The organism is Paraburkholderia caffeinitolerans, assembly GCF_902859945.1.
GTDB classification, from domain to species: domain Bacteria; phylum Pseudomonadota; class Gammaproteobacteria; order Burkholderiales; family Burkholderiaceae; genus Paraburkholderia; species Paraburkholderia caffeinitolerans.
On the sequence record NZ_CADIKL010000033.1, the window covers coordinates 1 to 93,656 of the forward strand.

81 protein-coding genes and 2 pseudogenes are annotated in these 93,656 nt (G+C 62.7%); 39 read left to right on the top strand and 44 right to left on the bottom strand.

Annotated features, from left to right (window positions below; all coding sequences use genetic code 11):
- Positions 1-777: 777 nt before the first annotated feature.
- The 3 genes from HV773_RS37425 to HV773_RS26080 all read right to left on the bottom strand — a co-directional run bounded on the left by HV773_RS37425 (position 778) and on the right by HV773_RS26080 (position 2,500).
- The gene (locus tag HV773_RS37425) at positions 778-1,326 is read right to left on the bottom strand and encodes a nucleotidyl transferase AbiEii/AbiGii toxin family protein (protein ID WP_343052380.1); all 549 of its coding nucleotides are present in this window, start codon (positions 1,324-1,326) and stop codon (positions 778-780) included.
- A 109-nt stretch (positions 1,327-1,435) separates the two neighbouring features.
- Positions 1,436-1,726: a nucleotidyl transferase AbiEii/AbiGii toxin family protein gene (locus tag HV773_RS37430; RefSeq protein WP_343052381.1), complete on the bottom strand. Its 291-nt coding sequence runs from the start codon at positions 1,724-1,726 to the stop codon at positions 1,436-1,438.
- 30 nt (positions 1,727-1,756) lie between these two features.
- Positions 1,757-2,500: a type IV toxin-antitoxin system AbiEi family antitoxin domain-containing protein gene (locus HV773_RS26080; protein WP_175197184.1), complete on the bottom strand. Its 744-nt coding sequence runs from the start codon at positions 2,498-2,500 to the stop codon at positions 1,757-1,759.
- Between the two features lie 354 nt (positions 2,501-2,854).
- Between HV773_RS26080 and argG the strand changes: the two genes are divergently transcribed.
- A complete protein-coding gene (gene argG / locus HV773_RS26085) occupies positions 2,855-4,189 on the top strand; it encodes an argininosuccinate synthase (RefSeq protein WP_175197115.1) in 1,335 nt (444 codons plus the stop codon).
- A gap of 168 nt (positions 4,190-4,357) precedes the next feature.
- Here argG and HV773_RS26090 read toward each other — a convergent pair whose 3' ends face one another.
- The 12 genes from HV773_RS26090 to HV773_RS26145 all read right to left on the bottom strand — a co-directional run bounded on the left by HV773_RS26090 (position 4,358) and on the right by HV773_RS26145 (position 18,456).
- On the bottom strand, positions 4,358-5,254 hold the full coding sequence (locus tag HV773_RS26090; protein WP_175197116.1) for a hypothetical protein: 897 nt from the start codon (positions 5,252-5,254) through the stop codon (positions 4,358-4,360).
- 57 nt (positions 5,255-5,311) lie between these two features.
- The gene (locus HV773_RS26095) at positions 5,312-5,533 is read right to left on the bottom strand and encodes a hypothetical protein (RefSeq protein WP_175197117.1); all 222 of its coding nucleotides are present in this window, start codon (positions 5,531-5,533) and stop codon (positions 5,312-5,314) included.
- A gap of 72 nt (positions 5,534-5,605) precedes the next feature.
- Complete coding sequence (locus HV773_RS26100) at positions 5,606-6,103, bottom strand: hypothetical protein (protein WP_175197118.1); 498 nt, start codon at positions 6,101-6,103, stop codon at positions 5,606-5,608.
- Positions 6,104-6,212: 109 nt separating this feature from the next.
- A complete protein-coding gene (locus tag HV773_RS26105; protein WP_175197119.1) occupies positions 6,213-8,903 on the bottom strand; it encodes an AAA family ATPase in 2,691 nt (896 codons plus the stop codon).
- A 437-nt stretch (positions 8,904-9,340) separates the two neighbouring features.
- Positions 9,341-9,724 carry a CBU_0592 family membrane protein gene (locus tag HV773_RS26110; protein WP_175197120.1) on the bottom strand — a complete coding sequence of 128 codons (384 nt, stop codon included), beginning with the start codon at positions 9,722-9,724 and terminating at the stop codon, positions 9,341-9,343.
- 201 nt (positions 9,725-9,925) lie between these two features.
- Complete coding sequence (locus HV773_RS26115) at positions 9,926-11,320, bottom strand: MFS transporter (protein ID WP_246282396.1); 1,395 nt, start codon at positions 11,318-11,320, stop codon at positions 9,926-9,928.
- 266 nt (positions 11,321-11,586) lie between these two features.
- Entirely contained in the window at positions 11,587-12,483 is an 897-nt protein-coding gene (locus tag HV773_RS26120) for a LysR substrate-binding domain-containing protein (protein ID WP_175197121.1), read from the bottom strand.
- A 162-nt stretch (positions 12,484-12,645) separates the two neighbouring features.
- Positions 12,646-13,041: an ethanolamine utilization protein EutQ gene (locus tag HV773_RS26125; protein ID WP_175197122.1), complete on the bottom strand. Its 396-nt coding sequence runs from the start codon at positions 13,039-13,041 to the stop codon at positions 12,646-12,648.
- Between the two features lie 11 nt (positions 13,042-13,052).
- A complete protein-coding gene (locus HV773_RS26130) occupies positions 13,053-14,369 on the bottom strand; it encodes an NAD(P)/FAD-dependent oxidoreductase (RefSeq protein ID WP_175197123.1) in 1,317 nt (438 codons plus the stop codon).
- Between the two features lie 20 nt (positions 14,370-14,389).
- Positions 14,390-15,772, bottom strand: a complete 1,383-nt coding sequence (locus HV773_RS26135) for an FAD-dependent oxidoreductase (protein WP_175197124.1) — start codon at positions 15,770-15,772, stop codon at positions 14,390-14,392.
- 11 nt (positions 15,773-15,783) lie between these two features.
- Complete coding sequence (locus HV773_RS26140) at positions 15,784-17,232, bottom strand: aldehyde dehydrogenase family protein (RefSeq protein ID WP_175197125.1); 1,449 nt, start codon at positions 17,230-17,232, stop codon at positions 15,784-15,786.
- Positions 17,233-17,235: 3 nt separating this feature from the next.
- A complete protein-coding gene (locus HV773_RS26145; RefSeq protein WP_175197126.1) occupies positions 17,236-18,456 on the bottom strand; it encodes an aromatic ring-hydroxylating oxygenase subunit alpha in 1,221 nt (406 codons plus the stop codon).
- Between the two features lie 65 nt (positions 18,457-18,521).
- Here HV773_RS26145 and HV773_RS26150 point away from each other — a divergent pair, with 65 nt between their 5' ends.
- Positions 18,522-18,698 carry a hypothetical protein gene (locus tag HV773_RS26150; RefSeq protein WP_175197127.1) on the top strand — a complete coding sequence of 59 codons (177 nt, stop codon included), beginning with the start codon at positions 18,522-18,524 and terminating at the stop codon, positions 18,696-18,698.
- A 34-nt stretch (positions 18,699-18,732) separates the two neighbouring features.
- On the top strand, positions 18,733-19,155 hold the full coding sequence (locus HV773_RS26155) for a hypothetical protein (protein WP_175197128.1): 423 nt from the start codon (positions 18,733-18,735) through the stop codon (positions 19,153-19,155).
- 37 nt (positions 19,156-19,192) lie between these two features.
- Here the strand turns inward: HV773_RS26155 and HV773_RS26160 are convergent, their stop codons facing one another.
- On the bottom strand, positions 19,193-19,921 hold the full coding sequence (locus HV773_RS26160; protein ID WP_175197186.1) for an oxygen-binding di-iron domain-containing protein: 729 nt from the start codon (positions 19,919-19,921) through the stop codon (positions 19,193-19,195).
- Between the two features lie 230 nt (positions 19,922-20,151).
- Here HV773_RS26160 and HV773_RS26165 point away from each other — a divergent pair, with 230 nt between their 5' ends.
- Positions 20,152-20,436, top strand: a complete 285-nt coding sequence (locus tag HV773_RS26165) for a cupin domain-containing protein (protein ID WP_175197129.1) — start codon at positions 20,152-20,154, stop codon at positions 20,434-20,436.
- Between the two features lie 66 nt (positions 20,437-20,502).
- Here the strand turns inward: HV773_RS26165 and HV773_RS26170 are convergent, their stop codons facing one another.
- Positions 20,503-22,110, bottom strand: a complete 1,608-nt coding sequence (locus HV773_RS26170; RefSeq protein ID WP_175197130.1) for an EAL domain-containing protein — start codon at positions 22,108-22,110, stop codon at positions 20,503-20,505.
- A gap of 701 nt (positions 22,111-22,811) precedes the next feature.
- Here HV773_RS26170 and HV773_RS26175 point away from each other — a divergent pair.
- Positions 22,812-24,536 carry an esterase/lipase family protein gene (locus HV773_RS26175; RefSeq protein ID WP_175197131.1) on the top strand — a complete coding sequence of 575 codons (1,725 nt, stop codon included), beginning with the start codon at positions 22,812-22,814 and terminating at the stop codon, positions 24,534-24,536.
- 36 nt (positions 24,537-24,572) lie between these two features.
- On the opposite strand, the gene HV773_RS26180 is transcribed toward HV773_RS26175, so the two are convergent.
- The 3 genes from HV773_RS26180 to HV773_RS26190 are packed head-to-tail and all read right to left on the bottom strand — an operon-like array spanning position 24,573 to position 29,877.
- Complete coding sequence (locus HV773_RS26180) at positions 24,573-27,407, bottom strand: Hsp70 family protein (RefSeq protein WP_175197132.1); 2,835 nt, start codon at positions 27,405-27,407, stop codon at positions 24,573-24,575.
- 26 nt (positions 27,408-27,433) lie between these two features.
- A complete protein-coding gene (locus tag HV773_RS26185; RefSeq protein WP_175197133.1) occupies positions 27,434-29,287 on the bottom strand; it encodes an Hsp70 family protein in 1,854 nt (617 codons plus the stop codon).
- Positions 29,284-29,877, bottom strand: coding sequence for a DUF2760 domain-containing protein (locus HV773_RS26190; RefSeq protein WP_175197134.1), 594 nt, complete (start codon positions 29,875-29,877; stop codon positions 29,284-29,286). The genes HV773_RS26185 and HV773_RS26190 overlap by 4 nt, the downstream gene beginning before the upstream one ends.
- Before the next feature lie 856 nt (positions 29,878-30,733).
- Here HV773_RS26190 and HV773_RS26195 point away from each other — a divergent pair.
- From HV773_RS26195 to HV773_RS26250, 12 genes are all read left to right on the top strand, one after another.
- Entirely contained in the window at positions 30,734-31,204 is a 471-nt protein-coding gene (locus HV773_RS26195; RefSeq protein ID WP_175197135.1) for a hypothetical protein, read from the top strand.
- 56 nt (positions 31,205-31,260) lie between these two features.
- Positions 31,261-32,187, top strand: coding sequence for an aromatase/cyclase (locus HV773_RS26200; protein WP_175197136.1), 927 nt, complete (start codon positions 31,261-31,263; stop codon positions 32,185-32,187).
- A complete protein-coding gene (locus HV773_RS26205) occupies positions 32,180-32,956 on the top strand; it encodes an SDR family NAD(P)-dependent oxidoreductase (protein ID WP_217481942.1) in 777 nt (258 codons plus the stop codon). Before HV773_RS26200 ends, HV773_RS26205 begins: the two co-directional genes overlap by 8 nt.
- A gap of 12 nt (positions 32,957-32,968) precedes the next feature.
- Positions 32,969-34,276, top strand: coding sequence for a beta-ketoacyl-[acyl-carrier-protein] synthase family protein (locus HV773_RS26210; protein ID WP_175197137.1), 1,308 nt, complete (start codon positions 32,969-32,971; stop codon positions 34,274-34,276).
- The gene (locus tag HV773_RS26215) at positions 34,273-35,418 is read left to right on the top strand and encodes a beta-ketoacyl synthase N-terminal-like domain-containing protein (RefSeq protein ID WP_175197138.1); all 1,146 of its coding nucleotides are present in this window, start codon (positions 34,273-34,275) and stop codon (positions 35,416-35,418) included. Before HV773_RS26210 ends, HV773_RS26215 begins: the two co-directional genes overlap by 4 nt.
- A 3-nt stretch (positions 35,419-35,421) precedes the next feature.
- A complete protein-coding gene (locus HV773_RS26220; RefSeq protein WP_175197139.1) occupies positions 35,422-35,682 on the top strand; it encodes an acyl carrier protein in 261 nt (86 codons plus the stop codon).
- A 190-nt stretch (positions 35,683-35,872) separates the two neighbouring features.
- The gene (locus HV773_RS26225; RefSeq protein ID WP_175197140.1) at positions 35,873-36,349 is read left to right on the top strand and encodes an antibiotic biosynthesis monooxygenase family protein; all 477 of its coding nucleotides are present in this window, start codon (positions 35,873-35,875) and stop codon (positions 36,347-36,349) included.
- A 9-nt stretch (positions 36,350-36,358) separates the two neighbouring features.
- Entirely contained in the window at positions 36,359-37,009 is a 651-nt protein-coding gene (locus HV773_RS26230) for an antibiotic biosynthesis monooxygenase family protein (protein ID WP_175197141.1), read from the top strand.
- The gene (locus tag HV773_RS26235; protein ID WP_175197142.1) at positions 37,010-37,672 is read left to right on the top strand and encodes an antibiotic biosynthesis monooxygenase family protein; all 663 of its coding nucleotides are present in this window, start codon (positions 37,010-37,012) and stop codon (positions 37,670-37,672) included. It begins immediately after the preceding gene.
- Positions 37,669-38,316, top strand: coding sequence for an antibiotic biosynthesis monooxygenase family protein (locus tag HV773_RS26240; protein ID WP_175197143.1), 648 nt, complete (start codon positions 37,669-37,671; stop codon positions 38,314-38,316). The genes HV773_RS26235 and HV773_RS26240 overlap by 4 nt, the downstream gene beginning before the upstream one ends.
- A complete protein-coding gene (locus HV773_RS26245; RefSeq protein WP_175197144.1) occupies positions 38,313-39,035 on the top strand; it encodes an SDR family oxidoreductase in 723 nt (240 codons plus the stop codon). Before HV773_RS26240 ends, HV773_RS26245 begins: the two co-directional genes overlap by 4 nt.
- A 49-nt stretch (positions 39,036-39,084) precedes the next feature.
- Entirely contained in the window at positions 39,085-39,711 is a 627-nt protein-coding gene (locus tag HV773_RS26250) for a 4'-phosphopantetheinyl transferase family protein (RefSeq protein WP_175197145.1), read from the top strand.
- Positions 39,712-39,732: 21 nt separating this feature from the next.
- On the opposite strand, the gene HV773_RS26255 is transcribed toward HV773_RS26250, so the two are convergent.
- The 10 genes and pseudogenes from HV773_RS26255 to HV773_RS26300 all read right to left on the bottom strand — a co-directional run bounded on the left by HV773_RS26255 (position 39,733) and on the right by HV773_RS26300 (position 50,762).
- Positions 39,733-40,059, bottom strand: coding sequence for a hypothetical protein (locus HV773_RS26255; protein ID WP_377730775.1), 327 nt, complete (start codon positions 40,057-40,059; stop codon positions 39,733-39,735).
- A complete protein-coding gene (locus tag HV773_RS26260) occupies positions 40,056-40,574 on the bottom strand; it encodes a hotdog family protein (RefSeq protein WP_175197146.1) in 519 nt (172 codons plus the stop codon). The genes HV773_RS26255 and HV773_RS26260 overlap by 4 nt, the downstream gene beginning before the upstream one ends.
- Positions 40,571-41,401 (bottom strand): beta-ketoacyl synthase chain length factor, encoded by an 831-nt coding sequence (locus HV773_RS26265; protein ID WP_175197147.1) that lies wholly within the window; start codon positions 41,399-41,401, stop codon positions 40,571-40,573. Before HV773_RS26265 ends, HV773_RS26260 begins: the two co-directional genes overlap by 4 nt.
- 7 nt (positions 41,402-41,408) lie before the next feature.
- Entirely contained in the window at positions 41,409-42,683 is a 1,275-nt protein-coding gene (locus HV773_RS26270; protein WP_175197148.1) for a beta-ketoacyl-[acyl-carrier-protein] synthase family protein, read from the bottom strand.
- A gap of 65 nt (positions 42,684-42,748) precedes the next feature.
- Complete coding sequence (locus tag HV773_RS26275; RefSeq protein ID WP_175197149.1) at positions 42,749-43,744, bottom strand: polysaccharide deacetylase family protein; 996 nt, start codon at positions 43,742-43,744, stop codon at positions 42,749-42,751.
- Entirely contained in the window at positions 43,741-46,299 is a 2,559-nt protein-coding gene (locus tag HV773_RS26280) for an MMPL family transporter (protein ID WP_175197150.1), read from the bottom strand. The genes HV773_RS26275 and HV773_RS26280 overlap by 4 nt, the downstream gene beginning before the upstream one ends.
- Positions 46,300-46,344: 45 nt before the next feature.
- A complete protein-coding gene (locus HV773_RS26285; RefSeq protein WP_175197151.1) occupies positions 46,345-47,031 on the bottom strand; it encodes a LolA-related protein in 687 nt (228 codons plus the stop codon).
- 173 nt (positions 47,032-47,204) lie between these two features.
- Positions 47,205-48,134, bottom strand: a pseudogene (locus HV773_RS26290) (lysophospholipid acyltransferase family protein); the annotation flags it as partial.
- 92 nt (positions 48,135-48,226) lie between these two features.
- A pseudogene (locus HV773_RS26295) lies at positions 48,227-50,008 on the bottom strand (AMP-binding protein); the annotation flags it as partial.
- A gap of 61 nt (positions 50,009-50,069) precedes the next feature.
- On the bottom strand, positions 50,070-50,762 hold the full coding sequence (locus tag HV773_RS26300; RefSeq protein WP_246282397.1) for a COG4648 family protein: 693 nt from the start codon (positions 50,760-50,762) through the stop codon (positions 50,070-50,072).
- Positions 50,763-51,419: 657 nt separating this feature from the next.
- On the opposite strand from HV773_RS26300, the gene HV773_RS26305 reads away from it, so the two are divergent.
- The 3 genes from HV773_RS26305 (at position 51,420) to HV773_RS26315 (ending at position 53,495) form a co-directional block, all read left to right on the top strand.
- A complete protein-coding gene (locus tag HV773_RS26305; protein WP_175197190.1) occupies positions 51,420-51,680 on the top strand; it encodes a phosphopantetheine-binding protein in 261 nt (86 codons plus the stop codon).
- 218 nt (positions 51,681-51,898) lie between these two features.
- Positions 51,899-52,678: a glycosyltransferase family 2 protein gene (locus tag HV773_RS26310; protein ID WP_175197191.1), complete on the top strand. Its 780-nt coding sequence runs from the start codon at positions 51,899-51,901 to the stop codon at positions 52,676-52,678.
- A gap of 34 nt (positions 52,679-52,712) precedes the next feature.
- The gene (locus HV773_RS26315; protein ID WP_175197153.1) at positions 52,713-53,495 is read left to right on the top strand and encodes an alpha/beta fold hydrolase; all 783 of its coding nucleotides are present in this window, start codon (positions 52,713-52,715) and stop codon (positions 53,493-53,495) included.
- Positions 53,496-53,511: 16 nt separating this feature from the next.
- Here the strand turns inward: HV773_RS26315 and cobA are convergent, their stop codons facing one another.
- Entirely contained in the window at positions 53,512-54,273 is a 762-nt protein-coding gene (gene cobA / locus HV773_RS26320) for a uroporphyrinogen-III C-methyltransferase (RefSeq protein WP_175197154.1), read from the bottom strand.
- A 509-nt stretch (positions 54,274-54,782) separates the two neighbouring features.
- Here cobA and nirB point away from each other — a divergent pair.
- The 3 genes from nirB to HV773_RS26335 are packed head-to-tail and all read left to right on the top strand — an operon-like array spanning position 54,783 to position 61,984.
- On the top strand, positions 54,783-57,374 hold the full coding sequence (gene nirB, locus HV773_RS26325) for a nitrite reductase large subunit NirB (RefSeq protein WP_175197192.1): 2,592 nt from the start codon (positions 54,783-54,785) through the stop codon (positions 57,372-57,374).
- 36 nt (positions 57,375-57,410) lie between these two features.
- Entirely contained in the window at positions 57,411-57,770 is a 360-nt protein-coding gene (gene nirD / locus HV773_RS26330; RefSeq protein ID WP_175197155.1) for a nitrite reductase small subunit NirD, read from the top strand.
- A gap of 29 nt (positions 57,771-57,799) precedes the next feature.
- Positions 57,800-61,984: a bifunctional nitrate reductase/sulfite reductase flavoprotein subunit alpha gene (locus HV773_RS26335; protein WP_175197156.1), complete on the top strand. Its 4,185-nt coding sequence runs from the start codon at positions 57,800-57,802 to the stop codon at positions 61,982-61,984.
- Positions 61,985-62,045: 61 nt separating this feature from the next.
- Here the strand turns inward: HV773_RS26335 and HV773_RS26340 are convergent, their stop codons facing one another.
- Entirely contained in the window at positions 62,046-62,306 is a 261-nt protein-coding gene (locus HV773_RS26340) for a hypothetical protein (RefSeq protein WP_175197157.1), read from the bottom strand.
- 111 nt (positions 62,307-62,417) lie between these two features.
- Between HV773_RS26340 and cynR the strand changes: the two genes are divergently transcribed.
- Complete coding sequence (gene cynR, locus HV773_RS26345; RefSeq protein ID WP_175197158.1) at positions 62,418-63,317, top strand: transcriptional regulator CynR; 900 nt, start codon at positions 62,418-62,420, stop codon at positions 63,315-63,317.
- A 31-nt stretch (positions 63,318-63,348) separates the two neighbouring features.
- Here cynR and HV773_RS26350 read toward each other — a convergent pair whose 3' ends face one another.
- Positions 63,349-63,594: a hypothetical protein gene (locus HV773_RS26350; protein ID WP_175197159.1), complete on the bottom strand. Its 246-nt coding sequence runs from the start codon at positions 63,592-63,594 to the stop codon at positions 63,349-63,351.
- A gap of 124 nt (positions 63,595-63,718) precedes the next feature.
- Positions 63,719-64,642 (bottom strand): bifunctional Delta(1)-pyrroline-2-carboxylate/Delta(1)-piperideine-2-carboxylate reductase, encoded by a 924-nt coding sequence (gene lhpI / locus HV773_RS26355; RefSeq protein ID WP_175197160.1) that lies wholly within the window; start codon positions 64,640-64,642, stop codon positions 63,719-63,721.
- A 122-nt stretch (positions 64,643-64,764) separates the two neighbouring features.
- On the opposite strand from lhpI, the gene HV773_RS26360 reads away from it, so the two are divergent.
- Complete coding sequence (locus tag HV773_RS26360; RefSeq protein WP_175197161.1) at positions 64,765-65,514, top strand: FadR/GntR family transcriptional regulator; 750 nt, start codon at positions 64,765-64,767, stop codon at positions 65,512-65,514.
- A 32-nt stretch (positions 65,515-65,546) separates the two neighbouring features.
- On the opposite strand, the gene lhpH is transcribed toward HV773_RS26360, so the two are convergent.
- The 3 genes from lhpH to HV773_RS26375 form a co-directional block, all read right to left on the bottom strand.
- Positions 65,547-66,554 (bottom strand): trans-3-hydroxy-L-proline dehydratase, encoded by a 1,008-nt coding sequence (gene lhpH / locus HV773_RS26365; RefSeq protein WP_175197162.1) that lies wholly within the window; start codon positions 66,552-66,554, stop codon positions 65,547-65,549.
- 39 nt (positions 66,555-66,593) lie between these two features.
- A complete protein-coding gene (locus HV773_RS26370; RefSeq protein WP_175197163.1) occupies positions 66,594-67,712 on the bottom strand; it encodes a branched-chain amino acid ABC transporter substrate-binding protein in 1,119 nt (372 codons plus the stop codon).
- A gap of 254 nt (positions 67,713-67,966) precedes the next feature.
- Positions 67,967-70,210, bottom strand: a complete 2,244-nt coding sequence (locus tag HV773_RS26375; protein ID WP_175197164.1) for an NADP-dependent isocitrate dehydrogenase — start codon at positions 70,208-70,210, stop codon at positions 67,967-67,969.
- A 549-nt stretch (positions 70,211-70,759) separates the two neighbouring features.
- On the opposite strand from HV773_RS26375, the gene HV773_RS26380 reads away from it, so the two are divergent.
- The 9 genes from HV773_RS26380 to HV773_RS26420 all read left to right on the top strand — a co-directional run bounded on the left by HV773_RS26380 (position 70,760) and on the right by HV773_RS26420 (position 79,873).
- Entirely contained in the window at positions 70,760-71,791 is a 1,032-nt protein-coding gene (locus HV773_RS26380) for a helix-turn-helix domain-containing protein (protein ID WP_175197165.1), read from the top strand.
- A 171-nt stretch (positions 71,792-71,962) separates the two neighbouring features.
- Positions 71,963-72,262: a hypothetical protein gene (locus tag HV773_RS26385; RefSeq protein WP_175197166.1), complete on the top strand. Its 300-nt coding sequence runs from the start codon at positions 71,963-71,965 to the stop codon at positions 72,260-72,262.
- Positions 72,263-72,466: 204 nt separating this feature from the next.
- Positions 72,467-73,864, top strand: a complete 1,398-nt coding sequence (locus HV773_RS26390) for an MFS transporter (protein ID WP_175197167.1) — start codon at positions 72,467-72,469, stop codon at positions 73,862-73,864.
- Positions 73,865-74,101: 237 nt separating this feature from the next.
- On the top strand, positions 74,102-74,851 hold the full coding sequence (locus HV773_RS26395) for an IclR family transcriptional regulator (protein ID WP_246282399.1): 750 nt from the start codon (positions 74,102-74,104) through the stop codon (positions 74,849-74,851).
- Between the two features lie 55 nt (positions 74,852-74,906).
- Complete coding sequence (locus HV773_RS26400; RefSeq protein WP_175197168.1) at positions 74,907-75,668, top strand: transporter substrate-binding domain-containing protein; 762 nt, start codon at positions 74,907-74,909, stop codon at positions 75,666-75,668.
- Between the two features lie 17 nt (positions 75,669-75,685).
- A complete protein-coding gene (locus tag HV773_RS26405; RefSeq protein ID WP_175197169.1) occupies positions 75,686-76,354 on the top strand; it encodes an amino acid ABC transporter permease in 669 nt (222 codons plus the stop codon).
- Positions 76,351-77,154 carry an amino acid ABC transporter ATP-binding protein gene (locus HV773_RS26410; protein WP_281365301.1) on the top strand — a complete coding sequence of 268 codons (804 nt, stop codon included), beginning with the start codon at positions 76,351-76,353 and terminating at the stop codon, positions 77,152-77,154. Before HV773_RS26405 ends, HV773_RS26410 begins: the two co-directional genes overlap by 4 nt.
- Positions 77,155-77,588: 434 nt before the next feature.
- On the top strand, positions 77,589-79,415 hold the full coding sequence (locus HV773_RS26415; RefSeq protein WP_175197170.1) for a S10 family serine carboxypeptidase-like protein: 1,827 nt from the start codon (positions 77,589-77,591) through the stop codon (positions 79,413-79,415).
- A gap of 41 nt (positions 79,416-79,456) precedes the next feature.
- A complete protein-coding gene (locus tag HV773_RS26420) occupies positions 79,457-79,873 on the top strand; it encodes a 2-oxoglutarate dehydrogenase (RefSeq protein ID WP_175197171.1) in 417 nt (138 codons plus the stop codon).
- A gap of 58 nt (positions 79,874-79,931) precedes the next feature.
- On the opposite strand, the gene gcvA is transcribed toward HV773_RS26420, so the two are convergent.
- Positions 79,932-80,819 carry a transcriptional regulator GcvA gene (gcvA, locus tag HV773_RS26425; RefSeq protein ID WP_175197172.1) on the bottom strand — a complete coding sequence of 296 codons (888 nt, stop codon included), beginning with the start codon at positions 80,817-80,819 and terminating at the stop codon, positions 79,932-79,934.
- A gap of 52 nt (positions 80,820-80,871) precedes the next feature.
- The gene (locus HV773_RS26430; RefSeq protein WP_175197173.1) at positions 80,872-81,810 is read right to left on the bottom strand and encodes a LysR family transcriptional regulator; all 939 of its coding nucleotides are present in this window, start codon (positions 81,808-81,810) and stop codon (positions 80,872-80,874) included.
- A gap of 164 nt (positions 81,811-81,974) precedes the next feature.
- Between HV773_RS26430 and HV773_RS26435 the strand changes: the two genes are divergently transcribed.
- The 4 genes from HV773_RS26435 to HV773_RS26450 all read left to right on the top strand — a co-directional run bounded on the left by HV773_RS26435 (position 81,975) and on the right by HV773_RS26450 (position 86,114).
- A complete protein-coding gene (locus tag HV773_RS26435; protein ID WP_175197174.1) occupies positions 81,975-82,910 on the top strand; it encodes a hydroxymethylglutaryl-CoA lyase in 936 nt (311 codons plus the stop codon).
- Between the two features lie 20 nt (positions 82,911-82,930).
- Entirely contained in the window at positions 82,931-84,085 is a 1,155-nt protein-coding gene (locus HV773_RS26440; RefSeq protein WP_175197175.1) for a CaiB/BaiF CoA transferase family protein, read from the top strand.
- A 121-nt stretch (positions 84,086-84,206) separates the two neighbouring features.
- Positions 84,207-85,661: an MFS transporter gene (locus HV773_RS26445; protein WP_175197176.1), complete on the top strand. Its 1,455-nt coding sequence runs from the start codon at positions 84,207-84,209 to the stop codon at positions 85,659-85,661.
- A 237-nt stretch (positions 85,662-85,898) separates the two neighbouring features.
- On the top strand, positions 85,899-86,114 hold the full coding sequence (locus HV773_RS26450) for a DUF3079 domain-containing protein (RefSeq protein ID WP_175197177.1): 216 nt from the start codon (positions 85,899-85,901) through the stop codon (positions 86,112-86,114).
- 60 nt (positions 86,115-86,174) lie between these two features.
- Here the strand turns inward: HV773_RS26450 and HV773_RS26455 are convergent, their stop codons facing one another.
- The 3 genes from HV773_RS26455 to HV773_RS26465 all read right to left on the bottom strand — a co-directional run bounded on the left by HV773_RS26455 (position 86,175) and on the right by HV773_RS26465 (position 88,036).
- Positions 86,175-86,564, bottom strand: a complete 390-nt coding sequence (locus tag HV773_RS26455; protein WP_175197178.1) for an SRPBCC family protein — start codon at positions 86,562-86,564, stop codon at positions 86,175-86,177.
- Between the two features lie 128 nt (positions 86,565-86,692).
- On the bottom strand, positions 86,693-87,754 hold the full coding sequence (locus HV773_RS26460; protein WP_175197179.1) for a DMT family transporter: 1,062 nt from the start codon (positions 87,752-87,754) through the stop codon (positions 86,693-86,695).
- 120 nt (positions 87,755-87,874) lie between these two features.
- Positions 87,875-88,036, bottom strand: coding sequence for a hypothetical protein (locus HV773_RS26465; protein ID WP_175197180.1), 162 nt, complete (start codon positions 88,034-88,036; stop codon positions 87,875-87,877).
- A gap of 173 nt (positions 88,037-88,209) precedes the next feature.
- On the opposite strand from HV773_RS26465, the gene HV773_RS26470 reads away from it, so the two are divergent.
- A complete protein-coding gene (locus tag HV773_RS26470) occupies positions 88,210-89,835 on the top strand; it encodes an ABC-F family ATP-binding cassette domain-containing protein (RefSeq protein ID WP_175197181.1) in 1,626 nt (541 codons plus the stop codon).
- A 107-nt stretch (positions 89,836-89,942) separates the two neighbouring features.
- Here the strand turns inward: HV773_RS26470 and modA are convergent, their stop codons facing one another.
- Together modA and HV773_RS26480 are read right to left on the bottom strand one after the other, a co-directional pair.
- Positions 89,943-90,785, bottom strand: coding sequence for a molybdate ABC transporter substrate-binding protein (gene modA / locus HV773_RS26475; RefSeq protein WP_175197182.1), 843 nt, complete (start codon positions 90,783-90,785; stop codon positions 89,943-89,945).
- Positions 90,786-90,787: 2 nt separating this feature from the next.
- Positions 90,788-92,917, bottom strand: coding sequence for a TonB-dependent receptor (locus HV773_RS26480; protein WP_175197183.1), 2,130 nt, complete (start codon positions 92,915-92,917; stop codon positions 90,788-90,790).
- Positions 92,918-93,656 lie beyond the last annotated feature (739 nt).

Consider the following 93,656-nt stretch of genomic DNA (forward strand, 5'->3'; position numbering starts at 1 on the left):
TGAGCGCCTCCATGATCTGGCTATCCGTGAACTTCGACTTCTTCATTGCGTAGAACTCCCTTTGCTGGAAATTCTACTTCTGATCCCGCTTACTGGACGGGGGTATTACCCGCTTACCGGTCGCTTCTGCGTCTACGGCCTTTTGCCCGGGTGCTTCGTTCTGACCCAGCCTAGCAGGAAGACGCCAGAAATTCCGCCCAGGCCGATAATGACTGGCCAAAACTTGGCAATGACGATTGAGCTCATGGTTGCCGCGCTCCTTGAAAGAAAGACGACCGCTCCTGCACCGAATTCGTCGAATTCGGTGCATCTTGTATAGCGCGCGTCCAGACAAGGATCATCGTTTTTCGGGTACCAGACAGTGCCTTGCCGCACATCCGCGGCGAGGCGACCGGCTACATGATCATCATCGCCAACCCGCCGACCTGCACGCTTTTCGTGCCTTCTAAATGGACTGTGACCGCTTGTGCGGGTGACTTGGACGTTCGTCTCCGATGATCGAGCGCGCGCTGGGGGTCGAAAGCACGCGTTCGCACGGGTGAAACCTGCCCCCGGGTCGCGGAGGCCCGGATGGCAGTAAAGCGCTCTGAAGCCGCCTCACGAACGGCGACACCTGATTGTCGGCAAATGGCCGATGACGCGACGCTGGCTCTCGGCATTCGAATGACCGCTTGCAAAGTGGAGCGGTCGCCAGAATGTCATGGCCACGCAGCGAACGAAGGTCGCCTCTTGGCCAGTTCGCGCTTTACTCGGCGGAACGAACGCGCACGCGATCTCCTATCCGCGGTTATTCCCGCGATCAAGTGCTGAAAACGATTCTCGCAACAGCGCTTCCTGATCGGCAAAGCGCTGCTTGTCGCGCGAGCGAAGTTTGCGCAGGTTTTCGATCTTCCAGCGTATCGCGGGCATGTCGCGCAGATGGTCGTAGGGCGTCAGTGCCCAGTCCGTGTCCAGTCTGACGAGGGATAAAAGAAATTCACGGTGATTCGGGGGCAGCGCGCGTGGCAGATCGTGATGAAGCTGCATCTGGACTTCCTCGAGCTGAGCAAGGCTGAGCGCGTCGACGGTCATCCCCACGAAACCCGCCTCGTATTCATGCGCAAGCGAATGTGGCTTTGCAAACAGAACTTCGTGCACCGGGCGGTTGTGGCCAGCGAGATAGCCGACGAACGCGGTAACGCAATCGTCGCGCAGGCCATACGTCTCGTACATGTGCCGCACATCGAAGATGTCGCGCGGGTGCTGGCGGTCCAACACCGCTACAAGCTTGCTACCGTGCAACTCAGCGTCGGCGAGCGTTGGCACCTCGAAGTCGACGCGGAACATATTCTGCGCACGCGGGACGACAGGGCGCACGACGGTTGGCACAGGGTGCCCCGGAAGACATAGTTCACTTCCACCTTGACCTGGGCATCGGCGGAAGCAACCGTCAGTTTCACGTCATCGCCCTGTTTCTGCCGCTCGCGCCAGCGATTGCCACGTGATAGCCCTGCTGCTCAAACGCCTGTTTTGCGCGTGCCAGCTCGGTGTTGATGATCTCCAGTGCTTCACTCCGGTCCGGCACATGTGAGCGCATGACGACGTCAATGTCGACAGACAGACGCGGCAGGTCTTGCACGAACATATTGATCGCTGTTCCGCCTTTCATGGCGAAATGCGGCGTGTCGAAAACATCTGGCGCGATTGCCAGCATAAGGCGCGCGGTGTTGAGGTACGGGTCGTTCATCGGGTTGCGGCTGCCTGGAAAATGGACGCGTTATGCCTTCAGGTTCAATGGAGGCGTGCCTTTGCGGCTGCTGGTCCAGCGCTTTCCGGGGCCGAGCCTATCGACATGGCGTTGCAGATCCTTGCCCCAGGCAAAGCCGCTGGACTCTCCAAGATCACGCACCAGCTTGACGACCTTCACCCGTGTGCAATGAGAGAGCAGCGTATCGAGTACCTTCGGACGCAGGTTGCGCAATGAGGACGCGATATTGATCGCCTCTTCGAGAGACTGTCCTTTCGCGAGGCGCTTGCCGACATCGCTTGCGAGCTCAAGCAGGGCGCGCTCGGGCTCGGCGACGAGGATTGAGGGGTCCCGGTTGGGGAGCGCGGAGATCGCAAAGCCTTCCGGCAGATTTTCATCGAACAGGCGGGTCGTCTGCAGCGTGTGGGGCAGATGTTCGTTGATCCAGTCCGGCATCACATAAGGACGCATGGCCCAGAGCACGACACGTTCGCGAAAGCTCACGTTGTGGCGCACGCCCTGCCAATCGAGTGCCGTTCTGCCGCCGACATGCATGCCCGTGACGTGCCGGCCGAGGTACGCGAGTACGCCGTCGTGCGTAGGCGTGTCGCCTGCGAGGAGGTATGCCCCTTTTGAAAGGCGTTGCAGCCAACCGGCGCTCACCAGGTAGGTGGTCTGCTGAGCACTTACGCCGCAGTCGCGGAGCATCTGGGGATCAAGCGGCTGTCCGCGGGGGACGCTTTCCATGAGCCGTTGGAGTGATTTGCTGGCCATGCTGTCGCGGGGCATGATTTTTTTGTGGCAACACAAAAAAATCAGTAGTTAATGTAAATAAATCATGAAAAATCCCGGCGTCGACCTCTGACGTTGGCGGCAGGAATGCATCATCAGTGTATTCGATCCAGGCGGCGAGTACATGATTTATTCTATTTTTCTCCGGAAAAATTTGTACTTTATGATAAAAATATATGCGGTAATGCGATGGGCTCGCCTCACCCCGTCACCCATGTTCTTGCTGTGTTTCAGAAGTCGCGGCCCGACACGATTTCTGCCGGAGCAAGGTCCAGCCCTCCCGCATCGGATAAACTATGCGCCTGGTCTATGTCCTTCATTCAACGGGTTTTGTCGATGAGTACGATTCTTGAAAATGTTCCGGTTGGTCAAAAAGTAGGTATTGCGTTCTCGGGTGGCCTCGACACCAGCGCCGCACTGCACTGGATGCGCAAGAAGGGCGCGGTGCCGTACGCCTATACCGCCAACCTCGGCCAGCCCGACGAAGACGACTACGACTCGATCCCGCGCCGCGCGACGGAGTACGGCGCCGAAGGCGCCCGCCTGATCGACTGCCGCGCGCAGCTCGTGGCCGAAGGCATCGCTGCGCTGCAAAGCAGCGCGTTCCACGTCTCGACGGGCGGCGTCACCTACTTCAATACCACGCCGCTCGGGCGCGCCGTGACGGGCACGATGCTCGTCTCCGCCATGAAGGAAGACGGCGTCAACATCTGGGGCGACGGCTCGACCTACAAGGGCAACGACATCGAGCGCTTCTACCGCTACGGCCTGCTCGTCAATCCGGATCTGAAGATCTACAAGCCGTGGCTCGACCAGCTGTTCATCGACGAACTCGGCGGCCGCGCGGAAATGTCGGAGTTCATGCAGCAGTCGGGTTTCGCGTACAAGATGTCGGCCGAAAAGGCCTACTCGACGGACTCGAACCTGCTGGGCGCAACGCACGAAGCCAAGGATCTGGAGAGCCTCGAGTCGGGCATCAAGATCGTGAACCCGATCATGGGCGTGGCGTTCTGGCGCGACGATGTCAAGGTCGACCGCGAGGAAGTCACGATTCGTTTCGAAGAAGGCCAGCCGGTTGCGCTGAACGGCAAGACCTTCCCGAACGCGGTCGAGCTGCTGCTCGAAGCGAACCGCATCGGCGGCCGTCACGGTCTGGGCATGAGCGACCAGATCGAGAACCGCATCATCGAGGCGAAGAGCCGTGGCATTTACGAGGCCCCGGGGATGGCGCTCTTGCACATCGCCTATGAGCGTCTCGTTACCGGCATCCACAACGAAGACACCATCGAGCAGTACCGCGAGAACGGCCGCCGTCTTGGCCGCCTGCTGTACCAGGGCCGCTGGTTCGATCCGCAGGCGATCATGCTGCGCGAAACCGCCCAGCGCTGGGTCGCGCGCGCGATCACGGGTGAAGTGACGCTCGAATTGCGCCGTGGCAACGACTACTCGATCCTGAGCACGAAGTCGCCGAACCTCACGTATCAGCCGGAACGTCTGTCGATGGAGAAGGTGGCTTCGACGTTCTCGCCGCGCGATCGTATCGGTCAGCTGACGATGCGCAATCTCGACATTACCGATACGCGCGACAAGCTGCGCGTCTACGCGCAAGTGGGTCTGCTCACGCCGGGTGAAGCTTCGGCGCTGCCGCAGATCAAGGACGAGAAGAAGTAAGGTGGTGGGGCGGCCTTTTGTTTGGGCCGCTGCTTCCACATGCTGTAAAACCCCGCGTTACCGGTCGTTCGATATGAATGGCTTGGGGCGCGGGGATTTTTTTGGGTGCTTGGCGGGATGTAGGGGAGCAGGGCAGCTTAGTAGTCTGCACGGCGGCCCGCTGCGCCTCTAATACACCAAATCATTCCCACAATCATAGATATCCTCGTCGTAGTCCACGAGATCGAGCGCGGCTCGGACAAGCTGCGTGCCTTCTGGCAAATCCTGGAGTTCAAGTAGCATTTCAGCGTCTTCGACATGTCCGCCAAAACTATCTCGGGCGCTCTTCAATTCCAGATAGTGAACGCTGCTAGTATTATTTTCTTTTTTCAAGCGAGCAATGTCGCCGGATACGGCATCCTCGGTAACCCCGCAATACTCTGTCCGATAAACATCGAATTTATATATATTGTCCTTCGGTCTGCGCATGGATATTTGGGGTATGACGGTAAACCCCGGATATTCCAGGTTGGATACGACTTCATAGTTGAAATTCTCAATAGCCTGACGCACGCTACCGTCAGCATCGTCGATCTCTTCTTGAGAAAAGATGCGCCTCAATTCGACGGTTCCGGCAATTTTGACTTCGTACACGAATATCCAGGAGGCGGCATAGTCGTAGGAGACGGTATGGACAATCCATTTCTCCTTGAGCGCGTTACGTATTTTTGCTTCCAGGGCTGCCTTGGCTTTCAGGAATTGCTTCGGCTTGATGCTGAACCCGACGTACCCTTCTCGCGGAATAAAGCACTCTGCGGCAGTGAATTTCTGTGTGACCGATACGGTGAAGTGAGCTGTGTGCAGCCGGTACGCAGCATCGACGACTTCGTGTTTTCGATGGGCGATCGAAAGCCCTTCCATATCAATCGCCGCGCTCACATCCTCTTGAACGCCTTCCATGTATCGCGCTTCCCAAGCCGCGTCGCTGGATTTGCCGCGTCGTCTGTGCGGATATTCCGGAATCAGACATGAGATCGCGACGTCGAAATAGAAACGTACCGTCTGATCGTGCGTGGTTGCGGGCAATGTGCTCTGTTCCGGTCGGCGCGCCATATACGGACCCTTCGATGTGGAGGCCAGCAATTATCGCTTTTCTACTTTATTCCCGTGGCCGAGAAAGAGCTCTTCAAGCTTGGACCAGCTCATTCGATATCCCTGCTTGCCATTCTTCGGGAACCAGACCGCGGATCCATTCGAAATTTTCAATTCGCCGAATTTATCGGAGTCTTTTCTCACCTGAAAAGTGATGTCGGCTTTGCCGAGTTCGCGTTCCGGGAGGTTGAATTTAACGGTATGCGTAGCCATTTTTTGGGGTAATTTTTTGAATGTCTTGATTATCAATATGCGCTGCACGGAAAGCAGTAATGTCTAGCTGCCTTAGCTGCCGAACGGCAGCGTCCTGATGAAAGTCGCGAGTCGCTCTGCCTCTTGCTGAGTCAGGTCGCTGGGCAATGAAAAATGGACAGGCGACAGGCCGGGACGTAAAACATAGAAGTGGGGGAGCATCTCGACTTCCGCCATATCCAGCTCGTCAGCGTCGGCGTCGTCCTCCAGCTCATCCGCCTCAACTAGCTCGACTTCGTCCGCTTCGCCGATTGCCGCCTGACCGACTTCAGTCAGGCGGGCCTGCCATTCGAAACGGGACGGCGCGCCCTTGCGGCCCAGCACGAATTCACCTAGTCCGAGCTCCGTCATCGCCCTGAAGAGATCAACCACTTCGCGGCGGCTTCCCCTCGTAAAACGCACGACATGATCTACCGTCGTCACGCGCGAGTTCTTGGACCGATTAGCAAGACGGTCGAAGAACTGCCGATTGATTTCGCTTTCGTCGGCAAGCGCACGGATTTCATCGACATTAAAACTCTTATGCATCATGCCCTCTTTTTTGATGCCTCGGATATCACCGGCGCATCATGTCATAAGAGTTTTATTTTGTAAATAAAAAGTTTATAGGGTGTGATCTCGCAACGGGGCTTTCCTTATGTCATTCAGGGTGCCTCGCGCACCGCCTCGCGCGCCGCTTCGCTCTCTCCCGTGCCTTTTCCATCTTGCGGTAAATCTTGTCGAGCGCGGCCTTTCCTTGTGTTTTGGCGGGCCATCGCAGCAATTCTTCCCACAATTCCTTGCGCGCTTTCTTGTTGCGCCACCCCTTGGATTTGAGAAGATTGGCGGCCTGTTTGTCCCACTCTGTCAACATGCCCCATTGCAGGCACTCGATTTCCGCAAAGCGGCCCACGCCCCGAATACCCTTGAATTCGTCTTCAGCCAGGAAGTCGGCTTTCCACTTTTTTTGCTTGGGATCGTAGATATAGCCAACGGCACCGTTCTTCATCCCGCCGGAAGCGTTCGCGCGAAACATATTTTCCGCATTGACTGCCGTCATGCCAATTGAGCCGGTCTTCGCAACAACGTCCATCAAGTGTTCGGGCGTGAAGCTCTTGTTGTCCCAATCGCGCGCATGGGCGAGTGCGCCGGCTACGCGCGCAAAGTGGCCCGCCCGTGAAAGCGGGTCGGGTGGAAACACCCCGATGACTTCATCGAATCGCCCTTTGCGGACAGCCGGCAAGTCGAGCGTGCCGACCAGATTGGTGATGAGCGCGTACGCGAAACTGCGCTCCTTCGCACTCTCCTGTAACGCCTTGAGCTTGGGAAGCATGCCTGGCGTCACGAACGTATAGAAGTTAGTTTCCTTTTCTCCCGATTCGTCGCGACGCTTGAGAATCGGATCGAACTCGTCAAACAGAATCACGACGCGCGAGAGCATCGCGAGGGCATCGAACACTGCACGCGCACGGCCTTCGACATTGGCTTCACCGCTCTTGGCCAAATCGCTCGGCGTCACTTCGACCAATGGCAAATCGCAGGTGTGCGCAAGCGCTTCGATCAGCATCGTTTTACCGGTGCCGCCGGGACCGTGCAGAACGAGCGACGTGCGCACGTCGCCGCCGACTCGCATCACGTGTGCGCGCATCTTCTGCATCGTCACGGCCAGCGACTCGCGGCCGATTTTACGATCGCCAAATTTGAGGTCACACCCCCCCTTCTGGGCGAATCCATAATCCGGGTAAAAGAGCTGTCCAAGTTTCAAGTCTTTCGCCGTCTGGGGGTGCACGGCGAAGTGGTCGAGGATCATCTCGTTCATGCCTTCATCGAGCATGCGATTGAACGAGGCGAGGCTCTCCACCGTATCGACACTGGTTTCGGCATCGGCTTTCGTGCGCCGGTGATCGAACTCCTTGTACCAGCCTTTGATGGAACCGTCTTCGCTCCGTGCGCACTGGCGCTTGAAGAAGTGGAAAATATGACTCGCGCGTTGCCGGTTAATGGGCCATTGGGCCACGCGAATGAGTTCCGCTACGGCGCCCAGCTGTTCCTCTGTATGCACGGTGTACATGCAATTGTCGTGCTCGTGGAAAGGAATGAGGCCGGTGAGCGTGCCGTCGGCGGACAGGTCGGTGCAGATCAGCTGGGCTGCCAGCTTCAGGCGTGCGAGCTCGCTCGACGCGGGTTTCTCGCCGAGTGTGAGCGCATACGCGGGCGCGGCGTAGGCGACCTCGCCGGGTTCCCACGTTCGTGTGTCGGTATGGTTGGCGGCAGCAAGTTGCGTATCGATCACGGAAGACAAATACCGCTTGCTCGCACCCATGCTGTGCCGCACGTTCCCCGCCGCCTCACGGAACAACTTCGCGATTTCCTTCATCCAGTCCGGGCCAGCGACATTTTCCTGCGCGCGTTGAGTCAATTCAAACCCGCGCGCGATCGCCGTCAGCGCATACGCATGGCCGGTCTTTGACGGCCAGTCACCCGGTGCGGGCTCATGGGTAGGGAGTTCCCTTGAGACAATGTCCAGATTATTGGCCAGCACCTGAAGGCCAGTCTTGGCGATGTCATGAAAGTCCTTGGTCAGCACGTCGAAACTCGAACTTTTGCCGATCAACGGGGTGATGTTGAATACGACCTTGTGCTCGGCCAGCGACAATTCCGTTTCGAGTTCCCGCCGCAGCCTGGTTTCGTCGACTTCCTTCCATGCCTCCGGGATGCCCGGATTGGCCAGCGTGACAAGATAGGCGTTGGTGCGGTCCAGATACTCAACGAGATTAGCCGTTTGCTCGAGCACCTTCGCGAGATCGCAGAGCGCACGCACGCATTGGCATGTGAGGTACGCGGTCACCCAGCCTCCCTCGCCGCCACGCGCTCCGCCGATGCACCAGTCCGGCTCCGCAGCCGTGAAAATTTCGCGTACTACCCAATACCACGCGGACATGGTCGCTTTGTGGGTCGCAAAATGGCCGGTCGCAATGCACATGCGCATGGCTTCCGAAGCAGCCAGCACGGGCGCGACCTGCTCCCTCAGTTCGTCGATCGACACTTTGTCGGCATACGATTCGATCTCGGCAACGCTACTCATCGCGTCATCGCGGTCCCGCGCATATTGCAAACGCACTCGCGCGTATTTCCAGAGTTCATAGCGCTGGTCGTCGGTCGGCTTCAGACCGGTCAGCGCCTTGTGCCCTTGGTTGCGCATGTCCGCGCTGTCTTTCCTGATCTTGTCGAGTTGCCGCAGATCATCCATATGGGCTTCGAGATCGTGTGGTGGTTCGACGCGCGGCTCGTGCCGCTGTGCGTCGTTCACCGCACCCGTGGCGCTTGGCCACGACACTGTCGGCTTGGGCATGACGCTCTCCTTCGGCGCGTGAAGCGCCTTCGTAATGCGCCTGCGTAGACCGAGCGAACGGGCCAGTTCAGCCCGTTGAAGGTGGTTGCTCTGCGATCGATCGTGGAGACCATTGCGCGTGGCGCCACGGGCAGTGCATGCGGGCAAACATGAATGTCGTCGGCCAGACGCGGTGGGTTCAACGTGAGATCAGTGGGGCAGGCGCCTTAAATCGGCGATGGAGTTCGATCCCGCGGAACGACTGGTAGGGCTTTATCGAAAAATATTATTTGTGGCAATGCATTTGACCAATGATCGTTTTCGCTATAGCTAACGAGCATAAAAAACAATTTTATGTGTAATACCGCACAGAACTTGTGCGCCATCGAGGAGCGAGCATAAAACGTATGATGTATTCGGCCAGATTCGGTGGATCTCTTCAAGCTATGGCAGGCTGGCTATTTGCGATCCTCGGCACTGCCAAACTCGCGTGTCTCCTGCGCGGGAACCGACACCTGCGTCATCGGCATGTCCACACGGGCAATGGGCGTAGCGATCCCCGTGGCGGCACAAGCATTGCCGATTGTTGCTACGGACGCGCCTCGCTGCGCCAGCATGATCTTCCTGATCCCGAGTCCGCTCCATACGAGCCAAAGCACCTGACTCACCGCAGCCGCCAGATTGAAGTGAAATAGCAGTGAATAAAGCAGACAACAAGGTCCGAACAAGTTGAGGACCAGGTAGCGGCGATCCTCGCGTTGCAGAAAACCGAGTTGCAAGCCTGCGTAGGCGATCTGATAACAGATGACGCCGAAAATGCCGATCAAGTCAGCGGTGTTCATTATCGTGTTGAATAGCGGTTGATCTTGGTATCCAAGCCGTTCATCAGCCCAGAAACGAGGCTTCGTCGTGCGCCAGGGCGGGGCCGATCTTGCGCTGGGCGGCTTGTTGCAGGGACGACAGACTCATCGATTCGTCATCCTTATAGATTGAAGGTTTAAAAATGGCGGCGATGCCGATGCCTCGCCGCCACGAATATGCGCTTATCGCGCCGATTTCAGATCGCCGGGCGTGGCGAGCGGAGCCGTTTTGCGAGCGGGTGCGGAGGCTTCGCTAAGCAGCTTGCCGCGCGTTTCCGGCGCCAGCGCATACGAAACGAGACCACCGAAGAGGCTGATGCCCGCGGCGATCAGCATCGCCGTGCCCACGCCGTACGAGCCGATGATGAGCGGCAGCAAGAAGGTGCCGGCCGCTGCGCCGATGCGCGAAAACGCCGTTGCGAAGCCCACGCCGATGCCGCGAATCTCCGTGGGAAACACTTCGCCCGGATACACGCCGCACAGCGTCGTCGAGATTGCATTGAATAGCGAGAACGTGAAGAAGCACACGAGGATTAGTGTCGACGAAGCATGCGCGAACAGGGCCACGCACATGAGCGCCACTGCGGAGATGAAGAACGGCGGCACGCCGAGCTTGCGACGCCCCACGCGCTCGATCAGCACGACCGCGATCAAGGTGCCGAGCACGGCCACGCTGTTGAGCACCAGACCGCCCGTGAGGCCTTCCTTGAGCCCGAGCTTTTGCAGCACGACCGGAGCGAATGCGCCGATGGCGAAATAGGGCGTCACGTTGCACACCCAGAAGATCGACACGAACATCGTTGTCTTGATGTAGTCGGCGGAAAACAGGCGTCCGAATCCTTGCGCCTTCACCGTGGCCTGCGCATGCAGATCGAGCTGTTCCTCGTGTCCCATGTGTTCGGCGGCGAGCGCTTTGGCTTCTTCGCGGCGGCCACGGCTCATGAGCCAGCGCGGCGATTCGGGCGTGCCCAGGCGCATCAGGAAGACAATGACGGTGGGAATCGTGCTCAGGCCCAGGATGACGTGCCATCCCGCTGCGTTCGATTCGGTCAACATCCAGCCGAGCGCATACGACACGAGATAGCCCACGTACCACGCGAGTTCGAGCAGGGCGAGCAGTTTGCCGCGCAGGCGCGCCGGTGCGAATTCCGCGAGCAGCGGCCAGCCGATCGAATAGTCGGCGCCGATCGCGATGCCCATCAGGATGCGCACGACGAAGAGTTGCCACGGCTCGTTGACGAAGAACTGCGCAACGGAGCCGACCAGGAAGATCGCGAGGTCGATCGTGAACATCGGCTTGCGGCCGACGCGGTCGGCGAGCCAGCCGCCCAGCGGTCCGCCGATAAAGATGCCGATCAACGCCGACGCGCCGATCAGCCCTTGCCACGCGAGCGAGAGATGCAGGTCGGCGGTAATCGCCGGCATGACGATGCCGATGCAGCCGAGGATGAAGCCGTCGATGAACATGCCGCCCCCGATCAGGGCGGTGAGCCGCGTGATGAACCGGCGATGCTTGCCGGAGAGCGCGGGTGGACTATTGCCTGAGAGGGTGGCGGTATGAGGAATGCTTTTCGGCACGATGCTGTCTCCTGATGTTTTGTGGGAAGTCAGGTGGGTCCGCGTTGGTTTTTGCTAACCGGCTTTGCTGGCCTTGTTCCGCGTGAACGCCATGAGCAGTGTGTTGAAGTCAGCGCGCCTGGACAAACGATATTTCGTGCGTGCATTCATCAATTTTTGTCATAGAAAGAGGCGTTGTCCAGACGTGACGAAGCACGCCCGTACAGCCGGCGTGCAGCGTAGACGCTCGATGAAAACCAGCCTGCGTTACGCGCTTTTGTAATCGTTTAGCGCAGCGAAAGCAGCCAGTCGCGGAAGCTCGCGACGCTCTTGCGACGTTCGTGCGGGCCGGTCGGTTCGAGCACGAGAAATTGCCCTTCGGTCTGCAGCGTTTCGGTAATAGGGCGCACGAGCGTGCCGTCTTTCAGATACGGATCGATGAGATTGCGCCAGCCCAGCGCCACGCCCTGGCCGCTCAGTGCGGCCTGGATGACCATCGAATAGTTATTGAGGTTGATCTTGTTGCGCGGCGTGACCGGCGTGAGGCCGCTGCGCCGGAACCACTCGCTCCATGTCACCCAGTCGCGTTCGGAATCGTCCAGCCATAGCCAGGTGCACGACGCGAGGTCCTCGGGCCGATGCAGGGCGCCGTGGCGTGCGAGGTAGGCTGGACTGCATACCGGGAAGATTTCTTCGTTGCAGATGGGCGTGTATTTGATGTGTTCGGGCGGGCTTTTGCAGTAGTACACCGCCAGATCGCATTCGAGTTTGCGGTAGTCCTTGACGTGATCGTAGGCGACGATGCGCAGGTCGATGCCTTCGTGGCTTTCGTTGAATTCGGGAATCCGCGGCAGCAGCCACAGCGACGCAAGCGCGGTGCTGGTCGCAACCGTCACCTGTTGATCGCCGTGCCAGCGTTTGATGAGTTGCGTGGCGTCCGCGAGCGAGAGCAGGGCTTCCCTGCACGACTGGAAATATTGTTCGCCGGTGGGCGTGAGGCGCACCGAACGCGTCGTACGATCGAGCAGATGAGCGCCAAGGAGATCTTCAAGCAGGCCAATCTGCCGGCTGATCGCGCCTTGCGTAACACTGAGCTCGTCGGCGGCGCGTGTGAAGCTGCCAAGGCGTGCAGTCGCTTCGAATGCGACCAGCGCCTTGAACGGTGGCAGTGGCTGGATCCTCATGGGAAGGCGTGTCTCCGGGGACTTCTTTATATATATGCGATCGAACGCGATTTCAGGTCTGGACGGCGCTGCGCGAGCGTGTCTTCAGACCTGAAATTGTGCCTTAACGCCATACAGCGTCAAGCCACGTCCGGGCGGCCAACGCCCGTGCTTTTACCGCGCCTAGCGGGGCTGGAGGCAGTCGGCGGGGTCGTCTGGGCATGCCTCGTCGCAGCGCTTTTTCCAGTCGCCGGGATAGACGACATAGCCGAATAGCGCGAATCCCGAATAGACCAGCGCCGTGCACTTCGGGATCCACAATACCTGTCCCGGTTTAATCTGGTGCGCCACGCCATTCGCCGTGACTTCCAGGCAGCCCTCGATCGTGAAGATCACCTCTTCGTAGAGCGTCGTCCAACTCACTTGCGCACCCTCCCAGCGCGCGAAGCCCACGCCCAGGTTCGGCGAAATCTCGTCGCTCAGCGCCCGCGCGACGTAGGCGGCGCCAGGCGGCCCGCCGCGCACGACAAAGCCCAGCTCCGCGTGATCGACGAGCTGCACGCCCGTGGCTGCTTTCATGCGTGTTTCGCTCATACTTCCGCCCGGCTGTTCCAGGCCGCGAGGCGAATTCGCGTGCGCACGCCAATGCCCAGGAATGGCTCGGGCGGATTGAGCGAGGGCATGCCCGTGACCGCATGAATATCGTCGAGCAGCGAGGACGTTGCGCCTACCGCCCGATCGGCAAGCAGCGTGCCGGAGATCGTTCCCCATGCCGCGCCAACGCCGTTGTCGCATGCAGAGGCGAATACGCCGTCTTCCAGTTGGCCGAAGAAGTTGGTGAAATTGCGCGAGATTGCGTAGACGCCGCCCCAGGTGTGCGTGAAGGGCACATCGGCGAGATCGGGGAAGCGCGCGAGGAACGCCTTGCGGTGTTCCGCACGGATGCTTTCGCGCGTGCTGTCGTCGACGCTGCGGCCGTACTTCGGCACATGCTTATAGGTGTTGCGGATGATGATGCGGCGATCCTGGGTCATGCGCACGGTGGTGCCCGCGTGGTCGGCGGGCGTCAAGCCCCAGTCGAACGTGCCGCTATAGCGCTTGCATTGCGCGGCATTCAGCGGCGCGGTCCAGCTTGCGAACGTCATCACTGGCAGCAGGCGATTGTGCAGATAGCCGAATTCGCGCGTGAAGATGCTTGTGCCCAGCAGCAGGCGCGGCGTGTGGATCTGGCCATCGGCGCCATGCAGCACGTAGCCGCCGAGGCCATCGCGCTCCACGCGCTGGATCGCGGAGTTTTCGAGCAGTTCGACGTTCTCGGGCAGCGAACGCGCGAGGCCGCGCACCAGTGCGGCGGGCTGCATCAGATAGCAGCCGGACGTGAACACCGCGCGGCTGTAGTGCGTGGTGCCGAGCACCTTCGCCAGTTCGCGGCCTTCGACTGCATGGAACGGTTCGCCGAGCGCGGCCATCAGCTTTTCGAAGTGCGCGAGATAGGCGAGACCGCGTTCGCCGACCGCGCCCTGGTACTTGCCGGCGTGCGACCACTGGCACGCGATGCCATGTTCGTCGACGAGCGATTGCAGTTGCGCGATGGCCGTGCGGTTCAGGCGCAGCAGGCGCTGCTTGAATTGTGCATCGGGATTTTCGAGCGCGAATTTGTGCGGCAGGTCGATCACGAAACCCGAGTTGCGGCCCGAGGCGCCTTCGCCGACGCGCTGGGCATCCACCAGCACGATGCGCGCGTCGGGTTCGTGTTCGGCCAGGCGTCGCGCGGCTGCGAGTCCGGCGAAGCCGGCGCCGATCACGGCGTAATCGGCGCGCTGGCTACCGCTCAGGCGTCGCGCGGGTTGTGGCGGCGGCAAGGCGGCGTACCAGCCACAGGTTTTGTCGTCATGGGGCAGATTCATGGTGTGCGTTCTGTAGTCAGTCAGTTAGCCTGCTGGCACTGTTCCACCCAGCGGCCGCGCAAAGCTTGCGCGCGCTGGCCGATCAGCGCGAAGCCGCGCATCTTGCCGTGGCTGTCGAAGTGGCCGCAGCTGAAGCCGTCCTCGGTGGCGTCGATGCGCCATTCGCCTTCCGGCGCGGCAGGCGGCAACAGCATCAACGGCGCCGCGGGCGTCTTCACTTGCACGGGCATCGGCGGATAAAGCACGTCCGTCGGCTGGCCGGTCAGGGTGTGCGCGAGCGCATCGACGCCGTGATTGATCGGCGCGAGATAGGGCGCGGGCCGGCCATCGATTTCGACGCAATCGCCCAGCGCGTAAATGTCGGGCAAGCTGGTGCGCAGTTGCGCGTCGGTGCGGATGCCGCGTCCGACCTCCACGCCGCATGCCGCTGCCAGCGCGACGTTCGGTGCGAGGCCCACGGCCGAGATCACCACTTCGGCTTCGATGCGCGCGCCGTCGGCGAGCGCGAGCGTCCAGTTGCCGGGCGCGCCCGTGATTTCCCGCACCGAGTTTTGCAGATGCCACTGCACGCCGAGCGCGGCGAGGGCGTCTTGCAGATGGTTGCCCGCTTCCTGTGGCATGAGCCGTTCGAGCGGCCATTTGCCGATGCCGATCACGCTCACGTGCAGACCACGCTTGGCGAGATCGTTGGCAAACTCGCAACCGATCAAGCCGTCACCGACGATGGCGACACGCGAGACGCCATCGAGACGGCTGCGCAGGAGGCGGTAATCGTCGAGGTTATTGACGCTCAGCAGCGCGTCGGCGCGGCCCGCGACATCGAGCCGGATCGGGCTTGCACCCAGCGCGAGCACGAGCTTCGAATAGGGCATCGCGCCGTAGCGGGTGTGCAGGGCGCGCGCCTCGGCGTCGATCGATTCGACTTCGCAGCGTGGATAGACGCGGATCTTCAAGCGCCGCTCGATATCGAATGGGGTTTCGCTGATGAGCGCCTCGGCGCTGCGGTCTTGCGAGGTGGCGATCGACAGCGCGGGCTTGGAATACAGATCGCCCGATTCGCGGGTGAGCACCACGATTTCCGCGTTCGCGTCGTGTTTCCGGATGGCTTGCGCGAGGCTATAACCCGCATGCCCCGAGCCGACGATGACGATCGGGCCCTCTCGGCGCGGCGCGGCCGGTGCGGGCACAGGTTTAGCCGCCGGCGTGGGCGCGGCGGGCGCGGCAGCGACCGCTTCTTCGCGGATCTCGATCATCTCGAAGTCCGCTTTGCCTACGCCGCAATCGGGGCATTTCCAGTCGTCGGGGACGTCTTCCCAGCGCGTGCCGGCGGCGATCCCGTCCTTGGGCCAGCCCTCGGCCTCATCGTAAATGAGGCCGCAAATGATACAGAGCCACTTTTTCATCGTCGTACCTCTTAACCTTCGGCAACCCGGATCGCGACGTTTTTCGTCTGCACATAGCTGTAGATTGCTTCCTGACCCTTCTCGCGGCCGAAGCCGGAGAGCCCCACGCCGCCGAACGGCGTTTCGATCCCGCCCGCGTACCACTCGTTGACGAACACCTGACCCGCTCGCAGGCGTCGCGCGAAGCGCAGCGCGCGATTGACGTCGCGCGTGAACACGCCGGCAACGAGGCCATACGGCGTGCCGTTGGCGATGGCGACGGCTTGCTCTTCGGTGTCGAAGGGAATCACGCTGAGTACCGGGCCGAATACCTCTTCGCAGGCAATGGCCATCTCGGGATTCACGCCCGCGAACACGGTCGGCTGCATATAGAAGCCCGTGCGGTTGGCGACGCGTGCGCCGCCTGCGACCGGCTGCGCGCCCTCGGCGATTGCCGCTTCGCACAGGGCGACCACGCGTTCGAGCTGTTGCCCGCTGATCAGGGGCGTGTGATCGGGGTCCTGCTCGCCCGGGCCGATGGTGAGGCCGCGTGCGAGTTGCGCGACATCGGCGACGACTTCGTCATAGATGTCGCGGTGCACGACAAGGCGCGACATCGCTGAGCACACCTGGCCGGAATTGAAGAAGATGCCGCTTTTCACGCTGGCGAGCAGTTGCGCGCGGTCCGAGTCGGCAAAGACGATGGCCGCCGATTTGCCGCCGAGTTCCATCACGCTGGGCGTGGCCCATTGCGCGGCGGCGGCGAGGATCGAGCGGCCGGTCGCGACCGACCCCGTGAAGACGATTTGCCTCGTCTGCGGGCTGGCGGCGAGATGCGCGCCGACATCGCGACCCAGGCCGCACAACAATTGCACCGCGCCGCGCGGCAGACCGGCCCGTGCGATGGCTTCGAACAGTACGCACATGCCGAGCGGCGAAAGCTCGGGCGACTTCACGACGACGGCGTTGCCCGCCGCAAGCGCCGGGGCGAGCGAGCGCGCGCAAATCGAAACCGGGAAATTCCACGGCACGATCTGCACCGACACGCCCATCGGCTCGTAGCGCGTGAAGTCGACGTAGTCGTCGCCGAGCGGCACCGAGATGCCTTCGAGCTTGTCGGCGAGACCCGCGTAGTACTCGAAGTAGCGCGCGGCTTCGGCAAATTCGTCGCGGGCGTCGCTAAGGCGCTTGCCGTTTTCGAGGCAAAGCATGCGCGCGCCTTCTTCCGTCACCGCGCGGATTTCGTCGGCAATGCGCAGCAGCCAGCGTACGCGTTCGGCGGGCCGTTGCCGCGTGAGCTCGCCGCTGGCGGCGCAGCGCGTGGCGGCGTCGAGCGCGCGCTGGGCGTCTTCGACGCTGGCGAGCGCGATGCTGGCGAACGGCTCGCCGTTCGCCGGGTTGGTCACGTCCAGACGGTTCGGGCAGTCCACCCATTCGCCGTCGATGTAGTTGAGCCAGTGATGACCGATCGAGCGTTCCATGGCTTACTCCGCGCGTTGCTGGTCCGGGTTTTGAGCTTGCCCATGTGCAAGTACGCGGCGCGCCATCCACTGATGAAAGTAGTGCGTCGGCTGGTCCATCTCCGGAGAGAACACGCCTCCCTTGAAACCCGGCGACTGGCGGCCCGCCTGCATGCCTTGCACCGCGCCGATGTCTTCCGAAAACACCACGCGCCACGCATTCAGCACGGCCTGGCGGCTGGCCTCGTATTGCGGCGCGTCGGCGGCGTCCTTGCCGACGAACAGCAGGCGAAGGTGCTCGACCGTGCGGTTCGCGGCCAGCGGTTGCAGCATCATCGCGAACGCGTGGTCGGCCTGGATGCCGAGCAGCACGTTCGGGAACAGCGCGACGTATTCGGCCGTGCGCATGCGGTCGGCGGGCCAGGACGGGAAGGTCGGCAGGGACGTGCCTTCGACGTCGGCGAGGTTATACGCGTAGCTGCCCTGACCGGCGAATTGATCGGCGAATGCGATGTTGTAGTGATCTTCGAGGCGCGAATACGAGTTCAGTGACGGATGGACCCAGGGCAGGTGATAGGCCTCGCAGTAGTTCTCGACTGCGAGCTTCCAGTTGCACTTGACCTCGACCGACCAGGCGCCGCCTTCGTTCGGCACGGTCATGAGCGCATTGCCGTCGTCGCCGAGGAATTTGGACCAGCGTTCGGTCAGCGGACGCACGACCTCCGCGAAATCGGGCGCGGTTCCCGAGAGATTCACGAACACCATGCCCATCCAGACATGGCTGCGCAGCGCCTTCAGACCGTGTTTTTCGCACGGCACGCGCGCGTCCTTGTGCTGATTGATGCCGCCCACGTGCGGCGTGCCCTTGAGCGTGCCGTTCAGGTCGTAAGTCCACGAATGGTACGGGCAGCGGATGACGCCCTGAATTTCCCCGGCTTCCTGCACCAGCTTCATGCCGCGATGGCTGCAGACGTTATGGAACACCTGCAAGACGCCTTCGCGATTGCGCGTGATGAGCAGCGGCAGCCCCATGAAGTCGACGGGCTTCACGGAGGACGGCTGCTTGAGATCGTCCGCGAAACCGACGCACACCCACTCCTGGCTCAGCACGGTGTCGCGCTCGACCTCGAAGTATTGCTCGCTCGTGTAGAACGCATTACCGAGGCCGGCGGCCTGCTCGATGGGGTTGAGCACCGTTTGCAACTGGCTGAGGGGGAAGTACTTGATTTCAGTGGGGGCGTTCATCGTGTTTGTCTCCATGGCACGTTCGCGTAACTTGTTTCACCGGAGCCTTCGGAAGGCCGGGATTGGTGAAAATTATCGAAGTGCTCAACGGCGACAACAAACGATTCTTTGGCGGTGAATTAATTAGAAAAACTCATGGACGCGCCCGGCGGGGCGGGTTGCACCGAACGGGCGGATCGGTCTGGCTGGTCCGCTGGTATGACTTTCATGGCGGGCATCCGACTATTACGTTTCCGACCTGAGAAGCTATGCTGCTCGTTACCACAGGAGGCGTACATGGCAGAGACATGGCAATTCCAGATCCGGATTACCGTTACGCCCGAACTGGCCGAGGCGTTGCGCGCGCGTACCCAACATGAAGGGCGCGATTTACTCGAAGCGGTCTTGCGTGAGCGCAGCGCCTCGTTGAAGTGTCAGTACGATGCGTTCGCCGAGTACGTCGAGGAGGCGGAGCGGGAGGGGCAGGAGCGCTATCCCTTGTACCAATGGACGAAGGATACGATCGATAACCCCGAGAAAAAGGCGAAGTATCTAAAGTCGTTCACTGTGTACGTTCGAGGGGACGAGGTCTACGACAGGGAAACAGCCGACTGGCTGCACGAGCGGCTCTCGGCCCTCGCCGGCAAGCTGGGCATCGAAGCAGTGAGCCGGTTCGATACGAACCCGGCCAACAATCCGCAACCGCCCGCGCGGAAGTGAGGCGCAAGGGCTCCGAAGCGATCCCTTGCCCTAGCGCCTAATTGCGTTCGACGCGATCGGCGAGCGCGCGCAGCAAGGCCGCGCCATCGCCGCGCCAGGCGCTGCCGTGCATGCAGGCGAGCGTTGTCGGCTGCAATGCTGCGAGGCGTTCCAGCATGGCGCGGGCGTTTGTGGTGTGCGAGAAGTAATCCATCTGTTGACGGAACGCTTCGCTGGGTTCGAGGATGTCGCTCTCGATGAGCGGCGGAGGATGCGAACCGCCTTGAGTGAATAAGTCGCCACAGAGCAGCGTTGACGACGTGGTTTCCATGAGGAACCCGCATTCCCACGAGTGGGGTAGATGCGGCGTATAAAGCCAACGCACGCTGTGCTGCCCCAGCGAGATCGTCTCGTCATCATCGAGCGCACGTGGCGGACGGTCGGCAAAATCGCCCACCGAAACCATGGCCGCGACCTGGCCGCATAGGGGCTCCGCACGCGGAGCGGCGGCGAGAAACTCATTGAGTGCGCCACATTCGTCGGATTCGAAATGCGAGAAACCGATATAGCGCAAACGATCTATTGGCATGATCCGCTCGACAGCTTCTCTCACGACCGGAAACAGTTTGCGCAGGCCGGTATGAAATAGCAGTGGCTCGTCGTCGTCGATCAGATACTGGTTGAACGAGAATCCACCACCAGGGATCTCGACCGGCGTGGAGATGCGATAGATGCGATTCGCAATCTCATCGATGGTTGTGCCGCTGGAAAGGGATAGGGTCGCCATGGTGCGCTCCTTATCTGGGTAACGGGCAGGCTCGCGATTCATCGGATCGACGGGGCACGTTCGGCGATTGTCGGCCAGCTCGGTGACAATGTCCAATGACGGCCAGAAAGGCAACTGTATTGGTCAGAGCAAATGCACTGTAACGCCAGGCAAAGGGCTTCATCTTTAGAATGATTAAAGATGTATTGTCCCCGGAAGCACGTCCACCCCACTTAGCTGAGGAAGCTCTCATGAAACGTCCGCAGGCGGTTCCAACGCAGCAGGTTTCGAATGAACGCGTGATTGTCACCGAATGGCGATTTGCGTCCGGCGCCGAAACCGGCTGGCACGTTCACGGGCACGACTATGTCGTGGTTCCGCAAACGGACGGCCAACTTCTTCTCGAAACAACGCAAGGCAACCGGGAATCGCAACTGCGCGCTGGGCAAAGTTACGCCGGATTGAAAGGAGTGGAGCACAACGTCGTGAACGCGAGCGATCACGAGGTGGTGTTTGTCGAGGTGGAAATTCGTTGAGGTTATTCCTGAGAGGAAGTACGGCCAAATAAGCTGATTCGCGTCGCGCGGATCAGCGACTTCTTGTTACGTCGTTTCCTGCGAATTTTCCGGGAACCTGTTTTCCCCATGCGAAGCGCGATTCTGGCCAAGCCAGCGCGTGAGTTCATTGGTGGCCATCGCCTTGGCGTAATGCCATCCCTGCGCGTACTGCACGCCCTTGTCCCGAAGCCACGCGGCCTGAGCCGCCGACTCAACGCCTTCCGCAATAATTTCCACGTTCAGTTCATGTGCCATCGCAATGATGTGGGGGGCAACGACACTTGATGCGGTATCCTGGGCAATCGTTTCGACGAAAGATCTATCGATCTTCAAGACATCGATTTCGAACGTCTGGAGGTACGAGAGGCTTGAGTAGCCCGTTCCGAAATCGTCGATGTAGACCGGATGCCCCGCTGCCCTGAACGCGGCAATCACACCCCGGGTTGTCTCGGCGTTCATGAAGCTACGCTCCGTTGCCTCTATGCGAATTTGCTTTGGCGCGATGCCGGTCCCGTTGAGCGAGGCATTAAGGAGATTCAGGAACCGGAAGGTAGCCAGGTCTTCGCCGCTCACGTTGATCGAGACGTAGAAGGAAGGGCTGGCGACTAGCAGGGCGCCTAGCTGTGCGAGGGTCTTTTCCAGAACAAGATCGGTCAGTGGCTGGATGAGTTGGTTATCCTCAGCAACTCGCACAAAAACTTCGGGAGAGATGCTTCTTCCATTCAACGTCCAGCGTACCAGCGCTTCCACGCCGATGCATTTACCGTCAGTGAGATTGACGATTGGCTGATAGACCACATCGATCATGCGGCGCGCAATGGCCCATTCGAGCGTGGCGGGAAACGACAACTGCCGCGTGACCCGCCGGTATGCGAGCCACCCCAGTGCCGCGCCCACGATGACGCCGATCGATAGCCAGGCAATCAGCACCTTGGGCCAGTCTCCCGCGATATGGCCGTGCGGGGATCTTACGACGACACCAACTGGACGTGTTGACGAATGGGCAACCGCGTAATACCACTGGTCGCTCTTCACGTTTCCATCGTGCTTCCACGCGTTGAGCATTTCGTCGGGATCGGCCCCCGGCGATATGGCCATAAGCGTCCCGGTCGTGGTTAGAATCGCCGCGATGGGACGCTGCGCAGGATCGATGAGATCGACGTAGGACCCGGAGTCGACAGCGACGTAATTTCCACTTCGGCCGATCTGGATGTCCTTGCGTACGTCGCTCAATGGACTCTTTTGTTGAAGCCATACCAGGTAGCCGTCGTTGCTGCGAAAGTCCGGCGGAGGCAGCGCAAAATTCTTTGTGCGTACATCGCCAAGCAGTGGCGAGCAGAGATAGTGCCCATCGCCATACGACCCCGCGTCCTGGACGTAGCGGTAGTTGTAGACGATGCGTGCCGCCTGTTCCAGTTTCGCTGTCGAGCAAACCGGACCGGGTACCCGGTCCAGGTCGGAGAGCGCGGCGAATGCCTGATACGTCACGAAATCCGTGCGCATGACCGCTTTGTTTGCAAACTCGCGCAGTTCCTCGCGGTCGCGGTTTTCGACGTCTTTGTCGGCGACGTAAAGGCTGGTCAACACCGGGCCGATAGTGGCGAGGCACCCGAGGGCAATCGAAGCCGAAATCAGCGTGATGCGCTTGATCATTTCGAAGCCGAATAGGGATGATTGGAAACGGGTGTTGCGCAGCTCGTTGCGAGTGTTTCGACTCCGACGTCCGTCTAAAGAATAGTCTTTTATGTTTCCTTTTCAACGACATGCGGCGCTTTGCGACTGCGTCGTTGGTTGAGGGGCGATGGCTATGAACGACAGCTAACTTTCGGTTGTGCTCTGGATAGACATGGGATGTGTCATCGGTTCGGAATTTTTGATGAAGGGGGGCTTCGTTCGCCCGTTGCCTGCTGGGTGGCAATTGAGCTGCAATCGTGGAGGCTGCTTCCGGTCCTACTCTGGCCACCATTTGGTGACTGTGCGCTCGCGCACATGCACTGGCCTTTTTCGTGTGGCAACTGAATCGGAAAACCCTGATATGCGTACCCATTGGAAGTTGCCTACGATCCAATTAAATCAGGCAATTGAAAGTCGATTGACTACGCATAAATTCGATGTCTTGCGTGTGAATGCGTTGCCGCTATAAATACCTTTGAAGTCGGCGATGAAACTTGCGGTTGCCAACATTTGCCTGGTGCGCTGGATACTCCCAATGCACTCATAGGAGCCACGAGAAAGATGCTGGGGGAGCCATGTGGCGAGAATGCGGAAAGCGGTGGCTTGCTTGCGAGCTGGTGGTTTTGGCATTGCTTGCGTCTTTAACCGTGGGCATTTGGGGCTGTAAAAAACAGCCGCCGATGGCGACGAATACCGAGGATCCCCAGTGGATCTTCCGGGATGCAACCAAGCCTGCCAAGATTGCTGTCGTCTTCGTTCACGGTATCTTCGGAAGTACAAAAGGTACCTGGACGAACGATAATGGGACGACGTTCTTTCAACTGTTGAAGGCCGATCCGGAAGTTGGGCCGAAGGTCGACGTTTTTGCGTTCGGATTTGAATCAAAAATGTTCAATGGTGGCGGCTCATTGGACGTTCGAGAAGGCGCCAACAAGCTAAAGCTATATCTTTACAGCGAGCATGTTCTGGACTATCCGGTTGTGGTATTCGTCGGGCACAGCATGGGCGGGCTCGTTGTTCTACGCTACCTCGCGAGCAATATCGATCGGGACAGTTCTTTATCTGGAAAAGTGCCGTTGGTGGTTTTATACGCTTCTCCGCAAGAAGGGGCGCAGATCGCCTCGATAGCTAAACTCGCCCTGGAGAATCCGGCGCTAGCGCATATGACGCCAGTCAATGACAATCTGTGGCTTCAGCAATTGACTGATGATTGGACGAGCGTAAAAAAGAAGCCACAGATTGTGTGCGGATATGAAAAAGCTCAGACCTCCGGAGTTCTCGTAGTGCCGTGGAACAGTTCAACGCGGTTCTGCACAGAACCCGGTCAAGCGATTGATGGCGCGAACCACATCGATATCGTCAAGCCTGACCGGCCAACCCATCCGTCTGTTGTGTTGCTTACAACGGCAATGCGCCGCTTCGTTCTTCCAAAGTTGTGCTGTGCTCGTTTGGAAATGCCTGACTTCACCCGTCACGACGACGGGTGGCACTTTTTGATGGATTCCAACATGAAGACCGCCCGAATAATGAATCTGGGGTCGGCGGATTTAAAATACTGGATAGCCGACAAGAAGGATGCCGCGTTGTATATTCTTCCCGATGAATCGGGCGCTACGTTGGCAGGAGAAAGCAGTCAGAATTTGAAGCTTTTACTGATGTTGAATGCGAAGGCAAGTCGGTACACTTTTCATCTCAAGACGAACACGGACGAAGACGAAACTATCGTAGTTGATGTTCCGGACATCGACCGTATTCGTCAGCAGACTTCCGCGCTAGCACAGGACATGCTCTCAAACATTAACTCGTACCTTGCGAGCAGTGATCAAAATGGTGCTTCGGCCAACGAGGTGAGTACGGATAAACTTGCGTCTGTGGCGTACAAGACGATTGACGAAAATCTCCCCGATCTTCCTGGCGGTGAAAAATGGGTGGTCACGGCTGATTTGCTCTCGGCGGCGTCCCTGGACACGGTCGCAGCGCAGGCACTAAGAAAGGCCGATATTTCTTCCGACAAGGCGGCTCGGTCGCCCTATGTATTGAATCTCGCAACCCATCTCCAGCGTGTCACGCGCGAAACGCAGTTCTTCAAAGGCGCTCCACCGCAGGAATTCAATAACTACAAGCTCAATCAATTGTCACCTAACAAGGCCTTTGAAGAGCAGTCCGATACGTCAGGTCAAGAAATGTTCAAGGGCGACGCCAATACCCGTCGCTTATCTATCGAGCTGGCAGAGAATATGAAGAAATTTCCGAACCTTGCCGAAAGTGGCGACAGGCTGGAGGCAAGCGTGAAGCCGGCAACGGGAGACAGGGGTTTGTCCGTGGGCGATTTCACCAAGGAAGTTGCGATCGGGAAAAATCCTGCCCTGCGACAGGAAATCAAAATACAGCAGATGAAAAACTAGGTGGGTTTGAAGTCATTAAAACTCGCAACATCCCCCTCAACCCCCCATCAACTTCAAACCCGCCGGCAGCGCTTCGCCAAACACCCGTCCCGTATCGGCACGATCGAGCGTCACAACCTCACGCACCATCTCAACCCACGTAGCCGGCGCGTTAGCTCCTTCAAGCCGTCGCAGCACCGCCTCACGCACAGCAGGCTCCAAATCCCGCGACCGGTCCCCGGTCATCCGCGCAATCTGCGCCGCAGCGAACATCGCGGGCTCAACCTTCTTCCAATCAAGCGCGAGAATCGCATCGAGCCATCGCGTAGCCACCTCGGGCGCGACAACCCCATGCGCGCTGCCATAAAAAGGCAAACGCGCCCCAATGCGTCCCACGGCCCACCAACTCTGATGATTCTCCGCAGGCTTCTGCAACCGCGCCAAAAGCTGCTCGCCGATCTCGACCTTGCGCTCGGCGGCAATGCGCTCGAGCGAAGCATAAAGCCGCACCATATCCGCATGCCCGAGCTTCGCGGGATCGAACGGAAGCTTGTGCTTCTTCGAGCTCGCCGCTTCTTCGAGCCAGCGCATCGCTTCGAGCACCTGCTCCTGCGCGGCTTCGTCGAGCCCGCCTGCCGTGCGCCGCCACAGCGTCCACCATTCGGACCAGACCTGGCCTTCGTTGACGTGCTGAATACCGTCGTCAAAGAGCGTCCAGAGTTGCTCGACGCGCCACTCATCGAGCGGATAACCAAATCCCGGACGCACGCAGAATCCAGCAAGATTCAGCCACAACCGCTCGTGATCGGGCGAACGGCGTCGTCGCGCTGCGCGTTCCCACAGCGCGCCGAATAGCTCGCGCAGCAGGGGGCCGTCCCAGTTCTGTCGCGGCCCAAGACAATGTTCGAGTTGCGCGCGCAAGCGCTTCACTTCCTTGTGATCGACCTTCGCCGATTTCGCGCCGAAGACGCGGTCGATCAATGCGATGGCTTCGTCGAGCCCGGCGTGGCGCTCGCCTTGATTCGCCGCCGCGCCCGAGGCTTCGTCGCGGCGTAGCTGGAATTCGAGCAGCCAGCGCTGCGTATCGTCGTTGGTGGCGATGCAGCGCACTTCCAGCGTGCCCACTTCGGTCAGTTGCGCGGTGAGTCTCACCGGCCGCTCCTGTTCCGCGCGGCTGCCAGCCGTGCCGCTGGTTTCCTGGCGCTGCACCACGGTGGAGAGCGGCGGCAAGCGCACGAAGTCCGACGACGAAACATCGGCGATCTCGCCGGGCCGCCAGGTCGTGTCCGCGACTGTCGAGACCAAATGGAATTGCACGGGATGGCCCAGACGCAGCGCGAACACGCGGTCGTCGAGGCGCACTTCGTGGCCTTCCTCGGTGCCGCGTGGCAGCAGGCAGATGCCGCGCGTTTTTGCGTCGTCGTCGCCATCGCGCTTGCCGTTTTCTTCGTCGAGCACGAGAAAGTAGCTGCGCGGCGAGCCGCCGCCGATGCGCGGCGCGCGCCCCGCGCGTGCCAGCGCGAAGGCGACAGCTCCGCGCGCGACCGCCACGTCGGGCTGATCGTTTTGCAGCACGGTGAGGGGCTGCTCACGCCAGGCGCCCAGCGTTTCTTGCAGCCGTCCAGAGAGCGCTTGCGCGCGGAACACGCCACCGTTGAGCAGCAGCGTATCGGGTACAGGCAAGGGCGCGGGCAGCGCGGTTTCATCGCTATCCGTCGTGCCCAGCGCCTCGCGCGACTGCGCCGCGAAGCGGTGCAGGAACGCCGCGATATGCCGCGTGATCGCCGCATCGGCCGCATACGGCAGGCCAAATTCGACGATGGCCGCGCGCGAGCGGCGCGGCAGGTCGTCGGGGCCGCCTGCGGGGAAGAAGCCGTCCACGACGATGCGTTCGGCTTCGTCGCGTGCAAGCTGGGTCGTGCGCGCGCCGCCGATCAGCCGCGAGCCCGCGCCAAGCAGCGTCACGCCAACAGCCTCGGGCGCTGCTTCACCTAGCAATTGTTCTTTGGCGACGCGGCATCGCTCCACAAGCTGCGAGAGGCTCGCGGCGGAGAGGCGCGCGTTCTCGCCCGCGAGCCGGCTTTCGGCCAGATGCGCGAGCGCGAGGTCCATGTTGTCGCCGCCCAGCATCAAGTGGTTGCCCACGCCGATGCGGCTCAGTTGCGGCTCGCCGTTCTCGACTTGGACCTTGATGAGCGTGAGGTCGGTCGTGCCGCCCCCCACGTCGCACACGAGCACGAGGCGCGTCTGAGCGAGTTCGGTCTGCAGCGTTTCGCGGTGGTGGAACAGCCAGTCGTAGAACGCGGCCTGCGGTTCTTCGAGCAGGCGCAGCGCGGGCAGTTGCGCGCGCCGTGCCGCTTCAAGCGTGAGAGCGCGCGCGCCGTCGTCGAACGAGGCGGGCACAGTGAGCACCACGTCCTGCTTTTCGAGCGGCGCGTGCGGGAAGCGGTGGTTCCACGCGGCGCGCACGTGCGCGAGGTAGCTCGCGCTCGCGTCCACCGGCGAGACCTTGCCGACGTCGTCGGGCGCGCCCCACGGCAGGATCGGCGCGAGCCGGTCCACCGACGCGTGCGAAAGCCAGCTTTTTGCGCTGGCGACGAGCCGACCCGGCACCTGCGCGCCGAGCGTGCGCGCAAGCCGGCCGATGACCGGTTCGGTTGTTTGGGTATCCGAAGCATTCGGCGTGGGCCACGGCAATTGCTGCGCGCCGGGTGCGAGCTCGCCCGGCGCGGGGTGATAGCGCGCCGAGGGCAGGAGCGCTTGCGCGCCCACTTCGCCGGGCGCGGTGAGCTGCTCGATATCGAAGACGCGGATCTCGTCCGCGCCTGCTTCTGCGTAGGCAACGACCGTGTTGCTCGTGCCGAGGTCGATGCCTACGACGTATCGCTTCATGGGACTCAAGAGACGGTTGGCTGGGTTCAGGCGTTCGCGCCGCCGCGCACGTCGAATTCGACCTTCCAGCGCTCGCTGCTGCCGCTCGGCACGGCTTCGAGTTCGAGCGTGCCGGCTTCGGTCACGCGCGCGTGCAGCTTGACGGGCACGACTTCGCCGGACGTGCGTCCCTCGGCCGGCAGCGTGGCCTGGATCTCTTCGAGCTCTTGCAGTTCTTCCGGCGACCAGTAATCGAGCAGCGTGCCCACCTGATCCTGGCGGCGCACCGAGGAGCCGAAGAAGCGAAAGTGCACCGGCTCGCCCACCACGAGGCCGAACTCCTGCGGCGGCAGCGCGGCGTCCGTGCCTTCTTCCATGCCGAACGGCGCGACGCACAGCGCCGAGACCGGCGGCTCGAGCCCCGGCACGGCCGGCATGGCCGATTCGATCGCCACGTAGTACGCGCGCGCCGTGCCTCCGCGAATGCGCACGCCCTTGCCGCGCTTCACATAGCCGTAGTACGCCGCGCCGCGCGCCACGGCGAGGTCGAGGTCGGCGCCGCCCAGCAGGCGTGCAGCCGCCGCGCCTTCAGCCGCGAGCCAGCCGTTGAGAATGTCGAGCACGCGTCCGGCCAGCAGCGGCGACTTGAACACGCCGCCGTTGAACAGCACCGCCGTGGGGTGCAGGAAGCTGGCGCTCCCGGCCTGACCGGCGGCTGCCGCGAACCCTTCGAGTTCCGCGAGCGCGCCCACCTGGCGGCCGAGGAAGGCCGCGAGATGGCGCGTCACGCCCGCGTCCTGCGCGTAGGGCAGGCCGAGTTGCGTGAGGCCGGCGCGGGCACGCGTGACGGGCCGCGCTGCCGCGTCCACTTGCGGGAAGAACCCTTCGAGGATGATCTGCGTGAGTTCGCTGCGCGTGAGTTCGGTGCGGATCGAGCCGCCGATCAGCTTCGAGCCCCGGCTCGGCACGACGAGCGGCACGGTCTCCACGCTCGGGTCGGAGAGCAGCGTTTCCTTGGCCGAACGGCACGCGTAGGTGAGCGCGCGCAGTTGCCACGGATCGGCCTGGGTGCCTTGCGCCGCGAGCTTGCGCGCGACCACGTGGGCGAGCGCGAGATCCATGTTGTCGCCGCCGAGCAGGATGTGCTCGCCCACCGCCACGCGGTGCAGTTCCAGATTGCCTTCGCGCTCGATCACGGCGATCAGCGAGAGGTCGGTCGTGCCGCCGCCGACGTCCACCACGAGGATCACGTCGCCGACCTTCACTTCCTTGCGCCATGCGCCGCCGCTCTTCTGGATCCAGCTATAGAGCGCGGCCTGCGGTTCTTCCAGCAGCGTCATGCGCGCATAGCCGGCGGCCTGCGCGGCCTCGGCTGTGAGTTCGCGCGCGGCCGGGTCGAACGAAGCCGGAATCGTGACGGTGATGTCCTGCTCCGCGAACGGGGCCTCGGGATGCGCGTGATCCCATGCTTCACGCAGATGCGTGAGGTAGCGAATCGAGCTTTCGAGCGGCGAGACGCGCGCGACTTCGGGCGGCGCATCGTTGGGCAGGATCGCGGCGCGGCGGTCCACGCCGGGATGGCAGAGCCAGCTCTTCGCGCTCGACACGAGACGGATGGGCGTGCCGGCACCGCGGCTGCGCGCCATCTCGCCCACGGCGTATTCGCGCGTGGTGGTCCAGGGCAGCGTGAGGTCGCCAGGCGTCAGTTCGCCCGCGTTGGGCAGGTAGAGGAACGAGGGCAGCAGCTCGGGCGATTCGATCGCGCCGGGCGCGGTCAGTTGCGTGACGGGCAGTACGCCCTGGGTGGCTTTTTCGCCGTCACTGCCTGCGAGATCGACGTACGAGAGCGCGCAATGCGTGGTGCCGAGGTCGACGCCGATGGAATAACGCGGATCGCTCACAGTTCCACCTCTGCCGGTGCGAGGACCTTGGCGTCATTCGACTTCACGAGCTTGGGCAGCTTGACGTCTTCGACGCGCCAGCCGCGATGGCTGATCGTGCCGTTATACGGCGCCGCGCCCACCACATTGCCGGTCAGGCGGATGGCGGTGGCGTCGAAGCCTTCGGCGATGGTCACGCGGCTGCCTTCGGCTTCCGTGCGCACCGGGCGGATCGTGAAGTGCTCGCGCAGCGTGGCGCGGCAGCCTTCGTGCACGAGGCGCGCGGCCGCGCCGATGTCGGCGTCGCCATAGTTGGCGATGTCTTCTTCGACGAAGTCCACGAAGCGGGCGTTGCGCTGGAGCAGGCCCAGCAGTTGCAGCGCCGACTGTGGGCTGGCTTCCTCGATGGCGGCCACGGGTGCGGGCGTGGGCGTGGCGACCGGCGCGGAGGCCGGAGCGGGTGCGGGCGCAGGCGCAGGCGTGGATACCAGCGTCTCGCCTTCGCGCAGGCGGCGCACGCCGGCGGCCAGTTCGGCATTGCCGAGAATGGCGAAGAACGATCCGAAGGCAAGCGAGAGCCTGCCCGCGAAGGAAATCTTGGTTTCGGTCATTAAAACAGCTCCAGTGGGCTCGCGCGCTTGGGGCGAGCGGTCCGGCCAGCCTCGCGTCGAGACGCTTACGGTACGTCACGGGGACGTCCAGTGTGTGACGGCGGTGAGCACGTTCGAGCCCCTCGCGTGTGGCAGCCGGCAGGAAAAACATGAGCCCGGCACGGGCTCAATACCCGTATTTTGCCTTATCGCGGGCGAGAGGACCGGGAATCAATCGCGCGGGGGAGTGGCCGTGGTGAGGGCCAGCTTCGTGTCGCGCTTGTTGTTCAGGTAACTCGATACGCGCCGCCGTCTCGCTTGAACGCGTCATGCGTGATTTTCAGTTGATTAATGTCCTGGATAGCGATTTGTGCTGAAGTGCGCTGAATATGCGAGAGGCATATTAAATCGATAGTAATGTTGATTGCTAACAAAATTAATGGCGCGCACTTGAAATTTTAAATACTAATCACGGTGATTAATCAAGATTGCAATTCATGCAGGTGCGCTGAAGTATGCGGCGGAAGGTCGCGCTATTTCTAATTTAATTGGAAGTAATCTTGGCTCGTCGGAAGGAAAGGAAATTTCCATTCATTCGTCGCGTGACTGGAAACGTAATTCGAGAAAATCTGGATAAATAAGATCGATTTTTGTCGGCGGATTATGGATTTTTCTGATGATTTGGAAGGGTGAAATTGGATAATTTCTTGAATTTAATGGGTGATATTTCAGAGGAGAGGGCTCACGAATGAAGCGTTGGATACACGCCGGAGATGCGTGCGGGAAATCGCCGTGCATAACCAACCAATCTTGTCACTCCCGGCATTGAATCGATATAGGGCTGGCAGTGGACTGGAACAGAAGAGGGGAGTAAGAAATGAAACGTAGTTTGCACGCGATGGCCGGGCTGATAGCGATCGCCATGATCGTCCTGTTTATCGTCGCGACGCTCTATTCAGAGTTTTCGGGTAATCGTGACCTCATATTTGTCGTCAAACGCGGCATTGCCTTCCCCGGAATCGAAATTCTCGTCTGTGTGATGGTACTCGCGGGCGGAAGCGGTCGGAGTCTGGCGAAAAGCAGGTCCGTGGCGCTCGCTGCAAAGAAAGCGAGGCGCATGCGATTCGTCGCTCTTAATGGCATCGCGATCCTGATCCCTTGCGCGATATTGCTGGCGTATTGGGCCACGTACGGCATCTTGACGGCTCGCTTTTATGTCGTTCAGTCGATCGAGATACTCGCGGGGCTCACGAACCTGACGATGCTGGTTCTGAATATGAGGGACGGCCTGTTGCTCAAGCGGACTCGAACCGGGAAAGCGACAGCAGGGACACGACGAGAGACATGACGACTGCCGCCGGGGACGATATTGAGAGAAAACTTTGAATACCGATTGGGAATGAGATGAAGACAGATCATTTTATCGATGTGGACGCTTCGGCAGAGGCAGCGTTCCGCGTATGCGTCGAAGTCGAGCGCTGGCCGGAAATATTTCCTCCTTGCATCGACGCGGTTGTGCTCGAGGAAACGATGCGCAGCCAGCGAGTGCGCCTTACGGCACGGGCAAACGACCGGATCTTTACCTGGGAATCGGTGAGAAGCATCGACCGGGCCAATTGTCGTGTCACGTTTTCCCAGGTCAGGCCGGCGCCGCTCGTCAAATCGATGCAGGGCGTGTGGGAGTTCACGCCGAAGGGGGCGAATGGCTGCCGGATCACCTTGAGCCATGAATTCGAATTGCATGATGACGTGAGCGGCCGCGTAGAAGGTGTTGCAACGTCGGCCGATGCAGAGCGTTTCATGCGCAGCACGCTTCATGCGAATAGCACACGAGAGCTCGAGGCCATCGTGACGTGGTTGCGCAGGCAGGCGTGGCGTCACGAGTTCAGTGAATCGGTTGTCATGAATGCCTCGTCTCGTGCGATCTACGATCTATTGCGGGATGCGGAGAACTGGCCGTCGCTGTTGCCTCATTGTCTTGCTGTCGACATGCGCTACGAGGACCCGTGGAACCAGGAGTTCACGATGACTGTAAAGGTGGACGGCAACGTGGAGGAGATCCGGAGCATCCGAAGGTTGTTCGGGGACTCGATCGAATACTTCCAGCCCGAGCCGCCGCCCGCCTTGACGGAGCATCAGGGCCACTGGCGATTACGCGACACGGGGGCGGGCATCGAAGTCACGTCATCGCATGCCGTCGTGCTCAATCCATCATTCTTTTCAGCGCATTGCGCGACAGAGGCGAAGCAAATCGTGGAGCGAGCCATCAACCGCAACAGTCTGGGAACCATGCAGGCCATTCTGAACAAATTGGGAGCGCATCGTGAATGACAAGAAGGCGATTATCACGGGAGGCAGTGGCGGCATCGGCTTGGCAATCGCTGAGCGGTTGCTGCAGGACGGATTCGACTGTGCATTGATTGGCCGGGATGCCGGCAAGTTGCGCCGTGCCGCCGAATTGCTTGGAAGCGATCGCGGCAAGGTCGTGTGTGTTCCCTGTGACATCACGAAGCCGGCTCAGGTCAAGGACTTGGTTTCCACGGTCGCGCAGGCATTCGGATGCGTCGATGTTCTCGTGAACTGCGCAGGACGCAGTGGAGGCGGCGTAACGAGCACTATTACCGACGAACTGTGGCTCGACGTGATCAATACCAATCTCAACGCGACGTTCTTCGTGACGCGGGAGGTGCTGGCGTCGGGGAGCATGAAGAAAGGCGGCAGCATCGTCAACATCGCGAGCACTGGGGGCAAGCAGGGCGTGATCCACGGTGCCCCTTACTGTGCTTCCAAGCACGCAATGATCGGATTGACCAAGGCACTCGGACTGGAGCTTGCGCGCGACGGCTCCGACATTACGGTCAATGCTGTGTGCCCCGGCTTCGTGGAAACGGAAATGGCCGAACAGGTGCGTACCAATTATGCGCGTATCTGGAATGTCTCCACTGATGAAGCGAAGCGCCGGATCGAGCAACGCGTGCCAATCGGACGCTATATCGAGCCGGCCGAAGTCGCCGGACTTGTTTCGTATCTGGTATCGGACCTTGCGCGCGGAATCACGGCACAGGCTATGAACGTCTGTGGTGGTTTGGGCAATTACTGAATTTACATACTCATGACCTGGAGTCCGGAATTGACAAAGCGAAGAGTGGTAATTACGGGACTTGGTGTCGTTGCACCGAATGGAATCGGCATCGACGCTTTTTGGCGAAATTGTCTCGCTGGAAAAAGCGGCGTCACGCGGATCACTGAGTTCGACGTGAATGGCTTCGATGCCCAGATCGCGGGCGTTGTCGAAAATTTCGATCCGATGCGCGCAGGCATTGCGTCGGCCCAAAGCGAGCGGCTCGACCGCTACGCGCTTTTCGCGCTGGCGGCTGCGCAGGAAGCCGTATCTCGCGCGGATCTCAACGTCGATCCGTCCAATTCGGAGCGTGTCGGGGTATGTATTGCGACTGCTATCGCGGGGACGAAGTTCATGGAAGAGGAGTTTCTGCGCCTGACACACGGCGGCGCCGAACCTATTGATCCGGCTGCTGCGTCCGATTGGCTGTTTTACGGCGCGAGCTTTCACATGGCGGCGAGCGAGGTGGCGCGCGCCCTGGATGTACACGGTCCGGTTCAAACGCTCGCGACGGGTTGCACAGCGGGGCTCGATGCGCTTGGCCAGGCGTTCGATCTGATCCGAAGCGGCGAGGCGGATGTGATGATCGCCGGTGCGACGGAAGCGCCGCTCACGCCCATTGCAATGGCTGCATTCGACATTATCGGTGCGCTCGCCAGCGATCGCAACGATCGGCCCACCGAGGCTTCGAGGCCATATGACGCCTCGCGCGCGGGATTCGTGCTTGGCGAAGGCTGCGGAATGTTCGTGCTCGAATCGCTCGATCACGCTATTGCGCGTGGTGCGACGGTTCTTGCCGAAGTGAAGGGATTTGGTTCTACCTGCAACGCATTTCATATGACAGACCTTGCGCCCGATGGCATCGACCTGCATCGCGCGATGGTGCTGGCCCTGGCGGATGCTCGGCTCGACGCCGTCGACGTGGGGCACGTGAACGCTCACGGAAGCTCCACGCAACAGAACGATATCAATGAGACGAATGCCGTCAAACGCACGCTCGGCAATCACGCATACGGCATCCCAATATGTTCCCTGAAATCGATCATCGGTCACGCGCTCGCGGCCGCGAACGCAATCGAGGCTGTCGCAGCTACCTTGACGCTCGTTCATCGGCGGGTGCCGCCAACGATCAACTATGAGAATCGCGATCCGGCGTGCGATCTCGATTATGTCGTCGAAGGCGAGCGGGAAGTCGAGATCGACTGTCTATTGAAAGATGCAAGCGGATTTTCAGGTATTCATAGCGCGCTGGTGCTTGGACGCGTAAACGGCAACGAACCGAGGAGCATGCAGCGATGAAGAACGCCGTGGTTACTGGCATTGGTGTGCTCCTTCCGGCCATCGACAGCCTCGAAGCACTCTGGAATTCGCAACTTACGGACTGTGCGCAACCAAGGCGCCTGGCCAATGGCCTCTACGGATCCGAGATCGTTCCCTCGGCAATCAACGGGCGTCTTTCGCCAAGGTTGTCCAACAAACTCGATGCTTTTACGCGCTATGCGCTCGTTGCCACAGAGTCTGCGTTGGGAGACGCAGGTCTCGTCCTCGACGAAATCGACCGGACCCGTTGCGGGGTCTTCGTCGGCAACAGCTTTGGCGGATGGCAGTTCACCGAGACTCAATTGCGCAATCTGCACTGCGAAGGACCGCGAGCCGTGAGTCCGTTCCAGGCGACGAGCTGGTTTCCGGCCGCGCCCCAAGGGCAGATCACGATCCTCCATGGGATCAAGGGGCATAGCAAGACCTATATGGCCGATCGAGCCAGCAGCTTGCTGAGCGTGGCCGCGGGCGCAAGACAGATTCAGCTCGGTCAGCTCGACGTGGCCATTGCGGGCGGGACGGAAAGCACGAACACTCAATTCGTGCGTCTTGCGCTCGCGAGCCTCGCGGCACGTGACGGAGACCGCGGCCCGGAAGCATTCCGGATTGCCGAGGGGGCCGTATTTCTCGTGCTCGAAGAACAGGGTCGCGCACTATCGAGGGGGGCACGAATCTACGCCAAGATTGGCAGATCGGCGATGTTCAACGCACCTTGTGACGGTGACCGATACAGCGATGATCCAGAACTCATGAAGTCCGTCATGCGCAAGGCATGCGCGGAGGATATTCCTGACGTGATCATGCCGGATGCCTGTGGCCTGATCGATCCGGATAGAGCCGAGAGGCAGGCGTTGCACGATACATTCAAGCGGGTTCCGACCGTTGTGCCGAAGGCGCGCACGGGGCACACATTCGGTGCGGAAGGTGCGCTTGATATTGCCTTCGCCTGCCTGATGCTCGATCGCGGGCGGACATTGCCGCGCTGTCCCGTTGCGACGTCATTCGATGCTTGTCCTGGAACTGATCTTCCCGGTCAGGGCGTTGTACCGAAACGAATCCTGGTCAATGCCCGCGCGACGGGTGGGGCCGCCTGCAGTTTGATGCTTCACGGAGCTGAATGAACCATGATTGATAGACAACAAGTTCTGGTGGCCGTAATGGCGACTATTGCTGAATATCTCGGCGAACAAGGAGAGGGCCGTCTCGCACACGACTCATTGCTCGAACAAGACTTCGGGCTCGATTCGACCGAGATGGTTTGTCTCGCGGTAGATCTGGAAAAGAAATTCAATATTGATCTTAAGGGCGTGAAATTCAGCAATCTTGAGACGCCAGATGATGTTGCAAGGGAAGTTATCGAAGTAATCTCTTCTTCTGCAAAATAAGCTGAAGGCAACATATGTCGTGAAGATTGGCGATATTTAATTTGCAGTGCGAATCTAATTTACCATGCTAGCATCGATTCGGTTCATCTCTCAGTGTGGGTTCGGGCTGGCCACGGACGCACGAGTGTCACATCGTTCCGCGCGGAGTCGATCCGGTCATCGAAACATGATTCTGACTTGCCGGAGCACCGTGGATTTCGACTCGGGCAACTACGGCCGGGGCCGCTACCGGGGGCTCGAGATTGCGTTGTCGACCGGCACGTCAGGACGGTACGAGGCGGAGGATATGGCGGCAGCCGGGGATCCGGGAGATATCCTCGTTCACGCGCACCTCATCTGCAAGTTGCGCGGTGGCATGTCGCCTGGCGTCGATGATTGCTTCCTCGTTACAGCCTGCCGTGTCGCGTCCAGAGATGCGGATCGATTTATGGAACAGTTCGGTCGCGCGGCTGCTTACATGCGGAATCAAGCGGGGTTCGTCCGGGCAAGATTATTTGAGAACGTGGACGACGAAGCGGATCTCCGATTCGTCAACGTGGCGCAATGGCGTTGCACGGACGATTTCGTTGCGGCATTCAATGCTCCAGAATTCAAGTCGATAGTGGCTGGAGGTTTTGAATACTCGAGTGAAATTCTAGTGGCACATCGCATCATGATCGGTAATTAGGGAAAACAAATGTTCTTTCATATCGATTTCATCAAGACCGAAGAGCCGGAAGTTCTGACGAGCCAATGGCGGACTTTCGCGCAAACGTTGGACAAGGCGCCATTTTTTTCAGGAGCCTGGCTCCACAGCACCTACCGATGCCTGAACCAGGATGAGTATCAGCTGGTTGGCATTACGGAATGGGAGGGGGATGGAGCGCATGCCGATCCGCGCGCCGCGAGACCATGCCCGCTTTGTTCTGCTCGAGGCGATGCTCGGGGAGAGCGGAACCTTTATACGGTGTTGAACCAGGGCGGCGACGTGCGCAAGATGTCCTTTACGGGAAACGTCGTGGTGACCAACCCGTATCGAATAGAGCGTGGTGAAGCAGCGAAGTATGCGCAAATGTGGGATGAATCAAAGCGTCACATGGAAATGCAGCCGGGGTTCGTGAATGCCTTTCTTTTTCAGTGCGTTAATCCAGAGAGTGACTATTTCCTTATCAGCCGGGCGGAATGGAAAAGCGAGGAAATGTTTATGAAGCAGTTCGAGGGAAAGGATTTCAGGCGCATCGTCGAACCATTCGAGGGCATATTTTCGATCTGCCTGTCCACCGTTGTGAGCGAAATTTCAGGGGAATCGGGTGGCGAGCAAATTCGTGCCGGCAGGAGGGAGCGATAAATGGTTGACGTAATTGATTTTATAGAAACAAGCGACGCGCCGGCCGCGCGGGCTGTCTGGCTGGCCGTATGCGATTTCCTGTCAATGCAGCCAGGCTATATCGCAGGCGAATTGCTTGAAACCATCCGGAGCGTCCAGCCACGCACAGACGTCAAATTTACCAGCATCTGTCAGTGGGAAAGCGCCGAAGCGTGGCAGGCGGCGCGTACGCTCGCAAGACAGGATGCGGGATTGTCCCGTATCCGTGCATCGACGCCTGCGAAATTCACGGCGTTCAATGGCGTTCTGCAGGCAGGGTGCGGCTACGATGTGCAATCAGGCAGTGCCGGAAGCATGGTGCTGGTCGATGTCGTTTACATGAACGAGGAACGCATGGAGGGCTATGCGCAGATGTGGGCCAGGGCGAAGGCCTTCATGTGCAAGCAGGATGCCTATCTCGGCGCGAGCCTCTATCGTACGATCGACTTGTCGAACGATATCAAGTACGTGAACATCGCTCGGTGGGGCACCATGGAGCATTTCTTTAAAGCGCTCGATACACCGGAGTTTTACGAAATTCTGGGCGACTACGCGCAGGACTTCGCGCTATATCTCAGCAATTCGTCAACTTGCGTGCTGGGCGGAACAAATTTCACGAACCGGCCATCGGAGATCGCCAAATGAGCTACGTCGTCGATATTATTTCCCATGTGCGTGATGACGAGTTTGCCAAAAAGTGGGAAGTCAAGGTCCGGCAACTGTGCGGGTTCACTGGATTTTGCCATGCGGAGTTGTTCGCAAAACGACAGGAAATCGGCGAGGCCGGTTACGACTATCTGGCGGCATATTGCTGGTCCAGCGAGGACTTCCGGCGGGAAGCGCTCGAGCGGGATTTTCCTGGCCGGGAAATTGGCGGTGCCACTGTGGAGCGCGTGACGTGCGGTCTTGCAGTTGAACTGTCGAAATTCTCGCCACATGCACATGGTTCGGCATGGCTCGTCAACCCGTTCGAGATATCCGACGAGGAGATAGTCGATGTCCTCGACATGTGGGACAAGGCGAAGGATCACATGGTTTCCCGTCCTGGGTTCGTCAATGCGAGGCTGTTGCGCGCCGACGGTGCGATTGAGCGGTACGGGCTCGTGAATCTGGCTCAATGGGAAAGCGCGGATCAATTCCTGCATGCGCTGAATGATCGCGCCTACGAAAAACACCGTGAACGCTCCAGGCAATACAAGCTACATCCGTCACTGTGCGAGCGCGTTGCGTGCATCGAGGGTGTCTCGACTAACGCTGCCGAAGTCGCTGTTCGGGAGCGTGCGCAATGACGACACCCTTGGCGCTGGTGACAGGAGCAAGCCGTGGAATCGGCCGGGCCATTTCGACTCTGCTGGCAACCCGGGGCTACGATCTGATTCTCGTCGCACGTGAAGAAAATCCGCTCGAGCGGGTGGCGGAAGAAATCAGCTCGAATTATGGCGTGAACGTCAGTTGCATTGCCGTGGACATCACGGATTTTGAGGCCGTGCGCACGCGCGTGAATTCACGCATCGGCGATTCGGGCCGGCTTGACGTACTCGTGAATTCCGCGGGTATTTTTCGCTTCGGCACCCGCACGTTAGCGACTGAAGATCTCGATAAGATGTTTGCCACAAACGTTACTGCGGCACACAATCTTTGCGCGCTCTGCGCAGACGCGATCAAGGCCTCGGGCAAGGGGCACATCATCAATATTTCGTCCGTTGCCGGTCTCGAAGGGTTTGCGCCGATCGGAGGTTATTCGGCCAGCAAGTTCGCATTGGTCGGCTATGGCCAGTCGCTAGCGCGCGAATTGCTTGGCGAAAATGTGCGGGTGACCACGCTGTGCCCAGACGTTGTCGATACCGACATGTCGAAAGGCTCGGCTCTGCCGTCGGAACTGATGATTGCACCGGATGATATTGCAAAAGCAGTGGACTTCGTACTCTCGTTGTCTCCATCCGCGATTGTCGAAGAACTCGTGATCAGGTGCAAGGCGGTAATCGACATGACGCATGCACGGGTCTGAGGCAGCGTTTCCAGACCGGGTGATGCCTTCGCCCCAATGGGACGCATCCATGTGGCGTGAAACCACTTTCGACCGTCTGTCCACGCTCGATTACGACGGCGAGAGTGTTTCTGTATTCGCGTTTGACGGTGAAGAGGGGCGCTGCTCCATGCGCGCCTGCAGCCGCGAACTCGCACAGCGGCTCTTGAGCGTGCTTGCCCCTGGGGCGCGCGTCGTCAAGGACGCAGCGGGATGTCCACAAGTCGTTGGCGCACGCATGCATATGAGCATCAGCCACAGTGGAGCTTGTCTCGTCATTGCAGTGGGGCCGGAGCGGCTTGGTGTGGATATCGTGCATCTTCGATATCCAGAAAGGTGGAAGGAGATCTATGAATGGATCAATGAACCTCAGGATCTCCCGGCATTCCCGGACGTCAATCTTTTTCTTGAATGTTGGACGGCCAAGGAATCATTGTTGAAGTTGATCGGAGTGGGGCTTGATTTCGGCATGCGCGGGTTATACGGGCCGCCAATCAACGCTTCAGGATGGCGGCCGGGAAAAGCGGGCGCCGAGACCTATTGGTTAAGGCCCCTGCCGGGATACAGGGGGATGGTGATTTGTCTGGCGCTGGAGCGGTTGAGTGTAGTGCAGACCATCCGGGTCAAAGGATTCGAGGGCCCGGGGCTATCCAGGTGAACGCCGCCGGATCTCGTGCGCTTAAGCACTATCCTGATGCTGACTCGCGCTGCTGCTGTCCGTATGGAACACGCGCTTCGTGGCGCGCTTGGTGCCTTCCCAGCCTTCGCGCGTGACATGTTTGGTGCCTTCCCAGCCCTCGCGCGAAACATGCGCGATGCCGTGGCCGACCGTTTTCGCCGCGTCCGCGGTGGCGTGGCCGAAGTCGCGCGCGGCGTGGCCGGTCTTCGTCGCAGCCTCTTTCGAGTCTTGCTTGATGTTCTCTTTCACTTCATGGAGATCGGCGTAGGCAGCCGAGCTCGCCATGCCGGCCAGCAGCGCGGCTAGAACGATGTGGCGTGTTTTCACGTGGGTTCTCCCTTCAAACGGTTATCGGTGGTTCGGGCCAGCGCGCCGGACGCGTCGAGCATCACGGCTGCGCGCCCGTCAAGCAGGACCGCGTCGCCGCAGCGAATCGTGAAGCCGTAGAGGACGTTGTTGCCGTCCCCGCCCAGGCGCTCGGCTTCCACGGTGAGCGGCGCGTCGAACGTGTCGAGGCGCGCGACACGGGCTTCCACGCCGCGCACGCTCGCAAGAAAGCCCACGCGCGGGCGGGTCGTGCTGTCCTGCATGCCCGCGAGTGCGCCGTGCACGGCCATCGCCTGCGCCGCATATTCGATGCCGCACACCGAGGCCAGCCGGCCCTGCGAGCGCAGCGGGTTGTGCGCGTCGCGGTGGCTCGTGGCCGTGCAGCGGATGTGCGTGTCGTCCCATGCGTCAACGCTGTCGAGCAGGCACATCGCGCCGCTGTGCGGAATGTGCGCGGCGATCCACGCGCGGTCGAGCGGCGGGCGCTGCGCAATGTCCTGTGCGTCTTGCGTCATCGCGATCCCTCCGCATGCGTTCCCGGCGACCGCGTCACGTCGATGCGCACACGCGTGTCGGGCAGATAGTCGATCACCACGCTTTCCGCGCGTCCCGTTGCAATCGCTTCGAGCAGCGGCAGCGCGCGCGCGGCGGGATTTTCCACGCGCAGGGCTTCGAGTTCGGGGGAGGCGAGCGTCGTGGCTGGCGCGTCGGTCAGCTTCACTTCGATGCACGCCAATCCGTTTGCATGAGCGTCTTCGGCCAGCGGTGCGAGCACGAACGCCACGCCGAAGCCGTTGTCGATCGGGCGCACCGTGTGCAGCGGCTCCGGGTAGGCGCTCTCGTAGGCAATCAGCAGGCTCGGCGCGCCATCGACGACGATCTGGCAAAGGCTCTCCAGCAGGCCCGCCGCGAAGCTGCCGTCGTGCGCGCACAGCACGTTCGACGCGGCCCGCGAGCGCGCCGCGATGCTCCAGTAGCCCGCCGCCGCGTTGTGCACCGAGTTGTGAAAGCGCGTGGGCGAGAGATGGCGGTCGTCGCTCGAGAGCATTGCGCAGATGGCGTGGCAGTTCTCGCCGTCGGCGCTCGATGCGGCGAATACGGTCGCGAGCGTCGCGCCGTCGCGGCCGCTCGCGGTGAGGGCTTCGTGGCCCGCGGCGAGCGCGATTCTAACGATCGGGCCGGTGCGGCGTCGCTCGGCGGCGGGCAGGCCCTCCGGCGCTGGCGTCGCGGTGCGCGCGCTCGTCCATGGCGCGCGGCCTGCGAGTACGTCGGCGGCGTTTGGCCAGTTGGCGAGGCCAGGCCCGATCAGGCCGATGCTTTCGATGGAGGCGCGCAATTTCATGATGGGTTCACGCTCGCTGTTCGTGCGAATCGTGCGATTCGTGCCGTTCGCTCGACAAGCGGTCCGCGCTGCCAAGAATCAGGCTGCAATTCGTGCCGCCGAAGCCGAACGAATTGCTCAGGACGGTGTGCAGGTCTGCGTCGCGGCTTTGCAGGACATAGTCAAGCCGATGCGCGCCATCGTCCACGAAACCGAGCGCCGGATCGGGCTGCGTCGTGTTCACGCCCGCGGGCACGAAGCGGTGGCGCAGCGCGAGCGCGGCGATCACGGCCTCCAGCGCGCCTGCCGCGCCCAGCGTGTGGCCAGTCGCGCCCTTGGTCGAACTGCACGGCGTGCCGTCGAAGAGGGCGCGCACCGCGAGGCTCTCGGCGGCGTCGTTGCTCGGTGTCGCGGTGCCGTGCAGGTTGATGTAGCCGATCTCGTGCGGCGCGACGCCCGCTGTCGCGAGCGCCTGCTCGATGGCCGCGCGCGCGCCCAGCCCTTCCGGGTGCGGCGACGACATGTGATGGGCGTCGCTCGACTCGCCCACGCCGAGCAGCAGCACGGCATCGTCATCGAGCGCGCTGCGGCCCTCGGGCACGCGCTCGATGAAGGCGAACGCAGCCGCCTCGCCAATCGAGATGCCGTTGCGCGCCACGTCGAATGGCCGGCACGGCTGGCGCGAGAGCAGTTCGAGCGAGTTGAAGCCATACAGCGTGGTGAGGCACAGCGAGTCGACGCCGCCCACGATCGCCGCGTCGATGAGACCGGCTTCGATCATGCGCCGCGCGGAGCCGAACACCTTCGCCCCCGACGAACACGCCGACGAGATCGCCGTGGCCGGGCCACGCAGCGCGAAATACGCGCGCACGAATGCGGCCACGGAATAGGCGTTGTGCGTTTGCGCGTAGCGGAACCCTGCGGGCAGTGCCCCCGTTTGCGGGTCGCGCTGGCTGTACGCGTGCTCGGTTTCGAGAATCCCGCTCGTGCTCGTGCCCATGAACACGCCGACGCGCTCCGCGCCATACCGCGCGGCAGCGGCCTCGACATGCGCGGCGAAGCCGTCTTGCACGAGGCCGAGTTGCGCGAGACGGTTGTTGCGGCACGCGTATTCGGCAAGATCGGCGCGCATCGGCACGGCTTCGACGTCCTCGACCGCGCCGATCCACGTCTCGAGCTCCGCGCGCTCGAAATCGCACGGCGCGAGGCCGCCGCGCTGGCTGCGCAGCGCGTCGAGCGTCGCGTCGAGCCCGCGCCCGAGGCAGCTGGTGGCGGTGAAGTGCGAGAGCAGAAGGGGTTTCACGAAGGTCGAATCCGGTGGCTGTAGCGTGCGAGCTCGAAGGCGAGCCCGCCGCGCATTGATCCTTATCAAATTTTATCAAATGGGGGGTGGCCGGCTCCGTTTCGGCCAGGGAGCCCGGCTGGCTGGCGGGGGCGTTCGGCTTGCCGGGAGTCGGTCGCGGCTGGGTTCACTGCTGGGTTCGCTGCGGTGTTCACCGTCGCCGGGGCCAGATCGAGGTCGAGGTCGAGGGCGTCGCGCAGCGTCGTCCAGCGCAACTTAGCCATCGCCGCGGCGCGCAGCACCTCGGGCAGCGCGTCGAGCACCACGGGGTTGCCGCTCGGGCCGCGCGCCGCGTGGCCGTCGTGCAGGAGCAGGATGTCGCGCGGCGCGAGGCCGTCCAGCAGGCGCTGCGCGACCTTGTGGCCGTCGTGCTCGCGCGTGTCGAAGCCGCGTCGCGTCCAGCTCGCCAGTTGCAGGCCGAACTCGCACAGCACCGGTTCGAGAAACGGATTGCGCAGGCCCGCCGGGGCGCGGAAAAAGTACGGCCGCATACCGGTGATCTCGGTGAGCGTGCGCTGCGCGGCTTCAATCTCGCGTCGCAGGGCGCTTGGGCCCGAGATCGAGAAATTGTGCCGGTGCCGCTGGCTGTGGTTCTCGACGGCGTGGCCGCGCGCGACGATCTCCTCCACGTAACGCGGGTGGCGTCGCGCCAGATCGCCAATGCAGAAAAACGTCGCGCGCGCGCCGTGCTGGTCGAGCAAGTCGAGCACGCGCGGCGTGACTTCGGGGTCGGGGCCATCGTCGATGGTGAGGGCGATGCGCCGGTCGTCGCTGCCATCCACTGCACGCGGCAGGCGCGTCCAGTTTGGGCCGAGCAGCGCGCTCCTTGGCCAGAGTCCCGCCGCCGCTAGCGCGAGATGCGAGGCGATCACGCCGCCCACCGCCCATGGCCAGGTCGACGGCTGGGCCAGCAGCGCCGCCGCTGCGCCCGCATGCAGTGCCGCCGAGCCTGTGATCAGCGGCGTGGGCCTCCAGCGGCGCGCCGCGCCCAGCTGCGGTGCGAGTGTCGAAGGCGTGTTCATGTGCGGTGTTCCTTGTGGCCTGGCCGTGCCGTAACGTGTGCCCGCGGCGCGAGAATCGCGGCGAAGGCGAGCGCGAGCATCGCGCCGGGGCCGACCGTAAGGCCGAAAGTTTCGAGCAGCGGCACGCGCGAGAGCGCGAGCAGGCCGAAGCCCGCAACCGTCGCAAGATTGGCGACCAGCAGCGAAACGAGCGTCTGGGGCGTGATGTGCGGCGCGTTCGCCGGTTCGTTTGCTGCGCCTGCCTCGGGCTTGCAGAAGAACAGCGCATAGTTCGAGCCCACCGCCACGATCAGCAGCATCCCGACCAGATGGAGGATGGTCATCGGCACGCCCGCGAGCGCGAAGCCCGCACCCACCACCAGCACCGCCGCGACGAGCGGCGCGAGCGCGTGTGCCGCACGCAGCGGCGAGCGTAGCGCGATCGCCAGCAGCACGGCGATCGCCACGAAGCCCGCGAGCGAGAGGCGGATGTCCTCGTGGACGTAGTTCACGTAGAGGCGGTCGGCCTCGGCCTTGAGGTCGACGAACAGCGCGCCGGGCACGCCCGCGCGCGCGACGGCGGCGCTGATCGGCGCGGTGTCGAGGCTCGATCCGCTCGCGCGCGCGGCCGCGCCCTCGGGCGCGCGCAACGCGAGCATCGCGCTCCAGCGGCCATCACGGTCGGTCCGCTCGGTCAGCAAGGCATCGACGGCCAGCGCCATCGAGGTCCCGCGAAGGTCCGCGCGCGTGATCAAGGGCGCGTTGCGCGCGGCCTCGGCGTCGGCGAGGAACGGCGCGAAGACCTCGGGCTTGACGCTGACCGGCTGATCGGCGACAGCTTCTCGCATGCGCGTGGCGAGCGTGGCCGCGTCGGGCAGGCTCGCGAGGCGCGCGCGCTGCGTGGCGTCGCTCGGCAGATAGCGCGCCGGGCTTTCGAAGCCCCCGAGCACGCCCTTGTCGACGAGCGGCTGCAATTGCGCGCCGATCTTCTCCGCGCCTTCGAGCGCGGCCTGTTCGCTCGCGGCGGGAATCTCCACCAGATAGCGCACGTCGGGCGCGCCCACGTCGGCGCGCAACCGCGCGTCGAGCGCCTGGCTTGCCGCTGGGACCGGGCTCAGCGAGGCCAGCTCGCGGCTCCACAGATCGTCGCGGTGCACCGCGAGCACCGCGACCGCGGCCAGTGTCAGCGCCAGCAGCGGCCAGCGCAGGCGCGGCGCGGCTTGTGCGGCCGAGGCGAGCCAGCCGCCGACGCGCGAGACGTCGCGGATCGTTACGGCGCCGCCTTGCAGGCGCGGCAGCACGAAGCGCGTGACGAGCGCCGCCGTCACGAGACCCGCGATCGAATACGCACCCAGTTGCACGAGGCCCGGAAAGCCCGAAAACAGCATCGATGCGAACCCGCACACCGAGGTGAGCACGCCCAGCCGGATCGTCGGCCAGTAAGCGGCGACCCAGGCGCGCAGCGAGGTGTCGTGCGAGCGCGAACGTGGGCCGGAACGAGTCTCGGCGGACTGCACGAACAGATAGATCGAATAATCGACCGCCTCGCCAATCAGCGTCGTGCCGAAGCCGAGCGTGAGGCCCTGGACAGTGCCGAACGCGAGGCTCACCGCCGCGATGCCCGCGGCCACGCCCGAGAGCACTGGCACGAGGCCGAGCGCGAGCGTGCGCGGCGAGCGGTAGAGCGTGAGCAGCAGCGCGACGATCAGCACGAGGCTCAAGGCCGAGATGCGCTGGACGTCGTGGCGGATCGCGTCGCGCGTGTCCACCGAGAACACGCCGGGGCCGGTCATTTCCAGCCGGTATGTGGAGGCGGAGGTTTTCGGCAGCGTGCGCGTGGCGGCGTCGAACGCGCTGCGGATGGCGTCGATGGCGCTGGCCTGCGCGTCGGTATCGGAGCCTGCGGCGGTGGTCTGCGCGACCAGCACGGCGCGCGTGCCGTCGCGCGAGGCCCATACGCCGTCGCGGCTCGCCGGCTGCGCGGCGCTGTCGAGTTCGCCGACGAGCGCGGCGACTTCGCCGGTCGGGTCGTGCGGCAGCAGGTCCTTGGCGACGAGGCCAGCCGACGAGCTCAGCAAGTCGAGGCTTTCGCCGAGCGCCGCATGAAGGCCTTCGGCCGTGAAGCGCTGCGGCGTGACCGCCGGGCTCAGCGCGTAGCGGTGCGTGAACACGAATTGCTGGTCGCGCGCGTCGTTCACGGCCTCGCCGTTGTGGACCGCCGCGAAGCGCGGGTCGGCGCGCAGCCGCGCCGCGACTTGCCGCGAGAGTTGCGCGCGAGCGGCTGCATCGCCGCCATCGCTGGAGCCGTTGGGACCGCCCCCGGCGATGGAGACGAGAATCAGCCGCGAGATGACGCCGTCGCGCAACTGATCGACGAGCACGCGCTGGCCGGCGCTCGGCGAGCGCGGCAGGAACGCGGAAAGGTCGGTGCTGAAATGGGTGCGCGCGATGATCCCCGCGCAGGCGATGAGGAACAGCAGCCACGCGAGCACGGCGTGGCGCTGCAATGCCTGTGCGAGCGCGCGCAAGCCTCGGGCTTGCTGCTGGCGCGAGGCGGGTGGGGTGCGATCGTCCATGCGCGCGGCTACCTGCTTACCTGTGTGTTGGGCTCAACGTCGGGCTCAATTCGCTGCCGGTGCGAGCAGCGGGCGCAGGCGCATCAGCGAATGGTCGCCGCCCGCTTGCTGGATCGCTACGCTGCGCAGCGCGTCGCCCGTGCCTTCGAGCGTGATCGCGCTCACGGCCTTGAGCATGCGCGAATCGCGCGGCGTGAGCGTGAGCGTCCAGCTCTCAGCACTGCCGGCGAGCGCGACCTGATACGTCTGCTCGAGTACGGGCCGGTTGCCCGTGAGCGTGGCGCGGATGCTCTCGATGAACGCGCCCAGTTCCGGATAGCGCGCGAGCGCGAGCGTGTACTTGTGCTGGTTGCGCTCGACGGTGAGCATGTCGCCGTCCACCACGAGATGCTCGGGCTTGGGCTCGAGCGTGTTTTTCTCCAGATGATCGGGCGCGACGAATACCAGTTCTCCTGACGATTCGATCGGCTGCGAGGCGATCGCGAGGTACTTGGTTTCCGTGAACGCGGCGCGGCCCGACTTGTGCTGGGCGAGCGCGGACATGAGGCGGTCGAGCGTCCAGGCGGAAGGCTCTGCCGCTTGTGTTGCCTGGGTTGCCTGCGCCGCTTGCGAAGGCGCGGCTGAGGCGAACGTGAGCGCAGTCACGGCGCTTGCGCTCATTACACACGCGACGACGCGGCGCGCAAACCGCTGGCCAATGAACGGGCGGACGAAACGGCGGATGGCGCTCATGCGTCGGAAGTCTCCCGGGCGGCAAGGCCTGCGTGCGCCGCCGTGCTGCGGTGCACGCGAGCGGTGTCGGCGCGGTTCGTCGCATAGGCGTTCCTGGCGACGCGCGCGGCAATGTCCGCGTGTGCTGGCGTTTGCGTTGCTGGCGCGGGTTTGGCCGTTTGCGGTTTCTTCGCAGCCTGGTCCGCTTTTGCGGTCTGCGCGCTCTGCCAGAAGTCGAAGTAGTTGAACCAGTTATAGGGCGCTGCGCGGCAATGCTTGTCGAGCAGCGCGACGTAGCGCGTGATCGCCGCGTCGACGGCGGCCTGGCGCGCCTCGCGCGGCGTATCGGTGAAGTCGGCGACCAGTTCGAAGTGCACGTCGTAGCGGTTGCCGCCGCGATACAAGCCCGTCATGAAGATCACCGGCCGCTTGAGCATCGCGGCCATGTAAAGCGGCCCGAGCGGGAACGCGGCGGGCTCGCCGAGAAAGCCCATGCGGCGCATCGAGCTGGCGGCGTCGGCGAGCAGCGTGCGGTCGGCGAGCATGCCCACCAGGCAATTCCGGTCGAGCCGCTCGTTCACGTGCAGCATCGAATCGATCTGCCCGAGCGCGATCACTTCAGGCTGCGCGGCCGGGTTCACCGCGCCGATCGTCGCGTTGATCTTGCGTGCGTTCTCGTCGAACATCGTCACGACCACGCGCATGCCGGGCCGCGTGCGGCCCAGCGCGCGCACCACTTCGAAGCTGCCGAGGTGGCCGCCCATCAGGAACGCGCCGCGTCCTTTCGCGAGTGCTGCGTCGACGATCGTGTGCCCGCTCGGGCGAATGTCGAACAGGTCGAAGCGATTGTTGATCAGATAGATGCGGTCGTGGATCGTCGTCGCGAAGGTGAACACGTGCTGGTAGATGTCGCTCCAGCGGGCGGGGCGGCCCAGCGCGCGGCGCAGGTAGTCGCGCGAGGCGGCCCGCGCGCGCGGCGAGAGCAGCATGTAATAGACGGCGATCAGATGCAGCAGGCCGCGCGCAGCGGTGCGGCCGAGGCGCAGCGAAAGCCAGGTCATGGCGCGCAGCAGCAGCGCGCTGCCGCGCTCCTGACGCTGGGCCCAGTCGGTGCGCTTGGTCATGGTTGAAACCCTTCCTGCGAGAGTGCGCGCGCGGCGCACGCTGGGGAGACAGCCGCCGTGGAGACGGCCGCCGTGGTGACGGGGGATTGCGCGGCGGACAGCGTGCCGCTCGCCACGTCGCGTTTGCCGGCGCGCACGGTGAAACGGATCGCGCCGCTGGCCGCGGCGTCGAAGTCGAGATCGAGCGCCTCGCCTGGCCGCGCCGGGCTCAGGAACTTGGCGGCGCTCAGGCGCCACGCTTGCATCGGACGGTTCAGGGCCGCGCCGATGGCGTCGATGGCGTGGTCGAGCAGCACGACGCCTGGCACGATCGGCTGGCCCGGGAAGTGGCCCGGCAGCGCGGGGTGATCGGCGGGAATCGTGAAGGAGCGCGCGGACGCGGTGCTGCTTATGCGGCTTGCGCTGCTTTCGCGGCTTGCCTGTGCCGCCGCTGCCGTCATCGCGGCTGTCATCGTTGCTTCATGCGCATGCTGTGCGACCAGCGCCGCGAGCACATCGTGCGGAAGCTTGCCGGTTTCGTTGCGCGGCAGCGACTCGACGAACACGAGCGGGCGCGGCATGAACGCGGCGTCGATGCGCTCGCGCAGCGCGCGCTGCACGCCGGCGGCCGTGAGCGTAGGCGCGACCACGAGCGCGACGAGGCGCGTGACTGCGCCTGTGCCTTCGTGATCCGCGCGCTCGCTAGCATCGGCGTCGGCAGGCATGAAGAACACGCCGTCGGCCACGCCCGGGATCGCGTTGAGCTGATGATTCAGGTACGCAAGCGAAGTCCGCTTGCCTGCGATGTTGATGAGGTCGGCCTTGCGCCCATGCAGCAGGAAGTGGCGGGCGTTGAGCAGTTCGAGCGCATCGCCCATTGCCACGGGCTCGTCCACGTGCGCACCCGAGACCCAGAACGTCGGTCCTTCGTTGCTTGCCGTTGCGCGCGCCTCCAGGCGGATGCGCGGCATCAGTTCCCACGTCGCGCCCTGCGCGGTGCGACGCGTTGCGATCAGGCCCGTCTCGGTGCTGCCGTAGATCTCCACGAGCGGCGCGTGCAGGCGCGCCTCGGCCTCGCGGGCGAGCTTTTCGGCGAGCGGCGCGGTGGCGCAGAGCACGAGCGCCGCGTCCGGTAGCGACGCCTCGGTCGAGAGCAGCGCCCGTAAGTGGATGGGCGAGCTCACGAGCACGCGCGGCTGCGGCACGGCTTCCAGTTCGGCGCGGATATCGAGCGGATAGAACGGCTGGCGGTTGCTGAACGCAAGGCCGCCGATCAGCGGAAGCAGCACGGTCGCTTCGAAGCCGAACATGTGCTGCGGCGGCACCGTGCCCACCACGGTATGCGTGGCGGCGCCTGCCGCGGGCAGCCCGAGGCGTTCGGCCGACGCGCGCGCGTTGGCCACCAGCGAGCCCCAGGTCTTGCGATGGGGCACCGGCGCGCCGGTCGAGCCCGAGGTGAAGACGTAGGCCATGACGCGCGCCGCGTCGATCTGGGGCACGTCGAACGGGGCGTCGTCCTGCGCGTCGACGTTCAAGCGGGTGTCGGAGGCAACCGGCGCGGTCTCGGGGTAGCGAAAGCGCGGCAGGTCGATGGCGCAATCGGCCGAGTCGTGCAGACAAAACGCATCGGGCGCGAACACGGCGAGTTGGCGGACCATCTCCGGCGTCTGCGTGGACGGCAGCAGGCTGATGCGCCCCGCGACCAGCGCCGCACACAGGCTCACGGCGAAGCGGTAGCGGTCGCGGCACACGTTGAACACGTGTCCGCCCGGCGGCAGCGCAGCGGCGACCCGTGCGACCTCGGCGAGGAACGCACGCACCGTGACCGGCGAGCCGTCACGCCAGGCAATGACCTGGCGGGGCGAAGCGTGAAAAACGAGCGGATGAGTCGACATAACTTCAGTTGAACCGGAAACAGGGGGCGGCGCTGCTGCGCGCGGCCAGTCGCGCGGGAATTCACTCATGGCACGGGTGGACCGTCTGGCCCGCGTGGTGTGGGTGCCCTGCGTGACCTTGGGCCGACGATTGCCGATACGCGCGAATCGCATCGACCATGCGAGCGGACGGCTCGCCACGCAGCGCAAAACGGCGACACGCGTGCTCGGCGACGAACATCGCCCCCACCAGCGGCAACGCCAGGTAGTTGGCGAAGGTCGCCCAGGCGACGATCGGCGCGGCGACGAACAACAGCGTCGAAACTGCGGCAATGGCGACGAAGAACACCGTCCACGCAACCGTGATCTGCCGCGTGTAGCGCGCGGCCGCCGGCGTGAGCGAGCCGTGAATCATCGTCGCGAACTGCGTGCAAAGCGGCACGCGCGCGTTGGCGAGCGTGCGGCCGAACACCAGCGCCATCCCGAGATTGAAGCTCACGTGCTCGATGTACAGGCCCCATTCGAAATGGCGTGCAAGCGGCATGCGCGCGGCCCACAACGCGACCGCCACGAGCGCCCAGAGCGGCAGCAGCCAGCCCCGGCGCGGCGAACGGGCAGCAGCAATTAGCGCGATGGCCAATGGCGGCACCAGCGCCATGGCGAGTCCGAAACCGTGCTCGCCGGGCGTGGCCACCGCGTGGTGGGCCAAGAGCTGGTACGCGACCACCGCCCCAACCGCGAGCGCCGCGCGCGCGAAGCCTGCGAACGTGCTCATCGCGGTCCTCCGGGCGGGCGGTGCCGGCCCGAAGCCTCGTGTGTGCGTCCTTTCGCACCTCGCGCGCCGACCCCACCGTCCGCCGCGAGGCAAACCGGCAATTTTACCGGAACGAGGTCCGGTGCGAGGCGATGGCAACAGGGCGGGTGCGACACAGCGAGTTCGGCTCCATGGGCGGGGGGGTCAGGCAGTTCTCACTTGACGGGGGCGGGTGGCTGTTCAGGCGCTTTGACGCTCGCCCGCAACCCATATGTCATATGAATAACTGGCCGCACGAGTGCGGCATGCATATTTTAAGATGGCGACGGACCATCGCCGGAATGGCGCGCGGCCGGTTTGTAACCGTTTGTATGTCGTCGCGCGGGGCTGCGCGGGCGTCCGAACCATTTGCGCCCAATGCCGCGCAAGCGTCTCGCGCGTTCGCGTCCCAGATTTGGCGCGCCTCGTGCCCGACCCCTTGTAACCTTTCAGCGGCGCGCCCCGTATACGCCCCGATACCCATCGTCTAGAATCCGCGTAACTTTTACTAAACGAACCCCAAAATCAGGCAGGTGGGGCAGCGGGCAGGCGCCGGGAGGGACGGCGGGGAGCACGTGCGATGCGTGCGCCGTGTCGCCAGTTGCGCGCCGCCTGTGCGCCAACTGTCGGGCACGCATGATGAACGCACTGGAAAAAGAGCTTGCCGCACTAATCGTCGGCGAACTGAATCTCGAGGACGTCTCGCTCGACGACGTGAGCGCCGAGACCCCGCTCTATGGCGAGGGCTTCGGGCTCGACTCCATCGACATTCTGGAGATCGCGCTGCTGATCTCGAAGAAGTACGGCTTCGAGCTGCGCTCCGACAATCCCGATAACGAAAAGATCTTCGCGACGCTGGGCGCGCTGGCCGCCTGCGTGGAAGCGAATCGCGTGCGCTGAGCGCGCTCGCGGCGGCTGCACGACACACGTTTCCTTCGACGGCGTTTTCAACAGCATTTCAAAGTCAAGCAGCCGCTCTTGCTGCCGATGGCCGGCGCGCGTTTTTTGCAGGACGCATCGAGCCGCTCGCGTGGCACGATCGTGCGGCTCGATGGGCAGGATCGCAGGCGGGTCATAAAATCTTGTCAGTATTTCGTTTCATGCAATCGCTCGCTTCCATGCCCACGCCGACCGCTTCATCCACACATCTCGTCCTGATTCCGAGCTACAACCCGGGCCTCAAGGTCGACGAGACCGTGCGCGCCGCGCGCGCGTGCTGGAACCCCGTGTGGGTGGTCGTGGACGGCAGCACCGATGGCAGCACCGAGCGCCTGCAGGCAATGGCGGCGAACGACCCGGGGCTGCACGTGATGGTGCTGCCCACCAATTGCGGCAAGGGCGGCGCGGTGCTTGCGGGCATCGAGGCCGCGGCGGCGCGCGGCTTCACGCACGTGCTCACGCTGGACTCCGACGGCCAGCATCCGACCGAATTGATTCCGCGCTTCATGGCCGCTTCGCAGGCGCAGCCCGATGCGATGGTGCTGGGTCGCCCCAAGTTCGATGCGAGCGCGCCGTGGATTCGCGTGCAGGGGCGACGCCTTTCGAACCTGTTCGCGGATATCGAAACGCTGTGGGCGGGCATTGGCGATTCGCTCTACGGCTTTCGCATCTATCCGATCGAGCCGCTCAAGACGATCATGCAGCGTCATTCGTGGATGCGCCGTTTCGATTTCGATCCCGAAGCCGCTGTGCGCCTTTGCTGGGCCGGTGTGCCGCCGATCCAGATCGAGGCGCCGGTGCGCTATTTCAGTGCGCACGAGGGCGGCGTTTCGCATTTCAATTACGCGCGCGACAACCTGCTGCTGACGTGGATGCATCTGCGACTTTTGGGCGGGTTCGGCGTGCGGTTGCCGTTGCTTGCCGCAAAAAAAGTGCTAGGGCGGAGGGAGACGGCGTAACGGCGCGCGCGGGTACCAGGACTCAGGATCGAGGATGGATGAATTCGCTATCGACGATAGAGGCAATTTTCTTCGCTATTTCGACCTGTATTCCGGGAGCGAGGCTTTTGAGCCGCTCTTTTATATTCACGGTTTGGGCTGCGCCTCCAGCAGCGATTACCCGCCGGTAGTCAGCGCCAATTCGTACGCGCAGCGCAGGTCATTGCTGGTCGATCTCATGGGATCGGGCTTTAGCGACAAGCCACCGGACGGAACTTACCATTCGCAAGCGCAGGCGGCTGTCTTGTCGGACTTTGTCGCGAGCCAGGGTTGCTCGCGCGTAACCCTGTTCGGCCACAGCGCCGGGGCATTCATTGCGCTGAAACTCGCACAGAAGCTGCCGATTCAGGTGAGCACGCTGATTCTGTGCGAACCGGGTCTGACCGAATACGGCATTGCTATGTTGTCCGAAATTGCATCGCAAACAGAAGCGCAATTTGTCGACGGCGGGTTTGCGCAATTGCTGGCGCAATTGAAAATCCAGGGCGGCAACGATGCGTGGCTGGGGCCATTTTCCGTAGCCTCGCCTCATGCCATTCACCAATGGGCCCAATCGGCCATCGAAGATAACTCGAGCCATTGGCTCGATGATCTGGCCAATCTGAACGCGATAAAAGGCGTGGTCCTCTCCGATACGGCAACGCGCGACCAGATTGCGAAGTTCGAGCAAGCCGGCTGTACCGTTGAACTCGTGGCCGACACCGAACACATGATTGCGTACGACAACCCCGATGGTCTGGCGTTGGCCATTTCGAATCTTCTCGACCTCGGCAAATAGAACGATCTCGCCCTCGCTAGGCGCTGCGCAATAGCGGCGCCTCTGTCTCCCATGCAGCCAGCGTGATGGCCTCCCCAATCGCATCACCCACGAGAATGATGGCCGGGCTGCCGAGCCCGGCCTCCGTCGCCACAGCGGCGATGGTGCCGAGCGTTCCCGTCACGCGGCGCTCGTTCGCGCTGCCGGCCCACTGCACCACCGCAGCCGGTGTATCGCTCGAAAGCGCTTGTGCGAGCGTCGCGCACAGCGTCTCGATGCGGCTCATCCCCATATAGATTGCGAGCGTCATGCGCGTGGCGGCGAGCGCGCGCCAGTCCGGTTCGCTGTGGTCGCGCAGATGCGCCGTCACGAAAATCACGCCCTGGCAGTGGTCGCGATGCGTGAGCGAGACGCCGAGTCCCGCCGCCGCCGCGAACGCCGACGATACGCCATTGATAATCGCCACGGGAATCCGCGCACGCTGCAGTGCCGCGAGTTCTTCGCCCGCGCGGCCGAACAGCAGCGCTTCACCACCTTTCACTCGCACCACATGAAGGCCTTTGCGCGCGTAGCGCTGCATGAGGCGCTCGATGAACGCCTGCGGCGTGGAGCGGCAACCGCCGCGCTTGCCGACCTTGATCACGCGCGCCTGCGGGGCGAGCGCGGCAATCTCGGGATTCACGAGATCGTCGAGCAGCACGACGTCGGCGCATGCGAGCGCCTTGGCCGCCTTGAGAGTCAGCAGGTCGAGGTCGCCTGGACCCGCGCTCAATAAGGTGACCTTGCCCGTTGGGTTCATGTTTGTCCTTTCGCGTTGATTCAGTGGGTTCGCCGATGCCGTCACGCAAGTTCCAGACCAGCGCGCAATGAAGTGATCGATATCGGGTCTTTGCCGCCCCAAGCGGGCGCGCACCGATTGACAAGCATTCGCGAATGCATCGCCTTGGCGCACCGAAAGCGCACAGCAAGCGTGCTGCACAGCACCAAACTTGTGCCGGGCCGTATCGCGAGGCACGAGTGCTCGCGTGAGCAAGGTGATGCAGTAAATCGTGTGCGCCCCGCTGCATGAGGCTCTCAGCGATTTCTCGCGAACTGGCACGGTGCTTGCGTAACGATTCGCGAACAGGATCAACGGCGATCCGGCGGCCGGCGAACCGGCTGCGATGCTGCAGCGTGGCAGTGCAAATCGATTCAATCTCAGGGCAACGGCGCCCCCGAATCTGGCTCTTCGCGAGCCGGATTCGCGGGGCGCCTTTTTATTTGGCAGGGGCTACAGGCATGACGCAATCAACGCTCGCAACGAACGGTCTGAATATCGTCGTCATTGGTCACGGCATGGTGGGCCACAAATTTCTGGAGTGCGTGCTCGCCGACGCCGCAGCACTCAACGTGCAGAACCTGCGCGTGACGGTGCTCTGCGAAGAGCCGCGTCCTGCATACGACCGTGTGCATCTCTCCGAATTCTTCGCCGGCAGGTCCGCCGAAGATCTCTCGCTCGTGAGCGACGGATTCTTCGAGCGCGACGATGTCCGCCGCAGCGTTCGCCTCGTGCTCGGCGCGAAGGCTGTCGCGATCGATCGCGCAGCGCGCACCGTGAGCGTGTCCAACGGCGAGACGCTTTCGTACGACAAGCTCGTGATTGCCACGGGTTCCTCGCCGTTCGTGCCGCCGCTCGCGGGAAACGATCGTACGGACTGCTTTGTTTACCGCACCATCGAAGATCTCGAAGCGATGCGATCACGCGGCGCGAGCGCGAAGTCGGGCGTGGTGGTGGGCGGCGGCCTGCTCGGGCTCGAATGCGCGAAGGCTCTGCGAGATCTGGGGCTCGATACACACGTGGTCGAATTCGCGCCGCGCCTGATGGCCGTGCAAGTCGACGAAGACGGCGGCCGTATGCTGCGCGGCAAGATCGAAGCGCTGGGCGTGAGCGTGCATACGCAGAAAAACACCACGGCAATCGTGGACGGCGAAAGCGCGGCCAACCGCATGATGTTCGCCGACGGCACGCATCTCGACGCCGACATGATCGTGTTCTCGGCCGGCATTCGCCCGCGCGACGAGATCGCGCGCGCCTGCGGGCTGGAAGTGGGCGCGCGCGGCGGCATCGTCATCGACGACGCTTGCCGCACGAGCGACCCCGATATCTATGCGATCGGCGAGTGCGCGCTGTGGCAAGGCCAGATCTTCGGCCTCGTGGCGCCAGGCTACGACATGGCGCGCATCGTTGCGAAGGCGCTGGTTAGCGACGTGGGAAGTGTGTTCGAAGGCGCGGACCTGAGCACCAAGCTCAAGCTGATGGGCGTGGATGTGGCGAGCATCGGCGACGCGCATGGCAAGACGCCGGGCAGCCGCTCATACCGCTTCGCCGACGAGCGCCGCGAGGTCTACAAGAAGATCGTGGTTTCCGAATGCGGCAAGCATCTGCTCGGCGCGGTGATGGTGGGCGATGCAAGCGAATACGGCACGCTGCTGCAAATGATGCTCAACCGCATCGAGCTGCCCGAGTCGCCCGAGTTCCTGATCCTCCCGCAAGCCGATGGCAAGGCCAAGCCCGCGCTCGGCGTGGAGGCGCTGCCCTTGGGGGCGCAGATCTGCTCCTGCAACAACGTCTCGAAGGCGCGGATCTGCGAGGCGGTGCGCGAAGGCGCGACGAGCATCGGCGCGATGAAGGCCACTACCTGCGCAGGCGCGTCGTGCGGCGGCTGCGTGCCGCTCGTCACGCAGATCATGAAGGCGGAGATGCGGCGCCAGGGCGTGGCCGTCAACAATCACCTTTGCGAGCACTTCCCGTATTCGCGCCAGGAGCTCTATCACCTCGTGCGCGTGGAGAGCATCAAGACCTTTGGCGAACTGCTCGCGAAGCACGGCCACGGGCTCGGCTGCGATATCTGCAAGCCCGCGGTGGGCGGCATTCTGGCCTCGTGCTGGAACGAGTTCGTGCTCAAGAAGGAGCACGCGAGCCTGCAGGATTCGAACGACTACTACCTCGCCAATATCCAGCGCGACGGCACCTATTCGGTCGTACCGCGCATGCCGGGCGGCGAGGTCACGCCCGAGGGCCTCATCGCCGTGGGCATGGTGGCGAAGAAGTATGGCCTCTATACGAAGATCACGGGCGGCCAGCGCGTGGACCTGTTTGGCGCGCGTGTCGAGCAACTGCCGTTCATCTGGGAGGAGTTGATCGACGCGGGTTTCGAATCGGGGCATGCGTATGGCAAGGCCGTGCGTACCGTGAAGTCGTGCGTGGGCTCGACATGGTGCCGCTATGGCGTGGGCGATTCGGTCGGCCTCGCGATCGAAGTGGAGAACCGCTACAAGGGCCTGCGCGCGCCGCACAAGATCAAGTTCGGCGTGTCGGGCTGCACACGAGAATGCGCGGAGGCGCAGGGCAAGGACGTCGGCATTATCGCCACGGAGCGTGGTTGGAATCTCTATGTCTGCGGTAACGGCGGCATGAAGCCGCGTCATGCCGAACTGCTCGCATCCGATCTCGACGGGGCTACGCTGATCCGCTACATCGACCGCTTTCTGATGTTCTACGTGCGCACGGCGGACCGCCTGCAGCGCACGAGTGTGTGGCGCGACAACCTCGAAGGCGGCCTCGACTATCTAATCGATGTGGTCGTGCACGACAAGCTGGGTCTTGCTGCTGAACTCGAAGCGGAGATGCAGCTTGTGGTGGATACCTACGAGTGCGAGTGGAAGAAGGCCGTGACCGATCCGCAAACGCGCAAGCGCTTCCGTCACTTCGTCAATAGCGATGCGGGCGACCAGCACGTTACCTTCGTGGAGGAGCGCGGCCAGATTCGCCCGGCCACGCCCGAAGAACGCCAGCACATTCCGGTGCACGTGCAGCACGAGACGCTTGCCGACATTCCCGTTGTAATCGAAGTCGTTTGAGTTTTACCGAGTCCCTTCACTTACGAGGAGTACGAAATGAGCCACGTCGCCAGCAACGCAATCGCGCAAGACACCTGGGTTCCCGTGTGCCAACTCGATGACATCGTGCCCAATACGGGTGTGTGTGCGCTCGTGGGAGGCGAGCAGATCGCGGTGTTCCATATCGACGACGGCGACGCGCGCGTATTCGCCATCGGCAACTACGATCCGAACTCGCAGGCAGCGGTGCTCTCTCGCGGGCTCGTGGGCAGCCTTGGCGAGCGCATCGTCGTGGCATCGCCCATCTACAAGCACCATTTCGATCTCTCGACCGGCGAATGCCTTGAAGATCCCGTGCGGTCGGTGAATGCGTTCGCCGCGCGCGTGGAGAACGGCCAGGTCTGGGTTTCGGCCTGATTCTCTATAGCCACGGATTCGAGCCGCACATGACCGAAAAGACCGTCAAGAGCGTTTGTCCGTACTGCGGTGTCGGCTGCGGAATGGTGCTGCACGTGCAGGACGGCGAAGTCACGAAGATCTCCGGCGACGCCGAGCACCCGAGCAATTTCGGGCGCCTGTGCACCAAGGGTTCGTCGGCGCACGTGGCGCTGCGCAAGTCCGGGCGGCTCGAACGCGCGTTCGTGCGCCACGCGCGCGACGAAGACCCCGTGCCGCTGCCGCTCGCGCAGGCGATTGCCGATACGGCGCGCCGCCTGCGCGAGACGCTCGATAAACACGGTCCCGATGCGCTCTCGTTCTATGTGTCGGGCCAGATGTCGATCGAGGCGCAGTACCTCGTGAACAAGCTCGCAAAGGGCTTCGTGGGCACCAACAACATCGAATCGAATTCGCGCTTGTGCATGGCGAGCGCGGGCAGCGGCTACAAGCTCTCGCTCGGTGCGGATGGGCCGCCCGGCTCGTATCAGGATTTCGATCGCGCCAATCTGTTCCTCGTGATCGGCTCGAATATGGCGGACTGCCATCCGATCCTGTTCCTGCGCATGATGGACCGCGTGAAGGCGGGTGCGAAGCTGATCGTGGTGGATCCGCGCCGCACCGCGACGGCCGAGAAGGCGTCGCTATTCCTGCAGATCAAGGCGGGCACCGATCTCGCGCTGCTCAACGGCCTGCTGCATCTGCTGCACGAGAGCGGTCATACGGATGCCTCGTTCATCGAACGGTACACGCACGGGTGGGACGCGATGCCGGCCTTCCTCAGCGACTACACGCCCGAGAAAGTCTCGGCAATCACAGGGCTTGCAGAGGCCGACATCCGCCGCGCCGCGCAGATGATCGGCGAAGCGCAAGAATGGATGAGCTGCTGGACCATGGGCCTGAACCAGAGCACGCATGGCACATGGAACACGAACGCCATCTGCAATCTGCACCTGGCGACGGGCAAGATCTGCCGCCCCGGCAGCGGGCCATTTTCGCTCACAGGCCAGCCCAATGCGATGGGCGGGCGCGAGATGGGCTATATGGGACCGGGTTTGCCGGGCCAGCGCTCGGTGCTCTCGGAAGACGACCGCGCCTTCGTGGAAGACCTCTGGCGTGTGCCGCACGGCACGCTCACGACGCGGCTCGGCGGCGGCACGATCGACATGTTCTCGCGCATGACAACGGGGCAAATCAAGGCGTGCTGGATTATCTGCACGAATCCGGTGGCCTCGGTTGCCAACCGGCGCACCGTGATGGAAGGTTTGCGCACCGCCGAACTCGTGATCGCGCAGGACGCCTTTCTGGACACCGAAACGAATCAGTACGCCGATGTGCTGCTGCCGGGCGCGCTCTGGGCCGAGGCCGAAGGCGTGATGATCAATTCCGAGCGCAACATGACGCTCATGCAGCAGGCAGTCGAGCCGCCGGGCGAGGCCTTGCCCGATTGGCAAATCATTGCGCGCGTGGCTTGCGCGATGGGTTACGAGCATGCGTTCAGTTATGCAAGCGCGGCGGAGGTGTTCGAAGAGATCGTGGCGTTTTCGAATCCGAAGACCGGCTACGACCTGCGAGGCGCGAGCCACGCGAGGCTGCGTGAGACGCCGTTGCAATGGCCTTGTGCGCCACAGGAACACAAGGCGCAAAGCGACCGCAATCCCATTCGCTATTTGAACGACGGCGTGAGCCAGACTCTGCATGAGGACGAAGGCGGCGACCGCCCGCGCATTGTTTTTCCCACGCCGCACGGCAAGGGCGTATTTTTCGCGCGGCCGCACGTGGCGCCCGCCGAGTTGCCCGATGGCACGTTTCCCATCGTCTTCAATACGGGGCGCTTGCAGCACCAGTGGCACACCATGACGAAGACCGGCAAGGTGGCCATGCTCAACAAGCTCAATCCCGCGCCGTTCGTCGAGATCCACCCGGAGGACGCGAGTGCGCTAGGCATCGTAGCGAAGGACCGCGTGGAGGTGCGTTCGCGGCGTGGGCGCGTGGTGCTGCCCGCCGTAGTGACCGAGCGCGTGCAGCCTGGCAACTGCTTCGCGCCGATGCACTGGAACGACGTGTTCGGCGAGGACCTTTGTGTGAACGCGGTCACGAACGACGCGATCGATTCATTTTCTCAGCAACCCGAACTAAAATTTTGTGCCGTTGCGCTTGCGCGCGTGGCGCCTGAGCCCGACCTTCTCGTGGCAGACGCGCACGATGCCGGCGTGGCTCATCCGTCTCAGGAACTCGACATGTCCCGAATCGATGCGTTTGCGAATCTACTCGACCTGGGCGCGGTGGCTGCGCCGGAACTCAACGATACCGAGCGGCGCTATCTCGCGGGTTTTGTCGGCGGGCTGCGCTCGTCGAAGGCCGAGGCACAGGGTCGTGCCGTGGCGGTTCCGGTGCTGCCTGCACACGCGCCGTTCCCCGCGAGCACGCGCGTGTGGCTCGATGGCCTGCTGGCGGGGTTGTTCAGCCGTGGTGAATTACGCATCGAGCCCGCGCTCGAATCGGTCCATTTGCATAACGACGAACCGGTCGAAAAGCCGAGCGCCGTGCGGATCGCCCATACGCGCCCGAAGGTCGTATTGCTGTGGGCGTCGCAGACCGGCAACGTCGAGTCGCTCGTCGAGCGCTATGCCATGCAACTAATGGAGTCGGGCTTCGAGATCCGCACCGCGTGCATGGCCGACTACTCGCTCGCGAATCTGGAGAAAGCACAATACGCGCTGCTGATGACCAGCACCTTCGGTGACGGTGACGCACCCGACAATGGCGAGTCGTTCTGGTCGGCGCTCAAGGCGGAGCATGCGCCGCGTCTCGCCGCGCTGCGCTATGCCGTGCTTGCGTTGGGCGACCGCAATTACGACCAGTTCTGCGGCCATGGCCGCAGCCTCGACGCGCGCCTCGAAGCGCTGGGTGCGCAGCGCTTGATGGCGCGTCAGGATTGCGACACGGACTATCAGAACAGCGCGGACGCGTGGCTCGACCGCGTGGTCGTCCGCATCAAGGAAGAGGACGCCGCGCTGCACGCCGTGCCTGCGGGCGGCTCGATTCCCGAGGTGCTGCCCGGCTGCGCGGCGACCAAAACGCGCCCGGCCGCGTCGCATCTCATTCATAACGTGCGCCTGAACATGAAGGGCGCAGTGAAGGACACGCGCTACTTCTCGCTCGCGACAAGCAGCGGCGACGGCGTGGGGCTCGAATACGAAGTGGGCGACGCGCTAGGCGTATGGCCGACCAACTGCCCGGCGCTCGTGGACGAACTGCTCGCGCTCACGCGCCTTCCGGCCGATGCACCAGTTGACGTGCAGGGCGTGGGCGATATGCGCCTGGCCGACGCGCTCGGCAAGCACTACGAGATCGCGCGTCCTGGCCCCGATGCGCTCGCGTTCATCGCGTCGCGTGCGCGGGGACAAGGCTTGAGCGAACTGCTGCGCGACGAGCGCAAGAGCGATCTCAAGAACTGGTTGTGGGGGCAACAACTGGCCGATGTGCTGCACGAGTTCCCCGTCGATCTCTCGGCGAAGGAACTGACCGGCATGCTCAAGCGTTTGCAGCCACGGCTCTACTCGATCTCGTCGAGCCCGAAGGCGCACGCGGGAGAAGTCCATCTGACCGTATCGGCGGTGCGCTACAACAATGGCCGGCGCGAGCGCAAGGGCGTAGCCTCCACGTTCCTCGCCGACCGTGCAGGCGCGGCCAGCGTGCCCGTGTTCGTGCAGAAGAGCACGCATTTCCGGCCGCCGCGCCACGGCGACACGCCGATGATCATGGTGGGCCCCGGCACGGGCGTCGCGCCGTTCCGCGCCTTCCTGCACGAGCGGCGCGCGCATGGCGATGCGGGCCGCAACTGGCTCTTCTTCGGCGAGCAGCACGCGGCCACAGACTTCTATTATCGCGACGAGCTGGAGCACATGCGCGACGACGGCTTGCTCAGCCGGCTCGATCTCGCGTTCTCGCGCGACCAGAAGGAGAAAGTCTATGTGCAGGACCGCATGCGCGAGCACGGCGCGCAGCTATGGGCGTGGCTGGAGGAGGGAGCGCACTTCTACGTGTGCGGCGATGCGAGCCGCATGGCTAAGGACGTGGATGCCGCCTTGAGATCGGTCGTCGCGCATCATGGCGGGATGAGCGATGATGCGGCCGGCGAGTACGTCGGCCAGATGACACGTGAGCGCCGCTACGTGCGCGACGTGTATTGAACGTCGGCTTTGACTAGCGCATGCCGGCGCGCACAGCCATCACGCCACATGCGTCGCACATTCATGGCAGCGCATGACCGGCACGCCGCACGCGGCGTGAGTGCCGCGTGCGCGCGACCCGCTGGCGCGCGGGTGCGTCGCCCAGTCCGGCGAACGGGCCATTCGCTGCGCTTTTCTGCGCAAACGCATCAGGCATGAGGAGCGCGCAGAGAAACGTCAGGCTGGCGCCTGCCGTGACGGCAATGATGGACATTGCGAAGGCCTCGAACATCCTGTCCCCCAAACGGTAGAATGATGGCGCGCCGGCCAGCGGTGTCGCCATGCCGGCATTCCGCGCAACTTTGCATCGATTCCATTCTGCGCATCGCGCGCGAGCGAGTCCAAGACGATATTACGATCGTTGCTATAAGTGCGCCTTATGGAGGCCGCCGCCTTGTTGCTCCGTCCGATCCGCTACGTGCTCACCGTGGCCGAGTTGAAGAATTTCACGCGCGCGGCGGAAGTGCTGCACGTATCCCAGCCAGCGCTCTCGCAGCAGATTCGTCAGCTTGAAGCCGAATTGGGCGGCGCGCTTTTCGACCGTAGCGGCCGCACGATCAGTCTCACGGATTTCGGGCGCGTCTATATCGAACACGCTCGCCAGGCGCTCGAACATCTCGACGCGGGCAAGCGTGCGCTGCAGGACGTGCGTGGCCTGACGCGCGGCTTACTGCGCCTCGCCTACGCCCCCACCTTTGCCGAATACCTGATCGGCCCCGCACTGCGCCGCTTTCATGCGATGCATCCGGCCATTGCCGTGGAAGTGAGCGAGCGGCCGCTCGACGAGATCGAAGCCGGCCTCGAACGCGACATGCTCGATCTGGGCATCGGTTTCACCGACGTGCGCTCGGAGAATATCCAGGCCCAGCCGCTATTCGCCGAGCATATTGCGTTGCTCGTGGCGAGCGGGCATCCGCTGGCGCGGCGGCGCAATCCGGTCACGTCGGAGCAGCTCGATAACATTCCACTCGCCTTGTTGAGCCCGGATTTCGTGGTGCGAAAATTCGCCGATGCCTACTTCCACGCTCACCAGTTGAGGCCGCAGGTTCTCGTGCAGGCCAATGCGGTTGGCACCGTGCTCAAGCTCGTGAAGGACGGCTCGCTTGCGACCCTGCTGCCCTCGACGGTGCTGCGCGAGCACAAGGGTCTGGTGAGCGTGCCCGTGACGCCCGCGCTGCCGCAGCGCACCGTGGCGCTGCTCGCGCGCCGCCGCGCCTCACGCACGGTGGCCGCGCAGGCGTTCGAGACGCTGCTGTTCGAGATGATTGCCGAGGAAGGGCTCGCGACGGCCTGAGCCGCAGCGTTGTCCCTGGCGCGGCGTGCTTCTAGTGCTGGTGGTGGTGCTGCTGGTGCGTTTTGCGTCGCCAGATTTCGTGGCCGGCGCAGACGGCGAGAAACACACCAAACAGAATCGCGGCCACCGAGGCCGATTGAGCGCCTGCGTCGGCGTGCACGCCCAGGTGAATCGCGTGGAGCCACAGCCCCGCGCCTGCCGCCACAGCCAGCAGGCCCAGCACAACACCCAGCGCCAGCACCGCAAAGGGTTCGCGTGTACGTTGCCGAATCGTCATATCGCTCCCCGATGAGCGTGTCCATGCTCATGCGGGTGGCGAGATGTGCCTCCCGCATGGGGTAACGATACGCCGCTGCAAACGGCGCGTCATCATGAATCGGGGAGGGCCGTGGGGGGGCCGTCTATGCCGCGTGACCGATCCTCGCCCGCGCGACCCGGCAAGCAGCCAGATCCCACGCGGCACAGCCCACGCTTTTGAAAAAGACCGGCGCCGCAGGCGCAAGGCTTCCTTCGATGGCACCGGCGAGTGCATTCACGTTCGCCCAGTCGACGCCGGCCTGAATCAGGTCGCCCGCTTCGTGCTTCGCCCCAGCAGGGTCGTCGACAACGACGAAACTGCTGTCCACGGTCGTCTTGCCGACTTCCGCCATCGCCGGCGTGAATGCGCCCACGCCGACCACCAGCCGCCCGGCTCGCGCGGGTGCGGTGTATACGGGCGATTGACTCGTCGTGACCGTCACGACCACATCGACCGAATCGGGAATATCGCCAGCGAGTGCGCCGAGATTGGGCGCAATCGTGCGCAACGATTCGACAAAGCGCCGCGCGCGTTCCGGCGTCGATCCCTTGACGAGCATCCGCGCATGCGGGAAGAGCGCCGCAAACGCTTCCACATGATTGACGGCCTGTTTCCCGGTTCCGATGATCAGGATCTCCTTGGGCGAACCCGCATGCAGGCACATGATGCCTAGCGCGCTAACGGCGGCCGTGCGGCGTCCGGTGACCGTGGGGCCGTCGAGCACGAATAGCATTTCGCCCGTGAACGCGTCGCATGCAATGACCTGTCCGTGAATGGTGGGGAGTTGCCGCTTGCCATTACCAGGGCAGACATTGACGAGCTTGTGGATGGCGATATCACTCGCGCTCGAGGGCATCGAGAGCATCACGCCGCCTTCCTGCAACGGAATGACCAGACGCTCAGGACTCACGATCTTTCCGGCGGCGTATTCAACGATGGTCTCGCGCAGCATTTGCACGAGCGCCGGATAGTCGAGCAGCGCAGCCGTGGCTGGTGCGTCGAAGGTTTTGACTGGGGGAGGGGTCATGGCTTTGGAGGAGTCGCTTAAGTGGATTAAATTTAAACCAGATTTGGGCGGTTATCAATCCATGAATCGAGTGTTTAGCCTGAAAGTGGTATATTGAAAACCAACGCATCGAAAGATCCAACATGGCCTCCGCACGCATCGATTCTCCCGCGAACTTCCGCGCTCTACAGATTTACGAGCAGGTCTCCGAAAAGATCCGCGCGGAAATCCGGGCTGGCAGATACCTTCCCGAGTCGCGCCTGCCTTCGGAGCGCGAACTGGCCGCTTTGTTCGGCGTGGGGCGTCCCGCTGTGCGCGAAGCAATCGGGGCGCTCCAGAATGAAGGTCTCGTTGTCACGCGCAGAAACTCCGGCACGTATGTTTCGGCGAATGCGCCCGAAGTGCTCGCGCGCGGCAGCACGCTATCGGGCACGGCCGAAGCAGATTCGGTTGAAGCGGATTACAGCCCGTCGGCAACGCTCGATGTCCGCCTGATTCTCGAACCCGCCATCGCGCGCCGGGCGGCGGCCCACAAGAAGCGGGACGCGCTCGCCGAGCACTATCTCGCGCAAATGGAAACGCTGACCGACGTTTCGGACCCCGAAGAACGTGCGCTCTGGAACAACAGCGACCGCCTGTTTCATCGCCAGCTTGCGGTGATGACGGGCGATGCGCTGCTGGTGAAGCTGGCCCAGGAGATTGCCGACACGATGGACCAGTCCTTGTGGAAGCGCCTCAAGGACGACGGCATCTACGATCCCGCCCGCATTCGCCTTTACGTGGCGGAGCACCGGCTCATTTACGAAGCCATCGTGACCGGCGACGCGGACGCCGCCGCGTTCTACGTGGAGCAGCACATTCACCGCGTCCAGCGCGATATCGCGCCTGCGTGATTCTGTGTGGCCCGGTGCGATCCGCAGCGGGATCAGCGCACGAGAAAGCCGTACGTCAGCGGGTCGCGCTCGTCGATGATCCACTGCGCGAAGCCGCAGATGTACGCTTCGCCCTCGACTTCGGGAATCACGGCCGGAATGCCTTGAACCGACGTCTCCCGCAGAACCCGGCCTTTGAACACCGTCCCGACGATGGATTCGTTCACGAGCGTCTCGCCAGCCTTGAGCTCGCCGCGCTGATAAAGCTGCGCCACGCGTCCGCCGGTTCCGGAGCCCGTGGGCGAGCGGTCGACTTCGCGATCGGCGAACACGCAGCAATTGGCCTGGGTCGATCCCGCATGGCGCGGCTCGTTGGCGATGATGGTGCCGTAGATGTGGTTGATTTCCGGAATCTCCGGATGCTGCACCGGAAATGCCTTGTTGGCGGCTTCCTTGACCTCGGCGCCGAAGCGAATGAGCTTTTCGACCGCCGACTCGCGCACCGGCAGATCGAAGGGTGCGCCATCGACGTAGAAATAAAACGCGCCGCCATAGGCGATATCGCCCGTGACCTTGCCGAAACTCGGCGTTTCCACGGTGACGTCGCGCTTCCACAGGAATGACGGCACGTTCACGAAGCGCACGCTGCCCGCGTGCTCGCCATCCCATTTGACAAAGGCCTCGATGAAGCCGCAAGGCGCGTCGATGCCCACCCGCGTTTCGGGCATCGTGCGCTGCACCCAGCCCAGCTCTACCGCTGCCGTCGAGAGCGCAATGACGCCGTGGCCGCAGTGGTCGCTATATCCTTCGTTATGCAGAAAGATCACGCCGAAGTCGGCGTTGGGCGACACGGGCTCGGTGAGATAGCCGCCGTACATGTCGGCGTGGCCGCGCGGCTCGAACATCAACGCGCGGCGAATGTCGTCGGCGTTTTCCTTGAGCCACGCGCGGCGCTGGACGATGGTGTCGCCGGGCAGGCGCGGCAGACCGCTCGTGACGATGCGGAATGCCTCGCCGCCGGTGTGGACTTCGACGGTGGAAATGGTGCGTGTCGGTTTCATGAGAAGCGGAATGTCAGGCGGATTCAAGCGAATAGTGGCTTACTTTTCATACGGCACGGGCAGCCCGTTGCGAATCACGTAGACCGTGGTGGGCGCGCCCAGCAGGTCGCCCTTCGCATCGAACGAGTAGGTACCCGCGACGCCCTTGTACTTTTCCTTGGACAACTGAGCGATGAGCTTCGCCTTGTCGGTGGTCGTGCCGGCCTTGACCATGGCGTCGGCGAGCAACTTCACACCGTCGTAGTAGTTGACCGCATATACCTGGGTATCCGTATGAAAGGTGTCGTGGTACTTCTTCAGGAAAGCGCGGCCTTCCGGCGTTTTGTCGAGCGCCACGCCGCCTTGCGCGCAATACACGATGGAGGCCGCGTCGCCGGCGACCTTGCCCATGTCGGCCGAACAGATGCCGTCGCCGCCGAGCAGCTTCGCGTTCAGCCCGCGCTGGCGCATCTGCTTGGCCATCGGCGCACCCTGGGCCGCGTAGCCGCCGAGGAAGATCACATCGGGATTCTTGGCCTTGATCGCCGTGAGAATGCCGAGGAAGTCGGTGGCCTGCGAATTCGTGAATTGGTGGTCGACGATCTTCAGGCCGTTGGCCTTCGCCACCTGTTCGAACTGCTGGGCGACGCCCTGGCCGTAGGCGGTGCGGTCGTCGATGATGGCGGCCGTTTTCGCATGGAGCGTCTTGACGGCGAACTCGGCCATGGTCCCGCCTAGTTGCTCGTCGCTCGCGCCGATGCGAAAGATGTTCTTGAAGCCTTGCTGGGTGAGCGACGGATTGGACGCGACCGGCAGGATCGGGATATTCGCGTTGTTGTAGACGCGCGAGGCCGGAATCGCGACGCCGGAGTTGTACGGGCCGATAACGGCAACCACGCCGCTATCGACGAGATTCTGGGCGACTTGCACGCCCACCTTCGGGTCGGCCTGGTCGTCCTGCGAATTCAGTTTGAACGTGACGGCCTTGCCGGCGACGGTGACGTGCTGCTGGTTCAGTTCGTCGATTGCGAGACGTGCGCCGTTCTCATTGTCCTTGCCGTTTGCTGCCTGCGGGCCGGTCAGCGGCGCGGAATGGCCGATGACGACGACTTGCTGGGCCTGCGCGGCAGCGGCGCTGAAAGCCGCCACGGCGGCTACGGTCATGATGAGATGACGCATGATAGGTCTCGCAATATTGGTTTTTGAAGAAACCAATGTATTGCACTGGTGGTGCGATAGCAAGCACTTTTCCAAAAAAACGTCGATCGTGGTCTTAGGGAAAACCAGATTGAGTTCTCGGCGGGCGCGCGATGGCCGCCAAAAACAAAATCGCCCTTGCAGCGATACCCGCTGCAAGGGCGATTTTCATGAGTGAGGCAAAGGCGCCTCGCGCCGGGTGAGGCCCAGCCAGGCCTCCCGGCTTCGAGTGTGGCTTACTTCGCCACGGCTTCGAGTGCGGCGTTGAACGTCTTGCTCGGGCGCATGACTTCGGCGAGCTTCGCGAAGTCGGGCATGTAGTAGCCGCCGATGTCGACCGGCTTGCCCTGCACCGCGGCGAGTTCGCTCACGATGGTCTTCTCGTTCTCGGCCAGTGTCTTCGCGAGCGGTGCGAAGTGCGCCGCGAGTTCCGCGTCTTCCTTCTGCGCGGCCAGCTCTTGCGCCCAGAACATCGCGAGGTAGAACTGGCTGCCGCGATTGTCGAGTTCGCCGGTCTTCGGCGACGGGCCCTTGTTGTTGTCGAGCAGCTTGCCGGTGGCGGCGTCGAGCGTCTTCGCGAGCAGCTTGGCCTTGGCATTGTTCGTCTTGATGCCGAGGTCTTCGAGCGACACAGCCAGCGCGAGGAATTCGCCGAGCGAGTCCCAGCGCAAGTGGTCTTCCTGAACCAGCTGCTGCACGTGCTTGGGCGCCGAACCGCCCGCGCCGGTTTCGTACATGCCGCCGCCGGCCATCAGCGGAACGATCGAGAGCATCTTCGCGCTGGTGCCCAGTTCCATGATCGGGAACAGGTCGGTCAGGTAGTCGCGCAGGATGTTGCCCGTGGCCGAGATCGTGTCCAGGCCGCGGATCACGCGCTCGAGCGAGTAACGCATCGCGCGAACCTGCGACATGATATGGATCTCGAGACCGTTCGTGTCGTGGTCCTTCAGGTAGGCCTCGACCTTCTTGATCAGCTCGTTTTCGTGCGGACGATACGGGTCGAGCCAGAACACGACCGGCATGCCCGAGTTGCGCGCGCGCGTGACAGCGAGCTTGACCCAGTCGCGGATCGGCGCGTCCTTCACGAGGCACATGCGCCAGATGTCGCCTTGCTCGACTTGCTGCGTGAGCGCTTCGAGCACTTCGCCCGTGGCGTTGTCGACGATGCGCGCCGTGCCGTCTTGCGGGATCTCGTAGGTCTTGTCGTGCGAGCCGTACTCTTCAGCCTTCTGCGCCATCAGGCCGACGTTGGGCACCGTGCCCATCGTGCGCGGATCGAATGCGCCGTTGGTCTTGCAGAAGTTGATGATTTCCTGGTAGATGCGCGCGAACGTGCTTTCCGGAATCAGGCACTTCGTGTCGGCGGGGCGGCCGTCGGCGCCCCACATCTTGCCGCCGGCGCGGATCATCGCGGGCATCGAGGCGTCGACGATCACGTCGTTCGGCGCGTGCAGGTTCGAGATGCCCTTGGCCGAGTCGACCATCGCGAGCGACGGACGATGCTCGTGGCAAGCGTGCAGGTCGCGGATCACTTCTTCGCGCTTCGATTCCGGCAGCGCTTCGATCTTCGTGTAGAGATCGACCATGCCGTTGTTCACGTTGATGCCGAGTTCTTCGAAGAGCTTTGCGTGCTTCTCGAATGCGTCCTTGTAGAACACCTTCACGGCGTGGCCGAACACGATGGGGTGCGAGACCTTCATCATGGTGGCCTTCACGTGCAGCGAGAGCATGACGCCGGTCTTGCGCGCGTCTTCCATCTGCTCTTCATAGAAGTCGAGCAGCGCCTTCTTGCTCATGAACATGCTGTCGACGATCTCGCCAGCTTGCAGCGCAACCTTCGGCTTGAGGACGATGGTCTCGCCGCTCTTCGTCACGAGTTCCATGCGCACTTCGCGCGTCTTGTCGTTCGTGATCGACTTTTCGCCGTGGTAGAAGTCGCCGTGCTTCATGTGAGCCACGTGCGTGCGCGAAGCCATGCTCCACTCGCCCATGCTGTGCGGGTGCTTCTTCGCGTAGTTCTTCACGGCGAGCGGCGCGCGGCGGTCCGAATTGCCTTCGCGCAGCACCGGGTTCACCGCCGAGCCGAGGCACTTCGAGTAGCGCTTCTGGATCGCTTTCTCTTCGTCGGTCTTGGGGTCTTCCGGATAGTCGGGAACCTTGAAGCCCTTGCCCTGCAGTTCCTTGATCGCGGCAACGAGCTGAGGAACCGACGCGCTGATATTGGGCAGCTTGATGATGTTCGTGTCCGGGAGCTGGGTGAGGCGGCCCAGTTCGGCCAGATTGTCCGGCGCGCGCTGCGCTTCGGTCAGGAACTCGGGGAATTCGCCGAGGATGCGGCCCGCAACGGAAATGTCGCTAGTCTCGACATTGACGCCGGCCGGCGCAGCGAACGTACGGATGACCGGAAGAAATGCGCTGGTGGCAAGCAGCGGGGCTTCGTCGGTCAGGGTGTAGATGATGGTGGGTTGCTGGGTACTCATCGGCTTTCTTGGCGGGGTCCAAAAACGGGGTGATAAGACCACCGGCTGCGCGCAGTCGGCGAAACAGGTGAATTTTGCCTCAATTCGGGAGCGCTTGGGGGCTTACTATCCATCAATTTCATATTATGGAAATGCGTTGCGCCACACAATTTGGTTCTGAAGCCGGCTCGTCTGGCCCTCGAAGGCGGCCCCGCGCTGGAAGTGTTGCTGCGCTGGAGGCCCGCTGTACAAGGCTTTGGCAGTCGAGGCCCGTTATCTGGATGTGCCGCGTGCGTTTCTGGATTAATTAAAATTGTATTCGTCAATCTGGTTAATACCCTTACAAAAATAGTTGGTAGGCCGGGCAGTCTTATAGAAGAATTGCGCCCCCGCCGAGGTCATCCAGGGCATGCGGGAAATCTAAAGTATCGGCTTTATGTGACCGATATCCTGGTTATCGATTGGAATAATTCGTGCCAGAGAGGCAGTTCCGGACGGGAAGTCCCGGACGGGAAGTCCCGGTCAATCCAGATGTCGCTTCGCCAGCCGGGGCGATCCCCGAGGTGATCCATGAACCAGGCGCCGAACGCGCTGCTTCATTCGCAATTCGATACCCGCGGCTTGCCGCGTTCCCGACAGTTCGCCGCGTGGCGCGAAGCGATCAATGTGGTGTTCGATACGCAAGCCACCGAGGCGCAGGACGCGGGCTTCCAGACCAGTGTGAACGCGTATCTGTTTTCGGACGTGGTGCTGGGATCGATCAGCACCGGTGCGCAGCGCTACGACCGCTCGAACGCAAAGATCGGGCGCGACGGCCACGACCAGTACGTGCTGCAGTTTTATCTGGGCGGTAGCTGCCGCGTACGCGACGGTGGTGCGGAGTCGTGTACGCGGCCCGGCGACATGTTCATCGTCGATGCGGCGCAGCCGCTCGCGACCGAGACCACGCGCAGCGAATTCCTGAATCTGGCGGTGCCGCGCCGCCTGCTTTCCCCGTTGCTCAATGCCCCCGACCAGCACGGCATGCGGATATTGCGGGGCACACAGCCCATGGTAGCGCTGCTGCGCGAGCATCTGGGCGAGCTCTATCGTCATGCCCCGCAGATGACGCAGGCGGAGGCCCATGCCGTTCTGTCCGCGACCTTGCAACTCGCGGCTTGCGCAATCAACGCGAGCGCGAATCCGGAACACATGCCGGCCGTTCAGCAAAGCGTGTTCGTGTCGATCTGCCGCTATTTGGAGCAGCACTTGAGCGATCGGCAATTGAGCGCGGAGCAGGTGGCGTTCGCATTCGGCATGTCGCGCGCCACGCTGTATCGCCTGTTCGAAAAGGAGGGCGGTTTTGCGACGTACGTGCGCGAGCGGCGCTTGCGCCGGTGCCGGGAGCTGCTGATCGATCCGGCGCGCAGCGGCGTGTCGATTGCCGATATTGCGGCGGAACATGGGTTCTCGAATGCCGCGAATTTCGCTCGTGCGTTTCGCCGCTCGATCGGGCTGTCCCCACGCGCGGTGCGCATGCTGGCGCTGAGCGGCGGCGGCATCGTGCGCGAGCAAGGCGCCTCGGCGGAAGACTGGCGCTACTGGATGACCTTGCTGCGTTGAGCCCGTCGCGCGGATTGCGCAGGTTTGCCGGGTGAGACACCACAACAAGTATTTGAGACGTATGGACAGGTTTTACCGTCGGCCGTTCGGATTCGTTGCTACCACCCGCCGCTACCTGCAAAGTTGCCGGCATCCGCGAGATCAGCGAGATCGGGGCGGAACGGGGGAAAAATGAAAAAGAATCAGAAAAAGCCACGGCACGGTGGCTGGTATCACTACGAGTCGGTCTGGGTGCTCGAACTCGCGCGCGGCGCGTCGCATATCGCCAGCGTACTTTCTGCCGAAACGCTGGACGCCGCGGTGCATGAGGTCATGCAAGAGTTCGCCGCGGCGCAAGGCAGCGCGGAACTCGATGCGTTTTGCTGGCTGCTGGCCGAGCGGCTCGAAAAACGCGGGTGCGCGGCGGGCGCGGCCAGGGTCAGGGCATTCGATGCATCCGGTCTGGCGCGCGAACTGGTTGGCGAGGCGTGAATTAGAAAAAAATAAAAACGCCTGTTCAAATTTGGGTTTCAACCAGGTGTATCAATGCTCCGGTGCCAATAAGCTGCAAGGTGTGTCGCGAGAACGATGACGACGCAAGGATTTGCGCCGGGGAGACTGCGTGCATGTAGCCGTGCGCGCAAGCCACCGGCTTTTCGCTTTCGTTGTGCTTACAAAAATGGTTGAGGTATTCCGATGTCGATAGAAAAATCCGCGGAAATTGCCGCCCGATTTGACCGGCTGCCGCCGTCGCGCACGGTCTGGTCGATGGTGATCCTGCTTTCGCTTGGCGGGGTGTTCGAGTTTTATGATTTGTTCTTCACCGGTTATGTTGCGCCTGGCATGGTGCATTCGGGCCTCTTTACGCCCGAGTCGCTCGGCTTCTTTTCCGCGCTCGGGCCGCTCAAGGTGGCCGGCTTCGGCACCTTCGTATTCTCGACGTTCGCGGGGCTGTGGGTGGGCGCGCTCGTGTTCGGCCAGGTGGCCGACCGGTACGGGCGCCGCATCATCTTCACGTGGTCGCTGATCTGGTACATCGCGTGCACGGCCATCATGGCGTTCCAGACCACCGGCCTCGGACTCAATATCTGGCGCTTCATCGCCGGCATCGGCATCGGCATCGAACTCGTCACGATCGACACGTACATTTCCGAGCTGATCCCGAGCGCCGAGCGCGGGCGGGCCTACGCGGTCAATCAGTTCATCACCTTCAGCGTGGTACCGGTGGTGGCGTTTCTCGCGTACATCCTCAAGGACACGCAGCCGTTCGGCCTCGACTACTGGCGCGTTGTGATTCTCATCGGCTCGGTGGGCGCGGTGGTGGTGTGGTTCTTGCGTCGCAAGATTCCCGAAAGCCCGCGCTGGCTCGCGCGCCACGGTCACGTGGATGAAGCGGAGCGTATCGTCGCCGACATCGAGCGCCGCGTGGCGGCGGAGAAGTCGATCGAGCTGCCGCCGCCCGGCGCCATTCAAGTCGAGAAGGGCGGCCGCGGCTCGCTCGGCGAAGTGCTGCGCCCGCCTTATTTGCGCCGCACCGTGATTCTTTCGATCTTCAACATGGCACAGGTGATCGGCTTCTACGGATTCGCGGCGTGGGTGCCAACGCTGCTGATCGACCGTGGCATTCACGTGACGCAAAGCCTGGCCTATGCGTTCGTGATCGCCATCGCCAACCCGTTCGGCCCGCTGATTGGCGTATGGTTCGCCGACAAGCTGGAGCGCAAGACGCAGATCGTCGGCGGCCTCTTTGTCATGGCGGTCGTGATCGCGCTGTTCTCGCAGGCCTCGCAGCCTTCGGTGCTGATCGTGCTGGGCGTGCTCTTCACGCTTGCATCGAACGTGATGTCCTATGCCTACCACGGCTATCAGGCCGAGCTCTATCCCACGCGCGTGCGCGCCCGTGCGGTGGGCTTCGTGTATTCGTGGAGCCGGATTGCGGCGGCGTTTGCGGGACTCGCCATCGGCATCTTGCTGCATCACTACGGCGTGCCGGGCGTGGCGATCTTTATCGGCGTGGCGATGTTCGTGGGCATCGTGATGATTCTGCTCGGGCCGAATACGCGCGGCCTCTCGCTCGAAGATATTAGCCACTGAGTGTGCAGGACATGCTGCGCGCCGCTGCATCATGCGGCGCGCGCGCCGGATCTGCTGCAATAATTTTCGCCGTCATCGCGGAGTGCCGGGGGCGCGACGGCAGTTTTCCGCTGCCGCGTTGGATATCGCGCCCAGGGAAACCCCTCTCCAATCATTCTCACCCACTGGGAATTGAATTTTTGTTTTACGGGAATGATGTGGCATGCTGAACGAATCAATTCAGCTTACGTCCTCCAGGTGAAACAGGAATCCGGTGTTACCGGTGCGGAACGCCTGCTTCTGGTGCTCACGGCACTCGCCAGTCACGGCAAGGCCATGTCCGTGAAAGACATGCTCGGCGCCACGGGTCTTGCGCAAAGCACCCTCTATCGTCAGGTCGCGCTGCTCAAGCGCTGGGGCTTCGTGGCCGAGGATGCGGGCCACTACGCCCCCGGGCCCATCAGCCTGCAACTCGCGCTCGGCTTCGACATTAATTCGCTGCTGGTGGAAGCCAGCCGTGAAGGCATGTGCCAGCTTGCGAAGGCGTCACAGGAAAGCGTCGGACTCCTTGTTGCAGTCAACGACCGGGTGATTTGCCTCGAAATGATCGAGAGTTCCCACTCGCTGCGCTGCTCGTTCGAGAAGGGACGCGCGGTTGCGCTCAAGGCGGGCGCGTCCGCGAAGTCGCTGCTCGCATTCATGTCCGAAAAGTCGCGTGTCGAGACGCTCGACCGCGTTTTCAGTGGCGACACGCAGGGGCGCGCGGCGATCGACGCCGAACTGGCGCTCATCCGTGCGAAGGGCTACGCGATGAGCGACAGCGAAGTGGATCCGGGCGTGTGGGGCGTGAGCGCGCCTGTGTTTCGGCGCGTGGCGCGCGGGGCGCTCGCGAATGCCTCGATCACGTTGATGGCGCCGTCTTCGCGTGCAGCCGGCCGGGAGATGCAGTTTGCCGACTGGACCATGCGCACCGCGCACGCCATTTCCGAACGCCTGCAAGCCGCCTGATGTTGCTTCACACAGATGTCCGAAATACCAGAACAACCTACCGAGGAGTCCAACCATGAAGCTGCATAAGTTGCTGTCCGCCGCGTGCGTATCCGTCACGATGCTGGTTGCCGCCGCTCCGGGCACGGCTTCGGCGCAAGCCCAGAACGTTCTTCAAGTTGCTACCGACGCGACGTTCCCGCCGATGGAGTTCACCGAGAACGGCCAGCGCACCGGTTTCGACGTCGACATGATGAACGCGCTCGCCAAAGCCATGGGCAAGCAGGTTCAATGGACCGACATCGACTTCAAGGGGTTGATTCCAGGCTTGATTGCGCATCGCTTCGACATCGCTATCTCGGGCATCTACATTACGCCCGAACGCAGCCAGGTCGTGGATTTCACGCAGCCGTATTTCGCGGGAGGGCTCGTCGCGCTCGTCAAGGCCGACTCGCCCATCAAGACGCCTGCCGATCTCAACGGCAAGAAGGTTTCGGTGCAGGTTGGGACGAAGTCGGTGAATTTCCTGCGCGATAACTACCCGAAAGTCACGCGAGTGGAAGTCGAGAAGAACCAGGAGATGTTCGATCTCGTCGGCATTGGCCGCGTGGATGCAGCCGTGACCGGCAAGCCCGCAGCGTTTCAGTTTGCGCGCACGCGCACGGGCTTTCGCGTGGTCGACACCGAGCTGACGAAGGAGGCCTATGGCATTGCCGTGCGCAAGGACGAGCCGCAACTGCGCGATGCGTTGAATGCCGCGCTTGCGAAGATCAAGGCCGATGGCACCTACGCCCAGATCGTGAACAAGTGGTTCGGCCAGAGCAACAGCGCGAAGTAACGCTGCGGATCTGAATCATGCAACTCGACTTTTCTCCGGCAATTGCCGGTTGGGCCGACATCGCACACGGCGCGCTGGTCACGGTCGAAGTGACCGCCGCGTCGCTCGTGCTCAGCTGCATGCTCGGTCTCTTGATCGGCATTGGCCGGCTCGCACCGCAGCGGCGCATCATTTACGGCTTTTGCACTGGCTACCTCATTTTCTTTCGCGGCACACCGTTGCTAGTGCAACTATTTCTGCTGTTCTTCGGCTTGCCGCAGTTCGGCATTCTGCTTCCCGCGTTCGTATGCGGCATGCTCGGGCTCGGCCTGTATTCGGCCGCTTATGTGTCGGAGATCGTACGCGGTGCGATTCAGTCGGTCGATCGCGGGCAGATGGAGGCTGCGCGCTCGATCGGCATGTCGGCGGGGCAGGCCATGCGCGCGATTATTCTTCCACAGGCCATCGTGCGCATGATTCCGCCGCTCGGCAACGAATTCATCGCGCTCATCAAGAATTCCGCGCTGGTGTCGCTCCTGACGATCGACGACCTGATGCATGAAGGCCAGAAGATCATTAGCGTGTCGTATCGCTCGCTGGAAGTGTATCTCGTGATTGCACTCGTGTATCTCGTCCTTACGCAGACGACCAACTATGTGCTGCATCGTGCCGAGCGCCGCCTGCGCGCGGGAGGGATGGTTCAATGAGTGCGAATTCCGGCGTAACCGCCGCCACGAATGCGAACGCCGCCGACTCTCCGATCGTGCGCATTCGCGGGTTGACCAAGTCGTTCGGTTCGCATCGCGTGCTTAACGGCATCGACTTCGATATTCAGCCGCAGCAGGTGGTCGTGGTGATCGGCCCCAGCGGTTCCGGCAAGAGCACGTTCCTGCGCTGCTGCAACGGCCTCGAGCGCCCCGAGGGCGGTACCGTCGATATCTGCGGGCATCGGCTGGTCGAGCAGGGGGAGATGCACAAGGATCGTGCGCTCAACGCGCTGCGCACCGAAGTGGGCATGGTATTTCAGTCGTTCAATCTATTCCCGCATCTCTCGGTGCTGCACAACATCACGGTCGGACCACGCATGCTGCGCGGGGCATCGAAGGCACAGGCCGAGGCTGCCGCGCTCGCACTGCTCGAAAAAGTCGGGCTCGCGCACAAGGCGCACATGATGCCCGCGAGTCTATCGGGGGGGCAGAAGCAACGGGTTGCGATTGCGCGTGCGCTGGCGATGCAGCCGCGCGTGATGCTGTTCGACGAGCCGACCTCGGCGCTCGACCCCGAACTCGTGGGCGAGGTGTTGCAGGTGATGAAACTGCTGGCTTCAGAGGGCATGACCATGGTGGTCGTCACGCACGAGATGGGTTTCGCGAAGGAAGTGGCTGACGTCGTGGTCGTGATGGATGGCGGCGAAATAGTCGAGGCAGGGCCGCCTTCCGCAATCTTCACATCGCCCTCGCAGCCCCGCACGCGAACTTTCCTGCAAGCGGTGCTTTCGCGCACATGAGCACTGCGGTCGTTAATCGACAAGCATTGCAGCGTCCAGGCGGCCGGTATTTATAACTGAATGTCGGCGGTTTACCCGCCGATTTTCGGGAATTATTTCAACTGCCGATTCACAGCGCATAGGCTTGAAACTCTGCCTTGACAACGCGCTGCAACACCTCCTATTTTTCCTCTGCCAAGATTAATTACTAAATATTTCACCGGCAGGTGTTTGAGGTGCGCGGTATAAATTTCCGGAAATTTTAAGCGTTATTTCGTTAGCAATCCGGAATAAATTCCCGTTTTGAAAATGAATTAAAAAAGTCGGAATTAAGAAAGCTTATTGTCAGCCGCTGTGTGTCGACGATCCCAGCATGTGCGGTCTGTTTCTCCTATGCGTCTCTGCGGCGAAGGCGGCCTTTGTGTAGCGGTACTTCACCATTCACAGGCACAAAAATGAACCCAGAAAGTAGCTTTAATCGTGGCCGCCCGCGCAGTCTGGGGCGGCTGGCCGCGCCAGGCGCGTTGGTCGCCGTCGTGCTGATGCTCGCGGGATGCGGTGGCGGCGACAGCAGCACCGGCGTTTCCGGCGCGAGCGCGATGAACGAGGTGGCCGCGAATCAGCAGACGCCAAACGGCAGCACGCAGGCGCAAAATGGCAATCAGCGCTATGTCGACCCGATTGCGTACTCGCCCAATGCCGCCGATGCACTGCCGCTAAAGAAAGTCGCGGAGAAGGCGGCCATCATGCATTATCAGTGGACGTCGGGTAAAACGACGATCAACTACACGACGACAACGGGCCATTTGACCGCCTCGAATCCAGACGGCACGCCAGAAGCGACGATGTCGTACGTCGCCTACACCGCGCCGGGCGCGAACGGCGCGCCCCGGCCCGTCACGTTTATCTACAACGGCGGGCCGGGTTCCTCATCGATCTGGCTGCGTCTTGGCTCGTTTGCGCCCACGCGCGTCGCCACGCCCGATCCGTTGATGACGAACTGGCCGAATTTCCCGCTCGTGGACAATGCAGATAGTCTGATCGACACCACCGACATGGTCTTTATCGATCCCCCCGGCACCGGGCTTTCGGAGGCGATTCAGCCGTACAAGAACCAGGACTTCTGGGGCAGCGATGCCGATGTCAACGTGATGCGCGATTTCATCATGCGCTATCTCGCGGCGAACAATCGTAGCGGCTCGCCCATTTATCTTTATGGCGAATCGTATGGCACGCCGCGCACGGACATGCTGGCCCTCGCGCTCGAAACGGCCGGCGTGAAGCTCACGGGCATCGTGCTCCAGTCTTCGATCCTCAATTACTTCGCCGATGCGATCGAGGCTACCGCCATCACGGCTTCCACGGAGGGCCTCGTGCTCGATACCGATACGCTCGCGGGCTACTACCCGGGCTATGCCGAGGTGGCTGCATACTTTAATCAGGTATCGCCGCCGTTGATCGATCAGGGGCTGTTTGCGTATCAGTCGGAAGTCTTCGCGACAGGGCAGTACAACCACTTCGGGCAGTACGCGCAATCGTGGGTGCTGAGCCAGCTTGGCATTCCAGGCGCGCTCGGCACGCCCGTATTCCCGCCCGTGCGCACGCTCGACTCGTGGCGCTGGCCATCGGGCCTCACCTTGCAGGCGCTCCAGGGCTATTTCAACGCGAATCCCTTCAATATCGAGCTGCTGCCGGGCACGACCATCGGCCGCTATGACGGACGCGTATCACTGCCCAATACGGATCCGCGCCTGCAGAGCGATGGCGACCCCTCGGATATTCTGATCTCGCTGCCGTTCACGACGGCGCTGTCGACGCAGTTGCCGGGCTACCTTGGCTACCGGGCGCCGAATGCGACCTACATGCCGCTGAACGACAACATCATCAACGTATGGGACTTCTCGCACGATGGCCAGCCGTTACCGGACACGCTGCCTGATTTGCTGGCCGCCATCCAGTTGAATCCGCAGTTGAAGGTGCTGGCCGAGAACGGGTATCACGATCTTGCCACGCCGTTCTTCAACACGGAGAAGCAGCTTGCGCGGTTGCAAACGGTGAAGGGGCTGGCTCCGGACCTGCAGGTCAACTTCTTCCAGGGCGGACACATGATTTATCTGGACGATGTGGCGCGCCCGAAGATGAAGGCCGATCTCGTGAGCTACTACGCCGGGCAGCCGATTGCGCAGGCGCTTTCGCTCTGGACGCTGCCGGCGCCGTGGTCCGACGAGAGCCCGGCGGGCACGCCCACGACGGTCACGGCCCAGGCCGCGGCCACGCGATAGCCAGCGTTGACCTCATGTACACCTAACGAATGCGAGCGATCATGTCTGAATTCGATAAGTTGTGGCGCTTCGCGCCGCTAGTCGTCTTCGCTGTCGTGGCGGGAAGCACGCAGGCGGCAGCCCAGGCAACCACCACGGATGGGACCACGCAGGCCGTGGCGCCCGTCAAGCTCCCGCAGGGCGGGCATGGCGTGGACGGTCCGTTTTTTCCCGCCAACCGTCCGATGCCCGTAGCGCCATCCACGGGAACGCAGTTGCAGGACGAGGCGCAAAAGCGTATTGAAGCGCGGCTCGGCGCGAATTCCGTGTTGAGCAACGGCGCCTCGATCACGAAGGCGCAGGCGCAAAGCAATGGTCTCGGCTATATCGCGCAGCACTTCGACCAGATCGATACAGCGCACACGGGCCGCGTTTCCATGAACGACGTGCGCCAGTATTTGCAGCAGAAGGGGCAGTAATGCCGCGCGCCTCGTCGAGGGAGCCGCGTCACTCCGGCTCCCTCGTTTCGAGTGCGGATCAACCCGCGGTGGGGTGTTCCCGATTGTGCGCGATCCACTCGCTAAAGCGCTGCACCTTCTGTTGCCGGGCCACGCACTCGGGATAGACGAAGTAGTAGCGCCAGCCTGTCGCCACGGTCAGGCCGAAGGGCATCACGAGCCGGTTCGCAGCGAGGTCTTCGCTGGCGAGCGTGCGGTCGCCAATGGCGATGCCGAACCCTTGCATCGCGGCGCTGCTGGCGAGGTCGAGCGATTCGAAGGTGGGGCCCACGTGAGCGTTCACGTGCTGCGCGCCCGCGTGCGATAGCCATAGTTTCCAGTCGCGGTGGTCGCGCGTCGGGTGCAGCAGGGTTTGTTGCGCGAGGTCGTCGGCGTGCGCGATAGGGTGCTTCTCCAGCAGCTCCGGCGCGCATACGGGCGTGAGGTATTCGTCGAAGAGTGCTACGGCATGAACGCCCGCGCCGGGTGCCTGCGCATAGATGATGGCGGCGTCGAACGGTTCGGCCTGGAAGTCTGCTTCGTGTTGCCAGGTCGTCGTGATCTGCACCTGTAGATCGGGATGCTCGGCCTGAAAGCGCATGATGCGCGGCAGCATCCAGCGCATCACGCAGGTGGGCACTTTCAACGACAGTTCGGTGCGCTGGCGCGTGAGGCGCATCGAGGCTTCTTCGATGCGTGCAAAGCCGTCGCGCACGGAAGGCAGCAACTGCTCGCCCTCGGGCGTGAGCGTGAGCCCCTTGGGCGAGCGGCGGAACAGCGGCAGCCGATAGTATTCCTCCAGTGCGAGAATCTGCCGGCTCACCGCGCCTTGCGTGACGCACAGGTGTTCCGCGGCACGCGTGAAGCTGCCGTAGCGGGCGACCGTTTCGAAGATTTGCAGCGCGTTCAGGGGCGGGAGATGCCTCATTGAAAGATCATCGTGGGGCCGTAATGCCGGAAGTGTAAACGACGCGCGGCATTCACGAATCCCGTGTTTCCCGATTCGGCGCATGGCGCCCGGATTCCGCCCGCATGACGAGATGTTCGACCATCCGCTGCGCTGCCGGCTGCAACGCATCGAACTCGCGAAAGCAGACGATGAAGCGCCGGCGCGCCCATGCATCGGAGAGCGCGATCATGCGCACGTTCATGATGCGCGTGTAAGTCTGGCCGACCTCCTGCGGCACGACGCTAATGCCCAGATTCGCCGCCACCACACGGAACGCCGCATCGAAATTCGACACCGTCGCACGATAGTCGATGGTGCGTCCGCTGCGCGCCGCCGAGCGCTGCAACAGCGTATGCACTGCCGTGGAGGGCGGCAGGCCCACGTGCTCGTAGTCGAGCGTATCGGCGAATGCGACCGACTTGCGGCGCGCGAGCGGATGATCGGGATGCACCGCGAGCGCGAGCCGGTCTTCGCGCCATGGCCGCGACGCGAGGCCGGCTAGTTCCACGTTGTCCCAACAGACACCCACTGCGGCCACGCCGTCGCGCACACGCTGCAGCAGTTCGCTGGAGGTGCGCTCGTCCACGTTCACGCGAATGTTCTGGTGCTCCTGCATGCGCATGAACGAGGCGAGGTCGTCGAGCAGTGCCTCGGCTATCGCCGAGGCGGAGGCGCACACGCTCACGCTGCCGCGCAAGCCGCTGCCGAACGCCGCGATGTCGCCTAGCGCGCGTTCGAGCGTGAAGATCACGCTGCGCGCGTGCTCGAGGAGCGCGACGCCCGCGGGCGTGGGCTGTACGCCACGCCGCGAGCGCGTGAGTAGCGGCACGCCGAGGCTTGCCTCCAGTTGCGCGATGCGCTTGCTGATCGCCGAAGGCTCAATGTGCTCGTCGCGCGCCGCGCGGCCCATATTGCCGTGCTCGCACACGGCAACCAGCAATCGCAAGGTCTTGATGTCGATGTCGTGCATGCGCTGCTCCGTCTCTCTCCATTGTGTTTCTGGTTTGGAATGGCAGCGGTTCCAAAATACCGCTTTATGTATCTCCCGGAATGACTAAAGTTAGCACAGCACCGGCTCCCCATATAGCTGGGAATGAACCGGAAAATACCCCCCAATGCTGATGGAGACACTTCATGCCCCCATTCCCCGAGTGCGCTGTTATTCGTGAAGTCGGCTTGCGCGATGGCCTGCAAAGCATCCAGAGCGTGATGCCCACTGAGCGCAAATGCGCGTGGCTGCGCGCGGCGCACGCGGCCGGCCTGCGCGAGATCGAGGTGGGTTCGTTCGTGCCCGCGCGCTTGCTGCCGCAACTGGCCGATACGGCTGAACTCGTCGACTTCGCGCGGCGGCTGCCGGGCCTGTTCGTCTCGGTGCTGGTGCCGAATCTCAAGGGTGCCGAGCGCGCCATCGAGGCGGGCGCCGATCTCATGCTCGTGCCGCTTTCCGCGAGCGAGGCGCACAGCCTCGCGAATCTGCGCAAGACGCCCGATGAAGTCGTGGCCGAAGTCGCACGCATGCGCGCCGCGCGCGACGCGGCGGGCGCGAAGACACTGATCGAAGGCGGCATCGGCACGGCGTTTGGCTGCACGTTGCAGGGGCAGGTGCAAGCGCAGGACGTGCTGCGCTATATGCAGGCGCTGCTCGATGCGGGCGCGGACCGCGTGAGCCTCGCCGATACGGTCGGCTACGCGAACCCTGCCGCTGTGCGCGAGCTGTTCGGAGCGGCGCACGCCATCGCGGGCGAACGGCTCTGGTGCGCACACTTTCACGACACGCGCGGCCTCGCGCTCGCCAACGTGCTTGCCGCGCTGGAAACGGGCGTTACACGCTTCGACGCCTCGCTCGCCGGCATCGGCGGCTGCCCGCATGCACCGGGCGCGAGCGGCAATGCGGCGAGCGAGGATCTCGCGTTCATGCTGGCCGGGATGGGCATCCGGACCGGCATCGACATCGAGGCGCTGCTTGCATTGCGTGCGCAAGTGGCGCAATGGCTAGCGCACGAAACGCTGCACGGCACGCTTTGGCGAGCGGGCTTGCCGAAGACATTTCATGCTGCATACGCAAACTAATTCGCTATCCTGAGGTTATTGTGAGCACAGAAAAGCGGCTTCCGCTCGACGGCGTGCGCGTCGTCGAATTCACGCACATGGTCATGGGCCCGACGTGCGGCATGATCCTCGCCGATCTCGGCGCGGAGGTCATCAAGATCGAGCCGCCCGGCGGCGACAAGACGCGCAATTTGCCGGGGCTCGGCATCGGATTTTTTCGCTCGTTCAACCGCAACAAAAAAAGTGTCGTGCTCGACATCAACACGGCGGAGGGCCGTGCCGCCGCTATCGAGTTGATCGGGCAGAGCGACGTGATGCTGGAGAACTTCCGCCCCGGCTTGATGAACAAGCTCGGGCTCGACTACGCCGCGCTTTCGCAGCGGTATCCACGCCTTATCTACGTTTCGCACAAGGGCTTTCTCCCGGGGCCCTATGAGAACCGTCTCGCGCTCGACGAGGTCGTGCAGATGATGGGCGGGCTGTCGTACATGACGGGACCGGAGGGCAGGCCGCTGCGCGCGGGCACCTCGGTGAACGACATCATGGGCGGAATGTTTGGTGCGATTGGCGTGCTGGCGGCGCTGCGCGAGCGCGACGCCACCGGACGCGGCCAGGAAGTGCAGAGCGCGCTCTTCGAAAATTGCGTGTTTCTGAGCGCACAGCACATGCAGCAGTACGCAATGACGCATGAAGCGCCGCCGCCCATGCCTTCGCGCGTCTCGGCGTGGAGCGTCTACGACGTGTTCACGCTCGCCGAAGGTGAGCAGCTTTTTATCGGCGCGGTAAGCGACAAGCAGTTCGTGACGCTGTGCGAGGTCATTGGTTATCCGAATCTTGCCGATGAACCGCAATACGCCACCAATGCTTTGCGCGTGGCCGTGCGGCCCGAATTGCTCGCGCGTCTCGGCGAAGTGCTCAAGACGGTGCACGCGAACGAATTGACGCCGCGTCTCGAAGCGGCGGGCATTCCCTATGCGCCGATCGTGCGCCCTGACCAGCTATTCGACGACCCGCATCTGCGCGAGAGCGGCGGACTCGCGCCGATGCAGACCGACGACGGCGAGACCACCGAGGTCGTGCTGCTTCCGCTCCTGATGGATGGCCGCCGCCCCGGCGTGCGCCAACCGCTCGCGAAGGTGGGCGAGCACACGGAGGAAGTGCTCGCGCGGCTAGGCGGCATTGCAGAGAAGCCATAGCGGCGCCCGTTCGCCGTGACACATCGCGGGCTGTGGCAGCTCGCGCAAGCATGCATAACGAAGCCCCTGCGGCGGCAATCGCCCGAGCGATGTCGCACGCACGGCAGACATGGAGACAGACATGCAACGCACCCTTACCACGGCCGAGTCACCCGACGCGGCACAGGCGGCGGCCGCTCGCGCAACGGCTGCTGGAAACACGGCGGCACAAGCGTTGTCCGCTCGCCTTGACCGGCTACCCGTCACGCGGCAGATCTGGAAGCTTGTCCTGTTCATCTCGCTGGGCGGTTTCTTCGAAGTCTACGACCTCATTTTCACGGGCTACATCGCGCCGGGTCTGGCGAAGAGCGGCCTACTGCATACCACCACGGCGAGCTTTTTCGGCTTCAACGGCATCGGTGCATTCGTTGCCGCGACCTTTGGCGGGTTATTCGTGGGCACACTGTTTTTAGGCTGGCTTCCCGATAAATTCGGACGCCGAAGCGTATTCACGTTCTCGTTGCTGTGGTATTCGATCGGCTCAGTGGTGATGGCGATGCAGCATTCATCAGAAGGGCTGATCCTGTGGCGCTTCATTACGGGCATTGGCGTGGGCATCGAGATCGTCACAATCGACAGCTACGTCACGGAGATGGTGCCGCAGCGGATGCGCGGGCGCGCCATGGCGTTCAACCAGGCCGTCATGTTCGCGGCCGCGCCGGCTTCGGCCTTGCTCTCGTGGTGGCTCGTGCCCATCGCGCCTTTCGGCGTCGACGGCTGGCGCTGGGTTGTGCTGGCCGGCGCGCTGGGTGCCGTGCTGGTGTGGTTCGTGCGCCGCGCGGTGCCGGAGAGCCCGCGCTGGCTCGCCACCCACGGGCGCACGGAGGACGCCGAGCGGATCATTGCAGGATTGGAGCGTGGCGCGCTGCGCGAGAGCGGGCGTGACCTGCCGGCGCCCGCAGCCGTGCTCGCGCTGCCCACGCACCGGCGCGCGTCGCTTGCCGAGCTCTGGCGGCCGCCTTACCGTGCGCGGCTCGTCATGCTCATCGCGTTCAATCTGTGCCAGGCCGTTGGCTACTACGGGTTTGCGAACTGGGTGCCGACACTCCTGATCGGGCAGGGCGTGACCGTGACGAAGAGCCTGCTCTATGCCTTCGTGATCGCCACCGCGTTGCCGTGCGGCCCGCTGCTCGCCATGCCGGTGGCCGACCGCATCGAGCGCAAATGGCTCATCGTCGGTTCGGCGCTTGCGGTGGTGGTCTTCGGGCTGTGGTTTGCCCAGGCGCGCGGCGCCGCTGCGCTGATCGTGCTCGGCATTCTGATCAGCCTCGCCGGACAGATGATCTCGGTCTGCTACCACGCTTACCAGGCGGAGCTCTTTCCCACCTGGGTGCGCTGCCGTGCGAACGGCGTGGTTTATTCGGCGAGCCGCGTGGGCGCGATGATGTCGGGCTTCATTGTCGCCGCGCTGCTGCGCGACTTCGGTGTGCATGGCGTGTTCGCGGGCATCACGATTTGCATGCTCGTCGTGATGGTTTCGATTGGCGCCTTTGGACCGCGCACCAATGGCCTTTCGCTGGACGAGTTGTCGAATTAATGAGGATGGGTGCGTAGTGCGCCCCGGAAAGTGCAACTAACTGCCAATCCGGGGCAATCCCGGCAAATTTGGAACCGGATCGCGATGTCATTTGCACCCGGCAATTCATGTTGTCTTGCATGACCGCTTGGTGCGGCTTGGTGCGTAGAGGGAATGCGGCAATGCGTCTCTGGATCGTTCGGACGCGTGTCCTAAAATCAATTTCGTTGCCAATAAATTTGCCGTCTCAGCACCGCCATGGCCAAGAAAATTCCGCTGCATCCGAAGCATCCTGAACGCATCTGCTGGGGTTGCGACCGTTATTGCCCCGCTAGTTCGCTCAGTTGCGGGAATGGTTCGTCGCGCACCCAGCACCCGATCGAATTACTTGGCGACGACTGGCTCGATTACGGCGACTGGGGCTTCGAGGCCTCCGACGAAGACGTCTCGGCCACCACGAACGCGCAGCACTGACGCAGAACACACCGGAACGCGAGCGCATTGGCGCTCGCGTTTTTATTTGCGCGCGGTTTTTTACCTTCCCAAATTCCGCGCGGCTGCAGCGCAGCCCGCGTCCATCAGCGGCTCGACCATGGCGCGCCGGTCGTCCGGCAGGAAATCGCTGATCCACACCAGGCGGCAGCGTCCACCGGACTCATCCACGATTTGCATCGAAGCGGCGTGCTGCTCGAAGTTCGGCCCGCGCACGGCGTAGGCCACGCGCATGTGCGCGTCATCCACGGCCACAATTCGCTCCTCTATTACGCTGCCGTTAGCAAACGTCACGGTGCGCAGGTCGCCTTCCACGCGCACATCGGTTAGCACGCCCGCGAACACTCGCGCGAGATTGCGCGAATCGCGCAGCGTCTCCCACGCACTGGCCGCATCGGTTTCGAGAGGAACTTCACGGTAAAGAGAAACCATCGCATTGTCTCCTTCATCCATGCCCGCATGCAGGCGTCCGTCGTAAGGCGATTGTGCTCACACGCCCGTGAGCGCGCCTGGGGAAAATTGCTATACCGTTCTCTGTGCGGTGAATCTCGGGAATGCCGTCAATGCGAATGCCGGTGATGCACATCCGGATAATGCGCATGCGTGTGCGTAAGCGGCACATGGTGATGCGCATGCGTGTGCGGCTCGGTGCCGTCCCAGTCGAAGTTGTGCTCGTGCTGATGGTGTGCGTCGTGGCGGTGCCGGTGCGTATGATCGAGCGCTTCGTGCGTGTGCGAATGTTCGTGGCGCTCGCGCACGTGCAGCCAGACGCCAAAGGCCATGAGTGCGAGCGCGGCCCAGAACGTCGGCGCTGGACGCTGCGGCCAGAGCAGCAGCGCGAGCGCGACCCCGAACAGCGGCGCCACCGAAAAATACGCGCCCGTGCGCGCCGTGCCCAGATTGCGCAGGGCGATCACGAACAGCACGAGGCTCACGCCGTAGCCCGCGAAGCCCACGGCCAGCGTGCCGGCAAGGCTCGCGCCGCCGGGCCAGTGCGCGCCGAGCCAGAGCGCGACGGCCAGATTCACCGGGCCGGCCACCAGGCCCTTGAGGCAGGCGATGGTCATGGCGTCGTTGGCGGAGACCTTGCGCGTGAGGTTGTTATCGATGGCCCAGCACAGGCAGGCGCCGGCCACGAACAGCGCGCCCGGCGCGAGCCCCGCGTGCGGCCCGTTCCACGAGAGCAGCACGCCGCCCGCGACGATAGCCACCATGCCTAGCGCGATCTGCATGTCGAAGTTCTCGCGAAAGCAAACCCACGCAATGAGTGCCGTGAGCACGCCTTCGAGATTGAGCAGCAACGAACTGGTCGCGGCGGGCGTTGTGACGAGCCCGAGCATCAGCAGCGCCGGACCGGCCACGCCGCCCGCGAGGATCGCACCGGCGAGCCAGGGCGCTTCGGCCAGACGCAGCGGCGCGTGCGCGGGCGGTTCGCCTGCGCGCCGGCAGAGCCGCCGCACCAGCATGACGAGCGCGAGGCCGGTGCCGCTGCCCAGATAGAAAAGGCCCGCGACCATGAAAGGCGGCAGCGTGCCGAGCAGCGCCTTGGCGAGCGGCGTAGCCACACCGAACAGCGCGGCAGCCAGCAGTGCCGTGGCAATGGCGTGAAGATGCGATTTCATATCGGTTCTGCGATCAGTACGAGCGTTGCTAGATGCCCCAGCGGCCCGCGTCCTCGGTCACGATCCAGACGGTGTGATGGGGCGTGACGATCGAGTTGTCGACGCGGTTGCGCGGCCACGTCATAGAGAAAGAGGGAGCATTCGATTATCGCCGATGCGTGTGACGTGGAGCACGCGCAATTGTGTTTTCTCGGCACTGGCGTTACGGGCGCGTGCATCGCGTAGGGAATTCGTAGGGAACTCGAAGCGAATTTGCAATGTCAGACGTTCCAGTTTTTCCATCTGGAGGATTTCGTCCCATGCGTCATTGATGCCGCCGTCGCCCCCGACGGCCCTTGTTTGCGCTCCCTCGCAGGTTCTTGCCGGCTCCATGCCGATCGCTTGTCGGTCGCTTGTCGGTCGTTTGCCGATTTTGAGCGAGGGGAATATCTGGCATCCACGGCACGCATCGACCTATGACGAATCCCTCTTTGACGCTGGAAGGCGTTTCCTTTGTTCTGCCCGACGGCAGCCCCCTTTTTTCCGACCTCAACGCATCGTTCGATGCGCACCATACTGGCCACACCGGTCTCGTCGGCCGCAATGGCGCAGGCAAGAGCGTGCTCGCGCGCATGATGGCGGGCCGTCTCGCGCCTTCGGCGGGACGCTGCACGCGCGCGGGCGAGGTCTTCTATCTGGCGCAGCAAGTCCAGATCGACGACGCTCGCGCGAGCGTCGCCACTCTCGCGGGCGTGCAGAACGCGCTCAGCGCATTAACGCGCATCGAAGCCGGCGACGGCGCCCCCGAAGACTTCGACACGCTCGGCGAGCGCTGGGATTTGCGTCAGCGCTTGCAGGCCGAGCTCGAACGCTGCGGCCTCGGGCATCTGGATCCGCAGGCGCCGGCGCATGCGCTGAGCGGCGGCGAAGCGATGCGCGTCGCGCTTGCGGGCGCCGCGCTTTCGCGGGCCGACTGGCTGATTCTCGACGAGCCGAGCAACCACCTCGACCGCCCGAACCGCGAAGCCTTGATGCGTCAGTTGCAGTGCTGGCCGAAAGGGCTCGTGGTCGTGAGTCACGACCGGCGGCTGCTCGATAGCATGGCGCGCATTGTCGAGTTGTCGGCCTCGGGCCTGCGCAGCTACGGCGGTGGCTATGCGCTCTATGTCGAGCGGCGAGCGCAAGAGGAGGCGGGCGCACTCGCGCTGCTCGAGCGTCGCAAGCTCGAACGCCGCCGTGCCGCGCTCGAGCTGCGCGAACAGCGTGAGCGCGCAGAGCGGCGCGAAGCACAGGGGCGGCGTCATGGGCGCGAGGCCAATCAGGCAAAGATCCTGCTCGATCGCCAGAAGGCGCGAAGCGAGAGCACCGCGGGAAAGTTGCGCGTGCAACATGCTGCCGCGCGCGAGCAACGGGACTTGAACGTCCGCGAAGCGGCAATGGCGGTCGCGGACGACGCGCGCATCGTCATGCGCTCAACGCCCGTAACCGGGATGGCGCGACGCTGGATCGTTGAACTCGACGACATCGTGCTGCCGCATGCGCCTGCCGCGACGCGCGCAATCCGCCTGGCCTTGCACGGCCAGCAGCGCGTCGCCGTAACGGGGGCGAACGGCAGCGGAAAATCGACCTTGCTCAAAGTGCTGGCGGGGCAACTCGCGCCGCTTGCCGGGAGCCGCTCGGTGCGAGTGGCGAGTGCGTGGCTCGACCAGCGGCTCGCGAGTCTTGCGCCGCAACGCACGGTCATCGAGCAGATGCGCGAGGCCAACCGCACGGCGGGTGAAGATGCGTTGCGCACGCGGCTCGCGCAACTGGGGCTGAATGCGAGCAAGCTCGCGGTGCCGTGCGGATTGTTGAGCGGCGGCGAGCGGCTCAAGGCCGCGCTCGCCTGCGCGATTCATGCCGATCCCCCCGCGCAGCTTCTGCTGCTGGACGAACCGGGCAATCACCTCGATTTGCCTTCGCTCCAGGCGCTGGAAGCCATGTTGCGCGACTATCGCGGCGCGCTGATGGTGGTGTCGCACGACGAGGCGTTGCTGGAGCGTCTCGAGTTGACCGACCGGCTGGAGGCGACACCGGAGGGCTGGAAGATGACGCCGCTTTGACCAGGTCCGAATCCGTAATTCGACTAGTTTGGGAACCATCAATCTTTAGTATGGGTAGCGCAGGGTTGATGCGACGCTCGTCGAGACGAACGTCTGCCTCGTGCCTCCTACTGCGGCGCAACAGCTGTGAATCCATAGCGCGTCAGCACGCTCTGCGCTGCGGGGCTCATCAGATATAGCGCGAGCCGATAAACGGCATCGCGCGTGGCGGCGTTGCGCTGCGAATCGAGAACGGTCATTCCGTAGTCGGCGGAAATGGCGAGCTCCGGCGGCAGCTCGACTTGCGTCAGCGTCGTATCGGGCGTGGGTTCGTGCGAACTGCAATAGCCGATGAAGACATCGACGCGTCGCGTCGCCATGAAGTATTTCACCGGATTCTGGCCCGCCGGCACTTGAGGAGCGACTGCGCCCCCAACCAGTTGCTGCGCCTTCGCTTCGAGCGTCTGCGTTGCCCCGGGACGCAGGGCGCCCGCTTTGGCAAACAGTTCCCACGCGTAATCGCCGCCCGGGTCCGACTTTGGCGTCGACGTACCGATCTTGATGTTCGGATCGAGCAGCTTGTCGAGCAGGTTGCCGGTCGTCACGCCGACGTCCGGGCGCGCCGCCACGCATACGCGATTTCTCGCGAAGACGACCGTGGGCGCCGCCTTGCCTTCCGCGGTGAGCCGTTGCGGATGCGCCATGTTCGCGGAAACGAAGATGTCCGCCTTGGCTGAATGTTCGATTCTGTCGAGCAACGCGCCGGCGGGCCCGCTGACGAGCTGGATCGGCTGACCGGTCTCGCGCGTGTATTGGCGCGTGATTGCGCCCAGCGCGCCGCTCATGCTGCCGGCCGTGTAAATCGTGATGACCGGCGCCGCGGGCCCCTGCTGTGCAACTGCGAGACAAGTGCTTGCGGCGAGCGTGGAGGACAGCAAGGCCTGCAGCAGGATGGCTTGGGTTTTTTTCATGTTCACAGATCGATCTGGATTGACGCACGAACCGTGCGTGGAGCGCCGAGCGTGGCAGTGCCGCTGTCGGTGCCGGTGTAGCCGTTCTGACCAGCCGGCGTGATGTTGGCCCAGTAGTGCTGGTTGGTGACGTTATAGACCCCGACGCGCAGCGTCACGGCTTTGGTGGCGATCTTTGTCCGGTAGCGCGCGCCGAGATTGAAGATCGTGTAACCGTCCGCGTAATCGGTGTTCGAATAGTTGGCGGCACGCCGGCTCGCGTAATTCATGTCGACATTGAAACCGAGGCCGGCCACAGCGGGCACCGAGTAATCGACCAGCGCATCGAACACCACGCGCGACAGGCCGAGAATCTGCGCGCCCTCGGTTGCAGCAACGCCGGTGTCGTGCAGACGCGGATCCAGCAATGAAAGGCCTGCGTAGATGTTGATGTCGCGCGTGACGGCGCCCGCTGCGGTCAATTCGAGCCCGCGGTTGACCTGCTGGCCACCTTCGGCAAAGACATTGTTGGACTCCACCAGCGCATACGGCCGTTCGATGCGATACAGCGCAGCGCTCAATCTCGCGCCCGCAATGTCGACCTTGTAACCGAGTTCCCATTCCTTGCTTCGGTACGGTGCGAGGGAGTTGCCCGCATTGACGGTGCCGGACGGCGCGATATCGCCTTGCTGCAGGCTGTCCGCATACGTGAGATAGGCGGTCATGTTGTCCTGCGGCTTATACATCAGGCTCACCGTGGGGCTGATGCCGTCGGCGGAGTATTTGCTCTTGACTGCCCCTTTGGAGTTGTAGTTCTCGGCGTGAATCCAGCTTTGGCTCGCGGCCAGCAGCATCGACCAGTGCTGGTTGAAACCGATCGTGTCGCCGACGTTGATCGATTGCTGGAACGTGCTGACGGAGCGATATCGATCCGAGAAGTCGGGCAATGGGGGCTGGGCAAAGATCGTCGGGTTGCTGAGGTTGCCCGTGCCGAGCGTGATCGCACCCGTTTGATAAGGCGTGTATCGATTCCAGTAGAAGCCCGTGGTCGAGACGAACACGTCATGGGTCAGGCCGGCGAGCGCGACGTGGCCGTTCAGGGTGATCGTGTTGCTGATCACCTGGTCGAGACTGTACGTGGTCGTCGCCGTCGTTTCCGTATAGGCACCCTTGTTGTTGGTGAGCGTGAGCGTCGGCACGGTCGACGCGCGATCGCTTGTCTCGCGCAGCACGCCAGCGCTCAAGTGCCAGTCCGGGTTGAAGTCGTGCTTCAGGGTGGCGCTCATCATGTTCGTGACGTTGTCGTCGCCGGCCCATGACTGGCCGTAGCCAACCGTCGTTGGGTTCAGCGCGGCGGGCAGTAACACGTTTTTCGCCAGGGCGAATGTCCCGGGAAAGCCGGTGTCCAGGTAGTGGTACGTGCTGAAATTGGTTTCGAGCCTGGTGTCCGGCGTAAACCGGATATCGAACGCGAGGCTCGCCAGCTCCCGGCGCAGGCGACTGTCCGCGACATAGCCCTCGCCGTTCTGGTTGAGCAGGTTGAGCCGGTAGCCGAAGCGATCGTCGTTGCCGAAATGTCCGCTGAGATCCGCCCGCTCGGTAAACAGCGTGTTTGACTCGTAGCCGAACGTGAATTCGCGCAGCGGCTTATCGGTCGGCCGCTTGAGCACGTAGTTGAACGTGCCCGCTGGACTGGCCGGACCATAGAGCGCGCCGGCCAGACCGTTCAGCACCTGGATACTGTCGAATTGTTCGATCGGATAGTCGGTTGTCGCGGCGATGTTCATGCCGTCGATGCGTGTGTTCTGGACCACGCCGGCCTGCATGCCGCGCGTCTGCGGCCGGATATTCATGCCTTGCACTGAGGGGATGAAGCTGAACGCTTCCTGCACGCTGCGCAACTGCTGATTCTCGGCTAGCGACTGTGGGATGACGTTGATCGAATAGGGCGTATCGAGCAGGTTCTTCTTGCCCAACGGCCCGACCACGGCCTGATCGACTTGATACGAAGAGTAAGGCGTGGGCGTGACCCCGGTGATGACGATCGGGGCCAGTTGAGCACTGGAGTCCTGCGCGTGAGCCGGGACGGTTGCAACGATTCCTGCACAGACGAGCGCAAGCGTGCATGGGGTGTATCGAGAGAGGGGTGTCATTCAGGTTGTCGTTGCGAAATAGCGGCGCGCTATATTTAACCGAATATATCGAAGTGCGCAAGCTCCGACTGGAGCCGTGACGTATGTAGTGGGGGTGAGTTATGAGTTTATTTCATCAATATGGCTTATTGGCCGGAAATGCAGAAGTTTTGCAGATCGATGTAGCAGTGTCTTTGAGATTGAATATTCCTTATATCAAGTTAATTATGAATATAAATTACATAATTAAATTTATTATCAAATAACCCGGAAAAATGGGCTTCTCGTGACACTGGATTACGGTGCGCGGGTAGGAAAAGGCTCCCGTCAGTCGGGTCGGCGACGCTAGCGGGAAGAATTGACGCGGCAGATATAAATCGATTACGGAGATTCGAGAATGGCCATGTGCGAATATCGGGTTTGGCTGTTCTAATGTTTTTGTCGCTACTCTTGGGGTGCGTCAGAATTTCCGTGTTCAAGGCGGGTTGAGATTCACACGGATGGTCGAGCGAAGCAATCCTCATAGCGGATAGCGAATTGGTTCATGGCGGCTTTGCGTTTCACCCCAGCGACAATTTCGTGCTCTCCGCTCCGGTGAGTAGCAGCCAGTCAAGAAAATCCCGCATGTGCACGGGTTTGTCGGCGTCCAGGAACCTGTCCGCATTTTTGTGGGCGAGGCGGTTAAAGGAATCGTTACCCGCGCGCCTGCGTGAATCGGTCGCCAAACAGGATAGCAAACTGGTTCATCGCCGACTTCCAG

What these genes read in the sequence shown, in the direction of transcription:
- HV773_RS26250 (WP_175197145.1), top strand. Translation starts at nt 39,085, where the DNA reads ATGTGGCGTGAAACCACTTTCGACCGTCTGTCCACGCTCGATTACGAC.
- gcvA (WP_175197172.1), bottom strand. Translation starts at nt 80,819, where the DNA reads ATGAGGCATCTCCCGCCCCTGAACGCGCTGCAAATCTTCGAAACGGTC.
- HV773_RS26415 (WP_175197170.1), top strand. Translation starts at nt 77,589, where the DNA reads ATGAACCCAGAAAGTAGCTTTAATCGTGGCCGCCCGCGCAGTCTGGGG.
- HV773_RS26405 (WP_175197169.1), top strand. Translation starts at nt 75,686, where the DNA reads ATGCAACTCGACTTTTCTCCGGCAATTGCCGGTTGGGCCGACATCGCA.
- HV773_RS26095 (WP_175197117.1), bottom strand. Translation starts at nt 5,533, where the DNA reads ATGGCTACGCATACCGTTAAATTCAACCTCCCGGAACGCGAACTCGGC.
- HV773_RS26430 (WP_175197173.1), bottom strand. Translation starts at nt 81,810, where the DNA reads ATGCACGACATCGACATCAAGACCTTGCGATTGCTGGTTGCCGTGTGC.
- HV773_RS26145 (WP_175197126.1), bottom strand. Translation starts at nt 18,456, where the DNA reads ATGAACGCCCCCACTGAAATCAAGTACTTCCCCCTCAGCCAGTTGCAA.
- HV773_RS26315 (WP_175197153.1), top strand. Translation starts at nt 52,713, where the DNA reads ATGGATGAATTCGCTATCGACGATAGAGGCAATTTTCTTCGCTATTTC.
- HV773_RS26310 (WP_175197191.1), top strand. Translation starts at nt 51,899, where the DNA reads ATGCCCACGCCGACCGCTTCATCCACACATCTCGTCCTGATTCCGAGC.
- HV773_RS26285 (WP_175197151.1), bottom strand. Translation starts at nt 47,031, where the DNA reads ATGAGCGCCATCCGCCGTTTCGTCCGCCCGTTCATTGGCCAGCGGTTT.
- lhpH (WP_175197162.1), bottom strand. Translation starts at nt 66,554, where the DNA reads ATGAAACCGACACGCACCATTTCCACCGTCGAAGTCCACACCGGCGGC.
- HV773_RS26190 (WP_175197134.1), bottom strand. Translation starts at nt 29,877, where the DNA reads ATGACCGAAACCAAGATTTCCTTCGCGGGCAGGCTCTCGCTTGCCTTC.
- HV773_RS26375 (WP_175197164.1), bottom strand. Translation starts at nt 70,210, where the DNA reads ATGAGTACCCAGCAACCCACCATCATCTACACCCTGACCGACGAAGCC.
- HV773_RS26220 (WP_175197139.1), top strand. Translation starts at nt 35,422, where the DNA reads ATGATTGATAGACAACAAGTTCTGGTGGCCGTAATGGCGACTATTGCT.
- HV773_RS26240 (WP_175197143.1), top strand. Translation starts at nt 37,669, where the DNA reads ATGAGCTACGTCGTCGATATTATTTCCCATGTGCGTGATGACGAGTTT.
- HV773_RS26130 (WP_175197123.1), bottom strand. Translation starts at nt 14,369, where the DNA reads ATGAATCTGCCCCATGACGACAAAACCTGTGGCTGGTACGCCGCCTTG.
- HV773_RS26280 (WP_175197150.1), bottom strand. Translation starts at nt 46,299, where the DNA reads ATGGACGATCGCACCCCACCCGCCTCGCGCCAGCAGCAAGCCCGAGGC.
- HV773_RS26125 (WP_175197122.1), bottom strand. Translation starts at nt 13,041, where the DNA reads ATGAAAGCAGCCACGGGCGTGCAGCTCGTCGATCACGCGGAGCTGGGC.
- HV773_RS26170 (WP_175197130.1), bottom strand. Translation starts at nt 22,110, where the DNA reads ATGATCAAGCGCATCACGCTGATTTCGGCTTCGATTGCCCTCGGGTGC.
- HV773_RS26155 (WP_175197128.1), top strand. Translation starts at nt 18,733, where the DNA reads ATGGCAGAGACATGGCAATTCCAGATCCGGATTACCGTTACGCCCGAA.
- HV773_RS26200 (WP_175197136.1), top strand. Translation starts at nt 31,261, where the DNA reads ATGAAGACAGATCATTTTATCGATGTGGACGCTTCGGCAGAGGCAGCG.
- lhpI (WP_175197160.1), bottom strand. Translation starts at nt 64,642, where the DNA reads ATGACCCCTCCCCCAGTCAAAACCTTCGACGCACCAGCCACGGCTGCG.
- HV773_RS26215 (WP_175197138.1), top strand. Translation starts at nt 34,273, where the DNA reads ATGAAGAACGCCGTGGTTACTGGCATTGGTGTGCTCCTTCCGGCCATC.
- HV773_RS26230 (WP_175197141.1), top strand. Translation starts at nt 36,359, where the DNA reads ATGTTCTTTCATATCGATTTCATCAAGACCGAAGAGCCGGAAGTTCTG.
- HV773_RS26420 (WP_175197171.1), top strand. Translation starts at nt 79,457, where the DNA reads ATGTCTGAATTCGATAAGTTGTGGCGCTTCGCGCCGCTAGTCGTCTTC.
- HV773_RS26210 (WP_175197137.1), top strand. Translation starts at nt 32,969, where the DNA reads ATGACCTGGAGTCCGGAATTGACAAAGCGAAGAGTGGTAATTACGGGA.
- HV773_RS26100 (WP_175197118.1), bottom strand. Translation starts at nt 6,103, where the DNA reads ATGATGCATAAGAGTTTTAATGTCGATGAAATCCGTGCGCTTGCCGAC.
- HV773_RS37425 (WP_343052380.1), bottom strand. Translation starts at nt 1,326, where the DNA reads ATGTTCCGCGTCGACTTCGAGGTGCCAACGCTCGCCGACGCTGAGTTG.
- HV773_RS26335 (WP_175197156.1), top strand. Translation starts at nt 57,800, where the DNA reads ATGACCGAAAAGACCGTCAAGAGCGTTTGTCCGTACTGCGGTGTCGGC.
- HV773_RS26470 (WP_175197181.1), top strand. Translation starts at nt 88,210, where the DNA reads ATGACGAATCCCTCTTTGACGCTGGAAGGCGTTTCCTTTGTTCTGCCC.
- HV773_RS26435 (WP_175197174.1), top strand. Translation starts at nt 81,975, where the DNA reads ATGCCCCCATTCCCCGAGTGCGCTGTTATTCGTGAAGTCGGCTTGCGC.
- HV773_RS26380 (WP_175197165.1), top strand. Translation starts at nt 70,760, where the DNA reads ATGAACCAGGCGCCGAACGCGCTGCTTCATTCGCAATTCGATACCCGC.
- HV773_RS26460 (WP_175197179.1), bottom strand. Translation starts at nt 87,754, where the DNA reads ATGAAATCGCATCTTCACGCCATTGCCACGGCACTGCTGGCTGCCGCG.
- HV773_RS26410 (WP_281365301.1), top strand. Translation starts at nt 76,351, where the DNA reads ATGAGTGCGAATTCCGGCGTAACCGCCGCCACGAATGCGAACGCCGCC.
- HV773_RS26465 (WP_175197180.1), bottom strand. Translation starts at nt 88,036, where the DNA reads ATGGAAAAACTGGAACGTCTGACATTGCAAATTCGCTTCGAGTTCCCT.
- HV773_RS26180 (WP_175197132.1), bottom strand. Translation starts at nt 27,407, where the DNA reads ATGAAGCGATACGTCGTAGGCATCGACCTCGGCACGAGCAACACGGTC.
- HV773_RS26400 (WP_175197168.1), top strand. Translation starts at nt 74,907, where the DNA reads ATGAAGCTGCATAAGTTGCTGTCCGCCGCGTGCGTATCCGTCACGATG.
- HV773_RS26300 (WP_246282397.1), bottom strand. Translation starts at nt 50,762, where the DNA reads ATGAGCACGTTCGCAGGCTTCGCGCGCGCGGCGCTCGCGGTTGGGGCG.
- HV773_RS26135 (WP_175197124.1), bottom strand. Translation starts at nt 15,772, where the DNA reads ATGAAAAAGTGGCTCTGTATCATTTGCGGCCTCATTTACGATGAGGCC.
- HV773_RS26245 (WP_175197144.1), top strand. Translation starts at nt 38,313, where the DNA reads ATGACGACACCCTTGGCGCTGGTGACAGGAGCAAGCCGTGGAATCGGC.
- HV773_RS26275 (WP_175197149.1), bottom strand. Translation starts at nt 43,744, where the DNA reads ATGAACACGCCTTCGACACTCGCACCGCAGCTGGGCGCGGCGCGCCGC.
- HV773_RS26350 (WP_175197159.1), bottom strand. Translation starts at nt 63,594, where the DNA reads ATGACGATTCGGCAACGTACACGCGAACCCTTTGCGGTGCTGGCGCTG.
- HV773_RS26140 (WP_175197125.1), bottom strand. Translation starts at nt 17,232, where the DNA reads ATGGAACGCTCGATCGGTCATCACTGGCTCAACTACATCGACGGCGAA.
- HV773_RS26455 (WP_175197178.1), bottom strand. Translation starts at nt 86,564, where the DNA reads ATGGTTTCTCTTTACCGTGAAGTTCCTCTCGAAACCGATGCGGCCAGT.
- HV773_RS26175 (WP_175197131.1), top strand. Translation starts at nt 22,812, where the DNA reads ATGGCGACGAATACCGAGGATCCCCAGTGGATCTTCCGGGATGCAACC.
- HV773_RS26265 (WP_175197147.1), bottom strand. Translation starts at nt 41,401, where the DNA reads ATGAAATTGCGCGCCTCCATCGAAAGCATCGGCCTGATCGGGCCTGGC.
- HV773_RS26450 (WP_175197177.1), top strand. Translation starts at nt 85,899, where the DNA reads ATGGCCAAGAAAATTCCGCTGCATCCGAAGCATCCTGAACGCATCTGC.
- HV773_RS26385 (WP_175197166.1), top strand. Translation starts at nt 71,963, where the DNA reads ATGAAAAAGAATCAGAAAAAGCCACGGCACGGTGGCTGGTATCACTAC.
- HV773_RS26120 (WP_175197121.1), bottom strand. Translation starts at nt 12,483, where the DNA reads ATGAGGATCCAGCCACTGCCACCGTTCAAGGCGCTGGTCGCATTCGAA.
- argG (WP_175197115.1), top strand. Translation starts at nt 2,855, where the DNA reads ATGAGTACGATTCTTGAAAATGTTCCGGTTGGTCAAAAAGTAGGTATT.
- HV773_RS26080 (WP_175197184.1), bottom strand. Translation starts at nt 2,500, where the DNA reads ATGGCCAGCAAATCACTCCAACGGCTCATGGAAAGCGTCCCCCGCGGA.
- HV773_RS26160 (WP_175197186.1), bottom strand. Translation starts at nt 19,921, where the DNA reads ATGGCGACCCTATCCCTTTCCAGCGGCACAACCATCGATGAGATTGCG.
- nirD (WP_175197155.1), top strand. Translation starts at nt 57,411, where the DNA reads ATGAGCCACGTCGCCAGCAACGCAATCGCGCAAGACACCTGGGTTCCC.
- HV773_RS26390 (WP_175197167.1), top strand. Translation starts at nt 72,467, where the DNA reads ATGTCGATAGAAAAATCCGCGGAAATTGCCGCCCGATTTGACCGGCTG.
- HV773_RS26260 (WP_175197146.1), bottom strand. Translation starts at nt 40,574, where the DNA reads ATGACGCAAGACGCACAGGACATTGCGCAGCGCCCGCCGCTCGACCGC.
- cobA (WP_175197154.1), bottom strand. Translation starts at nt 54,273, where the DNA reads ATGAACCCAACGGGCAAGGTCACCTTATTGAGCGCGGGTCCAGGCGAC.
- HV773_RS26445 (WP_175197176.1), top strand. Translation starts at nt 84,207, where the DNA reads ATGCAACGCACCCTTACCACGGCCGAGTCACCCGACGCGGCACAGGCG.
- HV773_RS26105 (WP_175197119.1), bottom strand. Translation starts at nt 8,903, where the DNA reads ATGCCCAAGCCGACAGTGTCGTGGCCAAGCGCCACGGGTGCGGTGAAC.
- HV773_RS26110 (WP_175197120.1), bottom strand. Translation starts at nt 9,724, where the DNA reads ATGAACACCGCTGACTTGATCGGCATTTTCGGCGTCATCTGTTATCAG.
- HV773_RS26360 (WP_175197161.1), top strand. Translation starts at nt 64,765, where the DNA reads ATGGCCTCCGCACGCATCGATTCTCCCGCGAACTTCCGCGCTCTACAG.
- HV773_RS26340 (WP_175197157.1), bottom strand. Translation starts at nt 62,306, where the DNA reads ATGGCGACACCGCTGGCCGGCGCGCCATCATTCTACCGTTTGGGGGAC.
- HV773_RS26305 (WP_175197190.1), top strand. Translation starts at nt 51,420, where the DNA reads ATGAACGCACTGGAAAAAGAGCTTGCCGCACTAATCGTCGGCGAACTG.
- HV773_RS37430 (WP_343052381.1), bottom strand. Translation starts at nt 1,726, where the DNA reads ATGAACGACCCGTACCTCAACACCGCGCGCCTTATGCTGGCAATCGCG.
- modA (WP_175197182.1), bottom strand. Translation starts at nt 90,785, where the DNA reads ATGAAAAAAACCCAAGCCATCCTGCTGCAGGCCTTGCTGTCCTCCACG.
- HV773_RS26480 (WP_175197183.1), bottom strand. Translation starts at nt 92,917, where the DNA reads ATGACACCCCTCTCTCGATACACCCCATGCACGCTTGCGCTCGTCTGT.
- HV773_RS26165 (WP_175197129.1), top strand. Translation starts at nt 20,152, where the DNA reads ATGAAACGTCCGCAGGCGGTTCCAACGCAGCAGGTTTCGAATGAACGC.
- HV773_RS26235 (WP_175197142.1), top strand. Translation starts at nt 37,010, where the DNA reads ATGGTTGACGTAATTGATTTTATAGAAACAAGCGACGCGCCGGCCGCG.
- HV773_RS26195 (WP_175197135.1), top strand. Translation starts at nt 30,734, where the DNA reads ATGAAACGTAGTTTGCACGCGATGGCCGGGCTGATAGCGATCGCCATG.
- HV773_RS26370 (WP_175197163.1), bottom strand. Translation starts at nt 67,712, where the DNA reads ATGCGTCATCTCATCATGACCGTAGCCGCCGTGGCGGCTTTCAGCGCC.